At 67.4% G+C, this 115,343-nt stretch carries 91 protein-coding genes and 3 tRNA genes (2 of these 94 running past the window's edge); 41 read left to right on the forward strand and 53 right to left on the reverse strand.

Features of this window, described 5'->3' with window-relative positions; all coding sequences use genetic code 11:
- On the forward strand, positions 1–203 hold the 3' portion of the coding sequence (locus tag SMCB_RS09625) for a hypothetical protein (protein WP_045536622.1). It extends 157 nt beyond the left edge of the window; the window shows 203 of its 360 coding nt (coding positions 158–360); its start codon lies beyond the left edge, outside the window; the stop codon is at positions 201–203.
- Here SMCB_RS09625 and SMCB_RS09630 read toward each other — a convergent pair.
- The 3 genes from SMCB_RS09630 to SMCB_RS09640 form a co-directional block, all read right to left on the reverse strand.
- Entirely contained in the window at positions 197–565 is a 369-nt protein-coding gene (locus SMCB_RS09630; RefSeq protein WP_045536624.1) for a hypothetical protein, read from the reverse strand. The two genes, SMCB_RS09625 and SMCB_RS09630, sit on opposite strands and share 7 nt — an antisense overlap.
- Before the next feature lie 38 nt (positions 566–603).
- Complete coding sequence (locus SMCB_RS09635) at positions 604–1,800, reverse strand: DesA family fatty acid desaturase (protein WP_231851194.1); 1,197 nt, start codon at positions 1,798–1,800, stop codon at positions 604–606.
- Positions 1,801–1,986: 186 nt separating this feature from the next.
- Positions 1,987–3,459, reverse strand: coding sequence for an RsmB/NOP family class I SAM-dependent RNA methyltransferase (locus SMCB_RS09640; RefSeq protein WP_231851195.1), 1,473 nt, complete (start codon positions 3,457–3,459; stop codon positions 1,987–1,989).
- 93 nt (positions 3,460–3,552) lie between these two features.
- On the opposite strand from SMCB_RS09640, the gene SMCB_RS09645 reads away from it, so the two are divergent.
- Positions 3,553–4,497, forward strand: a complete 945-nt coding sequence (locus SMCB_RS09645; RefSeq protein ID WP_045536631.1) for an MOSC domain-containing protein — start codon at positions 3,553–3,555, stop codon at positions 4,495–4,497.
- A gap of 37 nt (positions 4,498–4,534) precedes the next feature.
- Here the strand turns inward: SMCB_RS09645 and SMCB_RS09650 are convergent, their stop codons facing one another.
- On the reverse strand, positions 4,535–5,533 hold the full coding sequence (locus tag SMCB_RS09650; RefSeq protein ID WP_052468490.1) for an HD-GYP domain-containing protein: 999 nt from the start codon (positions 5,531–5,533) through the stop codon (positions 4,535–4,537).
- Positions 5,534–5,649: 116 nt separating this feature from the next.
- Between SMCB_RS09650 and ychF the strand changes: the two genes are divergently transcribed.
- On the forward strand, positions 5,650–6,744 hold the full coding sequence (ychF, locus tag SMCB_RS09655) for a redox-regulated ATPase YchF (RefSeq protein WP_045536633.1): 1,095 nt from the start codon (positions 5,650–5,652) through the stop codon (positions 6,742–6,744).
- On the opposite strand, the gene SMCB_RS09660 is transcribed toward ychF, so the two are convergent.
- From SMCB_RS09660 to asd, 3 genes are all read right to left on the reverse strand, one after another.
- The gene (locus SMCB_RS09660; protein ID WP_045536634.1) at positions 6,741–9,842 is read right to left on the reverse strand and encodes an efflux RND transporter permease subunit; all 3,102 of its coding nucleotides are present in this window, start codon (positions 9,840–9,842) and stop codon (positions 6,741–6,743) included. The genes ychF and SMCB_RS09660 overlap by 4 nt on opposite strands.
- Positions 9,839–10,918 (reverse strand): efflux RND transporter periplasmic adaptor subunit, encoded by a 1,080-nt coding sequence (locus tag SMCB_RS09665; protein ID WP_045536636.1) that lies wholly within the window; start codon positions 10,916–10,918, stop codon positions 9,839–9,841. Before SMCB_RS09665 ends, SMCB_RS09660 begins: the two co-directional genes overlap by 4 nt.
- Positions 10,919–11,028: 110 nt before the next feature.
- Entirely contained in the window at positions 11,029–11,928 is a 900-nt protein-coding gene (gene asd, locus SMCB_RS09670) for an archaetidylserine decarboxylase (RefSeq protein WP_420834894.1), read from the reverse strand.
- Between the two features lie 154 nt (positions 11,929–12,082).
- On the opposite strand from asd, the gene SMCB_RS09675 reads away from it, so the two are divergent.
- From SMCB_RS09675 to SMCB_RS09690, 4 genes are all read left to right on the forward strand, one after another.
- On the forward strand, positions 12,083–13,279 hold the full coding sequence (locus SMCB_RS09675; RefSeq protein ID WP_045536638.1) for an AAA family ATPase: 1,197 nt from the start codon (positions 12,083–12,085) through the stop codon (positions 13,277–13,279).
- Positions 13,280–13,443: 164 nt separating this feature from the next.
- A complete protein-coding gene (locus SMCB_RS09680; protein WP_144400332.1) occupies positions 13,444–14,373 on the forward strand; it encodes an ATP-binding cassette domain-containing protein in 930 nt (309 codons plus the stop codon).
- Positions 14,370–14,465, forward strand: a complete 96-nt coding sequence (locus SMCB_RS13335; RefSeq protein WP_045536643.1) for a type II toxin-antitoxin system RelE family toxin — start codon at positions 14,370–14,372, stop codon at positions 14,463–14,465. Before SMCB_RS09680 ends, SMCB_RS13335 begins: the two co-directional genes overlap by 4 nt.
- A 182-nt stretch (positions 14,466–14,647) precedes the next feature.
- The gene (locus SMCB_RS09690; RefSeq protein WP_052468491.1) at positions 14,648–15,418 is read left to right on the forward strand and encodes a class I SAM-dependent methyltransferase; all 771 of its coding nucleotides are present in this window, start codon (positions 14,648–14,650) and stop codon (positions 15,416–15,418) included.
- 12 nt (positions 15,419–15,430) lie between these two features.
- On the opposite strand, the gene SMCB_RS09695 is transcribed toward SMCB_RS09690, so the two are convergent.
- Complete coding sequence (locus SMCB_RS09695) at positions 15,431–15,871, reverse strand: type II toxin-antitoxin system VapC family toxin (RefSeq protein ID WP_045536647.1); 441 nt, start codon at positions 15,869–15,871, stop codon at positions 15,431–15,433.
- A complete protein-coding gene (locus SMCB_RS09700; RefSeq protein WP_045536649.1) occupies positions 15,868–16,125 on the reverse strand; it encodes a FitA-like ribbon-helix-helix domain-containing protein in 258 nt (85 codons plus the stop codon). Before SMCB_RS09700 ends, SMCB_RS09695 begins: the two co-directional genes overlap by 4 nt.
- Before the next feature lie 368 nt (positions 16,126–16,493).
- Here SMCB_RS09700 and SMCB_RS09705 point away from each other — a divergent pair, with 368 nt between their 5' ends.
- Together SMCB_RS09705 and SMCB_RS09710 are read left to right on the forward strand one after the other, a co-directional pair.
- A complete protein-coding gene (locus SMCB_RS09705; RefSeq protein WP_045536651.1) occupies positions 16,494–17,324 on the forward strand; it encodes an ABC transporter permease in 831 nt (276 codons plus the stop codon).
- A gap of 41 nt (positions 17,325–17,365) precedes the next feature.
- Positions 17,366–18,178 carry a metallophosphoesterase gene (locus tag SMCB_RS09710; protein WP_045536653.1) on the forward strand — a complete coding sequence of 271 codons (813 nt, stop codon included), beginning with the start codon at positions 17,366–17,368 and terminating at the stop codon, positions 18,176–18,178.
- A gap of 21 nt (positions 18,179–18,199) precedes the next feature.
- On the opposite strand, the gene SMCB_RS09715 is transcribed toward SMCB_RS09710, so the two are convergent.
- Positions 18,200–19,495: an MFS transporter gene (locus SMCB_RS09715; protein WP_231851196.1), complete on the reverse strand. Its 1,296-nt coding sequence runs from the start codon at positions 19,493–19,495 to the stop codon at positions 18,200–18,202.
- Between the two features lie 131 nt (positions 19,496–19,626).
- Here SMCB_RS09715 and SMCB_RS09720 point away from each other — a divergent pair, with 131 nt between their 5' ends.
- The 7 genes from SMCB_RS09720 to secF all read left to right on the forward strand — a co-directional run bounded on the left by SMCB_RS09720 (position 19,627) and on the right by secF (position 29,186).
- Entirely contained in the window at positions 19,627–20,106 is a 480-nt protein-coding gene (locus tag SMCB_RS09720; protein WP_045536655.1) for a universal stress protein, read from the forward strand.
- Between the two features lie 80 nt (positions 20,107–20,186).
- Positions 20,187–20,876 carry a dienelactone hydrolase family protein gene (locus tag SMCB_RS09725; RefSeq protein WP_045536657.1) on the forward strand — a complete coding sequence of 230 codons (690 nt, stop codon included), beginning with the start codon at positions 20,187–20,189 and terminating at the stop codon, positions 20,874–20,876.
- Positions 20,877–21,061: 185 nt separating this feature from the next.
- Positions 21,062–24,721: an indolepyruvate ferredoxin oxidoreductase family protein gene (locus tag SMCB_RS09730; protein WP_045536658.1), complete on the forward strand. Its 3,660-nt coding sequence runs from the start codon at positions 21,062–21,064 to the stop codon at positions 24,719–24,721.
- A gap of 69 nt (positions 24,722–24,790) precedes the next feature.
- Entirely contained in the window at positions 24,791–25,756 is a 966-nt protein-coding gene (locus tag SMCB_RS09735; RefSeq protein ID WP_045536659.1) for a DMT family transporter, read from the forward strand.
- A gap of 162 nt (positions 25,757–25,918) precedes the next feature.
- Positions 25,919–26,236 (forward strand): preprotein translocase subunit YajC, encoded by a 318-nt coding sequence (gene yajC / locus SMCB_RS09740; protein ID WP_045536660.1) that lies wholly within the window; start codon positions 25,919–25,921, stop codon positions 26,234–26,236.
- A gap of 77 nt (positions 26,237–26,313) precedes the next feature.
- A complete protein-coding gene (gene secD / locus SMCB_RS09745) occupies positions 26,314–28,212 on the forward strand; it encodes a protein translocase subunit SecD (RefSeq protein WP_045536661.1) in 1,899 nt (632 codons plus the stop codon).
- A gap of 20 nt (positions 28,213–28,232) precedes the next feature.
- Positions 28,233–29,186: a protein translocase subunit SecF gene (gene secF / locus SMCB_RS09750; RefSeq protein ID WP_045536663.1), complete on the forward strand. Its 954-nt coding sequence runs from the start codon at positions 28,233–28,235 to the stop codon at positions 29,184–29,186.
- A 9-nt stretch (positions 29,187–29,195) separates the two neighbouring features.
- Here secF and dprA read toward each other — a convergent pair whose 3' ends face one another.
- Positions 29,196–30,416 carry a DNA-processing protein DprA gene (gene dprA, locus SMCB_RS09755; RefSeq protein ID WP_045536665.1) on the reverse strand — a complete coding sequence of 407 codons (1,221 nt, stop codon included), beginning with the start codon at positions 30,414–30,416 and terminating at the stop codon, positions 29,196–29,198.
- 6 nt (positions 30,417–30,422) lie between these two features.
- Complete coding sequence (locus tag SMCB_RS09760) at positions 30,423–31,664, reverse strand: LysM peptidoglycan-binding domain-containing protein (RefSeq protein ID WP_045536667.1); 1,242 nt, start codon at positions 31,662–31,664, stop codon at positions 30,423–30,425.
- Between the two features lie 229 nt (positions 31,665–31,893).
- Here SMCB_RS09760 and def point away from each other — a divergent pair, with 229 nt between their 5' ends.
- The 4 genes from def to SMCB_RS09780 are packed head-to-tail and all read left to right on the forward strand — an operon-like array spanning position 31,894 to position 34,556.
- On the forward strand, positions 31,894–32,460 hold the full coding sequence (def, locus tag SMCB_RS09765; RefSeq protein ID WP_045536669.1) for a peptide deformylase: 567 nt from the start codon (positions 31,894–31,896) through the stop codon (positions 32,458–32,460).
- Positions 32,461–32,474: 14 nt separating this feature from the next.
- Positions 32,475–33,458, forward strand: a complete 984-nt coding sequence (gene fmt / locus SMCB_RS09770; RefSeq protein WP_045536671.1) for a methionyl-tRNA formyltransferase — start codon at positions 32,475–32,477, stop codon at positions 33,456–33,458.
- Position 33,459: 1 nt separating this feature from the next.
- Complete coding sequence (locus SMCB_RS09775; protein ID WP_045536672.1) at positions 33,460–34,224, forward strand: AzlC family ABC transporter permease; 765 nt, start codon at positions 33,460–33,462, stop codon at positions 34,222–34,224.
- Entirely contained in the window at positions 34,221–34,556 is a 336-nt protein-coding gene (locus tag SMCB_RS09780; RefSeq protein WP_045536673.1) for an AzlD domain-containing protein, read from the forward strand. Before SMCB_RS09775 ends, SMCB_RS09780 begins: the two co-directional genes overlap by 4 nt.
- Before the next feature lie 29 nt (positions 34,557–34,585).
- On the opposite strand, the gene SMCB_RS09785 is transcribed toward SMCB_RS09780, so the two are convergent.
- The 3 genes from SMCB_RS09785 to SMCB_RS09795 form a co-directional block, all read right to left on the reverse strand.
- Complete coding sequence (locus SMCB_RS09785; protein WP_052468493.1) at positions 34,586–36,505, reverse strand: ATP-binding protein; 1,920 nt, start codon at positions 36,503–36,505, stop codon at positions 34,586–34,588.
- On the reverse strand, positions 36,502–37,041 hold the full coding sequence (locus tag SMCB_RS09790) for a putative pterin-binding protein (RefSeq protein ID WP_082027348.1): 540 nt from the start codon (positions 37,039–37,041) through the stop codon (positions 36,502–36,504). The genes SMCB_RS09785 and SMCB_RS09790 overlap by 4 nt, the downstream gene beginning before the upstream one ends.
- A gap of 69 nt (positions 37,042–37,110) precedes the next feature.
- A complete protein-coding gene (locus tag SMCB_RS09795) occupies positions 37,111–39,180 on the reverse strand; it encodes an ATP-dependent helicase (protein ID WP_045536674.1) in 2,070 nt (689 codons plus the stop codon).
- A 97-nt stretch (positions 39,181–39,277) separates the two neighbouring features.
- Here SMCB_RS09795 and SMCB_RS09800 point away from each other — a divergent pair, with 97 nt between their 5' ends.
- Positions 39,278–40,291, forward strand: a complete 1,014-nt coding sequence (locus SMCB_RS09800) for an AEC family transporter (protein ID WP_045536675.1) — start codon at positions 39,278–39,280, stop codon at positions 40,289–40,291.
- Here the strand turns inward: SMCB_RS09800 and priA are convergent.
- The 16 genes from priA to rplK all read right to left on the reverse strand — a co-directional run bounded on the left by priA (position 40,281) and on the right by rplK (position 63,709).
- Positions 40,281–42,464: a replication restart helicase PriA gene (priA, locus tag SMCB_RS09805; RefSeq protein ID WP_045536676.1), complete on the reverse strand. Its 2,184-nt coding sequence runs from the start codon at positions 42,462–42,464 to the stop codon at positions 40,281–40,283. The genes SMCB_RS09800 and priA overlap by 11 nt on opposite strands.
- Positions 42,465–42,898: 434 nt before the next feature.
- Positions 42,899–44,017: a uroporphyrinogen decarboxylase gene (hemE, locus tag SMCB_RS09810; RefSeq protein WP_045536677.1), complete on the reverse strand. Its 1,119-nt coding sequence runs from the start codon at positions 44,015–44,017 to the stop codon at positions 42,899–42,901.
- A 38-nt stretch (positions 44,018–44,055) separates the two neighbouring features.
- Complete coding sequence (locus SMCB_RS09815; RefSeq protein ID WP_197539301.1) at positions 44,056–44,226, reverse strand: hypothetical protein; 171 nt, start codon at positions 44,224–44,226, stop codon at positions 44,056–44,058.
- Positions 44,227–44,348: 122 nt separating this feature from the next.
- Positions 44,349–44,783, reverse strand: a complete 435-nt coding sequence (locus SMCB_RS09820; RefSeq protein ID WP_045536680.1) for a CoA-binding protein — start codon at positions 44,781–44,783, stop codon at positions 44,349–44,351.
- Between the two features lie 18 nt (positions 44,784–44,801).
- The gene (locus tag SMCB_RS09825; RefSeq protein ID WP_045536682.1) at positions 44,802–45,212 is read right to left on the reverse strand and encodes a rhodanese-like domain-containing protein; all 411 of its coding nucleotides are present in this window, start codon (positions 45,210–45,212) and stop codon (positions 44,802–44,804) included.
- A gap of 6 nt (positions 45,213–45,218) precedes the next feature.
- A complete protein-coding gene (locus SMCB_RS09830; protein ID WP_082027349.1) occupies positions 45,219–47,444 on the reverse strand; it encodes a protein-disulfide reductase DsbD family protein in 2,226 nt (741 codons plus the stop codon).
- Between the two features lie 162 nt (positions 47,445–47,606).
- Complete coding sequence (locus SMCB_RS09835) at positions 47,607–48,287, reverse strand: response regulator (protein ID WP_045536683.1); 681 nt, start codon at positions 48,285–48,287, stop codon at positions 47,607–47,609.
- A gap of 28 nt (positions 48,288–48,315) precedes the next feature.
- Positions 48,316–50,595 carry a sensor histidine kinase gene (locus SMCB_RS09840; RefSeq protein WP_045536684.1) on the reverse strand — a complete coding sequence of 760 codons (2,280 nt, stop codon included), beginning with the start codon at positions 50,593–50,595 and terminating at the stop codon, positions 48,316–48,318.
- 43 nt (positions 50,596–50,638) lie between these two features.
- A complete protein-coding gene (locus SMCB_RS09845; RefSeq protein ID WP_171820300.1) occupies positions 50,639–51,211 on the reverse strand; it encodes a DUF4390 domain-containing protein in 573 nt (190 codons plus the stop codon).
- A gap of 82 nt (positions 51,212–51,293) precedes the next feature.
- Positions 51,294–52,835 (reverse strand): 16S rRNA (cytosine(967)-C(5))-methyltransferase RsmB, encoded by a 1,542-nt coding sequence (rsmB, locus tag SMCB_RS09850; RefSeq protein ID WP_045536685.1) that lies wholly within the window; start codon positions 52,833–52,835, stop codon positions 51,294–51,296.
- On the reverse strand, positions 52,832–57,043 hold the full coding sequence (gene rpoC, locus SMCB_RS09855; protein ID WP_045536687.1) for a DNA-directed RNA polymerase subunit beta': 4,212 nt from the start codon (positions 57,041–57,043) through the stop codon (positions 52,832–52,834). Before rpoC ends, rsmB begins: the two co-directional genes overlap by 4 nt.
- Before the next feature lie 28 nt (positions 57,044–57,071).
- On the reverse strand, positions 57,072–61,190 hold the full coding sequence (gene rpoB, locus SMCB_RS09860) for a DNA-directed RNA polymerase subunit beta (protein ID WP_045536688.1): 4,119 nt from the start codon (positions 61,188–61,190) through the stop codon (positions 57,072–57,074).
- A gap of 161 nt (positions 61,191–61,351) precedes the next feature.
- A complete protein-coding gene (rplL, locus tag SMCB_RS09865; protein ID WP_045536689.1) occupies positions 61,352–61,729 on the reverse strand; it encodes a 50S ribosomal protein L7/L12 in 378 nt (125 codons plus the stop codon).
- Between the two features lie 45 nt (positions 61,730–61,774).
- Entirely contained in the window at positions 61,775–62,275 is a 501-nt protein-coding gene (gene rplJ / locus SMCB_RS09870) for a 50S ribosomal protein L10 (protein WP_045538006.1), read from the reverse strand.
- Positions 62,276–62,568: 293 nt separating this feature from the next.
- Entirely contained in the window at positions 62,569–63,276 is a 708-nt protein-coding gene (rplA, locus tag SMCB_RS09875; RefSeq protein WP_045536691.1) for a 50S ribosomal protein L1, read from the reverse strand.
- A 1-nt stretch (position 63,277) separates the two neighbouring features.
- A complete protein-coding gene (gene rplK / locus SMCB_RS09880; RefSeq protein ID WP_045536693.1) occupies positions 63,278–63,709 on the reverse strand; it encodes a 50S ribosomal protein L11 in 432 nt (143 codons plus the stop codon).
- A 376-nt stretch (positions 63,710–64,085) separates the two neighbouring features.
- Between rplK and SMCB_RS09885 the strand changes: the two genes are divergently transcribed.
- Positions 64,086–65,015, forward strand: coding sequence for a polyprenyl synthetase family protein (locus SMCB_RS09885; protein WP_045536695.1), 930 nt, complete (start codon positions 64,086–64,088; stop codon positions 65,013–65,015).
- Positions 65,016–65,067: 52 nt separating this feature from the next.
- A tRNA-Pro gene (locus tag SMCB_RS09890) sits at positions 65,068–65,144 on the forward strand.
- Positions 65,145–65,653: 509 nt separating this feature from the next.
- On the opposite strand, the gene SMCB_RS09895 is transcribed toward SMCB_RS09890, so the two are convergent.
- From SMCB_RS09895 to SMCB_RS09905, 3 genes are read right to left on the reverse strand one after another with little or no spacing between them, the layout of a single operon-like run.
- Positions 65,654–66,511 (reverse strand): hypothetical protein, encoded by an 858-nt coding sequence (locus tag SMCB_RS09895; protein WP_045536697.1) that lies wholly within the window; start codon positions 66,509–66,511, stop codon positions 65,654–65,656.
- Between the two features lie 16 nt (positions 66,512–66,527).
- The gene (locus SMCB_RS09900; RefSeq protein WP_045536699.1) at positions 66,528–67,166 is read right to left on the reverse strand and encodes a helix-turn-helix domain-containing protein; all 639 of its coding nucleotides are present in this window, start codon (positions 67,164–67,166) and stop codon (positions 66,528–66,530) included.
- A 19-nt stretch (positions 67,167–67,185) separates the two neighbouring features.
- Complete coding sequence (locus tag SMCB_RS09905) at positions 67,186–67,974, reverse strand: TIGR04255 family protein (RefSeq protein ID WP_045536701.1); 789 nt, start codon at positions 67,972–67,974, stop codon at positions 67,186–67,188.
- 174 nt (positions 67,975–68,148) lie between these two features.
- Here SMCB_RS09905 and SMCB_RS09910 point away from each other — a divergent pair, with 174 nt between their 5' ends.
- From SMCB_RS09910 to SMCB_RS12770, 11 genes are all read left to right on the forward strand, one after another.
- On the forward strand, positions 68,149–69,750 hold the full coding sequence (locus SMCB_RS09910) for a Fic family protein (protein ID WP_045536703.1): 1,602 nt from the start codon (positions 68,149–68,151) through the stop codon (positions 69,748–69,750).
- 63 nt (positions 69,751–69,813) lie between these two features.
- Complete coding sequence (locus tag SMCB_RS09915; protein WP_052468495.1) at positions 69,814–70,518, forward strand: nuclease-related domain-containing protein; 705 nt, start codon at positions 69,814–69,816, stop codon at positions 70,516–70,518.
- Between the two features lie 462 nt (positions 70,519–70,980).
- On the forward strand, positions 70,981–71,877 hold the full coding sequence (locus SMCB_RS09920) for a WYL domain-containing protein (protein ID WP_045536707.1): 897 nt from the start codon (positions 70,981–70,983) through the stop codon (positions 71,875–71,877).
- A 2-nt stretch (positions 71,878–71,879) separates the two neighbouring features.
- Positions 71,880–75,449, forward strand: a complete 3,570-nt coding sequence (locus SMCB_RS09925) for a helicase-related protein (protein WP_045536709.1) — start codon at positions 71,880–71,882, stop codon at positions 75,447–75,449.
- A gap of 205 nt (positions 75,450–75,654) precedes the next feature.
- Positions 75,655–76,275, forward strand: coding sequence for an NYN domain-containing protein (locus SMCB_RS09930; RefSeq protein ID WP_045536711.1), 621 nt, complete (start codon positions 75,655–75,657; stop codon positions 76,273–76,275).
- A 9-nt stretch (positions 76,276–76,284) separates the two neighbouring features.
- Positions 76,285–77,328, forward strand: a complete 1,044-nt coding sequence (locus SMCB_RS09935; RefSeq protein ID WP_045536713.1) for a hypothetical protein — start codon at positions 76,285–76,287, stop codon at positions 77,326–77,328.
- On the forward strand, positions 77,329–78,108 hold the full coding sequence (locus SMCB_RS13125; RefSeq protein WP_231851197.1) for a DUF1156 domain-containing protein: 780 nt from the start codon (positions 77,329–77,331) through the stop codon (positions 78,106–78,108).
- Entirely contained in the window at positions 77,997–80,216 is a 2,220-nt protein-coding gene (locus SMCB_RS09940; RefSeq protein ID WP_231851198.1) for a DUF1156 domain-containing protein, read from the forward strand. The genes SMCB_RS13125 and SMCB_RS09940 overlap by 112 nt, the downstream gene beginning before the upstream one ends.
- Before the next feature lie 12 nt (positions 80,217–80,228).
- Entirely contained in the window at positions 80,229–81,947 is a 1,719-nt protein-coding gene (locus SMCB_RS09945) for a GmrSD restriction endonuclease domain-containing protein (protein WP_045536715.1), read from the forward strand.
- On the forward strand, positions 81,944–84,796 hold the full coding sequence (locus SMCB_RS09950; protein WP_045536717.1) for an ATP-binding protein: 2,853 nt from the start codon (positions 81,944–81,946) through the stop codon (positions 84,794–84,796). Before SMCB_RS09945 ends, SMCB_RS09950 begins: the two co-directional genes overlap by 4 nt.
- A gap of 11 nt (positions 84,797–84,807) precedes the next feature.
- Entirely contained in the window at positions 84,808–85,038 is a 231-nt protein-coding gene (locus tag SMCB_RS12770; protein WP_144400335.1) for a hypothetical protein, read from the forward strand.
- Positions 85,039–85,454: 416 nt separating this feature from the next.
- On the opposite strand, the gene SMCB_RS09955 is transcribed toward SMCB_RS12770, so the two are convergent.
- A tRNA-Phe gene (locus SMCB_RS09955) sits at positions 85,455–85,530 on the reverse strand.
- A gap of 143 nt (positions 85,531–85,673) precedes the next feature.
- Between SMCB_RS09955 and SMCB_RS09960 the strand changes: the two genes are divergently transcribed.
- Positions 85,674–85,749: transfer RNA gene (locus SMCB_RS09960), tRNA-Arg, on the forward strand.
- A 93-nt stretch (positions 85,750–85,842) separates the two neighbouring features.
- Here the strand turns inward: SMCB_RS09960 and purB are convergent.
- Both purB and SMCB_RS09970 read right to left on the reverse strand, forming a co-directional pair.
- Positions 85,843–87,291 (reverse strand): adenylosuccinate lyase, encoded by a 1,449-nt coding sequence (gene purB / locus SMCB_RS09965; RefSeq protein WP_045536719.1) that lies wholly within the window; start codon positions 87,289–87,291, stop codon positions 85,843–85,845.
- A gap of 36 nt (positions 87,292–87,327) precedes the next feature.
- Entirely contained in the window at positions 87,328–90,048 is a 2,721-nt protein-coding gene (locus SMCB_RS09970; RefSeq protein ID WP_231851199.1) for a cation-transporting P-type ATPase, read from the reverse strand.
- Between the two features lie 160 nt (positions 90,049–90,208).
- Between SMCB_RS09970 and SMCB_RS09975 the strand changes: the two genes are divergently transcribed.
- Positions 90,209–90,826: a glutathione S-transferase N-terminal domain-containing protein gene (locus SMCB_RS09975; RefSeq protein WP_045536721.1), complete on the forward strand. Its 618-nt coding sequence runs from the start codon at positions 90,209–90,211 to the stop codon at positions 90,824–90,826.
- On the opposite strand, the gene chrA is transcribed toward SMCB_RS09975, so the two are convergent.
- The 3 genes from chrA to SMCB_RS09990 all read right to left on the reverse strand — a co-directional run bounded on the left by chrA (position 90,823) and on the right by SMCB_RS09990 (position 94,128).
- Positions 90,823–92,034: a chromate efflux transporter gene (gene chrA / locus SMCB_RS09980; RefSeq protein ID WP_045536723.1), complete on the reverse strand. Its 1,212-nt coding sequence runs from the start codon at positions 92,032–92,034 to the stop codon at positions 90,823–90,825. The genes SMCB_RS09975 and chrA overlap by 4 nt on opposite strands.
- A gap of 111 nt (positions 92,035–92,145) precedes the next feature.
- On the reverse strand, positions 92,146–93,552 hold the full coding sequence (locus SMCB_RS09985) for a Y-family DNA polymerase (RefSeq protein WP_045536725.1): 1,407 nt from the start codon (positions 93,550–93,552) through the stop codon (positions 92,146–92,148).
- Positions 93,553–93,567: 15 nt separating this feature from the next.
- On the reverse strand, positions 93,568–94,128 hold the full coding sequence (locus SMCB_RS09990) for a LexA family protein (RefSeq protein ID WP_231851200.1): 561 nt from the start codon (positions 94,126–94,128) through the stop codon (positions 93,568–93,570).
- A gap of 95 nt (positions 94,129–94,223) precedes the next feature.
- On the opposite strand from SMCB_RS09990, the gene SMCB_RS09995 reads away from it, so the two are divergent.
- The 5 genes from SMCB_RS09995 to ruvC all read left to right on the forward strand — a co-directional run bounded on the left by SMCB_RS09995 (position 94,224) and on the right by ruvC (position 99,540).
- Positions 94,224–96,470, forward strand: coding sequence for an EAL domain-containing protein (locus SMCB_RS09995; protein ID WP_045536727.1), 2,247 nt, complete (start codon positions 94,224–94,226; stop codon positions 96,468–96,470).
- A 68-nt stretch (positions 96,471–96,538) separates the two neighbouring features.
- Positions 96,539–97,378, forward strand: a complete 840-nt coding sequence (locus SMCB_RS10000) for a creatininase family protein (RefSeq protein WP_045536729.1) — start codon at positions 96,539–96,541, stop codon at positions 97,376–97,378.
- Positions 97,375–98,238 carry an energy transducer TonB gene (locus SMCB_RS10005; protein WP_045536731.1) on the forward strand — a complete coding sequence of 288 codons (864 nt, stop codon included), beginning with the start codon at positions 97,375–97,377 and terminating at the stop codon, positions 98,236–98,238. Before SMCB_RS10000 ends, SMCB_RS10005 begins: the two co-directional genes overlap by 4 nt.
- On the forward strand, positions 98,235–98,966 hold the full coding sequence (mtgA, locus tag SMCB_RS10010; protein WP_045536733.1) for a monofunctional biosynthetic peptidoglycan transglycosylase: 732 nt from the start codon (positions 98,235–98,237) through the stop codon (positions 98,964–98,966). The genes SMCB_RS10005 and mtgA overlap by 4 nt, the downstream gene beginning before the upstream one ends.
- Positions 98,967–98,991: 25 nt before the next feature.
- On the forward strand, positions 98,992–99,540 hold the full coding sequence (ruvC, locus tag SMCB_RS10015; protein WP_045538011.1) for a crossover junction endodeoxyribonuclease RuvC: 549 nt from the start codon (positions 98,992–98,994) through the stop codon (positions 99,538–99,540).
- A 30-nt stretch (positions 99,541–99,570) separates the two neighbouring features.
- Here the strand turns inward: ruvC and SMCB_RS10020 are convergent, their stop codons facing one another.
- The 13 genes from SMCB_RS10020 to SMCB_RS10080 form a co-directional block, all read right to left on the reverse strand.
- Entirely contained in the window at positions 99,571–99,762 is a 192-nt protein-coding gene (locus SMCB_RS10020; protein ID WP_045536735.1) for a hypothetical protein, read from the reverse strand.
- Positions 99,763–99,775: 13 nt separating this feature from the next.
- Positions 99,776–100,699 (reverse strand): UDP-3-O-acyl-N-acetylglucosamine deacetylase, encoded by a 924-nt coding sequence (gene lpxC, locus SMCB_RS10025; protein WP_045536736.1) that lies wholly within the window; start codon positions 100,697–100,699, stop codon positions 99,776–99,778.
- 89 nt (positions 100,700–100,788) lie between these two features.
- Complete coding sequence (gene ftsZ / locus SMCB_RS10030) at positions 100,789–102,033, reverse strand: cell division protein FtsZ (RefSeq protein WP_045536739.1); 1,245 nt, start codon at positions 102,031–102,033, stop codon at positions 100,789–100,791.
- 40 nt (positions 102,034–102,073) lie between these two features.
- Positions 102,074–103,303, reverse strand: coding sequence for a cell division protein FtsA (gene ftsA / locus SMCB_RS10035; protein WP_045536741.1), 1,230 nt, complete (start codon positions 103,301–103,303; stop codon positions 102,074–102,076).
- Between the two features lie 13 nt (positions 103,304–103,316).
- Positions 103,317–104,150, reverse strand: coding sequence for a cell division protein FtsQ/DivIB (locus tag SMCB_RS10040; RefSeq protein WP_045536743.1), 834 nt, complete (start codon positions 104,148–104,150; stop codon positions 103,317–103,319).
- A 4-nt stretch (positions 104,151–104,154) separates the two neighbouring features.
- Positions 104,155–105,174, reverse strand: a complete 1,020-nt coding sequence (locus SMCB_RS10045) for a D-alanine--D-alanine ligase (RefSeq protein WP_045536745.1) — start codon at positions 105,172–105,174, stop codon at positions 104,155–104,157.
- Entirely contained in the window at positions 105,171–106,625 is a 1,455-nt protein-coding gene (gene murC / locus SMCB_RS10050; protein ID WP_045536747.1) for a UDP-N-acetylmuramate--L-alanine ligase, read from the reverse strand. Before murC ends, SMCB_RS10045 begins: the two co-directional genes overlap by 4 nt.
- A complete protein-coding gene (murG, locus tag SMCB_RS10055) occupies positions 106,622–107,671 on the reverse strand; it encodes an undecaprenyldiphospho-muramoylpentapeptide beta-N-acetylglucosaminyltransferase (RefSeq protein WP_045538013.1) in 1,050 nt (349 codons plus the stop codon). The genes murC and murG overlap by 4 nt, the downstream gene beginning before the upstream one ends.
- Before the next feature lie 23 nt (positions 107,672–107,694).
- A complete protein-coding gene (gene ftsW, locus SMCB_RS10060; protein WP_045536749.1) occupies positions 107,695–108,993 on the reverse strand; it encodes a putative lipid II flippase FtsW in 1,299 nt (432 codons plus the stop codon).
- Positions 108,990–110,984, reverse strand: coding sequence for a Mur ligase family protein (locus tag SMCB_RS10065; protein WP_231851201.1), 1,995 nt, complete (start codon positions 110,982–110,984; stop codon positions 108,990–108,992). The genes ftsW and SMCB_RS10065 overlap by 4 nt, the downstream gene beginning before the upstream one ends.
- The gene (gene mraY / locus SMCB_RS10070) at positions 110,981–112,159 is read right to left on the reverse strand and encodes a phospho-N-acetylmuramoyl-pentapeptide-transferase (RefSeq protein WP_045536751.1); all 1,179 of its coding nucleotides are present in this window, start codon (positions 112,157–112,159) and stop codon (positions 110,981–110,983) included. Before mraY ends, SMCB_RS10065 begins: the two co-directional genes overlap by 4 nt.
- Positions 112,149–113,792 (reverse strand): UDP-N-acetylmuramoyl-tripeptide--D-alanyl-D-alanine ligase, encoded by a 1,644-nt coding sequence (locus SMCB_RS10075; RefSeq protein WP_045536753.1) that lies wholly within the window; start codon positions 113,790–113,792, stop codon positions 112,149–112,151. Before SMCB_RS10075 ends, mraY begins: the two co-directional genes overlap by 11 nt.
- Positions 113,789–115,343 carry the 3' portion of a UDP-N-acetylmuramoyl-L-alanyl-D-glutamate--2,6-diaminopimelate ligase gene (locus SMCB_RS10080; protein ID WP_045536754.1) on the reverse strand. 41 nt of this gene lie beyond the right edge of the window, so 1,555 of the gene's 1,596 nt are visible here — the last part of the coding sequence; its start codon lies off the right edge, out of view; it ends in the stop codon at positions 113,789–113,791. Before SMCB_RS10080 ends, SMCB_RS10075 begins: the two co-directional genes overlap by 4 nt.

Here is a 115,343-nt window from a genome sequence, read left to right on the forward strand (position 1 = left end):
TGCGCTGGGAAGCGGGGCAGCAGCGCTACCGCTGCGGCGCCATCTTGGCCAGCAGCGCCGGGCACGACCACACCCAGTCAGACCAAGCCAGCGCAGCCCCCCTGAGCCTGTGGGCGCGCCTGTGGAACCGCTTGGCGCGGCGCTGGATCGCTGCCGGCAGCGGCTGCGATGCCACGTTTGAACCCCTCAACCCGCCTCAGTAAGCCTGCCAAGCCAGCATCACCAGCCCCAGCGTGAGCAAGCCGCCGCCGGCCACCAGCCAGCGGCTGCGCTTGCGCAAGCGCTCGACTTGATCGATCAGGCGCGCGTTTTGTTCGGCCAAATCGGCGTTGGTCTGTGCCAGTTGGGCCTGATCGGCTTGCATTTGGTGAAACAGCTCCTCGAGCACCTGCAGGCGCTCGTGCGGCGTGCCGTTGCCCGTGGGCACGGGGTTGACGCTGGCCGCGCTGGAGCCCGAGCGGCTTTTGTCCAGAAAACGGCGCGCGCCGGCGAGCACCTTGGGCGCGTGCTCGATCACGTCGCCCCAAGGCACCAGTTTCAAGGCCAGCAGCCACGGAAAACCCATTGCATCGACTCCTTCAGTGCGGTGTGCGGCGTGCAGCCTCAAGCGGCCAGCGCGGGCGCGGGATGCAGGGCGCGCAAGCGCTCGGAGAACTCGCGCAGCGCCGCTATGCCGCTGGCCTCGGCGCGCTGGCACCAAGCGTGCAAATCCTGCGCCAGCTGCTCGCGCGAGCGCGCGGTGTTGTTCCAGAGCAAGCGCAGTTCTTCGCGCATGGCGTGCATCTGCGCCAGCGTCGGGTGCTGGGCGCGCACCTGCTGCACCTGGGCTTGGTGCTGCGGCGGCACCTGCGCGTCGTCGCGGTGCAGCCAGCGCCGCACCGCGCGCAGCGCCGAGGCGTCGGAGCGCCGGGCTTGCAGGCCGGCGAGCTCGGCCGCCACAGCGGCGCGCATCTGCTGCGCGTAGGCGGCCATGACCTCGTAGCGGTGCGCGATCAGGGCTTCGAGCGTGTCGGCGTCGGCCACGGGCCGCACGGCACCAAAGGCCGGCTTGGGCGGCGTCTTGCGCGCCCGGGCCAAGCCCAGCGCCGACAGCGCGCGGATGTAGGCCCAGCCGAGGTCGAACTCGTAGGGCTTGACCGAGAACTTGGCCGACGTTGGATAGGTGTGGTGGTTGTTGTGCAGCTCCTCGCCGCCGATCACAATGCCCCACGGCGAGACGTTGGCGCTGGCGTCGGGCGACTCAAAATTGCGGTAGCCCCAGTAGTGGCCGATGCCGTTGACCACGCCAGCGGCCCAGAACGGAATCCAGACCATCTGCATGGCCCACAGCGCCAGCCCCAGCGCCCCGAACAGCGACACGTAGAGCAGCAGCATGAGCACGATGCCGACCTGCGGCCAGCGGCTGTAGAGCCGGCGCTCGATCCAGTCGTCTGGGGTGCCGTGGCCGTAGCGCGCCAGCGTGTCGGGGTTTTGCGCTTCGGCGCGGTACAGCTCAGCCCCTTGCCAGAACACCTTTTTGATGCCGAACACCACCGGGCTGTGCGGGTCGCCCACCTGCTCGCATTTGGCGTGGTGCTTGCGGTGGATGGCGGTCCAGTCTTTGGTTTTCATGCCGGTGCTGAGCCAGAGCCAGAAGCGAAAACCATGCGCCAGCGCCGGATGCAGGTCGAGGGCGCGGTGCGCCGAGTGGCGGTGCAGGTACAGGGTGACGCTGACGATGGTCAGGTGCGTGCACACCAAGCCCAGCAGCAGCGCCTGCCACCACGCCGCCCCGGTGAGGCCATGGACCAGAAAATGCAAGGACGCGCCCCAAAACGATTCGATCGACACCGCAAACCTTTCAAACAACGGCCACCAACACACCGCCCGTACACCAGACAGAAACAGCCCACTCTGCGCCAGCACAGCTGGCCAGCGCACGCGATGGCCCAGCCGGACCAAGTGTGGGATTCTAGAACCCGCGCCGGCGTTCCCCGGATATTTTGTTTAATCCCGGCGCTGCCAGACGGCGGCAAAAAAACCGTCGCAGCCGTGCCGGTGCGGCCACAGGCGCAAGTAGGGGCCGCGGCAGAGCTGCTGCGCACCTTCCACGCCGCAGCGCGCCAAGATGGGCGCCGCCGGCAGGGCCTCGAAGCCGGGTTCGGCTTGGCTGAAAGCCGCCGCAACGGCTTCGTTTTCGGCGCGCAGCAGGCTGCAGGTGGCATAGACCAGCCGCCCGCCGGGCTTGAGCAACCGCGCCGCCGCCGCCAAAATCCGGCCTTGCAACTCGGCCAGCCGCGCCACGTCGGCCGGGCTCTGGCGCCACATCAGGTCGGGCTGGCGCCGCAGCGTGCCCAAGCCGGTGCAGGGCGCATCGACCAGCACCCGGTCGGCCTTGCCCGCCAGCCGCTGCAAGCGCTGGTCGTGCTCGTGGGCCAGCGCCAGCGTGTGCACGGCGTCGATGCCGCTGCGCGCCAACCGCGGCTTGAGGGCATCGAGCCGGTGCGCCGAGGTGTCGAAGGCGTACAGGCGGCCGGTGTTGCGCAGCAAGGCGCCTAGGGCCAGCGTCTTGCCGCCGGCGCCGGCGCAAAAGTCGATCACCGTCTCGAGGCGCTTGGGCTCGAGCAGCAGTGCCAGCAGCTGCGCGCCCTCGTCTTGCACCTCGATTTGGCCCTCGCTCCAAGCCGCCAGCCGCTGCAGCGCGGGCTTGCCCTCCAGCCGGATGCCCCAGGGCGAGTGCGGCGTGGCGGTGGCCTGCAAGCCGGCCTCTTGCAGCAGCGCCAGCACGGCGGGGCGCTTGGCTTTGAGCAGGTTGACGCGCACGTCCAGCGTCGCCGGCTGGCGCAAGGCCTGTGCGGCGGCTTGGAATTCTGCTTCTGCTTCTGCTTCTGCTTCTGCTTCTGCTTCTGCTTCTGCTGCCTCTGCCTCTGCCTCTGCCTCTGCCTCTGCCTCTGCCTCTGCCTCTGCCTCTGGCTCCACTGCCGCATCGGATTCGGGCTGGCCCAGCACCGCACCCGCTGCACCGGCTTCAGCAACCGCACCCGCGCGCTGCAGCCGCAGCTCCGCGCGCAGCGCCTCGGCCAGCCAATCGGGCAGGCCGTGGCGGCAGGCGGGCGGTGCGCTGGCGTCGAGCGCTTGCGCCAGCGCCTGCGTGCGCCATTCCCACTCTTCGGGTGTGCAGGCGGCCTGCAGGCGCTCGGGCGGGCCGGTCCAGGCCAGCAGCAGCAGCGCGCGCGTTTGCGCCGTGCCTTGGGGCTGCGCGGCGTGGTTGGGGCGCTGCGGGCGGGCCGGGCGCTCCTGCTGCGGCGTGCGCCCCGGGTGGCTGGCCGCCAGCCACTGCAGGCGCGGGCGGTCGCGCAGCACGGCAAACACCGCGTCGGCCAGCAAGGCGCGCTCGCGGCTGCCCAGCGCGCCTTGCTGGCGAAAAAACTCGGCCACGGTGGCGTCGGCCGGGTGCTCAAAACGCAGCACGCGGCTCAACAGCGCGCTTCCCAATTCCAACAAAGTGTGAGGATGCATATTGCCGGCTATTGTCGGCTATTGGACAATGACACCCTTTACCGAGCTACGCCCATGACCCAGCCCCCCTACACCGAAACGCCGCTGCCCCTGACGATCGAACAGCTCTGGGTCTATCCCATCAAATCCTGTGCCGGCGTGCGGCTGGCGCAGGCCGAGCTGCTGCCCAGCGGGCTGCTCTGGGACCGCACCTGGATGGTGGTCGATCAGCGCGGCGAGTTCCTGTCGCAACGCGAGCTGCCGCGGCTGGCGCTGGTGCGGCCGCGCTTCAGGCTCGGGCAGCTCGAGCTGCAGGCGCCGGGCATGTTGTCGCTCTATTTGGCACTGGATGCGGCCGAAGCGCCGTGCAAGGTGCGGGTCTGGGACGACGAGCTCGACGCCTACGACATGGGCGACGTGGCAGCGCAGTGGTTCAGCGATTTTTTGCTCGCCGACCGGCCCCAGCTCGGGCTGCGGCTGCGGCTGGTGCGCTTCGACCCGGATTGCGTGCGGCCATCGGATGTGCGCTGGACCGGCGGCATTCAGGCCCCCAACACCTTCAGCGACGGCTACCCGCTGCTGCTGCTGAGCGCGGCGGCGCTGGACGAACTCAACCAGCGCCGGCGCCTGCTCGGGCAAGAAGCGCTGGGGGTGGAGCGCTTTCGCCCCAACCTGCTGCTGGGCGGCCTGCAGGCACACGACGAAGACCGGCTGGCCGAACTGCGTTTTTCTGTGGCGGCCAGCGCCGGCGTGGGCACCGCCAGCGCAACAAGCGGCGAAAATGCCGAAGTCTGGCTGCAACCGGTCAAGCCCTGCGCGCGCTGCTCGATCCCCGACGTCGATCCGGCCACCGGCATCGAGCAAGGCGACGCGGTCAGCACCCTGTTGCACAGCTACCGCCAAGACCGGCGGCTGCTGGGCGCGGTCACCTTTGGCATGAACGCGATCGTGCGCCAAGGCGCGGGCTTGACGTTGCACGAGGGCATGCCCGGCTACGGGCGCTGGGGCGCGTGGCAGTAAGCGGCCTGCGCTGCGGCCACCCCAACCACCCCAGCGTTCAAATGCGCTTGAGCAGGCGCGCCAGATCGAGCCGGATGCGCAGATCCTCGGGCGCCACCGGGGCCGTGATGGCGTACAGGGGCAGTTGGGTGTCGCGCTTGACCGGGATGCTCAGCAGCATGCCGTCGGGCCCGGTGATGGCCAACGCGAGCGGGGCGTTGACCTTGGCCCCGCGCCGCACCACCAGCGCCGTCTCACCGGTTTTGAGCCGCACCAAGGTACCGGGCGGGTACATGCCGAACTGCTTCACAAAGCAAGCACCCAGCGGGCTGGCGCTGGCTTCAGCCTCGAGGTACAGGTTGCCCACCACCACCTTGGGCCACATGCCGCGCCGGGTGCTGCGCGGGCTGATGCGCGCCACGAACAGATCGCTCAGGCGCAGCAACTGCTGCCCCAGATCGAGCTCGGTTTTCTGGCTCGGGTAACCGCTGCCGTCGGGCGCTTCGTGGTGGTCTTGCACCCAGCGCAACCAGTCGGCGTCGGTCACGCCCAAGGCGCGCAGCAGGGCCGCCGAGTCGCTCGGGTGGGCGCTGATTTTTTCGCGCTGGTAGGCCGTGGTCTGCTGTGCCTGGGTGGCCAGCAGGTCTTGCAGCTCGGCCATGGCGATGTTCATGGTCAGGGCCGCGCGCAGCAGCGCGCCGCGCTGCGGCTCCTCGATCGGCAGCAGCGGCGCCACCAGCAGACAGGCGCTGGCCGCGAGCAAGGCGTGGGTGGCGCAGTAGCCGTATTGCCGATCCGAGAGCATTTGCACCAGCACCAGCAGGCTGTCGTCGGGCCGGTTTTGCAGCGTCAGGCGCAGCCCGGTTTCGATGAAGGTCAAGCGGCGCGCGAAATCATGCGCCTGCGCGCCCTCGAGCAGCAGCGCCGCCAGCCGCCGGCGCAGCGCCGGCATGGCCTCGACCGGGTCTGGGTCGATCTGCAGGCGCACATCGGGCAGCATCGGCTCCAGGGCAGCGGGCAGCTCCCAGAGGCTGGGGTCGTGCGGGTCGAGCGGCATGGCGCAAAAAAATCCCGGTAAAGGAAAAAGCGGGGCAGCGGGGACAGAGGGAGTCTGGCAGGCTGGCGGCACCGGTAAAATCGGCGGCTTCTGTTTTTTGTCATTTTAGGGCTTCCATGAGTCTCAAGTGCGGCATCGTCGGTTTGCCCAACGTCGGCAAATCCACCCTCTTCAACGCCCTGACGCAGGCCGGCATCGCGGCCGAGAACTACCCTTTTTGCACCATCGAGCCCAACGTCGGCGTGGTCGAGGTGCCCGACGCGCGCCTGCAGCAGCTGGCGGCCATCGTCAAGCCCGAGCGCATCGTGCCGGCGATCGTCGAATTCGTGGACATCGCCGGTCTGGTGGCCGGTGCCAGCCAAGGCGAGGGCCTGGGCAACCAGTTTCTGGCCCACATCCGCGAGACCGACGCCCTGGTCAACGTGGTGCGCTGCTTCGAAGACCCGAACGTGATCCACGTCGCCGGCCGCGTCGATCCGGTGGCCGACATCGAAGTCATCCAGACCGAGCTCTGCTTGGCCGACCTGGGCACGGTGGACAAAGCGCTGCAGCGCGCCAGCAAAGCCGCCCGCAGCGGCAACGACAAAGACGCCGCTCGGCTGCTGGCGCTGCTGGGCCCGGTGCAGGCCGCACTCAACCAGGGCCAGCCGGTGCGCGCGCTGGCGCTGAGCGCCGACGACCAGGCGCTGCTCAAACCGCTGTGCCTGATCACCGCCAAACCGGCCATGTTCGTGGGCAACGTGGCCGACGACGGCTTCGAAAACAACCCCTTGCTGGCCAAGCTGCAAGCCTACGCCGCGACGCAAAACGCGCCGGTGGTGGCCATTTGCGCCAAGATCGAGGCCGAACTGGCCGAGATGGAGCCCGCCGACCGCCTCGTCTTTCTGCAAGAAATGGGCCAAGACGAACCGGGCCTGAACCGGCTCATCCGCGCCGGCTTCAAACTGCTGGGCCTGCAGACCTACTTCACCGCCGGCCCCAAAGAGGTGCGCGCCTGGACCGTGCGCATCGGCGCCACGGCACCGCAGGCAGCGGGCGTGATCCACGGCGACTTCGAGCGCGGCTTCATCCGCGCCCAGACCATCGCCTTCGACGACTACCTGGACTGCAACGGCGAGCAAGGCGCCAAAGACGCCGGCAAAATGCGCGCCGAAGGCAAAGACTACCTCGTGCGCGACGGCGACGTGATGAATTTTTTGTTTAACGTCTAAGCCTTCGCAACCGGCGCCGCAGACGGCGGCGGCGCGTGGCCGATGCGCAGCCATAGCGCGTACAGCGCGGGCACGTAGAGCAAGGTGATGGCGGTGCCCACCGCCACGCCGCCGATCAGCACGTAGGCCAGCGGACCCCAGAAGCTGTCGAAGGTCAGGGGCACGAAGGCCAGCGCGGCAGCGAGCGCGGTCAGGATCACCGGGCGCGCGCGCTGCACCGCGGCTTCCACCACCGCCGCCTCGGCCTCGAGTCCGTCGTGGAAGTTGTCCTGCACCTGCTGCGTCAGGATCATGGTGTTGCGCATCAAAATGCCCGCCAGCCCGATCAGCCCCAGCAGCGCCACGAAGCCAAAGGGCTGCGCAAACAGCAGCAGCGCCAGCACCGCCCCCACCAGCCCCAGCGGGGCCGTGGCCACGACCACGAAGGTGCCGGAAAAAGAGCGCATCTGCAGCATGATGAAGATCAGCATCAGCGCCACCATGAGCGGGAACAGTTGCTGGATCGACTGGTTGGCCAGCCCGGCGCGCTCCACCGAACCGCCGATGTCGATGCGGTAGCCCGGCGGCAATTCGGCGCGCAGCGCGGCCATTTGCTGCCACAACTCTTCGGTGACGGTCGGCGGTTGCGCCCCGCGCACGTCGGCCTGCACCGCCAGGAAGGGCTCGCGGTTGAGCCGGCGCAGCAGCGGTTCCTCGTGGCGCAGCTCGAAGCGGCCGATCTGCGCCAGCGGCACCAAGCGGCCGTCGAGGCTGCGGATTTCGATCTGCTCGGGCAACAAGGGGCTGCCGTCGCGGGCGCCGCGGGCCTGCACCTGCACCGTGCGCGTGCCCAGCCGCAGTTCGCTCACCACCACGCCATCGAGCTGGAACTGGAGCTGTTGCTTGAGCTCGCGCGGCGTCAGGCCGAGCAGGCGCAGGCGCTGCGCGTCGAGTTCGAGCTGCAGCACCAAGGCGCGCTCATCCCAGTCGAGCTGGGTGTTGAGGGTGTGCGGGTGCGCCTGCATGATGCCCTGCACCTGCTGTGCGATGGCGCGCAGTTGCTGTGGCTCTGGCCCGACGATGCGAAAGCTCACCGGCCACGGCACCGGGGGGCCAAACAGCAGCCGCGACACGCGCAGCCGCGCCTCGGGAAACTCGCCGGCCTCGATGCGCGCCTGCAGATCGGCCATGATGCGCTCGCGCGCCGCCGCGTCGGCCCCGATGGCCAGCAGCTTGGCAAAGGCCGGGTTGGGCTGCTCGGGGTTGGCGGAGATGAAAAACCGCGGCGCACCGGCCCCCACGTAGGCCGAGAGCGAACGCACGTCGGGGTGGTTGACCAGCAGCGCTTCGAGGCGGCGCACGGTGGCGTCGGTCTGGGCGATCGGGCTGCCTTGGGGCAGTTGCACGCTGATCAGCACCTCGGGCCGGTCGGAGCCGGGAAAAAACTGCTTTTGCACCAGGTTCGCCATGGCCCAGGCGCTGAGCAACAGCAGCAAAAGCGTAACCGCGACCACGCTCTTGCGCCAGCTCACACAGGCCGTGATGAGCGCACGCAGGCGCTGGTAACCGCGGCTCTGGTAGTGCGCGCTGCCGCCGTGGCCGCCGCCCGGGCCACCCGGGCCGCCATGGGGCTGGGCTTGCGCCAACAGCTTGATGCCCAAGTAGGGCGTGAACACCACCGCCACCAGCCACGAAGCCAGCAGCGCGTAGGCCAGCACCCAAAAGATGTTGCCGGCGTACTCGCCCACCCCCGACTGGGCAAAGCCGATCGGCACGAAACCGGCCACCGTCACCAGGGTGCCAAACAGCATCGGGGCGGCGGTGGCGTTCCAGGCGTGGGTGGCGGCGCGCACGCGATCCCAGCCCTGCTCCATTTTGACGATCATCATCTCGATGGCGATGATGGCGTCATCGACCAACAGCCCCAGCGCAATGATCAGGGCCCCGAGCGTGATGCGGTCTAGGTTGATGCCGGTGAACTTCATCAGCATAAAGGTCAGGCCCAGCGTCAGCGGGATCGCAATCCCCACCACCAGCCCGGCGCGCCAGCCGATCGCCAGCATGCTCACCACCATCACCACCGCCATGGCGGCCAGAAATTTTTTCTGGAACAGATCGACCGCCTGCGTGATGGCGTCGGTCTGGTTGGTGAGCACGCGCAGCTCCATGCCCAGCGGCAGCTCGGCCTGCTGCAGGCGCACAAAGTCGGCCAGGCGGGCGCCAAAAGCCAGCCCGTTTTCGCCTTTTTGCATCACCACGCCCAGCAGCACCGCATCCTGCCCGTGGGCGCGCACCAGGTAGCTGGGCGGCTCCTCGTGGCCCAAGCGCACCTGCGCCACGTCCTGCAATTGCAGCAGCCGCCCGCCCACGCGCAGCGGCACGCGTTCGAGCTGTTGCGCATCGGTCAGTTCGGCGGGCAGGCGCAGCAGCACGCGCGCGCCCTGCAGCTCCAGCGCGCCCGCCGGCAGCAACTGCAGCTGGGCGTCGATGGCCTCGAACACCGCCTGCGGCGCCAAGCCGAGTTGGTGCAGGCGCGCGAGGTCGAAATCGATGAACACGCGCTGCGGCCGCTCGCCCAGCAGCAGCGCCTTTTGCAGGCCCGGCAAGGCTTGCAGGCGGTCGCGCAAGGTGTCGGCGCTGCGTGCGAGTTCAGGCAGGGGCAGCCCGGGGGCGCTGAGCGCGATCAGGGCGAAATACACGTCGCCAAAATCGTCGTTGATCAGCGGGCCGACGACCCCGCGCGGCAGCCGGGGCGCTTCGTCGCTCATGCGCTGGCGCACCTCGTCGAACAGCTCGGGCACCCGCGCACTCGGGGTGTAGTCTTGGAACTCGACCTGCAGATCGACCCGCCCGGGCCGGATGGTGCTCTCGATGCGGTACAGGTTCTGCACTTCCTGGATGCGTTTTTCGAGCCGGTCGGCCACTTGGGAGCGCATCTCTTCGGCCGTGGCACCGGGCCAGAGCGCCGAGACCATCATGGTGCGCACCGTGAACGAGGGGTCCTCGGCGCGCCCGAGCGAGAGGAAGGCGTAGAGGCCACCCAGCACCGCGATCAGGATGAAAAACAGCGTGACGGCGCGCTCGCGCACCGCCAGCGCCGACAGGTTGGGAAAGCTCACCGCGGCAGCTCCCGCACCGCCAGCCCCGGGCTGAGGCGGTGCGTGCCCAGCGCCACCACCGCCTCACCGGCCGCCAGCGGGCTGCTGACGTGGGCGTGGGTGGCGTCGATGCGGTGCACGCGCACCGGCACCGGCTGCGCCCGGCCCTCGGCCACGCGCCACAGCTGCGCACCGCCGCCGCGTTCGTCCAGCGCCCCCAGTGGCACGCGCTGCAGCGCCGCCTCGGCGGTGGCCGCGTGGCCTTCGGGCTGCAGCGCCACGCGCACCACCGCCCCCAAGGGCCAAACCACCGGGTCGAGCGCGCCCACGATGCGGTAGCGCGCGCGCCAGGTGCGGCTGAGCGGGTCGGCCGCGCCGGCCACTTCACGCAACTGCAGCGGCTGGCGCGCGCCGTCGGGCAACACGGCATAACCCGTGCGCGGCGCGTTTAGGCCTTGGGGCAAAAACAGCTCGATTTCGCGCTCACCCGCGTGCGCCAGCGTGCCCACGCTCTGGCCAGCAGCCAGCACTTGGCCGGGTTCGGCGCTGAGGTCGAGCAGCACCCCGGCCGCCGGGGCGCGCAACTGCGTGTGCTGGCGCAGGTTGCGCGCCACCGCCGTCTGGCTGCGCGCCGCCTGCACGCGGGCAACGGCCTCGCGCAGCGCCAGCTCGAAGCGCTCTAGGGTTTGCGCGCTCACAAAGCCTTGCGCCACCAGCTGGCGCTGGCGCTCCAGCTCGCGCTCGGCATGGCGCTGCGCCGCTTCGGCGCTGGCCAGTTGCGCCGCCGCGCTGGCTTCGTTGGCCAGCAGGTCGTGCGCGTCCAGCGTCAGCAGGGTCTGGCCGGCGCTCACGTGTTGGCCGGCCTGCACCGGCCGCGTCAGCACCCGGCCGCCCACCTGCAAAGCCAGCGGCGTTTCGTGGCGCGCCCGCAGCGTGCCCGAAAACTGGCGCTCGCCCGGTGCCGAGGCCTCGATCGGCACCGTTTTCACCCACGGCGGTGGGGCTTCGGCAGCGGGCGCAGCGGGGCCTTGGCAGGCCGTCAAAAAAACGAGGGTCGTCAAGCTGAGCAACGCGGCCCGTAGCGTGTAGGCAGTCATGGCATCCCGATTGTTGGTGTGACCCCGCTGCGCCGACGGGGTCGAGAGCGGCCCATTCTAGTGGCCTTCGTACCCCTGGGTGCATCTAAAGCGCTGCCCTAGGCGCGCCCTCATACAACCCAATCGGCCATCTGCTGCCCCAGCCGCACCGGCTGGTCGGCCGCCCAGCTTGGGTTCCAGCGCAACAAGCCGGGCGGGAACAGCAGCACCACGGTCGAGCCCAGCAAAAAGCGCCCCATCTCGGCGCCACGCTCGAGCTCGATCGCGCGCTCCTCGTAGCGCCAGTCTTGCAGCAGGCCCGGGCGCGGCGGGTTGACCACGCCGTGCCAAGCGGTGGCCATGCTGCCGACGATGGTGGCCCCCACCAGCACCAGCGCAAAGTCGAAGCGCCGCCCGGCGTGCGCGCCCTCGAACACGCAGACCACGCGCTCGTTGCGCGCAAACAGGCCCGGCACGGTGCGCGCCGTGGCCGGGTTGACTGAAAACAGCGCCCCCGGCACATGGATCATGCGTTTCAGGCGCCCGGCGCAGGGCATGTGGATGCGGTGGTAGTCGCGCGGGCTTAAATACAGGGTGGCGAAGTCGCCGTGCTCGAAGCCGGCCGCCAGCTGAGCATCGCCGCCCAGCAGCGCGATGCTGCGGTAATGCTGGCCCTTGGCCTGAAAAATTCGGTCGCCCTCGATGCGGCCCAACTGGCTCACAGCGCCATCAACCGGGCACACCAGCCCCGATTCGGCCAGCGGCCGCACCCCGGGCTTGAGGGCGCGGGTGAAAAAGTCGTTGAAGGTGGCGTAGGCGCCAAAGTCGGGCTGCAGCGCCTCGCTCATGTCCACGCGGTAGCGCGCGGCAAAGCGGCGCATCGCCCACTGCGTGGCGGCACCGAGTGGGCGCCGCGCCAAGGCGCCGGCCAGTTCGGTCAGGGCCTGCTTGGGCAAGGCGTACTGCAGCCATGCGTGGTGCGGGGCCAGTGCCGCTTGCAGTTGGCCGGGCTGGGCATGGGGATTGGGCATGGGGCGCTCAGGGTCAAAGGACGGAATTCTAAGCCCGGCCAAGAAGGCAGGGGGACACCTACCGCCCAAGCGGTGGCTCCATCCGTACAATCGCGGGCTTTACATCTAATTATCCATGGCGGATAATTATCCGGCAATCAACCTTGGAGATAACATGTCCGACACCACCGGCCTTTTCCATCGAGAGACCTACGCCGCCCAAATGGCCGAGCAGTTGCTCAACCCCGGCCCGCTGGACGAAAGCACCCGCTCGGGCGTTTTTCTCTCGGGCATCCGCCGGGTGGGCAAGACCACCTTTTTGAGGCAAGACCTCATCCCCGCGCTCGAAACCCGGGGCGCGCTGGTCATCTACGTGGACCTCTGGGTCGACCGCACCAAAAACCCGTCGGCCCTGGTTCACGAAGCCGTGCGCAACACGCTGCGCCAACTGCAGACGCCGGGCTCCGGTCTGCTGCAACGCTTCAAGGGACTCAACCTGGGTGCGGCGGGTTTCAGTTTTGGTTTCCAGCTCGACGACGTCGGCCAGCCCGGTGGCGCCACGCTAGCCCAAGCCTTTGAAGAGCTGGTCAACACCGCCCATATTAACGTCGTGCTGATCGTGGACGAAGTGCAGCAGACCCTTGGGACAGAAGAAGGCTTTGCCCTACTGCACGCGCTCAAGGCCGCGCGCGACGCCGTCAACGCCAGGCCCGGCATGCCGGGTCGTTTACTCTTCATCGGCACCGGTTCGCACAAATCGCTGCTCGCCGACATGACCTCGCGCCGCGCCCAGCCCTTTGCCGGCGCTCACTTGGTGTCTTACCTGGTGCTGGACCGCGAATTTGTGCAGTGGCAGTTGCAGCGCATCGCAGCCACCCCCGGCGTGGTGCTGCCCAGCCTAGACACCGCCTGGCAAGGCTTCCAGACCATGGGCCACCGGCCCGAAGAGCTGCTCAAGGCACTGCGGCAGCTACAGCAAGCCCACGGCACCGACCCGGACACCGCCTTGCGCATCATCTGCGCCACCCTAGCCGACGCAGCGGCCGACGTGGAACTCAAGGCGGTGGAGGAATTCGGCGAACTCGGCAAAGCCGTGTTCGAGCGCATTGCCACCGGCCCGGAAGACGGCGCCACCGGCCTCTTCGGCGTCGACGCCCTGGCCGCCTACGCCGACCGCACCAGCAGCGTCGTGGAAACCTCGCAGGTGCAAAACATCGTGGACAAGATGGTCAGCGCCAACCTGATCCTGCGCCCAACGCACGGCAAATACACCGTGGCCGACCCCTTTGTGCGCAAAGTCTGGCGCGACAAGCTGGCGCAGTTGGCGCAGTTGGCGCAGTTGGCGCAGCCCCCAAAGGCCGACCTGACCTGACGCGGCCCTACAGACCAGCGCGAAGGCCTAGACAAGCAAGGAGTCGAAGGTGGTTTGGGCTTGTGCCTGTACCAGGTGCGGGCATGAGGTGGCGCAATCACAGAAAAGTGGTTGCGGGTGTTCCTGCTGGCAAGGCGAAGCAAAAGCGGCACAATGCTCGCACTATGACTGCCCTGTTCACTGTCGATGGTCTCTGCAAGCGCTACGGCGGCGCGGCGGTGGTCGATGAACTGTCGTTTGCGATTGAGCCCGGCGAGTGCTTGGGGCTGATCGGCCCCAACGGCGCCGGCAAAACCACCACCTTGCGCATCAGCCTCGGCCTGACCCACGCCGACAGCGGCCGCGTCGAGGCCTTTGGCTTGACCATGCCCGAGCACGCCCAAGCCATCAAGGCGCAGATGGGCGTGGTGAGCCAGTTCGACACGCTGGACCCGGACTTCACCTGCGCCGAAAACCTGCGCGTCTTTGGGCGCTACTTCGGCCTCGACCGGGCCACGCTGGCGGCGCGCATCCCGGCGCTGCTCGATTTTGCCGCGCTATCGCACAAGGCCGATGCCAAGCCGGGCGAGCTCTCGGGCGGCATGAAGCGACGCCTGTCGCTGGCGCGCGCGCTCATCAACGACCCGCGCCTGCTGCTGCTCGACGAGCCCACCACCGGGCTCGATCCGCAGGCGCGGCACCTGATGTGGGAGCGGCTGCAGCAGTTGCTCAAGCAGGGCAAGAGCATCCTGCTCACCACCCACTTCATGGACGAGGCCGAGCGCCTGTGCCAGCGCTTGGTGGTCATCGACCAGGGGCGCAAAATCGCCGCAGGGCGCCCGCGCGAGCTGATTGCGCAGCACCTGGAGCCCGATGTGGTCGAGGTCTATGCCCAGCAAAACCACGAGGTGCAGGCGCTGGCGCAGTCGGCGCTGGCGCGGCTGGCGCAGCGGGTGGAGGTGAGCGGCGAGACGGTGTTTTTCTACACCCTCGACGCGCGCCCGCTGCTGGCCGCCCTCAACGACTGGCCGCAGCTGCACACCCTGCACCGCCCCGCCAACCTCGAAGACCTGTTCCTCAAGCTCACCGGGCGCCAGATCCGGCAAGAAGGATGAGCGACTGGCGCATCATCGCCCACATCGAGGACGGAGCACTGCGCATCCTTGTGCTGCGCATCGGCGACCGCAAAGCGGTTTACCGCCACTGATGCAGCGGCGTTGCTGGCGCCCTGCCGGAGCACCTACGCACCAACCAACTTTCGCAGCCCGGCAACCGGCTACCCAAGATGGCACCCAACCTTGATCGGCTGCGGGCAAATCGGGTGCATACCCTCATGACACTCGGTTAAGCTCAAAATGCATGGCCCAAGTCTGTGTATAAAGCGGGGTTATGTCTGAGCCACACCCGACCAGCCCCATTCAGATGCCCAAGCTCTACCGCGAACTGGCGCCTTGGTATCCGCTCTTGACGCCGGTGGCCGACTACCTCGAAGAGGCCGCCTTTTACCGGCGTTTGTTCGAGGCCCACTGCCAGCGGCGCCCTCAAACCCTGCTCGATTTGGGCAGCGGCGGTGGCCACAATGCCGCCCACTTGAAGGCGGCGCTGGCCTGCACGCTCGTCGATCTGGAGCCGACCATGCTCGCTTTGAGCCGCCGCCTGAACCCGGAGTGCACGCACATTCAGGGCGATATGCGCACGCTGCGGCTCGGGCGCGTCTTTGATTGCGTGCTGGTGCACGACGCCATCAGCTACATGAGCACGCGCGCCGATCTGGCCAGTGTCATCGCCACGGCTTATGCCCACACCGCCCCCGGTGGGGTGGCGCTGTTGCAGCCGGATTTTGTGCTCGAGACCTTCACGCCCGGCACCGAAAGCGGCGGCAGCGACGGCAACGGACGCGGCTTGCGCTACCTCGAATGGCGCTGGATGCCCGACGCGCACGCCGAGCGCTACGTCGCCGACATGGCCTACCTGCTGCGAGACGAAAACGGCGCCACCCAAGCCGTGCACGACCGGCACTGGATGGGGCTGTTCCCCAGAGCCGTGTGGTTGCAGCTGATCGCCGCCGCCGGTTTCGAGCCGCTGGCGCTGCCCTTTGAGCACAGCGCATACAGCGACACCGGCGCCGAGGTCTTTCTCGGGCTGCGTCCTGTGGCCTGACACCGATTTTCTTTATGCGCAGCTGCTTGCCCAAGGGTTGAGAACGCCGAGGCCTTCAATGCCAGCAAAGTCGGTCAGGTTGCGGGTCACAAGGGTGGCCTCGTGAATCAGCGCCAAGGCGGCTATTTGCGCATCGGCGTGGCCGATGGGACGGCCCGCCCGGTGGCGCTGCGCTTTGACCTGCGCGTAGCCCTGCGCGGCAGCGGCATCGAAGGTCCACAAGCGGCCGGCAAAGTCCTGCTCAAACATGGTGGCGGCCGCCGCCTGCAACGCACGTTGGCGTTGCCCTGAGGGCATGAGTGCCAGCCCAGCCTCAATTTCGGCCATGGTGATGGCGCTGGTGTACAGACCGGCTGGCGTCTGGCGCTCCATCCAAGCAAGCACGGCGGCATCGGGTTGAGGGCGCATCAGCTCCGACAGCACGTTGGTGTCCAGCAGGTAGCGCGCCGTCATGGGTCAAAGTGGGGGAGTTCGCGCTCGGTGCCTTCGCGCCGATCGCTCGGCTGCCAATCGTCTCCAGCCACACCTTGGAAGCGCTGGCGCACACGCTGCAACCAAGCCGCGCCGTCGTTCTGTGCGGGCGTTTCCAAGACTTGAGCCAAGATCACACGCGCTTCTTGCTCCATAGACCACCCGTGCTGTGCCGCGCGCAGGCGCAAGCGCTGCTTGAGGCGGTCGTCGAGATTGCGGATGGTGAGCGTAGGCATGGCGGGTTCTGAAGCAGCGCTACGAGCAGTGTAGTTGATGCATGCATTGCAAGCAATGCTCACAGCGCAATTTTCACGCCCATGCTCTTATGGGGCTGGGGCGCTGGGGGCGGTCGGCCGATTTTTGGCCGCGCAGCGGACGGCATGAGGCCGGCCGCCCCCAGCGCCCCAGCCCCAGCCCTTACCCCACCCCCTTGCCGACGAGCGAAACCCATAAAATAAAACCCACCCCTCAGTCCGGCCAAGTGCAAAGTTGTGACCCAATAAGTTGTGACCCACCCCCCGATTTCGTGAACCCAACTTCCGATGCCGCTACAACCCACCTCAAACACCCTGTCACGGCGCACACCCCAAACCCGGCAGCAAGGATGAGCGCCCTGCCCGCTCGCAACCGCAGCCACTGGCGCGCCCCGCAGCTGTCTTGGCGGTTTTGGCCCGTGTTCCAGCGCAACCTGCTGGTCTGGCGCAAGCTGGCGCTGCCCAGCCTAGTGGGCAACATCGCCGAACCGCTGATCTGGCTGCTGGCCTTTGGCTACGGCATGGGGATGCTGGTCGGGCAGGTCACCGTCAGCGGCCCCGACGGGCTGCCGCTGGCCGTGCCTTACCTGCTGTTTCTGGCCAGCGGCGCGATTTGCATGAGCGCCATGAACGCCGCCAGCTTCGAGGCCCTGTACTCGGCCTACTCGCGCATGCAGGTGCAAAAAACCTGGGACGGCATTTTGAACGCGCCGGTCACGCTCGACGACATCGTGCTGGCCGAAATGCTCTGGGCGGCGTTCAAGGCGCTGTTCACCGTCTGCGCCATTTTGGGCGTGATTCTGCTGCTGGGCATCAGCCAGGCCCCCAAGCTCTGGCTGGCGCTGCCGGTGCTGCTGCTGCTGGGCATCGCCTTCAGCTGCTTGGCGCTGATCTTCAATGCGCTGGCGCAGGGCTACGATTTTTTCACCTACTACTTCACGCTCTTTCTGACGCCGATGATGTTTTTGAGCGGCGTGTTTTTTCCGCGCGAGCAACTGCCCGCCGTGGTGTATGCCATCTCCGAGCTGCTGCCGCTGACCCACGGCGTGGCGCTGGTGCGGCCCTTGTTCCTGAACCAATGGCCCAGCGACGCCGCGCTGCACTTGGCCGTGCTGGCCCTCTACGCCGTGGCCGCGTTCTGGATTGCGCTGGCGCTCACGCGCAAACGCTTCGCGCGCTGATAGACTGGCAGGGTGGATAAAAGCATCGCCGCCAAAGCCCCATGCTGATCGCCCAGCTCTCCGACCTGCACCTGCGCGCCGCGCCGCCCGTAGGCGCGCGCGTGGACACCGCCGCGCTGCTGCGCGCTTGCGTGCACGACCTGTGCGCGCGCCAGCCCACCCCCGATCTGCTGCTGCTCAGCGGCGACCTGAGCGACAGCGGCAGCGCCGCCGACTACGCCTTGCTGCGCCAGCTGGTGCAGCCGCTGCGCACGCTGGGCGTGCCCGTTTTGCCGCTGCTGGGCAACCACGACCAGCGCGCGGCGCTGCGCCTAGCCTGCGCCGACTGGCTGCAGGCCTGCCAGCGCCTGCACCCCACCTTTGTGCAGTACGTGTGGGAGCACCCGGCGCTGCGCCTGGTGGCGCTCGACACCGTGGCCGAAGGCTGCGCGCACGGCGAACTGTGCGCGCAGCGGCTGCACTGGCTGGAGCAGGCGCTGGCGGCCAGCCCCCAGCCCACCTTGCTGCTGCTGCATCACCCACCCTACGCCACCGGGCTGGCCGAGATGGACGACATGGCGTTGCGCCAAGGCGCGGATGCGCTCGAAGCGCTGCTGTGGCAACACCCGCAGGTGCAGGCGCTGCTGTGCGGCCACCTGCACCGCGTCACGGTCACGCGGGTGGCGCACACGCTGGCCATCAGCGCACCCTCGACGGCGCACCAGATCGCACTCGACCTGCGCGCCGACCAACCCGCGCGCTACCGGCTGGAGCCGCCCGGCTACCTGCTGCACCGCTGGCACGGCCAGCGCCTGCTTACCCACACCGTGGTGGTGGGCGACTTTGGCGCGCCGCAGGATTTCGACACGCTCTAGCAGGCCGTGGTGGCAGCAGCGCTATTGCAGCGGCGGCTCCGCCTCCCGGTCAGCGCCCTCGGGCCCCGGGTCTTCGAGCAGGCGCGAGCGCTGGCTCCAGCGCAAGGTCAGGGTGGCCAAGCACAGCGCCGACAGCGCCGCCAGCGACACCGACAGCGGCACCCCCACCCAGTGCGCCAGCTTGCCCCACGCCGCCGCGCCCAAGGCGGCGCCGCCCATGAGGGCCATTTGATAGACCGAAATGGCGCGCGCGCGCACCCAGTCGGGCATCGCAAACTGGGCCGCCACGTTGAGCGTGTTGGCCACCGCGATCCACGCCATGCCGGCCACGAACATGGCCAGCAGCGCCGCCCACAGCCCCGGTGCCCAGGTCACCACCAGCATCGCCAGCGCCTGCAGCGCCATGCCGGCCCAGACCATGAACGCGCGGCTGTGCCCCCGGCGCAGGCGCGGCAGGTACAGCGCCGACAAAATAGCGCCACTGCCCATGGCCGCCAGCAGCCAGGTAAAGGTGCTGGCGCTGGCGCCCTCAAAGCGCAGCGCCAGCAGCGGCAGCAGCCCGATCAGCGCCGCCGAATGGAAAAAAAACAGCCCCACTTGCAGATAAGCCAGCCGTAAACGCGGCGATTCGGCGACGAAGCGCACCCCAACGCGCAGCGCGCTCCAGAAAGGCTCGCGCGGCGCCGGCTTGGGGCACACGGGGCTGCGCCAGCGCCAGATCAGGGCGGCGCAGCCCACCGCCAGCAGCGCATTGAGCGCAAACACCCACTCGCTGCCCAGCGCCGCAATGATCAACCCGGCCAGCAGCGGGCCGACGATGCGCGAGACGTTCATCGACACCCCATTGAGCGCCAGCGCAGCGGGCAGTTGGGCGCGCGGCACCAGGTGCGGCATCAGGGCGGCATATACCGGCCAGCGCAGCGCCAGCCCGATGCCATTGGCAAACACCAGCGCCAGCAGCAGCGCCGGCGTGAGCGCCTCGAGCTTGACGGTCAGCACCAGCAGCAGCGCCACCAGCGCCGCCCAAACCTGCGTCAGCAGCAGCAAGCGGCGGCGCTCAAGGGCATCGGCTAGCACGCCGCTGGGCAACCCGAGCAGCAGCACCGGCAGCGTGGCGGCGGTCTGCACCAGCGCCACCCACGCAGGCGAGGTGGTGAGCGTGGTCATGAGCCAAGCGGCGGCCACGTCGTTCATCCACAGGCTGATGTTGGCCGTCAGCCAAGTGATCCACAGCAGAGCGAAGGGGCGCTGCTGCAACGGGGCCAAGGCGGCCAAACCCAAAGGCGGGCGGGCGCTGGGTGCAGAGGAGTCGGGCATCGGCTGCATTGTCGCTGCACCGCGCACAACGCGCCGCCACACGCTGCAATTTGCGCGACGCAGCACAACCGCCAGAAGGCGGCCAGCGATGCGCTACAGTTGAGGCCAAACAATCATATGGAGTGCATGGCATGAAATGGCTGATCCCGGTGGATGGTTCCGAGTTGTCGTTCGAGGCGGTGGCCTACGCCGTGCGCATGGCGCAGGCCGGGCTGGCCTGCGAGCTGGTGCTGGTCAACGTGCAAGAGCCGGCCACTTTTTATGAACTGGTGACCTTGCACGACGCCGAGGCCATCGAGCGCCTGGCCGAGGCCGCCGGGCAAGATCTGCTGGCTGCAGCCGAAGCCCAAGTGCGCGCCGCGCAACTGCCCTACAGCACCCACGTGCGCATGGGCGAGCCGGTGGCGCTCCTGCTCGAGGTGCTGGAAGAGGAAGGCTGCGATGGCGTGATCATGGGCAGCCACGGCCGCGGGCTGCTCGGGCGCACCTTGCTGGGCTCGGTGTCGCAGCAGATGCTGCAGCACGCCCCGGTGTCGGTGACTTTCGTCAAGCACGCCGCCCAACCCGAGTCCGATTCCGAGCCCGATTCCGAGCCCGATTCCGACTCCTAATCCGCCTCCGCCTCGGGGGGCGAATGAGCTTTGCGCTCCCCACCCATGATGCAACCTCAACCCCAGCCCAGGAGACCCGCATGAGCGCATTCGTCGATCTGAAAGCCGCCGACGGTTTTGTCTGCCCCGCCTACATGGCGCAGCCCGCGGGCGCCCCGCGCGGTGCGGTGGTGGTGCTGCAAGAGATCTTCGGCGTCAATTCACACATCCGCGCGGTGGCCGACAGCTACGCAGCTGCCGGCTACGTGGCCTTGGCGCCATCGACCTTTCACCGGGTGCAAGCGGGGGTGGAACTGGGCTACACCGACGCCGACATGCAGGCCGGCTTTGCCCTCAAGCTGCAGGTCGATGCCCTGCCCGCACCGGGCGTGATGGCCGACATCCAAGCCGCCATCGACACCTTGGTGTTGGCTGCCGGGGTCAAGGTGGGCATCGTGGGCTACTGCTGGGGTGGGTTGCTCACTTGGCGCAGCGCCTGCCAGCTCAACGGTCTGTCGGCTGCCGTGCCCTACTACGGCGGCGGCATGACGGTGGGCGCCGACGCCGAGCTGCAACCCCGGTGCCCGGTGCTGGCGCACTTTGCCGAGCAAGACAACTGGATCCCGCAGAACACCGTGCAGGCCTTCAAGGCGCGCCACCCGCAGGTGCAGGTGCACACCTACAACGCCCACCACGGCTTCAACTGCGACCAGCGCGGCGCGCACCACGCCCCGTCGGCCGCGCTGGCGCGCGAGCGCACGCTGGCCTTTTTGGCGCAGCACTTGGGCTAATCCCCATGGGTCAAGGGTAAACGCCTAAGCCCGAGCCGCCCGTAGGGCGGTTTTTTTTGGCGACAATCTGAGCCAACCGGCAGCCACCAGCGATCCTGGGGGTTGCCGCAGCGCACCCACCACGGCGGCGGGTGAACGGTAACTGGCGGCCTACCCGGCCGGCCTTGGCGACAGGAGACAAACCCATGAACGCACCCTTGCCCGAAGCGGTTCGGCGCGCCCTTGCCAGCGTCAGCCTAGACGACAAATACACGCTGGACCACGGGCGTGCCTTCATGAGCGGGGTGCAAGCGCTGGTGCGGCTGCCCATGCTGCAGCGCCAGCGCGATTGGCAACTGGGCCGCAACACCGCCGGCTTCATCAGCGGCTACCGCGGCTCGCCGCTGGGCGGCTACGACCAGGCGCTGTGGAAAGCCAAGGCGCACCTAGCCGCGCAGCAGATCGTGTTTCAGCCCGGCGTCAACGAAGAACTGGCCGCCACCGCGGTCTGGGGCACGCAGCAGCTCGGGTTTGCACCGCCCGGCAGCCAGCGCCACGACGGCGTGTTTGGCCTGTGGTACGGAAAAGGCCCAGGGGTGGACCGCAGCGCCGACGTCTTCAAGCACGCCAACCTGGCCGGCACCACGCCTTGGGGCGGCGTGATCGCGGTGGCCGGTGACGACCACGTCGCCAAAAGCTCGACCGCCGCGCACCAGAGCGACCACATCTTCAAGGCCTGTGGGCTGCCGGTGTTCTTCCCCGCCAGCGTGCAAGAAATCCTCGACTTCGGGCTGCACGCCTGGGCCATGAGCCGCTTTGCCGGCGTCTGGGCCGGCATGAAAACCATCCAAGAGATCGTTGAGTCGAGCGCCGTGGCCGAGATCGACCCGGATCGGGTGCGCATCGTGGCGCCCGAGTTCGAGCTGCCCCCCGGCGGCGTGCACATCCGCTGGCCCGACGCGGCGCTGGAGCAGGAAGCGCGCCTGATGGACACCAAGTGGTACGCCGCGCTGGCCTATGTGCGCGCCAACCGGCTCAACCACAACGCGATCGAGGGCCCGCACGACCGCTACGGCCTCATCGCCAGCGGCAAGGCCTACAACGACACCCGGCAGGCGCTGCGCGACCTCGGGCTCGACGACGCCACCTGCCGCCGCATCGGGCTGCGGCTGCACAAGGTGGGCGTGGTCTGGCCGCTGGAGGCGCAGACCACGCGCGAGTTTGCCACCGGGCTGCGCGAGATTCTGGTGGTGGAAGAAAAGCGCCAAGTGATCGAATACCAGCTCAAAGAAGAGCTCTACAACTGGCGCCCCGACGTACGCCCCGACGTGCTGGGCAAGTTCGACGAAGTCGGGGCCGACCACAGCGGCGGCGAGTGGTCGATGCCCAACCCGAGCGCCAACCAGCTGCTGCGCGCCAACGCCGACCTGACGCCGGCGCTGATCGCCCAAGCGCTGGCGCGGCGCTTGGCGCGCCACGGCCTGCTGCCCGAGGGCAGCGAAGTGGCGGCGCGGGTGCAGGCGCAGCTCGAGCGCCTGCAGGGCCAGGCGCGCGCCTTGCAGGTGCTCCATGCCGACACGCCGCTGGCCGAGCGCCAGCCCTGGTTTTGCTCCGGCTGCCCGCACAACACCAGCACCCGGGTGCCCGAGGGTTCGCGCGCCATGGCCGGCATCGGCTGCCACTTCATGACCATCTGGATGGACCGCTCCACCATCGGCTTTACGCAGATGGGGGGCGAGGGCGTGCCGTGGGTCGGGCAGCAGCCCTTCAGCCACGAGTCGCACGTCTTTGCCAACTTGGGCGACGGCACCTACTTTCACAGCGGCCTGCTGGCGATCCGCCAGTGCATCGCCGCCAATGTCAACATCACCTTCAAGCTGCTCTACAACGACGCCGTGGCCATGACCGGCGGCCAGCCGCTGGGTGAGCGCGCCGAAGGCCACCACGTGCTGCAGATCGCGCACAGCCTGCAAGCCGAAGGGGTGGCGCGCCTGACCGTGGTCACCGACGAGCCCGAGAAATACCGCGGCGCCCTGCACACCACCGTGGGCGGCAGCACGCTGCGGCTGCCGGCCGGGGTGGCGGTGGAGCACCGCGACCAGCTCGACCGCATCCAGCGCGAATTCCGCCAGCTGCCCGGCACCACCGTGATCTTGTACGACCAGACCTGCGCCACCGAAAAGCGGCGCCGGCGCAAGCGCGGCACCTTGGCCGACCCGGCGCGGCGCGTGCTCATCAACCCGGCCGTGTGCGAGGGCTGCGGCGATTGCGGCGTGCAGAGCAACTGCCTGAGCATAGAGCCGCTGCAGACCGAATTCGGGCGCAAGCGCCAGATCAACCAGAGCAGCTGCAACAAGGATTTTTCCTGCCTCAAGGGCTTTTGCCCGAGCTTCGTCACGGTCGAGGGCGGGCAACTGCGCAAAAGCGCCCCGGCGGGTGCGCTGCCGGCGCCCGAGGCGCTGGGGGATGTGCCTGAGCCGCCGCTGCCAGCCTTTGATGCCGCCGGGCCGGGCAGCGTCTATGGCATCGTGGTGGCCGGGGTCGGCGGCACCGGGGTCATCACCATCGGCCAGTTGCTGGGGGTGGCGGCGCACCTCGAGGGCAAAGGCGTGGTCACGCAAGACGCCGCCGGCCTGGCGCAAAAGGGCGGCGCCACCTGGAGCCATGTGCTGCTGGCTGTGCAGCAGAGCGACATCTGCACCACCCGCGTCGGCAGCGGCGCGGCCGATTTGATTCTGGGCTGCGACGCCATCGTCGCCGTCAGCAAAGAAAGCCTGGCCCGCCTAGGGCCGGGGCGCACGCGGGTGGCCCTGAACGGCCACGTGAGCCCGACGGCGGCCTTTGTGCGCCAACCCGACTGGCACAACCCGGCCAGCCAGTGCCAAGCCACGCTCGAACGCCTGCTCAGCCCCGAGGCGGTGGCGCCGCTCGACGCCGAGGCCTTGGCCACGCGGCTGCTGGGCGACGCGCTCTACCTCAACCCGCTGCTGCTGGGTTTTGCTTGGCAAAAAGGCTGGTTGCCGCTGCGGCGCGAGTCGCTGCGGCGGGCGATCGAGCTCAACGATGTGGCAGTGGCCAAAAACCTGGCTGCGTTTGAATGGGGCCGCTGGGCGGCGCACGACGGCGCGCGGCTGCAGGCGCTGCTGGCGCCGGCGCAAGCCATCGCGCTGCACCCGCGCCCCGGCCTCGAGGCGCTGCTGCAGCGGCGCAGCGAATTTTTGCGCGCCTACCAGAACCCGGCCTACGCGCAGCGCTACAGCGACTTCGTGCGCCGGGTGCAGCAGGCCGAGGCCGCGGCGCTGGGTGCGGGCACAAGCGCCCTGAGCGAGGCGGTGGCGCACAACCTGTTCAAGCTCATGGCCTACAAAGACGAATACGAGGTGGCGCGCCTGCACAGCGACCCCGCGTTTTTGCGCCAGATCGGGGCCCAGTTCGAGGGCGATTTTGCGCTGCGCTTTCACCTCGCGCCGCCGCTGTGGGCGCGCCGCGATGAGCGCGGCCTGCCGATCAAGCGTGCCTTCGGGCCGTGGATGCTCACCGCCTTCAAGGGCTTGGCGCGCCTCAAGGGCCTACGCGGCACGGCCTTCGACCCCTTTGGCCGCAGCGCCGAGCGGCGCGAGGAACGCGCCCTGATCGGCCAGTACCAAGAGCTGATCGAAGAACTGCTGCCGAATCTGAACCCCGCGCGCAAGGCGCTGGCGCTGCAACTGGCGGCGCTGCCCGAAGGCATCAAGGGTTTTGGCCACGTCAAGGCGCGACACTTGGCCGCCGTGCGCCTGCGCTGGAGCGAGTTGCTGGCGCAGTGGCGCGCTGCCGGGCCGCTGCCGCCCGATGCGCCCGCACCCGGGGCATCCGCTCGACGCTGAACGCGCCACGCCCGCTGTTTGGCGTCCAGCGCCCCTTACACTTGCTGCTTTGGTTTAACGGGAGGCCTTATGGGGCTCGGGGTGGCCTTCGCCTTGCTGGCGGGGATGTTGTGGGGCTTCGTGTTTCTGGTGCCGCTGTTGCTGCCCGAGTACCCTGCCGCCTTGCTGGCCATGGCGCGCTACCTGGCGTTTGGGCTGCTGTGCCTGCCGCTGGCTTGGCTCGACTGGGGCGCGCTGCGCCGCCTGACGCGCGCCGATTGGTTGGCAGCGGCCAAGCTGGCCGCCGTGGGCAACTTGGCCTACTACACCTTGCTCGCCAGCTCGATCCAGGGCACCGGCGGGCCGCTGACCACGCTCATCATCGGCACGCTGCCGGTGGTGATCGCCATTGCCGCCAACCAGCGCAACGCCGCGCGCGACGGCCTGCTGCCTTGGCGGCGCCTGCTGCTGCCACTGGGCATCATGCTGCTGGGTATTGCGCTGGTCAATCAGGCCGAGATGACGCGACTGCTGCAACAGCCCGACGCCTCGCTCAGCGCCTACGCGATGGGGGCGCTGCTGGCGCTGGGCGCGCTGGCGTGCTGGACCTGGTACCCGCTGCGCAACGCCGATTGGCTGCGCCAGCACCCGAATCGCAACCCGCGCGTCTGGGCCACGGCGCAGGGCCTGGCCACGTTGCCCATGGCCTTGGTCGGTTTTGCGCTGGTCTGGGGCTGGATGGCGCTCAGCGGCAGCACCTTCCCCATGCCCCTGGGCCCGGATCCGCTGTTTTTCCTCTGGCTCATGCTGGCGCTGGGGCTGTTTGCCTCGTGGTGCGGCATTCTGTGCTGGAACCAGGCCAGCAAGCGCCTGCCGACCGCCCTGGCCGGGCAGCTGATCGTGTTCGAGACCGTGGCCGCCTTGATTTATATTTTCTGGTGGCGCGGCGAGTGGCCACAGGGCCTGACGGTGGCCGGCATGGTGTTGTTGTTGCTGGGGGTGTGGCTGGCGCTGCGCATCCGGCCGGTGCCGGCGGTGCGCCCGGCAGCAGTCTAGAGCAGGCCAGGCAGCGGCCGGATACGCTTCGTTGCGGCCGCAACGCCACGGCGTCAGCAAAAGCTGAGCGCGTATTTGCGCTGGGGGTTTAGAATGCGCGGTTGACACGGGCCCCACGTGGCCCGCCCGCAACCCCCACCCCTTTCACACAGGAAAGCCACCGTGTTTATTTCTCCCGCCTACGCCCAGGCCGCCGCCGGCGACACCACCAGCACCTTGGTCAGCCTGCTGCCGCTGGTGCTGATGTTCGTGGTGCTGTACTTCATCATGATCCGGCCGCAAATGAAGCGCACCAAAGAGCACAAAGCCATGGTCGCCGCGCTGGCCAAGGGCGACGAGGTCGTGACCGCCGGCGGCATGCTGGGCCGCATCACCAAACTGGGCGACGATTTCGTCACCTTGGAACTGACCAGCGGCGTCGAAGTCCAAATCCAGCGCAGCGCTGTGATGCAGTTGATGCCCAAGGGCACGGTTCAGTAAACGGCCTTGCCGTGTTTTTTCATCCAAAGGCTGGGCCCGTGCGCCCGGCTTTTGGGCTTTAACGGGGCCGCCCGCTCATGAACCGATACCCGCTGTGGAAGTACGTCACCATCGTGGTGGCGCTGCTGATCGCCCTTTTGTACGCGCTGCCCAACCTGTACGGCGAAGCCCCGGGGGTGCAGGTTTCCTCTGGCCAGCACGGCGTGCGCATCGACGCCGCCACCCTGACGCGCATCGAGCAGGCGCTGACCGAGCGCCAGATCAGCGCCCGCTCGCTGGTGCTCCAAGACCAGACCATCCAGGCCTTGTTCGACAGCGCCGAAACCCAGTTGCAGGCGCGCGACGCCATCGACCGCGCCCTCAACCCCGACCCGGCCCAGCCCACGCACGTGGCGGCGCTGAATCTGGTGCCGCAAACCCCACGCTGGCTGCAGCTGTTCAACGCGCAACCCATGTACCTAGGCTTGGATTTGCGCGGCGGCGTGCATTTTCTGATGCAGGTTGACATGCCCGGGGCCCTCGAGCAGCGCGCCGAGTCGCTGGCGCGCGACCTGCGCACCACGCTGCGTGAGCAAAACATCCGCCACACCGGCATCAGCCGCGAAGGCCTGGCGGTGACCTTGCGCTTTCGCGACGAGGCGGCGCTGGAAGCGGCGCTGCCAACCCTGCGCGAAAACTTCGCCGACCTGAGCTTCGAGCGTCAGCTGGTCGATGGCCAGATCAAGCTGATCGGCACCCTGAGCGCCGATGCCAGCAGCGCCATCCAGGCCAAGGCGATCCAGCAAAACATCCTGACGCTGCGCAACCGCATCAACGAGCTTGGGGTGGCCGAGCCGGTGATTCAGCAGCAAGGGGCAGACCGGATCGTGGTGCAGCTGCCCGGTGTGCTCGACACCGCGCGCGCCAAAGACATCTTGGGCCGCACCGCCACGCTGCAGCTGCGCATGGTCGATGAAAGCCCGGCCGGGCGCGCCGCCGAACGCGGCGAGGGGCCGGTGCCGCTGGGCTCCGAGCGCCACCTCGACCGCGAGGGGCGCGCCGTGATCACGCTGCGCGAAGTCGTGCTCACCGGTGAAAACCTGACCGACGCCCAAGCCGGCTTCGATGGCCAGACGCAAGAGCCAGCGGTGCACCTGTCGCTCGACGCCGCCGGGTCGCGCATCTTCCGCGACGTCACGCGCGCCAACGTCGGCAACCGCATGGCGATTTTGCTGTTCGAGCGCGGCCGCGGCGAGGTCGTCACGGCGCCCGTGATCCGCACCGAGATCGGCGGCGGCCGGGTGCAGATCTCGGGTCAGATGACCTCGCTCGAGGCGCAGAGCGTGGCCTTGCTGCTGCGCGCGGGCGCGCTGGCGGCGCCGATGGAGATCATCGAGGAGCGCACCGTCGGCCCGAGCCTAGGGGCCGAGAACATCCGCATGGGCTTCGAGAGCGTGCTCTACGGCTTTATGGTGGTGCTCATTTTCATGGTGCTCTATTACCGCCTGTTCGGCGCTTTCTCGAGCATCGCCCTGACCTTTAACCTGGTGCTGCTGGTCTCGGTGCTGTCGATGCTGCAAGCCACCCTGACGCTGCCCGGCATGGCGGCGATGGCGCTGGCCTTGGGCATGGCGATCGACTCCAACGTGCTCATCAACGAGCGCATCCGCGAAGAGCTGCGCCGCGGCGCCTCGCCACAGATGGCGATCAACAACGGCTACGACAGCGCCTGGGGCACCATTTTGGACTCCAACGTCACCTCGCTGCTCGCCGGGCTGGCGCTGCTGGCCTTTGGCTCCGGTCCGGTGCGCGGCTTTGCGGTGGTGCACTGCCTCGGCATCCTGACGAGCATGTTCTCGTCGGTGTTTTTCTCGCGCGGACTGGTCAATGCCTGGTACGGGCGGCAGAAAAAACTGAAATCCATCTCGGTGGGTACGGTCTTCTGGGAGCCGCCCGCAGCGGGCCCGTCCAAACCCGGCTCCCCAGCCGCCGACTGAAGCGCTAGAGGTTGCAAAAAATGGAATTTTTCCGCGTCAAAAAAGACATCCCGTTCATGCGCCATGCGCTGCTGCTGAACGCGATCTCACTCACCCTGTTTGCGCTGGCGGTGTTTTTCTTGGTCACGCGCGGGCTCAACCTGTCGGTCGAGTTCACCGGCGGCACGGTGGTCGAAGTGGCCTACCAGCAGCCCGCCGACCTCGAGGTGGTGCGCGGTGCGCTCGCCGGCTTGGGCTACGAAGAGGTCTTGGTGCAGCACTACGGCAGCGCGCGCGAGGTGCTGATGCGCCTGCCGCCGTTGCCCGGCGTGGGCGCGGGTGAGCAAAGCCAGTCGGTGCTGCAGGCGCTGCGCGCACACGACCCCACCGTGGAGCTGCGCCGCACCGAATTCGTCGGGCCCCAGGTGGGGCAGGAACTGGTCACCGACGGCATGCTGGCGCTGCTGTTCGTGATCATCGGCATCACGGTCTATCTGGCCTTTCGCTTCGAGTGGAAGTTCTCGATCGCCGCCATCGTCGCCAACTTGCACGATGTGGTCATCATCCTCGGCTTTTTTGCCTTCTTTCAGTGGGAGTTCTCGCTCGCCGTGCTGGCCGCCGTACTGGCCGTGCTGGGTTACTCGGTCAACGAATCGGTGGTGATTTTCGACCGCATCCGCGAAACCTTCAAGCGCCAGCGCAAGATGAGCACGCGCGAGGTGATCGACCACGCCATCACCAGCACCATGAGCCGCACCATCATCACGCACGGCACCACCGAGGCGATGGTGATCTCGATGCTGCTGTTTGGTGGCCCGGTGCTGCACTACTTTGCGCTCGCGCTGACCATCGGCATTTTGTTCGGCATCTACTCGTCGATCTTTGTGGCCACCGGCGTGGCCATGGCGCTGGGCATCAAGCGCGAGGATTTGATCAAGCCCGTGGCGCAGACGGTGGAAAACCCGGACGACCCGAACGCCGGGGCGCAAATTTAAGTTGGCACCTCAAGCCAGCGCTTGGCGCTGAAACAGGCCGCCGGGCAGGCGCCTGACCACCCCGCACAGCTCGAGTTCGAGCAACTGCGCTTGCAGCTCGGCCGTGGGCAAGCCGCAGCGCGCCTGCAGGGCGTCGAGCCCGACTGGGTCGTAGCCCAGAGCTTGCAAGAGCGCGTTTTCGGCCTCGACCGGCTGCCCCGCAGTTCCCGGCGCCGCTTTGCCCGCCCTAGCTGCGCCGGCTGGCGCTGTGGGCTTTGCTGGCTCGCGCGCGCCCAAGGCCAATACGCCCTGCGTGGGTTGGGTCGGGATGCGCTGCGGCCGCAGTTCGTCGAGCACGTCTTGCACCGTCTCGACCAGTTTGGCCCCTTGGCGGAGCAGGGCGTGGCAGCCACGCGATTGCGGCGCGTGGATTGAGCCCGGAATGGCAAACACCTCGCGGCCGTACTGCGCCGCCAGTTCGGCGGTGATGAGCGAGCCCGACTCGAGCGCCGCCTCCACCACCAGCGTGCCCAAGCTTAAGCCCGCAATCAGGCGGTTGCGCTGCGGAAAATGGGGCGCCAGCGGCGGCGTGCCCAGCGGGTACTCGCTCAGCAGCGCACCGTGCTCGGCGATGCGCCGCGCCAGCTCGAGGTGCTGCCGCGGATAGACCCGGTCCAGCCCGGTGCCCACCACCGCCACCGTGGGTGCACCGGCTTCGAGCGCGCCCAAGTGCGCTGCGCCGTCCACACCCAGCGCCAGCCCAGAGACGATACAAAACCCTTGCGCGCCCAGCTGCTGGGCAAAAGCATGGGCATTGCTGGCGCCCTGCGGGGTGGGATTGCGGCTGCCGACCACGGCCAGGGTGCAGGGCTGCGCCAGCGCGCTCAATTGGCCTTGCACATAGAGCAGCACCGGAGGGTCGGGGATTTGCAGCAGCGCCGCCGGGTAGTGCGGGTGCCCCAAACCGAGGCAGTAGCGGTTGGGCGCGCCGGCCAGCCAAGCCAAGGTTTGCTCCAGCACACGGCTGCCATGCACCGGCGGGCTTTGCAAGGCGACGGCCAGCCGTTCGCCCACCAGCACCTGCAGCGCTTGCGCCTCGGCCGCAAACACCGCTTGGGGCGAGCCCAAGGCCGCCAGCAGCTTGCGCGCCGTGGCCGCACCCACACCGGCAGTGGTGGTCAGGCGCAGCCAAGCGGCCAGTTCGGCAGTCGTGTCTGTGGCATCTGGATCGGCTGCGGGTTTGGCAGGCATGGATTTTCAGGGCGTTGCGAAATGGTCGCCGTTGCGCACCGCATCGCTCACCTGCAACACCAGCGCATAGGAGACGCGGTCGAAGGTGCGAAACACCATCATCAGGCCGTTGCGCTCGACCGGCAGCTGCAGCGTGGCGCGTGCGCTGTCGGTGCGGTCGACCACGGGCGCGGCGTTGCGCTGCAGGGCCAGCACGTGGCCCACCTCAAGCCCATCGCGGCTACCGCGGTTGAGCACCACCACTTGGTGTTGGCCGGCCAAGCGCTGCGCGTGGGCGTGGGTGCGCACAATGCGCCCAGCCAGCTGCATCTGTGGTGCACGGGGCACGTAGCTGGTGGGGGTGGTCTGCGCTGGTGTGGGTACCAGCCGGTCGCCGATGCGGATTTCGGTCAGGGCGGCGGTGATGTCGATCGTGGCCGGTTGCACCCGTTGTTCGGTCTGGCCATCGGCACGCGTGTGCATGCGCACGGTTTCGCTGCCCAGCAGCTGCGCCGTACCGATGAGTTGCGCTTCGTAACCCAGTTTTTCACCGTTATCGGGATCGATCAGGGGCTCGGCGTTGCGGTAGATGCGTTGCACCGGGTTGGGCTCGGTGAGCAACAACGGCGCGCCCTCGAGCGCGTCGAGCGCACCAAACTGTCCCCGGGCGTAGGCCCGATCGCCCTGGCTGAGCAGGGTACGGCCCTCTAGGGCGGCTACGATGCGCGGAGCGCGGGCGTGGGTGTCCGCACTCAAGAGCAGCGAGTCGTTGAGGAACGGAGCGATCACCTGCGCGGGAATGGCGGGCAGGGCGGCCTCGCCCAAAGCCTCGGCACGAATCCGAGGCGACAAACGCACCGTAGGCGGCGCTGCGCCGGCGTCGATGGCCAAGAAGGCGCGGTCGCCCACGCGCGTGAGCACCAGCACCTGACCGGGAAAAATCAGGTGTGGGTTGCGAATTTGCTCGAGGTTCATGCCCCACAGTTCGGGCCAGCGCCAGGGCTGGCGCAAAAACAGGGCCGAGATGTCCCACAACGTGTCGCCGCGGCGCACGGTGTGGCGCTCGGGCGCATTGGGCGCCAACGCCGACAGCGGCACCCCGGCTTGGGCCACTTGCTGCGCGGTGTCGCGCTGGGCCGGGCTGATGGGCAGGTTGGGAAAAGTTTGCGCGCCTGCCCACGCACTGGCCAGCAGCAAGGCAAGCGCGGGCACGGTCCGGCTGCAGTTGACGGTGCGATGTAAAGCGGCAGGTGCAGGTGTGGTTTGCATGTCTGGAGCCCCGTTGGCTACCCATGGTCCGCCAGCGCCGAATGCTGCGACCGTTGGGTGGTGATAATGGCAGGAAACGACTAGGACCGATTGTGCTTTAAGCACGCTGGTTCAGCCTTAGCCCATGAAGCAATCATAATAGCCGCATGTCGCGTGCAGCGACCGCCAAAAGTGGCGAAAATAACGATATTTTGTGGCCCCTGTTAGCGGCCCCGCGCCCCATTCCACGATGAACCCAGCCGAACTTTTACCCATCCTCAAGTACCCCGACCCACGGCTGCTGCGCGTGGCGCAGCCGGTGGCGGCGGTGGACGAGCGCGTGCGCACCCTGCTCGAGCGCATGTTTGCCACCATGTACGAGGCCAACGGCATCGGGCTGGCCGCCACCCAAGTGGATGTGCACGAGCGCGTCATTGTCATCGACGTGAGCGAGGCGCGCGACCAGCCGCTGGTGCTGATCAACCCCGAGCTGCTATGGGCCAGCCCCGAAACCCGCAAGGGCGACGAAGGCTGCCTGTCGGTGCCGGGCGTGTACGACGGCGTCGAGCGCGCGCTGGCGGTGCGCGTACGCGCGCTCGACGCCCACGGGCACAGCCGCGAGCTCGAGGCTGAGGGGCTGCTGGCGGTGTGCATCCAGCACGAGATGGACCATTTGCAGGGCAAGGTGTTTGTCGAATACCTGTCGCTGCTCAAGCGCACCCGCATCAAGGCCAAGCTGCTCAAAGCCGGGCGCGACGGCGAAGGCGAAGCCGAGCGCCCCAGCGCACGCACGGGCCGCCGTGCGGTGCCGCTCTGAATCCTAGGAGCCGCATGCGTGTGTTGTTTGCCGGTACGCCGGAATTTGCCGCGCTGGCCTTGCGCGCCGTGCTGGCCGCCGGGTATGAGGTGCCGCTGGTGCTCACGCAACCCGACCGCCCGGCCGGGCGTGGCCTCAAACCCCAGGCCTCGGCCGTTAAGCAGGTGGCGCTGGCACACGGCTTGGCGCTGGCGCAGCCGCGCAGCTTGCGGCTGGACGGCAAATACCCCGATGACGCCGCGCAGGCGCGCAGCGCCATGCAACAAGCCGCGGCCGACGTGGCGGTGGTGGCCGCCTATGGGCTGCTGCTGCCGCCCTGGGTGCTGGCGCTGCCGCGTCTGGGCTGCCTGAACATCCACGCTTCGCTGCTGCCGCGCTGGCGTGGTGCCGCCCCGATTCAGCGCGCGCTCGAAGCCGGCGACGCCGAGAGCGGCATCACCATCATGCAGATGGACGCCGGGCTCGACACCGGCCCCATGCTGCTGCGCCAGGCGCTGCCGATCACCGCCCACGACACCGCGGCCAGCCTGCACGACCGGCTGGCGCAGCTGGGCGCGCAGCTGGTGCTGCAAGCCTTGCAGCAGGCCGAGGCCGGCCGCTTGCAGCCGCAGCCGCAGCCCGAAGTGGGCGTGAGCTACGCGCACAAAATCGACAAGGCCGAAGCCCTGATCGACTGGCGGCACGAGGCAGCACAGATCGCGCGCCGGGTGCGCGCCTTCGATCCGGCGCCCGGGGCCAGCACCCTGCTCGGGGGCGCCACGCTCAAGGTCTGGGGCGCGCACGCGCTGCCAACGGCCCCGACCGGCCCCCAAGCGGCCGCACCCGGCACCGTGCTGGCCGCCGACGCCAGCGGCGTGCAGGTGCAGACCGGCGCCGGCGTGCTGGTGCTGACCGAACTGCAACGCGCCGGCGGCAAGCGCTTGGCGGCGGCCCCTTTTCTGGCCGGGCACGCGCTGGCGGTGGGCACCGTGCTGGGCGGCGCTGGCGGCGCTGGCTGAAATGTTCTGGCGCACCGACATCCGCCGCTGGCCCGAGTTCGCTGAGGGCGTGCGCGAGCAGACCACCGTCACCGCCGGGGTCGCGGCCTGGGGGCTGATGACCGGGGTGGCAATGGTGGCGGCGGGCCTGAGCCAGCTCGAGGCGGTGCTGATGACGCTGCTGGTGTTTGCCGGCAGCGCCCAGTTGGCGGTGCTGCCGCTGCTCACGGCGGGCGCGCCGCTGTGGGTGGTGCTGGCGGCGGCGTTTTGCGTCAATTTGCGCTTCGTGGTGTTTTCGGCCCATTTGCGGCCCTACATGATGCACCAGCCGCTGCGCCAGCGCCTGGTCACCGGCTACCTGACGGGCGATATGAGCTATGTGTTTTTTGTGCGCCGCTACCACGCCGTCGGCGCCACGCTCGAAGCCAAACAGCGCCAGATGGCCTACTTGGCCGGCCACTGCTGCGTCAATTACTTCAGCTGGATGGGCGCCAGTTTGCTCGGGGTGGCGCTGGCGCACACCATACCGGTGGCTTGGGGGTTGGGCTTTGCCGGCATTCTTGCTTTGATCGGGGTCGGCTGCTCGCTCGCCACATCGACGCTGCGAGTGGTGGCGGCCGGGGTCGCGGGGGCGGCGGCGGTGGCCGCTTTTGCCTTGCCGCTCAAGCTGCACATCGTGGTGGCCATCGCCGTCGCAGTGGCTTTTTGCTTGTTGATCGAGGCCCACGGCCCGCGCGCGCTGCGCCCGCAGCCGCCTATCCCACCCAACCCACCGAGCGCACCATGAGCGATTTCGACTGGCCCACCCTGCTGGCCATCGCCGCCTTGACGGTGGTGACGGTGATCACGCGCAGCTTTTTCTTTATCAGCGAGCGCGACTGGAAGCTGCCGCACTGGGCCGAACGCGGCCTGCTCTACGCCCCGATCGCCGCCTTGGCGGCCGTGGTGGCGCCCGAAGTGCTGCTGCTGGAAGGCCAGTTGATCGACACCTGGCAAGATGCTCGGCTGTTTGCCACCGCCGCCGGGGTGGCTTGGTTTTTTTGGCGTGGCGGCGTGCTGGGCACCATCGTCTGCGGCATGGCGGTGTTCTTGCCGCTGCGCTTGGGGCTGGGCTGGTAACAACGGGCCGGATCGGGCTAGGGCTGAGCTCAGATCGTCGGCATCGGCACGTGGCTGGGGCTCAGGCGGTTCAGGGTCTGCTCCAGCGCCAAGCGCTGCAGCGGTTTGCTCAAGAAGGCGTCCATGCCCGCTGCCAGCGCCTGCTCACCGGCCTCGTTCATGACGTCGGCGGTGACGGCAATGATCGGCACGCGGCCGCGCGCGCCGGGCAACTGGCGAATCGCCCGGGCGCAAGCCAGCCCGTCCATCTCGGGCATGTGGATGTCCATCAGCACCCAATCGAAATCGTGGCGCGCTGCCAGATCGAGCGCCTGCAGCCCGTTTTCGGCAAAGGTCGGCTGCAAGCCCATGCGCTCGAGCAATAGGGCCAGAAACTTGCGATTCACCGGGTGGTCTTCGGCCACCAGCACGCGCCGGCCCCTGCCCTCAGGAGGTGGCGCAGGCGCGCAGGGGATTGCCTGCGCTTGCTCTGCTAGGGTCGCTGCTTGCTCTGCTAGGGCCGCCGCTTGCTCCCGACACGACTGCAGGCTTGCCGCGTCGCTGCACAGGGGTGCCTCCCAAGTGAAGCTGAACACCGAGCCCTGCCCCAGCGCGCTGCGCAGCGCGATGTCGCCCCCGAGCAACTGCGCCAGCGTGCGCGAAATCTCCAGCCCCAACCCATTGCCGCCTTGGGGCCGGGTGCTGCTGCGGTCGGCTTGGGCAAAGCGCTGAAAAATCTGCTCATGCAGCAATGGGTCGATGCCGATCCCGGTGTCGCGCACCGTCAGCGTCCAATGCGCGATACCCCTTTGCTGCCGGCAATCGAGCGCCACGGCCACGCTGCCGCTGGGTGTGAACTTGATGGCGTTGCCCAGCAGGTTGAGCACCACTTGGCGCACGCGCTTGGGGTCGGTCAGCACGCAAGGCGGCAGATCGGGCCCTAGGCTCAGCGGCAGCTGCAGGTTTTTGCCCTCGCCGAGGGCGCGCAGCGAGCCGTGGCACTGCTGCACCAGAGCGGTTACATCGACCGGCTCCGGCTGCAGCTTGATCTGCCCCGCATCGAGCGCCGACAGGTCCAGCAGATCGTTCAAGATCGACAACAGATGCGCCGACGACTGCTGCGCCGTGCGCAACTGCTCGCGCTGCGCCGGCGGCAGCGGGCTGTCGAGCAACAAATCGAGCATGCCCAGCACGCCATTGAGCGGTGTGCGCAATTCGTGGCTCATATTGGCCACAAACTGGCTTTTGGCGCGGTTGGCCTGCTCGGCTGCGGTCTTGGCCTGCTGCAGCGCGCCGTTGAGCTCCTCGAGCTGCGCGCGCTCGCGCTGCAAGCGCTGGTGCCGCCCCCACGAGGCGGCGGCGGCCAGCAGCAGCAGCAGCACCTGAAAGGCCATCAGCAGGTTGATCCAGCGCTGCTGCGTGCGCACCTGCTCGAGCTTGTCGTCCATCAGGTGCGTCATCAGGCTGTTGGCCGCCAGGCTCAGCGCCTGCACCTCGGGGCCCAGCGCCTCCATGGTTTGCAACACCTGCTGCAACGCCGGCTGGTGGCGCTCGGGGTCGGCCAGCAATGGGTCGGCGCGCTCGAGCAAGGCTTTGATTTTGGGTGCGATGGTGTCGAACTCGGGGCGCTGGCGCAACACCGCGATCGTGGCGCCATCGTGCAGCAGGCCCACGCGGCTGGCAAAAATCTCGTGGCGCACCTGCAGCTGCGCCCAGTCGGCCTGCTCGGGTTGCACGAGGCTCAGGTGGAGCTGGTGGCGCAGCCGCAAAAACTCGCGCTCGAGCTGAAACGCAATGGCGGTGATGGAGTCGGCCTGCAGACGCGCCGTGTCTTCGATCGCTTGCGTCTGACGCACAAAAGCCGCCATCATGACGCTCAAGCCCAGCGCCATGGCGAAGGTGGTGAGCGCCAGCCATAAACCAAAACGGCGGCCGCCGGCGGATGGGGCCGGTCCGGCTGCAAGGCTCATTCGATCACTTCGATCGAACGCAATTGCCAAATCGAACGCTCATAAAAACGCGCGTTTTGCAAGCGGGGATCGGAGTCAAAAGGATAGATCACGAACAAGGGGCCGCGCGTGCGCACCGGCATCGGCTGCTCGTTCATGCGCGTGGCGATGATGACATCGAAGTCGCGCGCGTCGTGTATGGGGATGGTGATGCGGTAGTCGTTGAGCGCGGTGGCGTGCAGCCGCTGGCCGCGCGCCTGCACCAGCGCCAGCACATCGCGCAGCAGCGGGCCGCTGAAGCGCACCACGCCCTGCTCCCACGGCGTGCGGGTGGCAAAGCGGTGCTGCGGCAAGGCTTCGAGCATGGCCATATCGAACACCGCCGCCGAGCCCTGATTGGTCGCGCCGATTTGGCCGGTGATGGTCAGCACCACGCGCTCGCGCGGCCGCTCGAGGGCCTGAGCCGGCAGGGCAGCGGCGGCCAACAAGCCCAAGCCAAAGCCCGCTAGACCGAGGCCCGCACAAACTCGAAAGCAATAGGTGATAAAAACTTTCATGGCGTGTGCGCGAAATGGGGTTCGTTTATTCTAGTGAATCTTATTTGCGCTGGCCATCGGTTGTTTCCACTAGGGCGAAACCGGCGGGGCTGTACCGGCTCCGGGCTGCGCTTGGGCGCGCTGGGCAAATTCGGCGCGCAGCGCGCGCAGCTTGGCGCGCGGGTCCTCGCGCACCGGGGCGCTGTCGAGCTGCATGTCGGCGATGAAGCGGCTGGGCTGCCCCGGCACCGTCTCGCGCCCTTTTTTGCGCCGCTTGAGCCAGCTCACCACCAGCGTGTGCTGGGCCCGTGTGATGCCCACGTACATCAGCCGCCGCTCCTCTTGCAGGCGCTGCGCCAGCGCGGCGGCGTCTTCGTCGTCGGGGCGCATCGGCAGCAGCCCCTCGTTGACGCCCACCAACTGCACATGCGGCCACTCCAGCCCCTTGGCGGCGTGCAGGGTTGAGAGCGTGACCACGTCTTGCTCTTGCTGGCGGTCTTGCAAGGTGGTGATCAGGGCCACCGTCTGCGCCACATCGAGCATGGTCTGCGGTGCGCGCCCCGGCGCCGCCGCGTCGCCCGCGGCTGGGTCGGCGCAGCGCTGCGCCATCCAGTCGCAAAAATCGAGCACATTGCTCCAGCGGGCGCTGCCTTGCTGTGCGCTGTCGGCGTGGTCGAGCAGGTGCTGCTGGTAGCCGATGCCTTGCAGCCAGTCGGCCAAAAAGGCCGCCGCCGCTTCTAGTCCGCGGCAGTGGCGGGCGCGGTATTGCAAGTCATTCAGGCTGCGCCCAAACTCGTGCAGGGTGGCGAGGGCGCGCGCTGGCATGGCTGCGCTCAGGGAATGCGCAAACAGGGCCTCGTAGAGGCTGAGTTTGTATTGGCTGGCAAAGGCGCCCAGCTGCTGCAGCGTCTGGTGCCCGATGCCGCGCTTGGGGGCGGTGGCGGCGCGCAGGAAGGCCGGGTCGTCGTCCGGGTTGGCCATCAGGCGCAGCCAAGCGCACAGGTCTTTGATCTCGGCGCGCTCAAAAAACCCGGTGCCGCCCGAGACCTGGTACGGTATCTGCGCCTTGCGCAGCGCGGTTTCGAGCGGGCGCGACTGGTGGTTGGCGCGGTAGAGCACGGCAAAATCTTTGTAGGCCTTGTGCGCGCTGCCCGAGGCCGGGCCGCGCAGGCTCTGGATGCGCGCCACCACGCGCTCGGCCTCGTGCTCCTCGTGGTCGCAGGCTTGCAGGCGCACCGGCTCGCCCTCACCCAGATCGCTCCACAGCTGCTTGGGGTAGAGTTTGGGGTTGGGGGCGATGACGTGGTTGGCGGCGCGCAAAATGGCGCCGGTGGAGCGGTAGTTCTGCTCCAGCTTGATCACCTGCAGAGCGGGAAAATCCTGCGGCAGGCGCTTGAGGTTGTCCAGCGTGGCGCCGCGCCAGCCGTAGATCGACTGGTCGTCGTCGCCCACGGCGGTGAACTGGGCGCGCGCGCCCACCAGCAGCTTGAGCAGCTCGTACTGGGTGGCGTTGGTGTCTTGGTATTCGTCGATCAGCACGTGACCGAGCTGCGCCTGCCAGCGCGCGCGCACCTCGGGGTGGCGCTGCAGCAGCGCCAGCGGCAGGCCGATCAGGTCGTCGAAATCCACGCTCTGGTAGGCCGCCAGCCGCTCTTGGTACTTGGCCATGACGAGGGCGATCTGGCGCTGCGCCTCGTCGCCGGCCTGCGCCAGCGCCTGCGCGGCGTCGAGGCCGGCGTTTTTCCAGCCGCTGATGGTCCACTGCCAATGGCGCGCCGTGACCGAGTCGGTGCTGGCGCCGCAGTCTTTGAGGAGGGAGGCGACGTCGTCGCTGTCGAGGATCGAGAACTGCGGTTTGAGGCCCAGCGCCGCGCCGTCTTGGCGCAGCAGACGCACCCCGAGCGCGTGAAAGGTGCAAATCAGCACCTGCTGCGCGGCGCGGCCAGCCAGCGCGCGGGCGCGCTCGCGCATTTCGGCCGCCGCCTTGTTGGTGAAGGTGATGGCGGCGATGCGCTCGGGCACCATGCCCTGCTGCAGCAGGCGCGCGATCTTGTGCGTGATCACGCGCGTCTTGCCCGAGCCGGCCCCGGCCAGCACCAGACACGGGCCGCCGTGGTGCGCGACGGCTTGGAGCTGGGCGGGGTTGAGGCCGGAGGACATGGGCGTGGTGATGGGGGGCTGAGTTGTGCTGCGCGGATTTGGCCAAGGGGCGATCATATGCGCCCCCTGGGTCCGCTTGCAGCGACAATAGCGCGCCGTGTTTGACATCCTACTCGTCACCTTTCCCTTTTTTGCGCTCGTGCTGGCCGGTTACGCGGCCACGCGCCGGGGCTGGCTGGCGCTGAGCGCGATTCCGGGGCTCAACGCCTTCGTGCTCTACTTTGCCCTGCCGGCGATGCTGTTTCGCTTCGGCTCCACGACGCCGATCGGGCAGCTGCTGGACGCGGCGGTGTTGGTTGTCTATCTGCTGGTGGCGCTGCTGCTGGTGGGGCTGGTGGTGGCGCTCTCTAGGCGGCGCGGCTTGGGCTGGAACGATGCCGCCTTTGGCGCGCTGGTGGTGGCCTTCCCCAACACCGGCTTTATGGGCGTGCCCTTGCTGGCGGCGCTGCTGGGACCGCACAGCGTGGGCACGGTGATGGGGCTGATCGTGGTCGATATGGTGATCACCAGCTCGCTGTGCATTGCGCTCTCGCGCCTGGGCGGTCAGGCCGGCGGGGCGCTGGCGGCGGCCGGGCAGGCGCTGCGCGGCGTGCTGGCCAACCCGATGCCGTGGGCGATCGTGCTCGGCGCGCTGGCCTCGGCCTACAGCCTGCAGCTGCCGGGGCCGCTGCAGCAGACGGTGTGGCTGCTGGCCGACGCGGCGGCACCGGTGGCACTGTTCACCCTGGGCGCCGTGCTGGCGCGCGCGCAACTGCAAGCCTCTGCGCCGGCGCAGGGTGAGCAAGCTCAGCCCCTGCAAACACCAAAGCCTCAGCCCGCGCTGCTCGAACCGCTGCAGTTGGCGCTGTTCAAGCTGCTGCTGCACCCGCTGCTGGTGTGGCTGGCGGGCACCGGGGCGATGGCGCTCGGGCTGGGGCTCGATCCCTTTGCCCTGACGGTGATGGTGCTGGTGGCCGCGCTGCCCAGCGCCAGCAACGTGGTGCTGCTGGCCGAGCGCTTCGGCGCCGACAGCGGGCGCATCGCGCGCATCATTTTGTACTCGACCGCGCTGTCGTTTCTGAGCTTTGCGGCGGCGGTGGCGTGGCTGGGGCCGGTTGCGGCTACAGGCTGACCGGGTCCACATCGATGGCCCAGCGCAGCAGACCGCGCCCGGGCGGCTGGCGGCGCAACGCGTGCAGCAGCGGCTGCCAAGCTGCCAAAAAGGCCTGCAGCGCCGGGCGCGAGGGGCTCTCGACCAGCATCTGCGCGCGCTCAACGCCCGCCACGCGCTGCACCGTGAGCGGCAGCGGCGGGTACAGCGTGCTCTGCGCCAAGCCGGGCAGGCTGGCGCTGCGGGCAGCGTCAGCAGCGGCTTGCAGCCACGCCTGTGCCGTGGCCTGGGTGCGGGCTTCGGCGCGCAGCAGCGCCTGAAAGCTGAACGGTGGCATCTGCGCGCTGGCGCGCTCGCGCAGCTGCTGCGCCGCAAAGGCCGGGTAGTCGTGGCGCGCCAGCGCGGCAAACAGCGGGTGCTGCGGGTACCAGGTCTGCACCCAGAGCTCGACCTCGGCCTGCTGCGCGGCCACAAAGGCGGCGTCGCGCCCGGCGCGGCCCGCGGCTTGCAGCAGCAGCGCAAACAGGCGCTCGGGGGCGCGGTAGTCACTTGAAAACAAGCCGCTGTCCACGTTCAGGCCCGCCACCAGCGTGATGCGGCGAAAGTCGTGCCCTTTGGCCACCATCTGGGTGCCCACCAGCACATCGACCTCGCCCTCGTGCATCGCCGCCAAGCGGCTGTGCAGGCTGCCTTTGGCGCGCGTGCTGTCGGCGTCCAGCCGCGCCACCCGCACCGGGCTGCCGTCGGGGCGGCGCGCCTCGGCCAGCAGCGCGCCCAAGTGTTCCTCGACCTGCTCGGTGCCGCGCCCGACCGGCGCGATGTCGAGGTTGCCGCATGCCGGGCAGGCGCGCGGCACTGGGGTGGCGTGGCCGCAGTGGTGGCAGCGCAGGCTGCGGTCGAGCTTGTGAAAAACGGCGTGCGCGCTGCAGTGCGGGCAGTCGCTTTTCCAGCCGCAGGCGTGGCAGGCCAGCACCGGGGCGTAGCCGCGCCGATTCAGCAGCACCAGGCTTTGCTCGCCGCGGGCGGCGCGCGCGGCCAGTTGCGCCAGCAGCGGCGGGGCGATCAGGCACTGCTTGGGCTGCTGGTTCAGGTCCAGCAGGCGCAAGCGCGGCAGCGCCGCCCCGGCGATGCGCCCGGGCATCTGCAGCCGCTGGTAGCGCCCCTGCTCGGCCGCGTGCCAGCTCTCGAGCGCGGGCGTGGCCGAACCCAAAATGACTTGGCAGCGCGCCGTGCCCGATTCGAGCCGGGCGCGGTACACCGCCAGATCGCGCGCCGAGTAGCGCGCGCCGTCTTGGCTTTTGTAGCTCGGGTCGTGCTCTTCATCGACCACGATCAGGCGCAGGCGCGGCAGGCTGGCAAAGATCGCCATGCGCGTGCCCAGCACGATGCGCGCCTGGCCACGGTGCGCCGCCAACCAGTGGCGCAAGCGCTGCGCCGGGCTCAGGCCGCTGTGCAGCGCCACCACCCCGTGCGCACCAAAGCGCTCGCAAAAGCGCGCCTCCAGTTGCGGCGTCAGGTTGATCTCGGGCACCAGCACCAGCGCCTGCGCCTGCGGGTCTTGCTGCAACAGCGCCTGCGCCGCGCGCAAATAGACCTCGGTCTTGCCGCTGCCGGTGGCCCCAAACAGCAGCACCGGCTGCGTGCTCTGCGCCAGCGCAGCGAGCACGGCGGCTTGCTCCGGGCTGGGGGCTGGCACCACCGCGGCCGGGGCTAGCCCCGGATCTTGGGCGCCGGCACGCTCTTGCGCATCGGCACCGGCACCGGCACCGGCAACCACGCCTGCGCCCAAGGCTGCGGCATCGAGTTTCTTTAGGCGGCGCAGCAAGGCCGCGCCGTCGAGCTCGCGCAGTTGCGGCGGCAGCGCCGCCAGCGCCACCTCGCCCAAGCCGCGCTGGTAGTAGCGCGCCGCAAACGCGATCAAGGCGCGCCAGTTGGCCTGCAACGGTGGCAGAGCGGCAAAAGATTCGCGCACCGGCTTCAAGCTGTCGGCGCTCAGGCCATCCGGCGGCTGCTCGTGCACCTGCCAGACGATGCCCAAGACCTCGCGCACCCCCAGCGGCACCCGCACCAGCGCCCCCGGCTGCAACGGCTCGCTGCTCCAGTAGCTCAGGCTGTCGCCCAACCCGCTGTGGGCCGGGGTGGCCAACACCACCTCGACCCAGCAGGCTGCAGTTGGCGCTAACTGTTCAGTCATGGTGTTGAAAATGGGCCCAAGTGGCTGATTCGTCTGGGGTTGCGGCAGTTGCTCAACGCATCTGTGGATAACTTTGTGGATAGCCCTTGGATCGGGCCGCCAAGACCTTGCAAATCAAAGCCTTGTCTGCGCTGCCCAGAAAACGGGCAGCCGCTCAAGAACCAATCATATCAACAACTTGCATCGCGCCCCCAGAGACACAGGGAGGGTGTTGGGGTTTGTGCTCAGGTCTGGGTGCCGATGCGGTATTTGTGCATAAGGCACGCAATCGGGCGGACTCATGGCCCTTTTTGTGCTAGCCGAACCGCCTCCTGCGTCACCGTTTTTGCCTCCACCGCTTGGGCCGCAGCCCAAGATGAAGGGCGCCCAATGTCCGCCCTTGCGCGGCTTGCACCCAAACAGCGCCACCGTTGTGCGAAATGAACCAACCGGCCTCAAGCGCGCTGGCGCATCTGGCGCGAATGCCCGTGCACCGCCTCGACCAGCGCCTGCACGCTCTCGGGCGGGGTGTGCTGGCTGATGCCGTGCCCGAGGTTGAAGATGTGCGTGGGCCCGGGCTGGCTGGGGTCGGTGTGCGGGGCGCCAAACTGCTCCAGCACCCGCACCGCCTCGGCCGCCACCTGCTCGGGCGCGGCAAACAGCGCATTCGGGTCTAGGTTGCCCTGCAGCGCCTTGCCCGGCGCCCCGGCTGGCCCGCCCACGGCCGCGCGCGCCGCGCCCAGATTCACGGTCCAATCCAGCCCCAGCACCTCGCAGTCCAGCGCCGCCATCTGGCTGAGCCACAGGCCACCACCTTTGGTAAAGACGATGCGCGGAATGCGCTGCCCAGCGTGCTCGCGCGGCAGTTGCGCCAGCACGCGCGCGGTGTAGGCCAGGCTGAAGCGCTGAAAAGCGCCATCGGCCAGCACCCCGCCCCAGCTGTCGAAAATCATCACCGCTTGGGCCCCGGCCTCGATCTGCGCGCGCAAATAGGCTGCGACCGCGTCGGCGTTGAGGGCCAGCACGCGCTCGAGCAAATCGGGGCGGCGGTAGAGCATGGTCTTGACGAGGCGGTAGTCGTCGCTGCCGCCGCCTTCGACCATGTAGCAGGCCAGCGTCCAAGGGCTGCCGCTAAAGCCGATCAGCGGCACCCGGCCCGCCAGCGCACGCCGGATCGAGCTCACGGCGTCAAACACATAGCGCAGCCGCTCGAGGTCGGGCAGCGCCAGCGCCGCCACGTCGGCCTCGGTGCGCAGCGGGCGCTCAAATTTGGGCCCCTCGCCCTGGGTGAAGCTCAGGCCCAGCCCCATGGCGTCGGGCACGGTGAGGATGTCGCTAAACAGGATCGCCGCATCCAGCGCATAGCGCTCCAGGGGTTGCAGCGTGACTTCGGTGGCGTAGTCTGGGTGGGTGGCCAAGCCCATGAAGCTGCCGGCGCGCGCGCGCGAGGCGCGGTACTCGGGCAGGTAGCGCCCGGCCTGGCGCATGAGCCAGATCGGGGTGTGCTCTGTGGCTTGGCGCAGGCAAGCGCGCAAAAAGGTATCGTTTTGCAAAGGGGCGTAGGGCGTGTTCATGGCGACGATTGTCGCGCAATGACAAGGGTCGGCATCGATTAAAGATACTCGTCTTTCCAGCGCGCAGCGTCGGCCACAAGCTGCGTCAGCCGCTGCGCCTGCAGGCTCACGAGGGTGGCGATGCCTTGGACAAAGGCGCGCTCGTCCTCGCCCTCGTAGTCGGCGGCCTGGGCTTGGGCCACCGCTGCCGCCACGGCCAGTTTGGTCAAGCGCTGGCCTTCGCGACGCAACTGAAACCATGCTGCCCAAGCCAGCTCGCGATCAAGGTATATCTGATTTTCCGAAATTTTGCCGGCGCGCTGGCTAGTCGGCTGGCCGCAGCGGTGCCCGCCTAGCCCGGCCCGAGCAGGCGCTGGTGCTCGATTTTCAGGCAGCGATCGCTCACCACCTGCAGCCCGGCGGCGGCGGCGCGGGCCTCGGCTTCGGGGTGCACCACGCCGAGCTGCAGCCACAGCGCTGCCGCCCTGAGCGCGATCGCCGCGTCGGCCAGCGGCGGCACCTCGGCGCTTTGGCGGAACACATCGACGATGTCTAGGCGCAGCCCCTCGGCCGCCAAGGCGGCTGCGGCTTGCTCGAGGCTGGCGTGGCAGGGCTGGCCCAAAATCAGTTGTCCGGCAGCCATCGGATTCACCGGCAGCACGCGGTAGCCCTGCTGTTGCAGGTACTGCGCCACCCGGTGGCTGGGCCGCTCGGCTTGTGGCGACAGCCCCACCACGGCGACGGTGTGGCTGCGGCGCAGCAGGGCGATCAGTTCGGTGTCGTTCATGCCCGCCCCCTTCACCGCTCAGCCGCCGCTGCCCGGGCGCACCATGGGCCAGCCGCGCCGCGCCCAGCCGCTCATGCCGCCATCGACGAAGCGCACGTGCGTCAGGCCGGCGGCGTGCAACTGCTCGGCCACGCGCGCCGAACGGTTTTGCGTGTTGCAAATCAGCAGCAGCGGCTTGGCGGGGTCGCGCGGCAGTTCGTTGAGGCGCGCGGGCAACTGCGACATGGGCAGCAGCACCATCCCCGGGGCCACGCCGTGCGCGTGCTCGGAGGGTTCGCGGATGTCAACCAGCACCGCGCCGCCCGATTCGAGCAGCGCCCGGCCGTCGTCGAGGCTCACTTGCAGAGCGGGGTTGGCAGGGGAGCAGGCGTTGAGGAGCATGATGGTCAGGGCAGCCAAAGCCGCTTTGAGTAGGGAAGTCGGGCGCATTTTCAATCAAAGTTGCGCCAGGGCGGATCGCAATTCTTGCACAGTCAAAATTTCCGACAACAGCAGGGGCTGGCGCCCCGGGGCATGCAGCACATAGACCGGGATGCTGTTGCGCCCGAGCCGGGCCAGCGATTGCGTCACGGCGGGGTCGAGCCGCGTCCAGTCGGCGCGCAACAGCACCACGTTGCGCGCCGCCACGTCGCGCAGGAACGATTCGTCGGCGAGCGCGTTGTGCTTGTTGTAGAGGCAGCTCACGCACCAAGCGGCGGTGTAATCGACGAACACCGTGCGCCCTTGGGCGAGCAGCTCGGCCTCGCGCTGTGGGCTCCAGGCCTCCCAGTACACGCCAGGGACGGCGGTCGGGGTGCTGCGCGCGGCTTGGGCGGCCGTGCCGGTGGCCGCGCCTGAGGCTGCACTGTGCGTGGCCAGCATCTGCGGGCCCAACAGCCACAGGCCGCCCAGCAGCGCCAGCAGCGCCAGCGGGGCCATCCAGCGCCGCATCAGCCCGCCGCGGCCCAGCGCCCACAGCATCCAAGCCAGCAGCAGCAGCAGCATGAGCAGGCCGGCGGCGGCGTTGATGCCGCCCTGATGGCCCAGCACCCACAGCAGCCAGACCACGGTCGCCAACATCGGGAAGGCCAGCCACTGGCGCAGCGTCTCCATCCACGGCCCGGGGCGCGGCAGGGCGCGCACCAGCGCCGGCACCCAAGTGGCGGCCAAGTAGGGCAGCGCCATCCCCAAGCCCAGCGCCGCAAACACCGCCAGCGCCGGCGCCGGGGCCAGCGTCACGGCCAGCCCGAGCGCGGCCCCCATGAAGGGCGCGGTGCAGGGCGAGGCCACCGCCGTGGCCAGCACGCCGGTGAGGAAGGAGTCGGCGTTGGGGTTGCGCACCCGCAGGCTGGCGAGCGCGCTGGGCAGCATGGGGCCAAACTGGAACAGGCCAGCGAGGTTGAGCCCGATCAGGGTGAAGAGCGCCGCCAGCGCCGCTACCACGGCCGGGTTTTGCAGCTGAAAGCCCCAGCCCAGTTGTTCGCCGGCGGCACGCAGCCCCAGCAACAGCGCCCCCAGCGCCAGAAACGACAGCACCACGCCGGCGGTGTAGGCCAGCCCGCCCAAGCGCAGGCGGCGCCGATCATCGGCGTGCTGCGAAAACGACAACACCTTGAGCGCCAGCACCGGGAACACGCAGGGCATGAGGTTGAGGATCATGCCGCCAATCAAGGCCCCGAGCAGCGCTGCCCACAGCGTGAGGCCAGGGGCTGGGGCGGCGGCGCGCGCGGCTTCGGCGGCCAATGCAGCCGCCAGTGCGTCGGAGACGCCAGTCGGCGCCGCCACGGCCGGCCAACCGCCGGGCACCGCCAGCTCCAGCCGCACCCCGGCCACACCCGGCGGCGCATCGGCCAGCGCCAGCACCAGCGGCAACGTGTCGGGCGAAGCAGAGCGGAAAGGGTTCAGCGGGATGCTGGCGTGCCAGACCGCGCCCTCCCAACGCTGCTGCCAAGCGGCGCCGGGCTGGATCAGGGCCCCGGTTTCGGGGAAAAACTCGAGTGCGCGCCCCTGCCACGCAGCGGGCAGCCCGTGCACCGTGGCTTGCAGCGCTTTTTCGGTTGCAGTCAACTGGCTGGCCCCGGCGGCCAGCGCCACCGGCCGCGCGGCCCAAGCGGCCTCGAAGGCGGCAGAATGGGCCACGGCAGCCATTTGCGCCGGGATGCGCACTTGGAAGCGCGCCTCTTGCGGGATGCATTCTTCGCGGCAGATCAGCCATGTGGCCAGCACCTCGAGCGCCAGCGCGTCGGCCGCAAAGCCGGGGCGCACCTCGAGCGGGATCGGCAGCAGCACCGTGTCCTTAAAGCCGTAGTTGGCCAACTCGCCGATAGGGAACTTGCGCGGCGTGGGCCAGGCGATGGCGCCGGGCACCACGTGGGCGGGCAGCGTCCACTCAAATTCGGTGGGCAGGCCGGAGTCGCCCGGGTTTTTCCAGTAGCTGTGCCAGCCCGGCGCGTGCTCGATCTGCAAACCCAGCCACAGCGGCTGCCCCGCCGCCACCCCTTGCGGCGCATGCACCAGCAGCGCGGTGCGCGACTCGGGCGTGACCACCGGCGCCGAAACCAGCGCGCCGGCCGTGTTTGCGCCCGCAGACGCTACTGCCCACAACGGCGCCGCCGGCGCTTGCGCCCAAACACCCCACCCAAGGCAAAGCCCGAGCAGCAAAACAGCCAAAGACTTGAACATGCAGACTAATGTAAACGCTGACCGCATTCGAGCGCAGCCTTGGGGGCATAGTTCCCCTACCCCCCGGAGCTTACACCACAGACTGCACGGGGCGCCCCGTTGCCCCGCGCAGCTCGGCAACTGGGCAGCCGTGCAGCGCTTGCGCCCATGGCACAGCGGGCGCTACTCGCCCACGCGCTTGGACTTGTTCAAATCCACCCCGAGCTGCTTGAGCTTGCGGTACAGGTGGGTGCGCTCGAGCCCGGTTTTTTCGGCCACCCGGGTCATGGAGCCGTTTTCTTGGTTCAGGTGGAATTCGAAGTAGGCTTTCTCGAAGGCGTCGCGGGCCTCGCGCAAGGGCGCATCGAAATCAAAGCGCTGCGTGCCCGATTCGTCATCGGCGGCGCGCGCTCCCACGAGGTGCGGTGTGGCGTCGAGCAAGGGCTCGCTGGCAGCGGGCAGCGCGGGGTCGGACTTGGCGCTTGCCGCTGGGCGCGCCACCACCCGAGTCAGGCCCTTTTGCACCGTTTGCAGCAGTTTTTGCAGGGTGATGGGCTTTTCCAAAAAGGCCATGGCCCCGATGCGGGTGGCCTCGACCGCGGTTTCGATGGTCGCGTGCCCGCTCATCATGATCACCGGCATGGTCAGCAGCCCGCCAGCGGCCCATTCCTTGAGCAGGCTGACGCCGTCGGTGTCGGGCATCCAGATGTCGAGCAACACCAGATCGGGGCGGGCAGCCAACCGCAACTCGCGCGCCCGGGCGGCGTTTTCGGCCAGCTCGACCGCGTGCCCCTCGTCGTTCAAAATTTCGAACAACAGCTCGCGTATGCCGAGTTCGTCATCAACCACCAAGATGTTTGCCATGCTGCCCGCTTGCCTTCCCGTGCAATGCTCAGTTTTGTTGCAGAGTTGCAACCCGCAATGATAGCGAGACTTGCGCCCCGCCCTGCCCCTCATCGTCTTGCCAGTGTCCGATGTCGATGCGGCCACCGTGTTCGTCGATGATTTTTTTCACCACCGCCAGCCCCAGCCCGGTGCCTTTGGCCTTGCTGGTGACGTAGGGCTCGAAGGCGCGCTTGAGGATGGCCTCGGCAAAGCCCGGTCCGTGATCGAGCACCTGCAGCCGCACCCAGCGCCCCCCCTCGGAGGCACGGGTGCGCAACAGCACGGCGGGGGCGCCGGGCGGGGTGGCGTCCTGCGCGTTTTGCACCAGATTGTGGACCACTTGGCGCACTTGCTGGGCGTCGGCCAACACCGGCGGCAGGCCGGCTTGCAAATCGAGCCGCACCGGCACGTCGGCGGCTTCGTAGAGGGCCACGATGTCGCGCAACTGGGCATTGAGATCGAGCGGCTCCAGCTGCGCGGCGGGCAGACGGGCGTAGTCGCGGAATTCGTTCACCAGCCGCTTCATGGCATCGACCTGATCGACGATGGTCTTGACCGATTTGTCCAGCAGCAGCAGCTCCGCGCCCTCGAGCTTGGGCTGCAGCTTCATGGCCAAGCGCTCGGCGGCGAGCTGGATCGGCGTCAAGGGGTTTTTGATCTCATGCGCCAGCCGCCGCGCAACTTCGGCCCAAGCCTGGGCGCGCTGGGCCGAGATGATTTCGGACACGTCGTCGAACACCAGCAGCTGCTCGCCGCTGGGCAGCAAGGCGCCGCGGGCGATCAGCGTCAGCGCCTGACGCTGGCCCTCTTGCGCGGCGTTGGCCTCGTTGCCGGGTTGCAGATCGACCGGTTGCTGCCAGTGCTGGCCTTCGTGCTGCACCGAGTCGGCCAGAAAACGGTCGAACTGCTGCTGCACAAAATCGGCAAAACCGCGCAAGCCGGGCACGGCGTGCAGGCCCTGCCCCAAGTGCGCGTTCAGCGGCACGCGCAAGATGCGCATGGCACCCGGGTTGGCGCTCAGCAGGCGCTGCTGCGCGTCGAGCACCACCACGCCCGCGCTCAGGTTGTCGAGCAGGGTTTGCAGGTTGGCGCGCGCGGCATCGACCTGCCCGATGCTGCGCTGCACCGCCTGCCGCGCCTCCAGCAGCTCTTGCGTCATGTGGGCAAAGCTGCGCGTCAGGCCCGCCAGTTCGTCTTTGGTGGGCAGGGCTTGTTTGGGCGTGAGGTCGCCGCGCGCCACATCGCGCATGCCTTCGGCCAGCACCAGCAGCGGCCGCATCAGTTGCTGGCCCAGCAGCAAGGCCAGCAGCACGGCCCCAAAGGTGGCCAAAAAGAGCGCCAGCGTGAGGGTGCCGATGTACATGCTGCGCAAGCCCTCGCGCGCCAGCGCCCGCTCCTGGTATTCGCGGTTGGCCAATTGCACCGACAAGGCGTCGGCCACCAAGGCCGCGGGCAAGATGGACACCACTTGCAAAAAACGCGGCTCTAGGCCGATGCCAAAGCCGTGCGGCTCCACCAGCACCAGCACGCGGATGCGTGGCAGCTGCGCGGCCGGCAACTGCAGCACCTGCTGCGGCTCGGCCAGCGTTTCCAGCTCTTCAAGGCCTTCGATGCGGGTGATGGAGCGCTGGGCGCGCACCAGTCGCAGCAGCTCGGGCGAAGGCGCGGCAGGCAGCAGCTCGAAGCGCGACTCGCCCGCTGAGCCGATGGCGCGCCCGGTGGCGCTCCACAGCACCATGTCGTGGGCCTGCATCTGGGCGCGCAGGCCCTCGAGGCTGAGCGCGGCCGCCACGTCGCTTTGCTCGCCCAGCCTCAGGGCGGCGCCACGCGACTTGGAGGCCAGATCGGCGGCCAAGGTCTCGATCGTGGTGCGCCCCAAGTTGAGGCCGGCGCTGAGCGCGGTTTCAACGCGCACGTCGAACCAGGTCTCGATCGAGCGCGACACGAACTGATACGAGACCACGTAGATCAGCAAACCGGGCAGGAAACCGACCAAGGCAAAAATGGCCGCCAGCTTGACCTGCAAGCGACTGCCAAAGCGCTTGCGCCGCCAGCGGCTGGCCAGTTTGTAGGCCAGCCACAGCAGCAGCACGCCCAGCAGGCTCGCCACCCCCACGTTGAGCCAGACCAGATAGACGTAGCCGTCGGCCTCGAAGGCGCGGTGGTCGGTGGCCACGGTGAGCATGAAAAACAGCACCATCACCACGCCGCCGACCAAAATGAGCAGCAGCGCAGCCAACCAGCGCCGGGCGGCGGCGCCCAGAGGTCGGACGGCGGTGAGGTTCATGCGCGGGAAGACAGGGTGAGGGTGAGCGAGCGCGGTGTAGGGCTCAAGTGCCGCCCGCATCAAAGCGCAGGCTTTGGCGGTAGAGCACCGACCAGCCATCGCTTTGCGGTGCCACGAGCTGGAACGGGCGCGGCAGCAGCCGGTCGTCGAGCCGGAACTCGAAATCGACGCGCACCGCGCCGCCAGCGGGCAGCTCGGCGGCACCCAGCAAACGCCAGCGCGAGACTGCGGTGGCTGCAGCCATCGCGTCGGCAAAGCTGTCGAGGTTTTGGTGCAGCGCGGTGCCCAAGGCGGCCTCGCCCACCGGCCCGGAGTGCACGCTCACGCGCCAGCGCCCCGTCAGGGGTTGGTAGGCCACGCGCACCACGCGCTGCACCGAGGCCAAATAACGCGCGGTCCAGTACCAGCGTGGCTGGCGCACCTCGGCCAGCCAGACAAAGTGCACCGGCACCCCGCGCAGCAGCACCGCCTCGAGGTCGGGCGGCAACTCGGGCGCCAGGCGCGCGCTCAAACTCAGGCCCTCGGCATCGCGCTGCAACTGCACCGGCAGCGGCGCGCTGGCCCAGCTGGTGCCAGCCAAGGCCAAGCAGCACAGGGCCAGCAGCCAGTGCAGCACGGCACGCCAGGTGCGGACAGGCCAAGCCGGCACCGGGCGTACGCAAGGCAACGCCCCCCGCGCCGCCTCAAGCCGGGCGGCCTCAGGCGCGTTTGCGCAACAGGGCGTAGAAAAATCCATCGGTTTCACGCGCCAGATTGTCACCTATAGCCCCGCTGGCGTGCGCCGCAGCGTCGGGGCCGATTGTGGCGCCGGCACCACAGCCGGGCAGCAACTGCCCCGGTGCCGGCAGGCGCTGGGCATCGCTTTGCTGTTGCACAAAGGCTTGCACCACGCCCTCGCCCTCGGCCACAAACACCGAACAGGTGGCGTAGAGCAAGTGCCCGCCGGGGCGCAGCAGCGGCCACAGGGCCTCGAGCAGGCGGCGCTGCTGTGCCGCCAGCTGCGCGATGTCGGTGGGGCGGCGCAGCCAGAGCACATCGGGGTGGCGGCGCACGATGCCGCTGGCGCTGCACGGCGCGTCGAGCAAAATGGCGTCGAAGGGCTGGCCGTCCCACCATGGGCCGGGGTCGGCGGCGTCGCCACAGCGCACCTGCGCCTGCAACCCCAAGCGCTGCAGGTTGTGCGCGATGCGCTCGCAGCGCTGCGGCTCGAGGTCGAGCGCCCACAGTTCGGCGTCGGCGGCTTCGAGCAGGTGCGCGGTCTTGCCGCCCGGCGCGGCGCAGGCGTCGAGGATGCGCAGCCGGGGCGCGGGCGCCCCCAGCCCTGTAGATGCCCCCGCAGACGCCCCTGCGCTCGGCTCTGGCTGGCTTGGCGCGCCCAGTGCCGCTGCGTCCACCGCCCCCAGCAGCAAGGGCGCCGCCAGCTGTGCGGCACCGTCTTGCACCGACACCCAACCCTGCGCCCAGCCCGGCAGCTGCTCCACGGGCAGCGGTTGCGCCAGTTGCACGCCGTCGGCGCCCCAAGGCGTGGCCTCTTGGCCTGCCTGCTTCAGGTGCTGCAGATAGTCGGCGCGGCTGCTGCGGCGCCGGTTGACGCGCAGCACCATCGGCGCGGCGCGCTGGTTGGCGGCCACGATCTGCTCCCAGTGCTGGGGGTGGTCGCGCTGCAGTTGCTCCAGCCACCACAGCGGGTGGTTCCAGCGCGCCACCGGGTCGCGCAGGGCTTGCGCGCGCAGCGCGGCGCGTTCGCGCACAAAGCGGCGCAGGCAGGCGTTGACCAGCCCCTTGAGCGCCGGCGGCAGGCGCAGCGGGCGCAAGGCGGCCACGGCCTGATCGACCAGCGTGTGGGCGGGGTACAGCGGCCGCGGTGGTGTGGCTAAATGGCGGAGGCTGGCTTGATAGGCAGCCGCTGCGGCGGCTGAAGCAGTAGCAGGAATGGCGGCATCAGCACCCGCCACCGAGCCGGCCTCAGCCGCCCCTGCCACCTCAGCCGCCGCATCCAGCAAGCCCAGCGTGAGCTCGAGCAAGGCTGCGGCCAAAGGCGGCGGCGCCTGGCGGCACAGCAGCCGCCGCAGCGCCATCGACAGGCCCCAATGGCGCAGCGCATCGAACACCAGCGCCTGCACCCCCGGCCGCAGGCTGGGGGGCAGCGCCGGCAAGGCGGTGCTGAGCGACTGGCCAGCGGCCACCGCCGCCAGCAGGCGGGCGGCAGCAGCCAGCTGGTCGGCCAGCGCCGGCTTCACTCCGCGCGGCTGTCGCCGTCGGCCTCGGCCAGGCTGGTGGCCAACGCCACCGCATCGGCCTCGGCGATGGCGCGACGCTCTTCGTCGTCCATGCGCTCTTTGGCGTGGCGCGCCTGGTGAAAGGCCATGCCGGTGCCGGCCGGAATCAGGCGCCCGACGATCACGTTCTCTTTCAGGCCGCGCAGCTCGTCCCTCTTGCCCATGATCGCGGCTTCGGTGAGCACGCGTGTGGTCTCTTGGAACGAGGCGGCGGAGATGAACGAGTCGGTCGACAGCGAGGCCTTGGTGATGCCCAGCAACACGTTGCTGTAGCTCGCCGGGGTTTTGCCCTCTTTCATCAACGCGTCGTTGGTGTTGAGGATCTCGGAGCGCTCGACCTGCTCGCCGCCGATGTAGTTCGAGTCGCCCGGGTTGCTCACCACCACGCGGCGCAGCATCTGACGCACGATCACCTCGATGTGCTTGTCGTTGATCTTCACGCCCTGCAAGCGGTAGACGTCTTGCACCTCGTCGACGATGTAGCGCGACAGCTCCTCGATGCCCAGCAGGCGCAGGATGTCTTGCGGGTCGGCCGGGCCGTCGACGATCGATTCGCCCTTGTTCACCACCTGGCCTTCGTGCACCAGGATGTTTTTCTCTTTGGGCACCAGCTCTTCGGCCACCTTGCCGTCGGGGTCGGTGATCTGCAACCGCACCTTGCCTTTGGTCTCTTTGCCAAAGCTCACGGTGCCGGTGATTTCGGCCAGGATGCCCTTGTCTTTGGGCGAGCGCGCCTCGAACAGCTCGGCCACCCGCGGCAGACCGCCGGTGATGTCGCGCGTTTTCTGGCCCTCAACGGGAATGCGCGCCAGCACTTCGCCGGGGCCCACGTCTTGGCCGTCGCGCACCTGAATCAGGGCGCCGACCTGGAAGCCGATCGTCACCGAGTGGTCGGTGCCCGGAATCTTGACCTCGTTGCCGCTGACGTCGATCAGCTTGACCTGCGGCCGCACCACCTTGGTGGCGCCGCGCCGTTTGGGGTCGATCACCACCAGCGTGCTCAGGCCGGTCACGTCGTCGACCTGCTTGGCCACCGTCATGCCCTCGTGCACGTTCTCGAACTTCACCGTGCCGGCGAACTCGGTGATGATCGGGCGCGTGAGCGGGTCCCAGTTGGCCAAGATGGTGCCGGCCTTGATGGCCTGGTCGGCGCGCACCGCCAGAATCGCCCCGTAGGGCACTTTGTGGCGCTCGCGCACCAGCCCGTTTTCGTCGTGAATCACGATTTCGCCCGAGCGCGCGATCACCACCAGCTCGCCCTTGGAGTTGGTGACGTAGCGCATGGTGGCGTTGAAGCCGACGTTGCCGCTGGACTTGGCTTCGACGCTAGACGCCACCGCCGCGCGCGAGGCCGCGCCGCCGATGTGGAAGGTGCGCATGGTGAGCTGCGTACCCGGCTCGCCGATCGACTGCGCGGCGATCACGCCCACCGCTTCGCCGATGTTCACCGGGCCGCCGCGGCCGAGGTCGCGGCCGTAGCACTTGGCGCACAGGCCAAAGCGGGTTTCGCAGGTCAGGGCCGTGCGCACGCGCACCTCGTCGATGCCCAGCGAGTCGATCAGGTCGCAGCCGTCTTCATCGACGATCTGGCCGGCCGCGATCACCACCTGCTGGGTTTCGGGGTTGAGCACGTCGTCGGCCGCCGTGCGGCCCAAAATGCGGTCGCGCAGCGACTCGATCACCTCGCCGCCCTCGACGATGGCGCGCATCAGGGTGCCGTTGCCGGTGCCGCAGTCGTCTTCGGTCACCACCAGGTCTTGCGTCACGTCAACCAAACGCCGCGTCAGGTAGCCCGAGTTGGCGGTTTTCAGCGCCGTGTCGGCCAGCCCCTTGCGCGCGCCGTGGGTGCTGATGAAGTACTGCAGCACGTTCAGGCCTTCGCGGAAGTTGGCCGTGATCGGGGTTTCGATGATCGAGCCGTCGGGCTTGGCCATCAGGCCGCGCATGCCGGCGAGCTGGCGGATCTGCGCCGCCGAACCGCGCGCGCCCGAGTCGGCCATCATATAGATCGAGTTGAACGACTCCTGATCGACCTCGTTGCCGTGGCGGTCGATGGTCTTTTCCTTTTTCAGGCGCTCCATCATCACCTTGGAGATGTCGTCACCGGCCTTGCCCCAGATGTCCACCACCTTGTTGTAGCGCTCGCCCGCAGTCACCAGACCCGACGAATACTGCTGCGCGATCTCTTTGACCTCGGACTCGGCGCGGGCGATGATGGTGTGCTTTTCGGTCGGCACCAGCATGTCGTCGATGGCGATCGAGATGCCGGCGCGGGTGGCCAACCTGAAGCCGTTTTGCAGCAGCTTGTCGGCGAACACCACCGTCTCTTTGAGGCCGCACTTGCGAAACGAGGCGTTGATGAGCTTGGAGATTTCCTTCTTCTTGAGCGCCTTGTTGATGAGCTCGAAGGGCAGACCACGCGGCAAAATCTCGCTCAGCAGGGCGCGGCCCACGGTGGTCTGCACCACCTTGGTGACCGGCACCAGCTGGCCGTCTTCTTTGTTTTTCAGGTGCTCCGTCAGGCTCACCCTGACGCGCGCCGTCAGCTCGACCACGCCGGCGTCGAGCGCGCGCTGCACCTCGGCGATGTCGGCAAAGACCATGTCTTCGCCGCGGCCGTTGATGCGCTCGCGGGTGGTGTAGTACAGGCCCAGCACCACGTCTTGCGAGGGCACGATCGAGGGCTCGCCGTTGGCCGGGAACAGCACGTTGTTGGACGACAACATGAGCGTGCGCGCTTCCATCTGCGCCTCGACCGACAGCGGAATGTGCACCGCCATTTGGTCGCCGTCGAAGTCGGCGTTGAAGGCCGAACACACCAGCGGGTGCAACTGGATCGCCTTGCCCTCGATCAGCAGCGGCTCAAAGGCTTGGATGCCGAGGCGGTGCAGCGTCGGGGCGCGGTTGAGCAGCACCGGGTGCTCGCGGATCACCTCTTCGAGGATGTCCCAGACCACCGGCGTGCCGGCTTCGACTTCTTTTTTGGCCGCCTTGATGGTGGTGGCGATGCCCATCTGCTCGAGGCGCGCAAAGATGAAGGGCTTGAACAATTCGAGTGCCATCAGCTTGGGCAGGCCGCACTGGTGCAGCTTGAGCGTGGGGCCGACGGTGATGACCGAGCGGCCCGAGTAATCGACCCGCTTGCCGAGCAAGTTTTGGCGGAAGCGCCCGCCCTTGCCCTTGATCATGTCGGCCAGCGACTTGAGGGCGCGCTTGTTGGCGCCGGTCATGGCCTTGCCGCGGCGGCCGTTGTCGAGCAGGCTGTCCACTGCCTCTTGCAGCATGCGCTTTTCGTTGCGCGCGATGATCTCGGGCGCTTTGAGCTCGAGCAGGCGCTTGAGGCGGCTGTTGCGGTTGATCACACGCCGGTACAGGTCGTTGAGGTCGGAGGTGGCAAAGCGGCCGCCGTCGAGGGGAACGAGCGGGCGCAGGTCGGGCGGCAGCACCGGCAGCACGTCGAGCACCATCCACTCGGGTTTGATGCCCGATTTTTTGAAGGCTTCCAGCACCTTGAGGCGCTTGGCGTTTTTCTTGACCTTGAGCTCGGAGCCGGTGAGGTCGTTGCGCAGGCGCTCGATCTCGCCGTCGATGTCGATGCTGGCCAGCAGCTCTTGGATGCCCTCGGCGCCCATTTTGGCCACGAACTCGTCGCCGTACTCGCGCTCTTTGGCGTCGAAGTCGTCTTCGCTCATGATGGCGAATTTTTTCAGGGGCGTCATGCCCGGATCGACCACCACGTAGGCTTCAAAGTAGAGCACGCGCTCGATGTCGCGCAGCGTCATGTCGAGCACCATGCCGAGGCGGCTGGGCAGGCTCTTGAGGAACCAGATATGGGCGCAGGGCGCGGCCAAGTCGATGTGGCCCATGCGCTCGCGCCGCACCTTGGTCTGCGTGACCTCGACGCCGCACTTCTCGCAGATCACGCCGCGGTGCTTGAGGCGCTTGTACTTGCCGCACAGGCACTCGTAGTCTTTGATCGGGCCAAAGATCTTGGCGCAGAACAGGCCGTCGCGCTCGGGCTTGAAGGTGCGGTAGTTGATGGTCTCGGGCTTTTTGACTTCGCCAAAAGACCAGGAGCGGATTTTCTCGGGCGAGGCCAGCCCGATCTTGATGGCATCGAAATGCTCGTCGGGGGTGATCTGCTTGAACAGGTCGAGGAAGTGTTTCATATCCGGGTTTCCTTTACGGGTTCAGGGTTCAGCCGCGCTCGAGCTCGATGTCGATGCCGAGGGATCGGATTTCCTTGACCAGCACGTTGAACGACTCCGGCATGCCGGCGTCGATGGCGTGCTCGCCCTTGACGATGCTCTCATAGACCTTGGTGCGGCCTTGCACGTCGTCGGACTTGACGGTGAGCATCTCTTGCAGCACGTAGCTGGCGCCGTAGGCTTCGAGCGCCCAGACCTCCATCTCACCAAAGCGCTGGCCGCCGAACTGCGCCTTGCCGCCCAGCGGCTGCTGGGTGACGAGCGAGTACGGGCCGGTGGAGCGCGCGTGCATCTTGTCATCGACCAAGTGGTGCAGCTTGAGGTAGTGCATGTAGCCCACGGTGGTCACGCGCTCGAAGGCGTCGCCGGTGCGGCCATCGTAGAGCTGCGCCTGGGTGCGGGTGGGGGTGAGGCCCTTGGCCTTGGCCACGTCGTCGGGGTAGGCGAGCTTGAGCATGTCGAAGATCTCGGCCTCGGAGGCGCCGTCGAACACCGGCGAGGCAAAGGGCACGCCCTTGCTCAGCTCGGCCGCCATGGCGCGCACTTCGTCGTCGCTCAGGTCGGCCAGGTTTTCCTTGCGCCCAGTGCGGTTGTAGATCTGCTCAAGATACTGGCGCACCTCGGCGGCGGCGGCTTGGCGCTGCAACATATCGCCCAAGCGCTGCCCCAGCCCCTTGGCGGCCCAGCCCAAGTGCACCTCGAGCACCTGGCCGATGTTCATGCGCGAGGGCACGCCCAGCGGGTTGAGCACGATATCGACCGGCGTGCCGTCGGCCATGTAGGGCATGTCTTCGACCGGGGTGATCTTGGAGACCACACCCTTGTTGCCGTGGCGGCCGGCCATTTTGTCGCCGGGCTGCAAGCGGCGTTTGACAGCCAAATAGACCTTGACCATCTTGAGCACGCCCGCCGGCAGCTCGTCGCCTTGGGTGAGCTTCTTGCGCTTTTCTTCAAAGGCCAAATCGAAGCTGTGGCGCGTGGAGTCGAGCGCGTTTTTGATCGACTCGAGCTGTGCCGCCACCTGGTCGTCGGCGGGGCGGATGTCGAACCAATGGAACTTGTCCACCTCGGCCAAGTAGGCGCGCTCGATCTTGGCGCCTTTGGCCAAGCGCTTGGGGCCGCCGTTGGCGGTTTTGCCCAGCAGCAGCTTTTCGATCCGGTCGTAGGCGTCGGCCTCAACGATGCGCAAGCGGTCGTTGAGGTCGAGGCGGAAGCGCTTGAGCTCGTCGTCGATGATCTGCTGCGCACGCTTGTCGCGCGGGATGCCTTCGCGCGTGAACACCTGCACGTCGATCACCGTGCCCTGCGAGCCTTGATCGACGCGCAGCGAGGTGTCTTTGACGTCCGAGGCTTTTTCGCCAAAAATGGCGCGCAGCAGCTTTTCTTCGGGCGTGAGCGTGGTTTCGCCCTTGGGCGTGACCTTGCCCACCAGCACGTCGCCGGGCAGCACCTCGGCGCCGACGTAGATGATGCCGGATTCGTCGAGCCGGTTGATCTGCTGCTCGGCCAGGTTGGGGATGTCGCGCGTGATGTCTTCGGCCCCGAGCTTGGTGTCGCGCGCCATCACCACCAGTTCTTCGATGTGGATGCTGGTGTAGCGGTCTTCGGCCACCACGCGCTCGCTGATCAGGATCGAGTCCTCGAAGTTGTAGCCATTCCAAGGCATGAAGGCGATCAGCATGTTCTGGCCGATCGAGATCTCACCCAGGTCGGTCGAGGCGCCGTCGGCGATCACCGCGCCGGCGTGGATCAGGTCGCCCTTTTTGACGATCGGGCGCTGGTGGATGTTGGTGTTCTGGTTGCTGCGCTGGTACTTGATCAGGTTGTAGATGTCGACCCCGACTTCACCGGCCACGGCCTCGGCGTCGGCCACGCGCACCACGATGCGCGAGGCATCGACGTAATCGACGCGCCCGCCGCGCTTGGCCACCACCACGGTGCCCGAGTCGATCGCCGCCACGCGCTCGATGCCGGTGCCCACCAGCGGTTTTTCGGGCCGCAGCGTCGGCACCGCTTGGCGCGACATGTTGGCGCCCATGAGCGCGCGGTTGGCGTCGTCGTGCTCGAGGAACGGCACCAGCGAGGCCGCCACCGACACGATCTGCGCCGGCGACACGTCCATGTACTGCACGGTCTCGGGCGGCGTCAGGATCGATTCGCCCTTTTCGCGTGCGCTCACCAACTCGTCGCTCAGGCGGCCTTCGGCGTCGAGCGCGGCGTTGGCCTGCGCGATCACGTACTTGCCTTCTTCGATCGCCGACAGGTAGTCGATCTGCTTGGTCACCTTGGCATCGACCACGCGGCGGTACGGGGTTTCGATGAAGCCGTATTCGTTCAGGCGCGCATACAGCGCCAGCGAGTTGATCAGGCCGATGTTCGGGCCTTCGGGGGTTTCGATCGGGCACACGCGGCCGTAGTGCGTCACGTGCACGTCGCGCACCTCGAAGCCGGCGCGCTCGCGCGTCAGGCCGCCCGGGCCCAGCGCCGAGACGCGGCGCTTGTGCGTGATCTCGGCCAGCGGGTTGGTCTGATCCATGAACTGGCTCAGCTGCGAAGCGCCAAAGAACTCTTTGAGCGCGGCCGAAATCGGCTTGGAGTTGATCAGGTCGTGCGGCATCAGCGGCTCTTGCTCGGCTTGTCCGAGGCGCTCTTTCACCGCTTTCTCGATCCGCGCCAAGCCGGTGCGGTACTGGTTTTCGGCCAGCTCGCCCACGCAGCGCACGCGCCGGTTGCCGAGGTGGTCGATGTCATCGACTTCGCCTTTGCCGTTGCGCAGATCGACCAGGATCTTAACTACGTCGAGGATGTCTTCGTTCGACAGCACCATGGCACCGGTGCTGCTCGGGCGCCCGACGCGGGCGTTGAACTTCATGCGCCCGACGCGCGACAGGTCGTAGGTGTCGGGGTTGTAGAACAAGCGGTGAAACAGCGCCTGTACCGCGTCTTCGGTCGGCGGCTCGCCGGGGCGCATCATGCGGTAGATCGCCACCCGGGCGGCGAACTCGTCGGCGGTTTCGTCGCTGCGCAGGGTCTGGCTGATGTAGGCGCCTTGGTCGAGCTCGTTGGTGAAAATGCACGCAAGCTCGGTGATGCCGGCGCTGCGCAGTTTTTTCAGCAAGGTCTCGGTGAGTTCGTCGTTGGCCCGCGCCAGCAGCTCGCCGCTGTCGGGGTCGATGATGTTGCGCGCCACCACGCGCCCGAGCAGAAAGTCTTCGGGCACGCTGATGTGCGTGACCTTGGCCTGCTCGAGTTCGCGCGTGTGCCGCGCCGTGATGCGCTTGTCTTTGGCCACCACCACCTTGCCGCTGGGGTCGGTGAGGTCAAAACGCGCCACCTCGCCGCGCAGGCGCTCGGTCACCAGCGCCATCTGGGCGCCGCTTTCCATCAGGCGGAAGTGGTCGTTGACAAAGAAGTTGGCCAGAATCTGCTCGGGATTCAGGCCAATGGCCTTGAGCAAAATGGTGACCGGCATCTTGCGCCGGCGGTCAACGCGGAAAAACAGCAGGTCTTTGGGGTCGAACTCGAAATCGAGCCACGAGCCGCGGTAGGGGATGATGCGGGCCGAAAACAGCAGCTTGCCCGAGCTGTGGGTCTTGCCCTTGTCGTGCTCAAAAAACACGCCCGGCGAGCGGTGCAGCTGCGAGACGATCACGCGCTCGGTGCCGTTGACGATGAACGAGCCCTTGTCGGTCATGAGCGGCACTTCGCCCATGTAAACCTCTTGCTCCTTGACCTCTTTGACCACCTTGGACTGGCTGGTGGACGATTCGCGGTCGTAGATGATGAGCTGCACCCGTGCGCGCACGGCGGAAGCAAAGGTCAGGCCGCGCGTCTGGCACTCGCGCACGTCGAACACCGGCCGGGCCAGGTTGTACTCGACGAACTTCATCTCGACGTAGCCGTTGTGCGAGACGATCGGGAACGCCGACTCGAATGCCGCTTGCAAGCCCTCGGGGGCGCGCTTGCGCGGGTGCTGGTCCACCTGCAAAAAGGCGGTGTAGGCGTCCTTCTGCATCTGCAACAGGTAGGGGATTTCCAGCACGTTTTCGCGGCTGCCGAAGCTTTTGCGGATGCGCTTGCGTTCGGTGAATGAGTACGTTTGAGCCATGAGATCTCCGGGCTTGAGAAGACACAGCCAAAACCGCTGGGGGCGGCGGCCTTGGCTGTGCGCTCTGACGCTCGAGGGCGGTGCCGACCACCGCAACCACCTCGAGCGCAAAAAGGCTGGAAAACCCACTGAGGGGCTCTCCAGCCTTTGAGGGCAACGGCTTACTTGAGCTCGGCCTTGGCGCCCGCGTCTTCGAGCTTTTTCTTGGCGGCTTCGGCGTCGGCCTTGGGCATGGCTTCCTTGACCGTCTTGGGCGCGCCATCGACCAGGTCTTTGGCTTCTTTCAGGCCCAAGCCGGTGATTTCGCGCACCGCCTTGATGACCGACACCTTGTTGGCGCCAGCTTCTTTGAGCACCACGTCGAAATCGGTTTTCTCTTCGGCCACGGCGGCCGTGGCAGCGCCACCGCCCGCAGCGGGAGCGGCCATGGCGGCAGCGCTCACACCAAACTTCTCTTCGATGGCTTTCACCAGCTCGTTGAGTTCCATGACCGTCATGCTGTCGAGAGCGGTCAGAAATGCGTCTTTATCGAATGCCATTTTCAAATTTCCTAACAAACGGTTGGGGTCGGGCTAAGGGGGCGCTTAGGCCGCCACGGCCTCGCCTTTTTTCTCGGCCACGGCGGCCAGTACGCGCGCAGTGCGCGAGATCGGGGATTGCATCAAGCCCAGCAACTGCGCCAACAGCACTTCCTTGGGGGGAATGCTGGCCAGTTGCTTCACGCCATTGACGTCCAGGGCTTTGCCGGCAAACACGCCCCCGCGGATGACCAACTTGTCGTTGGTCTTGGCGAAGTCGGCCACCACTTTGGCAGCGGCCACGGCGTCTTGGGAAAAGCCATAGATCAGCGGCCCGGACATCTGGTCGGCGCCTGCCTCAAAGCCGGTGCCAGCCACTGCGCGGCGTGCCAGGGTGTTCTTGAGAACCCCCAGAAACACACCTTCGCTGCGGGCTTTGACACGCAACTGGGTCAGGTCGGCGACCTTGATGCCACGGTATTCCGCCATCACGAGCGTTTGAGCTTTTGCTGCGAGCGCCGCCACCTCGTCGATGACGGCCTGCTTCTCACTGCGGTTCAAACTCAAGGTCAACTCCTCAAAAAAGCATGGTTGCGGGCTTTGCGCCCTTGGCCATGCACCTGATTGCAGCGACCAACCGTTGCGGGAAAAAATTTTCCGTTCGCGGCGGGATCGCCATCTGCGCTGGCTTCGGTGCAGAAATTAAGCGCAACCCGGGCAAGCCCGGCCGCGCACCAGCGGTCCTGGATGACTCTGGCGGTGCGTTGCGCACCCCCAGACCCACCACCCACGGCCACCGCCGCACCCCCGAGGGGGCGCCGCAGCAACCGGGAATTTTGTGTCGGCACAGCCGCCCGGATTTAGGCCGCTTGCACCGCCGCGATCGAGGGCACCTCGACCCGCACCCCCAGGCCCATGGTGGACGAAATCGCCACCTTGCGCAGGTACTGACCCTTGGACGAAGCCGGCTTGGCCTTGTTCAGGGCCTCGAGCAGGGCTTGCAGGTTGCCCAGCAACTTGGCGTCGTCGAAAGAGCGCCGGCCGATGGTGCCGTGCACGATGCCGGCTTTGTCAACCCGGAACTGTACCTGCCCGGCCTTGGCGTTGCGCACCGCCGTGGCCACGTCGGGCGTCACGGTGCCGACCTTGGGGTTGGGCATCAGGCCGCGCGGGCCCAGAATCTGGCCCAGCGCACCCACCACGCGCATGGCGTCGGGCGAGGCGATCACCACGTCGAAGTCCAGCTTGCCGGCCTTGACGTCGGCGGCGAGGTCGTCGAAGCCCACCACGTCGGCGCCCGCGGCGCGCGCTTCGTCGGCCTTGGCGCCTTGGGCGAACACCGCCACGCGCTTGGTCTTGCCGGTGCCGTTGGGCAGCACCACGGCGCCGCGCACCACTTGGTCGGATTTTTTGGCGTCCACGCCCAGCTGCACCGCCACGTCGATGGACTCATCGAACTTGGCCGTGGCGTGCTGCTTGACCATGCCCAGCGCGGTTGCTACCGGGTACAGCTTGGTGGAATCGACCACGCCTTGCAGCGCTTTTTGTTTTTTGCTCAGCTTTGCCATCTCACACGCCCTCCACGATCACGCCCATCGAGCGGGCCGATCCGGCGATGGTGCGCACAGCGGCATCGATGCTGGCCGCGTTCATGTCTTTCATCTTGGTCTTGGCGATCTCTTCGAGCTGAGCCCGGGTGATCTTGCCGACCTTCTGCTTGTTCGGCACCGGCGAGCCTTTGTCGAGCTTGATCGATTTCTTGATCAGCGTCGTGGCCGGCGGGGTTTTGATGATGAAGGTGAAGCTCTTGTCGGCAAACGCGGTGATGACCACCGGCAGCGGCAAGCCCGGCTCCATGCCCTGGGTTTGGGCATTGAAGGCCTTGCAGAACTCCATGATGTTGAGCCCGCGCTGACCCAGCGCCGGACCGATCGGGGGGGAGGGGTTGGCCTTACAAGCTGGCACCTGCAGCTTGATGAAGCCGACGATTTTCTTCGCCATGTAGAATTACTCCATCGAGTTCAAACGGCCAAGCACCCGGCACGGGCGCCCAGCCTCCTCGCAAACCCGGTCCATGATTCGTCTTTTGAGCCGAGTGCAGCCCAAAGCTGCATCCACCCCGCTGGCTACGGACCTAAAGCGCCAGCAGCCAAAGCAACACCACCCGCAGGCAGCTGTTTTTGGCAAAGACCGCCATGATAGCACAGATCGGCTTTAGCCGCACCGTTCAATCAGGCCTGAGGGCCTCTTTATAATCCTGACTATATTTTCATCGCTACGCAAAGCACCCGATTCATTGAGCGCCGTGCCCCCTTCCGCCACCCACACCCCTGCCACCGCCTCCCCTGCTCCTGCCCTGGCGCTGGTCGCGGATGACATGCAAGTGGTCGATGGCGTGATCCGCCAACAGCTGGGCAGCGAGGTGTTGCTGGTGGGCCAGGTGGCCGAATACATCATCGGCGCCGGCGGCAAACGGGTGCGCCCGGCGCTGCTGCTGCTGATGTGCCAAGCGCTGGGCTGCACCGACGCCCGCCGCCACAGCCTGGCGGCGGTGGTCGAGTTCATCCACACCGCCACCTTGCTGCACGACGACGTGGTCGATGAGTCGGCCCTGCGCCGCGGCCGCGACACCGCCAACCACCTGTTTGGCAACGCCGCCAGCGTGCTGGTGGGCGATTTTTTGTACTCGCGCGCCTTCCAGATGATGGTGCAAGCCGGGCTGATGCGCGTCATGGACGTGCTCGCCGACGCCACCAACGTGATCGCCGAGGGCGAGGTGTTGCAGCTGATGCAGATGCACGACGCCGCGCTCGACGAAGCCGCCTACCTGCGCGTGATCCGCGCCAAGACCGCCAAACTGTTTGAAGCCAGCGCCCGCCTAGCCGCCATCCTGGCCCAGAGCGACGCCGCCACCGAAGCCCACTGCGCCGACTACGGGCAGTCGCTCGGCGCCGCCTTCCAAGTCATCGACGACGTGCTCGACTACGAAGGCGAAGTCGATGAAATGGGCAAAAGCCTGGGCGACGACCTGCGCGAAGGCAAGGTCACGCTGCCCCTGATCTGCACCCTGCAACGCTGCAGCCCCAGCGAAGCGGCCCTGATCCGCGCCGCCATCGAGCAAGGCAACAGCGCCCAGCTGCCCGAGATCATCCAAATCGTGCGCCGCAGCGGCGGCTTGGCCGACGCGCGCTTGGCCGCCCAAGCCCAAGCCCAGCGCGCCATCGCCGCCGCCCAAACCCTACCGACCAGCCCCGGCCGCGAGGCTTTGATACAATGGGCGGCTGCACTGCTGGAGCGCCGCTCATAGCACAAACCGCCCCCTAGGCACGGGGTGCGTTGCAAGGTGCACAGTCCACACACGGGGTGTAGCTTAGCCTGGTAGAGCGCTACGTTCGGGACGTAGAGGCCGGAGGTTCGAATCCTCTCACCCCGACCAGAAATTTCCCTGCAAATCAATTGATTAAGAGATCCTCAAGCGGGTGCTCTTTCATTTCCAGTGCAGCCTGGTGGCAATTTCGTGGCAATTTCTGCCCGTTCGCCCCACTTCTGCGCAGGAAGGCTAAAACGCTTCCCATAAACCTTGCTCCACAACTGACCTGCCCCCATTGACCGTACCATTGTTTCGGAGAAGTCCTGGGGGTTGAAGGTTAATCGATTTTTTGTCTTTGAGGCTGGTCAGCAGCACCGCCAGCGCGCTGGCGGTGCTGCTGGGCGAATCGTACCGGCGGGATACGCCCTAGGCTGCTGTGTGGCCTGACACAGACTGCGCCACAAAAGCAAAAAGGCGACCGTTTTGAGTCGGTCGCCTTTTCGGGATGCATCGGTAAACTTTTGATTTACCTAGAATTTTTGTGGCGGTGGACTTTGCTCAAAGAAAAAACGGGGGCCTACAACCCGTGCGGGTTTGGGTGGAATCCATCGTGTTGGCGCGGCAATCCCGAGCCCCTACGCCGGCATTTCACCCGCCGGCAGAAAGTCGCCTTGATCGCCATCTCGCAGGCTGATGTGCTCCAAGCGCCACTGATCCACGCGGCGCAGATCAGCCAGCGTCAGGCGCGTGTCTGCCACGGCTTCGCAAGCGTCGAGCGCGATCTCCGTGGCAACGTCGGGTTTGCCGTAGGTCTTTTCGAACATCTCGCGCAGCTGCCCGGCGACCCGCTCAGCCGACAGCCTCGCTTCGGTGCCGCCCTCGGTGGCGTCGTAGACAACGGACACTGAGAGCGCGTAGGGCTCGCCCTCGGCCGCTTCTGCGCCTCGCTGCTCGCCCAGATCGAAGAACAGTCCGACCAGATGCTTCGCGTCGGGCTCCAGAATCTTGGCGATCAGCTGCTCGACGGTATGCTTGCCAGAGCGCTTGCGCAGCCGCTTCTCGAAAGCATTGGGGAAGGCCGGTCGGCCGTATCGCGCGGCAAGCCATTGCTTCAGCGCACGCTTTGCGTCAACCGGCAGCGCGTGGCTGTGGTCTTTGGCTGCGCTCCCGGCAAAGTCACCTTTCGGCACGCTGCGGCGATCAGCATGCCGGAGCTCAAGGATCAGCGGCGCAGCATCGGTGGCCTCGTAGGCGAGGTGGAGTCGTCGCGGGTTCTTGGCGTAGGAGAGCTGTGGGTCAGGCTTGGGGTCCTTGACGACCAACTCGGCGATGATGACCTCAACGCAGCGCTCGCTGTCATGCACCAAGTCGCAATCATGGGTGATGACGATGACGCGGCGCCCTTGGTCGTTCGCACTGACCAGTTCCAATGCAGCAGCGGCCTCGCAGCTTAGAAGATCGCCCTGTCGCCAGTCGGTATCGCGCGGCAGCATCCATCGCCCCCCAATCCTATCGCTCGAGGGACCCGGGAATGGACATCTCGGTACGCCAATCATCCGAGGGCTGCGCTTTCGACTTCGCCAAGCCTGATCGGTCGTAGGCCGCATCCATAGCCTGGGCTTCGGCGATCAGCGACTGGATGTGCGATGGTAAGAGCTGCCCGGCAGCAGCGAGATCCATCAGGGACCGGCCCTCAAAGGCCTTCATCTTCAGCATGGAAGGCGCACGGGCGACTCGGGCGTCTCGGAAAGCGTCGGCGGCATGACTGAGGGCGTGAATCCGCTCCAACTTGTCAGGCTCGGGTGTTGCCTCGCCGCCGATCCACTTGTAGACCGCTTGCCTGGAGACGCCGAACACCGTGGCCAGATCGGCGATGGCCGAGTTCAACACCTGGCGGATGTTGCCGAGGTGCTCAGAGGCAGACCGCAGGTCAGGGCGTTGCTCTTGGCTGTCGTCAGTCATCCCCACATCGATGTGGATGGGAACGCGCGCCTCCAACATCCTGCGCCATTCCCTAGCGTGAGAGATGTCGAAAACGCTGCCACTGCCACCCGCTGCAAAGCCGATCAGCGCAAAGGCGGTGGCAGCGGCCCCGATAGGCGAGGCGAGCGGCACCGTTCGATTGGAAGACGGGGTCGAGGTGTACATGGCGTCTGTTTAGTCTGGTTCAGGCCCACGCGGCGCGTGCATGATCCGTCGTCGTCGCTCCGAAGGCAGACTTGATGGTCGCATGCAGCGAGAGCAACTGCTCACCCAGCTTGTCCAGATCGATCGGCATGCGGCCTTCGACAAAATGGTCTGTATCGATGACCGCGTGCGCCCAAGGCTCTTTCAGATCGAATTTCGGATCGATCATCAAGCCGTTGGGCTGCATGTCCGGCGGGAACCCCAAGGGAGCAGTCATCCTGTGCACCCGGGTCACGAGCGTCCCGGTCTGCACCAGTGGGCCAGAGTCCGTGCCAAAGACGGCTTCCGTCAGTCCGTAGCGCAGCTCGGCATTGAACTCGAACCCATGCAATCCGCTGACGAGATACTGCTCCACGCTCTCACCGGCGCGAGGCCACACGGCATCTAGGTAGCGAAGGCCCAACCGACTGACGTGATCGAGGGTTGCCACCTCATGCACGGCCGCCAAGCCGCGCAGCAACTCCGGGATGAACACATTGTGCGTATCGTAGTGGGTGGTGTGGTAGGTGATGGCCGACGGTGCGAGAATGAACCCAGCCGTTCGATCACCGCGGGTGAGGAGCCACTGAGGCGCCTGCGCAACCTGCGGCTCTGCTTGCAGCGCTAGGCCGGGCCCCGGCACAACCAAGTGCGTGACCTGTTGCGACTCGAACAACGGATAGCCCTCGCGCCGCAGACGATCCTGGATCTGATCCACGTACTTGGACATCGCGGCAACAGGGTTGAAGCGCGCCTGCGCGAGCGCGTAGTACACCGGCGCGTTCGACATCCTCTGGCTCACTGCTAGACTCCGATCATTGCTTGGTTGACGACTTGGTTGACAGTTTACACCATGATTGACATGTGCCGGCTCCCCCCAGCGGCCACTGTAATATTTTTGAGCGACTTCCTGCTTGTAAACATGTTTTTGAGCGCCCAAGCACCTTTTTGCGCATAATCGGCCATGGAAACGCAAAACCTGCTCGGGGGCGCTTGGTTGGTGGCTCGATATGGCATCGAGATCGTCATGCCCTTGGCGGTGCACAGCCGCATCGGTGGCCGCCGCACCACGGTGCAGTTGGCCGATGGCACCCAGACCGAGACCTTTGTCGAAGCCATGCGGCCCAGCGCGGATTTGCGTGGGCATCTGACCTTCCACCTCAAGCACGAGGTCTTGCACCTGGAACTGCTCTGGCGCTTGTGCGCGCAGATCGATGCAGGCGAACTGGTGCGCTGGATTGAGGCCGAACCCAGCGGCCTTTACGCCAGGAAGGCGGGTTTTTTGTACGAATGGCTCACCGGGCGTCAACTGGATGTGCGCCTGCCCATCGCCGGCCCCTATGTGGACGTGCTCGATGCGCGCAAACTGGTGGCCGCAACCCCCGAGTGCTCGGTACCCAACCGCCGCTGGCGCGTGCGCGACAACCTGCCCGGAACGCCCGCCTTTTGCCCCATCGTGCGCAAGACCGGGGCTTTTGCGGCTGCGCTGGCGATCGATATTGCGCACCTGCTGCACGAGCTCGAACTCGAGTTTGGGGAAGATCTGCTCGTGCGCTCGGCGGTCTGGATGACGCTGCGCGAAAGCAAATCGAGCTTTGCCATCGAGGGCGAGGCCGATCAAGCCGATCGCATCCAGCGCTTTGCCGCTGTGCTGGCGCGGCGCACCGGACAGGGAGCCTTGCCACTCGATGAGGCCGCGTTGGCGCAGCTGCAGTCCGAGATTCTGGGCCAGCGCACCACGCTGCAGCGCTGCGGCATCCGCCAGTCGCCGGTGTTTGTGGGTGAGGTGCACCGTTACCAAGAGCTGGTGCACTACGTGGCCCCACCGGCAGACGAGCTACGGGCCATGCTCGACGGGCTCAGCGCCTTTTGGCAGCGCACCCAGGGCCAGTCGGCGCTGCTGCGCAGTGCCGTGCTGGCTTTTGGTTTTGTCTATATCCACCCGCTGGCCGATGGCAACGGGCGCGTGCATCGGTTTTTGGTAAACGACGCCTTGCGCCGCGACGGGGTCGTCAAAGAGCCGATGATCCTGCCGCTCTCGTCCCTGATCACCAGCGACGCTGCAGAGCGGCGCGCATACGACCGCATCCTCGATACGGTCTCGAGCCCGCTGATGGGCGCTCTGTCTGGGGCATACGCGTTTGGCCCGCAACAGACGCTTTACCCCGACGGCATTCGATCGAATTTCGTGTTCACGGGTGAGGCGGTGGCGCGGCCGGTCTGGCGCTACCTGGATTTGACGCCCCACGTGGTCTATCTGGCCGATGTGCTGGCGCGCACCATCCGGGTGGACATGCGCAATCAGTCGCGCTACCTGCGCAGCCACACCCGGGCCCGGGCGGCGATCAAGGACATCGTCGAGATGCCTGACGCGCAGATCGATCGCGTCATTCGCTCGATCGAGGCCAATCAAGGCCAGTTGTCGAATGTGCTGGCCAAGGAGCTGCCCTTGCTGGCCGAGCCCGGCATCTGGCCGTCCATCGTGCAAGCCGTGGCGCGCGCTTTTGCTGGCTTGCAGACTGGCATCGCCACCAAGCCCAACCCCGCTGGCGCCATCGACGAGTAAAGGTGGCCTGAACCGGATTGTTTGGCATCATCGATGCCGTCACAAGACCCCAAAGGAGTGCAGATGTCATTGCTGTCGGTGTTCAAAGGCTGGCTGGGTGAAGCGCAGGGGGCGCTGGCGCACCGGCTGTTCTTGGACGACAAAATCTATCACCCGATCAACAACGTGACGATTCCGACGGCCAACGGCAGCACGCAAATCGACCACGTCATCGTCTCGCGCTTCGGTCTTTTTGTCGTCGAGGCCAAAAACATGAACGGCTGGATCTTCGGCGACGAGCATGGCAAGCAGTGGACCCAGAGCCTCTACGGCAAAAAGCACCAGTTTCAAAACCCGCTGCACCAGAACTATCGGCACACCAAAGCCTTGGCCGAGTTTCTGGGAGTCGACCACGACAAGCTGCATTCGGTCGTGATGTTCTGGGGCGAGGCGCAGCTCAAAACCCAGATGCCACCCAATGTGATGACCGAGGGCTACGCGACCTACATCCAGAGCAAGCAGACCGTGCTGTTCTCGGATGAGGAAGTGGCCCAGTTGATCGAGGCGCTTCGTACCGGGATGTTGCCCAAGACTTGGGCTACCCGAAACGCCCACATCGCGTCGTTGCAACAGCGCCACAGCAGCACCACCACCTGTCCGAAATGCGGCGGGGCACTGATTCAGCGCACAGCCAAATCAGGCCCCAACGCAGGACGCCCCTTCCTCGGCTGCACGAACTTTCCTAGGTGTCGCCACACCGCTGCCGTCAATGAGGGCAAGTCAGTTTGACTCTGACCTGCTCGCATCAGAACCCATGCGGGTGACCAACACCGGTTGCTCTGACCCGCGTGGCGTCGCGAAATCCGGCAACAAAAAAGCCCAACTGATAGCGGCTGGGCTTGGGATGGTGGTGGTGGAGTCCACACCATAAAGAAAACGCTGATCCACGGCCCTGCGGAAGTCAGCGGATAGATCGTAGTGATTGAGGGCAAAAGGGGGGGCGCTCAGTGCTCCTCGCTGCACCTCGACACGCTCGCCGCCCCCCGGCGGGATCTGTCCGGTGAGCACCGGCGACGACAAAACTCGACCCTCCCGCTGCGCTCGTCAGGCAGTCGTTGGCATGGAGTCGCGGCCTGCATCTTCCATATACTAATTATTTTGCGCTGCACATCGGCGTGTTTTGCTACTGCTTGACATTCGTTTTTGATATGTATATGATTACGCAAAAGCTACTGAAACCAGCACACAAACATGTCCAGCGACCGACTCCCGGAGATGACTCAGGCGCAACGCGATCGGCTTGCGTTCGTTGATCTGCGCCTGCGGTTCGTAGGTGAGATCCGCCGCCAGGATCTGGTCGCCCGCTTCGACATCCAGGCGGCAGCCGCCACACGCGACATCGCTCAGTACAAGGAGCTGGCGCCGCGCAACCTCGAGTACGACACCAAGGGCAAGGTCTACGTCCGGGCCTCGTGGTTCCGGCCGCTGTTCGACTTCCCCGCCGAGCGCGTCCTGACTTGGTTGTCGGAGGGATACGGCGACGGCGAGCCGATCCGCTGGAAGGGCGTCGTCCCGCAAGAAGGCACCGCCCTGCCGGCCCAGCTCGACCTAGAGATGCTTTCCGTCCTGACGCGGGCGATCCATCGCAACGCCGCTGTCGAGGTCTCCTACCGCGCGCTGTCGAGCGGGCTGACCACCCGGGAAATCGCGCCCTTCGCGCTCGCCAACAACGGCCAACGCTGGCACGTGCGCGCTTTCGACCGCCGCAGCGGCGAGTTCCGGGACTTCGTCCTAGCGCGCTTGGCCGACGCCAAGATGCTGCCCGGCCCGGTCAACGAGCACGAGCTGCCTGCACAGGACATCCAGTGGAACCGGGTCACTGAGCTCGAGCTGGTGCCGCACCCGGCCAACGTCCAGCACCCCGACACCATCGAAGCTGAGTACGGCATGGAGAACGGCGTGCTCAAGGTCCGGGCCCGTGCCGCGATGGCTGGCTACCTGCTGCGCCGCTGGAACGTCGACTGCACCGAAGACCACAGCCTCAAGAGCGGTGAGTTCCATCTCTGGCTGCGCAATCGCCAGGCGCTGTACGGTGTCACCAACCTGGTGCTCGCCCCGGGCTATGGCGAGACAGGCAAGGGGAGCTGAGCGTGCTGAAGCTTGAACAGATCCAGAAGAACGCAGCCATCTCGGGCCTAGAGCCCGGGCAGGTGGTGCGCATCGTCACCACCGAGCTGGTCGGTGACAACGCCCTGACCGTCTACTACAAGACCGCCGACGGCAAGCTGCTGGAGCGGATGCTGTTCCGCACCGACGAGGCCAAGCTGTCGCTGGCTGAGTCAGGGCGCCCCTGGGCCTTCGATGCGCCGGGCGAGGATTTCAAGCTCGCGGCCGAGGCCTACCGCATCCATTTGGCCCACCTCTTCGATCCGATGATGGCGGTGCACACGTCGAACGTGGAGCCGCTGCCGCACCAGATCACGGCCGTCTACGAGTCGATGCTGCCGCGCCAGCCGCTGCGCTACGTGCTGGCTGACGACCCCGGCGCCGGCAAGACCATCATGGCCGGCCTGTTCATCCGCGAACTGCTGATGCGCGCCGATGCCAAGCGCGTGCTGATCGTCGCCCCCGGCAGCCTGGTCGAGCAGTGGCAGGACGAAATGTTCGAGAAGTTCGGCCTGACGTTCTCGCTGTTCTCGCGCGAGCAGGTCGAGCAGTCCCGCAGCGGCAACCCCTTCGACGACATCGACCTGATGGTCGCCCGCGTCGACCAACTTTCCAGAGCAGAAGACCTGCAGGAAAAGCTGCGCCTATCTCACTGGGATCTGGTGGTCGTCGACGAAGCGCACAAGCTGTCGGCCAGCTACTTCGGCAACAAGATCACCAAGACCAAGCGCTTCCAGCTGGGCGAGTTGCTGGGCTCGATCACGCGGCACTTCCTGCTGATGACGGCCACGCCACACAACGGCAAGGAGGAAGACTTCCAGCTCTTCATGTCGCTGCTGGACGCCGACCGCTTCTACGGCAAGTTCCGGGGCGGTGAAAGGTCGGGCGCGCATAAGGTGGACGTCTCCGATCTCATGCGCCGCATGGTCAAAGAGGACCTGCTCAAGTTCGACGGCACGCCGCTGTTCCCGGAGCGCCGGGCCTACACCTGCAACTACCAACTGTCCGACCAAGAGGCCGCGCTCTACACCGCCGTCACCGACTACGTAAAGACCGAGTTCGCCCGCGCCGACCAACTGGCCGACGGTGGCCGCAAAGGCACGGTCGGTTTCGCCCTGACCTCGCTGCAGCGCCGGCTGGCCTCCAGCCCCGAAGCCATCTACCAGTCGCTCAAGCGTCGCCGCAACAAGCTCAAGCGCCGGGTCGAGGAAGAGAAGCTGGGCCAGCGCGGCAGGTCGCTGGCCGAGACGCTCGTCGGCACGGGCACCAACGGTGTGCCCGATGACATTTGGGAGTCGGCCGATGCCCTGTCGCCGGACGACTACGAGAACTTCGAAGAAGCGGTCGTCGACCAGGCCACGGCCGCCCAGACCATCCAGGAGCTCGAGGCCGAAATCATCATCCTCGAAGACTTGGAAGAGGAGGCACGCAAGGTCGTGCATTCCGGACTAGACCGCAAGTGGGACGAGCTGTCGCGCCTGCTGCAAGACACGCCCGAGATGCGCGACTCCGTGGGTCGCCAGCGCAAGCTGATCATCTTCACCGAGCACCGTGACACGCTGAACTACTTAGTCACCAAGATCCGTGGCCTGATCGGCAGTGAGGAAGCCGTGGTGATGATCCACGGTGGTGTGAGGCGCGAAGAACGCCGCAAGGTGCAGGAGCTGTTCCGCAACGACCCGACCGCGCGCGTGCTTGTCGCCACTGACGCGGCCGGCGAAGGCGTGAATCTGCAGAACGCCAACCTGATGGTCAACTACGACCTGCCCTGGAACCCCAACCGCCTAGAGCAGCGCTTTGGCCGCATCCACCGTATCGGCCAGACAGAGATCTGCCACCTGTGGAACATGGTGGCCGCCGAAACGCGCGAGGGCGACGTGTTTCAGCGGCTGTTCGAGAAGCTGGAGATCCAGCGTGAGGCGTTGGGCGGCCGTGTCTTCGACGTCTTGGGCGAGGTGTTCGAAGACCGCAGCCTCAAGGACTTGCTGATCGAAGCCATCCGCTACGGCGCCGACCCCGAGGTCCGAGCCCGGCTCTTGCGCCGTGTCGAAGGCGCGCTGGACACCCGCCACCTCGAAGACATCATCAAGCGCAACGCCCTGTGCGAAGAGGTGATGGACGAGAAGCGCCTCTACGCCGTCAAGGAGGAAATGGAGAAGGCCGAGGCCCGCAAGCTGCAGCCCTTCTTCATTCGATCGTTTTTCACCCAGGCCTTCCAGCAGCTGGGAGGCGATCTGCGCCCGCGTGAACCGGGCCGCTACGAGATCACCAACGTCCCGGCCATCATCCGCGAGCGCGACCGCCAGATCACCGGGCGCGACCGCCGCAATGCCGACCCCGTGCTGCGCCGCTACGAGCGCGTCTGCTTCGAGAAGCAATACGTCCGCGTGCTTGACCGCGTGGGCGCGCCCGGAGCGTCGATCTTTGCCAGCCTGCTGCACCCCGCCCACCCGCTGATGCAGTCGGTGACCGACCTGGTGCTCGAAGCCCACCGCAACAAACTCAAGCAAGGCGCCGTGCTGGTGGACCCCGCCGACATGGGCCTGACCCCGAAGGTGATGTTCATCATCGACCACTCGGTCAAGGAAGGCGCCGGCTCGACGCACGTGGTATCACGCCGCATGCAGTTCGTCGAGATCGACGCCAAGGGCAACGCCATCAACGCCGGCTGGGCCCCCCACCTCGACTTGGAGCCAATGGCACCGGCCGACATGGCGCTGATCGAGGATGTGCTGGCCGCTCCCTGGATCGCCAAGGACTTGGAGCAGGTCGCGCTGGTCCACGCCTCCACGCACCTCGTGCCCGAGCACTTCGGCGAGGTCCGTGCCCGCCGCGAGAAGACCGTGGACAAGACGCTGGCCGCGGTCCACGAACGCTTGGTCAGGGAAATCAGCTTCTGGTCCGACCGCTACATCAAGCTGCAGGACGACATCGCCGCCGGCAAGGACGTGCGCCTGACGCTGGAGAACGTCCGCCGCACCATCGACGACCTCACCGCCCGCCGCCAGACGCGCGAGCAAGAGCTGCTGGCCATGCGCCACGTCGTCTCGGCCACGCCGGTGATTCTGGGTGGCGCGCTGGTCATCCCCGCCGGCCTGCTGCTGCAGCGCAAGGGCCAGCCGGGCTGGACGGCCGACGCCGCCGCGCGCGCCCGCGTCGAGCAGATCGCCCTGCGCGCCGTGATGAACGCCGAGCGCGCGCTGGGCCACGAGGTCATCGACGTGTCGGCCCAGAAGTGCGGCTGGGACGTGACCAGCCTGCCCAAGGTCCATCCCGGCTCCCACGGCAAGCGGCCGCCCTCGCGCCACATCGAGGTCAAGGGCCGCGCCAAGGGCCAGACCACGATCACCGTCACGCGCAACGAGATTCTCTACGGCCTCAACCAGACCGACAAGTTCATCCTGGCTATCGTGTTGGTGGACGGTGAGCAGCACGAAGGGCCGTTTTACGTGCGCCAGCCCTTCACCCAAGAGCCCGACTGGGCGGTAAGCAGCATCAACCTCGACCTTGACCAATTGCTGGCCAAGGCCGTCGCGGCGGGCGCATTGCCATGATGGCCTTGCAGACGCGCCTAGAGAAACGCCTCCACGAAGGAGGCGTCGGGCCAAGACTGCTCGCCTTGGCGGGGCACAAAGGAAAACGCCTCCGCGAAGGAGGCGTTGGGCCGGAGATGCGATCTCCGGTGGGGTTGACAGCGCAAATTGTACATGCAGCCATCACCTCTGTAAAGGTAAATTTGGCCATCTGGGGGCAACGCCAATGAGCCGGGTCGTTGCCTACGTGGATGGATTCAACCTCTATTTCGGCCTGCGCAGCAAGGGCTGGAAGAAGTATTACTGGTTGGACTTGTGCGCCTTGGCGACTCTACTGCTCAGGCCTGGCCAGACACTAGAGGGCGTTCACTACTTCACCTCGCGCATCCGAGCCAACGGGCGCAACGGCGCCGATATGCAGCGCCAGACCTCCTACCTCGAGGCCCTGGAAACCCGGTCCAAGCTTCGGTCGCACTTCGGCCACTATCTCGAAAAGCCCAAGCAGTGCCACCAGTGCGGCGCGCAATGGATGGACTACGAGGAAAAGATGACCGACGTCAACATTGCCATTCAACTGCTGACCGATGCCTATGACGACCGCTTCGACACCGCGTTGCTGATCTCTGCCGACAGCGACCTCACCACGCCGGTCAGCGTCGTTCGTGCCCGATTTCCCGGCAAGAACATCATCGTCGCCTTGCCGCCCAACCGCCGCTCGCACCAACTCACGCAGGCCGCCAGCGGCAGTTTCATCATCAACGAAACCGCTTACCGTCGCAGCCTGCTTCCGGTTCAAGTGCAGCGCGAAGACGGCTTCGTGCTTCAGCGCCCGGCGCATTGGCGATAGGAGCACATCATGATGCACCACGACACCTTTGACTCGCTGACTCGCAACGCCTTCGACTTCTTGGAGCGCGGCATCGCGGAGTTCGACAAGATGCCCAAGTATTCCGTCATCCACTTCTGCGCGGCGGTCGAGATGCTGCTCAAAGCGCGACTGATGAAGGAACACTGGTCGTTGATCGTCTCCAAACCCGATCAGGCCAACCTCGCCAAGTTCATGGCCGGGGACTTCATCTCGGTTACGCTGGAGGATTGCAGTGCACGGATTCGTGATGTCGCTGGCGAGGACATCGGCGACGACGCCTACAACAGCTTCCGCACGCTGGCGAAACATCGCAACAAGATGGTTCACTTCTTCCACCCTGAGATGGACAGCGTTTCCAAGGCAAAGGCACAGATTGTCGCCGAGCATTGCCGCTCGTGGTTCCACCTCCACCGCCTGTTGAGCCGGTGGGGCAACTACTTTCGCGAGTTCGATAAAGAGATAGCGCACGCGGACCGCGCGATGAAGGCGCACCGGAAGTACCTGCGCGCCAAGTTCAGAGCCCTCAAGACCGAACTGGACACAGCATGCAAGGCCGGCAACGCGCCGAGAGCGTGCAGTGCCTGCGGCTTCAAGGCAGCAATCCCCGACGACCTTGACGAACAGATCGCGTCTCTGCGCTGTATGGTGTGCGATCACACCGAGACCCAAGTCGAGATCGAGTGCCCGCACTGCGGAAAGCCGGTCGTGATTGCCAACGAGGGCTACGCGACGTGTGAACATTGCGACGGCGCTATCAAACCCGAGCACCTAGTCGATGCACTGACCAAGGACGTGGTCGGTACGAAGGACTACTCCGAGACGGGTTTGCCGGCGAACTGCGAAGCCTGCGAGGGCTACCACACGGTCGTCGAGCGGGGAGATCACTACTTCTGCACGAGTTGCTTCGAGATCTCGGATCACGTCGAGACCTGCGGTTGGTGCAACGAGCTCAATACGGGCAACATGGAACACAGCTACTCGACAGGCTGCAGCAATTGCGATGGCAAGGTCGGCTGGGAAAAGGACGACTGAATGACAAATATCAAAGCCCCCAAAAAACTCATCGAAGTCGCCCTGCCGCTCGATGCCATCAACGCTGCCGCCACCTACGAGAAGCTTGTAAAGGTTGGAAAGCCACAGAGCATTCACTTGTGGTGGGCGCGGCGCCCGCTGGCGGCGGCGCGGGCGGTGCTGTTTGCGCAGATGGTCAACGACCCCGGCTACCAGCAGGGCGGCGGCTTCAAGTACGGCGTCAACAAAGAGAAAGCCGCGCTGGAGCGCGAGCGCCTGTTCAAGATCATCGAAGACCTGGTGCTGTGGGAAAACACCAACAACGAGGAGGTGCTGGAGCGCGCCCGCGCCGAAATCCGGCGCTCGTGGCGTGAAACCTGCGAACTCAACAAAAACCACCCGCAAGCGGCCGCGCTGTTCAACCCCGACCAACTGCCCGGCTTTCATGACCCCTTTGCCGGCGGTGGCGCCATTCCGCTCGAGGCGCAGCGCCTGGGGCTGGAGAGCCATGCCAGCGACCTGAACCCGGTGGCGGTGACCATCAACAAGGCGATGATCGAAATTCCGCCGCGCTTTGCCGGCTGCGCGCCGGTGGGGCCGCGGCTGGCGCACGACCGCCAAGCCGACCATGCGCAAGACTGGCGCGGCGCGCGCGGCTGGCCGAAGACGTGCGCCGCTACGGCGCTTGGATGCGCGCCCAGGCCGAGCAGCGCATCGGCCAACTGTACCCCAAGATCACCGTCAGCGCCGCGATGGTGGCCGAGCGCCCGGACTTGGCGCCCCTGCAAGGGCAGGCCCTAACCGTGATCGCTTGGCTGTGGGCGCGCACCGTGCGCAGCCCCAACCCCGCCTTCAGCCACGCCGAGGTGCCGCTGGCCTCGACTTTTGTGCTCTCGAGCAAGGCCGGCAAAGGCGCGTATGTGGTGCCGGTGCTGGAGGGGGAGGGTTACCGCTTTGCGGTGAAGGTGGGGGAGGCGCCGGCAGAGGCAGCCGAAGGGACGGCTGCGGGCAAGCGGGGGGGCTTTTACTGCCTGCTGTCGCGTTCACCGATCGACTACCAATACATCCGCAGCGAGGGTGCGGCAGGGCGGATGGGCGCGCGGCTGATGGCGATCGTTGCCGAAGGCGCGCGCGGCCGCATCTACTTGGCGCCAACCGAGGAGCACGAGGCAATCGCTCGCAAAGCAGCGCCCGCCTGGCGACCCGAGGTCAAGCTGCATGGAAAATGCCGCGTCAACGTGAGCAATTACGGACTCGACACCTACGGCGACCTGTTCACCCCGCGCCAACTCGTGGCGCTGACCACCTTTTCCGATCTGGTGCCGGAAGCCATCGAACGCTGCCGGCAGGATGCCTTGGCCGCTGGACTGCCAGACGACGGGCTCGGCCTCGACGCCGGCGGGAATGGTCCGACCGCATACGCAGAAGCAGTTGGTGTCTACTTGGCATTCGCGCTCAGCCGGACAGCGGACTGGGGAAATTCATTATCACGCTGGGAGTCTAAGGCACAAGTGCCGCAGCAGCTCTTTGGACGCCATGCGATACCTATGATCTGGGACTTTGCCGAGGCAAATATTCTTGGGTCCAGTACAGGCTCCTTGGATGCATCTACTCAGAACATCTACAAGAGCTTTGTAAAGAGTTCCGCTGAGTTTGTAATCCCGGGCCATGCGCTACTGGATGATGCACAGACACAGGGAATAACCGCTCAACGGGTGGTTTCGACCGATCCGCCCTATTACGACAACATCGGTTACGCGGATCTGTCCGATTTCTTTTATGTTTGGCTGCGCAAATGTCTCAGGCAAATTTTTCCCGGCCTGTATGCGACGGTCGCCGTCCCCAAGGCCCAAGAGTTGGTTGCAACGCCGTACCGACACGGAAGCAAGGAAAAGGCGGAGGCTTTCTTTCTAGACGGCATGACCCGGGCGATGCACAACTTGGCCGAACAGGCGCACCCGGCTTTCCCGATCACCATCTACTACGCTTTCAAACAAAACGAGACTTCAGATACGACCGGCACGACCAGTACCGGATGGGAGACCTTCTTGGAAGCAGTTATTAGAGCTGGTTTTGCTATTTGTGGCACATGGCCCATGCGGACAGAGATGGGCAGTCGAATGATCAGCGCGGGCACAAATGCCCTTGCGTCTAGCATCGTTCTCGTCTGCCGCCAGCGCGTCGCCAACGCCGCCAGCGTCAGCCGGCGCGAATTCATCCGCGAACTCAACGCCGCGCTGCCGGGCGCGCTCGACGAAATGACCCGCGGCGGCGTCAACTCCCCGGTGGCGCCGGTGGACTTGAGCCAGGCCATCATCGGCCCCGGCATGGCGATCTTCAGCCAGTACGCCGCCGTGCTCGAGGCCGACGGCACGCCGATGGGCGTCAAGACCGCGCTGCAACTCATCAACCGTTTTTTGGCCGAGGACGACTTCGACCACGACACCCAGTTCTGCCTGCACTGGTTCGAGCAGTTTGGCTGGTCGGTGGCCGGCTTTGGCGACGCCAACACCCTCGCCCAATCGAAGGGCACGGCGGTCACCGCACTGGTCAACGCCGGCGTGCTCGAATCCAGCAAGGGCCAAGCGCGCCTGCTGCGCTGGGCCGAGCTGCCGCCCGGCTGGGCACCCGAGACCGACACCCGGCTGCCGGTGTGGGAGGCGCTGCACCAGCTCATCCGCGCGCTCAACCATGCCGGCGAATCCGCAGCCGGGGCGCTGCTGGCCCGCATGCCCTCGCGCGCCGAACCCATGCGCGCGCTGGCCTACCGGCTCTACACGCTGTGCGAGCGCAAAGGCTGGGCCGACGACGCCCGCGCCTACAATGAACTCGTCACCGCCTGGAGCGGCATCGAGCAAGCGGCAGGCGAAGCCGGACTGGTCGGCGCGCAGGCGCAATTCGATATTTGAAGGAGCGGTCTCGTGCAGAACAAGAAGCTGTCTATCCGCAAGCTGGTTTCGTACCTGAACAACGATGAGTCCGAGTGGGGTGGTTTCTGGCTCCCGAACATCCAGCGTCCGTTCGTCTGGAGCGAAGAGCAGATTTGCAGGTTGTCCGACTCGATCATGCGCGAGTACCCGATCAGCACCCTGTTGGTCTGGAAGACAAAAGAGCCCGTCAAGCACCGGCGCTTCATTGACCTCTACCACAGCGGTGTCAAGCTAACCGACTATTACGTGCCCGACAACACGCGCCCGAAGATGATGGTGCTCGATGGGCAGCAACGCCTACAAAGCCTGTTCATTGGATTGAAGGGCAGCTACGAAGGCAAAGAACTCTACTTTGACGTGCTCAGCGGACAGCAGAAAGCTGCTCCGGAGGACATTCGCTACCGCTTCGCCTTCAAGGCAAAAGCGCAAGTGCATTGGCCTTGGGTGCGGTTTAAGGACATCGTTTTCCAAACAAACAAGCCGGATCCTCAGATTGCTAGGGAAGTGCGCAAGGCGGCGCCGAATGACCTTTCAGAGTCCGAAGACGATCTGCTGCAGCTGAATATCTCTCGAGCACGGCAGGAGTTCGTCAACGACGACAATTTGACCTATCAGGAACTCGACGGCATCGATAACCCCGACGCCTACCGTCTGGATGACATCGTAGAGATTTTTATCCGCGCCAATTCCGGCGGCACCAAGCTTGGCAAGTCGGACCTCTTGTTCTCGCTTCTGACCTCCAGTTGGGACGACGCCGATGGCGCGATGGAAGCATTGCTTGAAGATTTGAACCAAGGCGGCTTCGACTTCGACCGCGATTTCGTACTGAAGGCCTGCTTGACGGCGCTCGGTCGCGGTGCCCGTTACGAAGTCAGCAAGTTTCGCGACGGCAAAACCAAGGAGGAGATCGTCGAGAAGTGGGAGGATCTGTCAAACGCAATAAAATCGGTTCGGGACTTCGTCGTCAGCAAGACCTACATCAGGTCCGACAAGGCCATGCCCTCGTACTTGGCACTCATACCGTTGATCTTCTACCGGTATCACTTCCCGGAGAAGTTCGCGAACAACACCGGCCTTGCTGAGTTTCTGCTACGCGCCCTGATCACCGGCGTGTTCAGCGGCGGGCCCGACAATCTCATCGACAAGCTGGTGCGAAGCATTCAAGAGGACGGTGATTTCGTATTGCCGGAGGTCTACGGTGTAGTGCGTGCTGATGGCCGCAACCTTGAGATCACTCCCGATGTGATCTTCAAGCAGGGCTACGGCTCGAACGCCATCCATCTGTTTTTCAACCTCTGGTATCGGGACTTCAACTACACGCCTGCCTTTTCCGGCAACGGCCCCCAAGTGGATCATATCTTTCCGCAGAGCCTGTTGAAGACAATCAAGGACATCAATCAAGACACGGGTAAGCGCAACCTTCTTCACTTTCGACAGGAGCAGCGCGACCAGATTGCCAATTGCATGCTGCTCACGGCTGATGAAAACGGATTCGTTGCAAAGAGCGGGAAACCGCCAAAGGAGTGGTTCGCCAGAAGTCGATTCGATTCCGACGAGGCGCACCGTCGCTATCTCGAGATGCACTTGATTCCGAATGACCCAGCGCTATGGGAGCTTGAGCGCTTTGAGGACTTCATCGAAGCGCGCAAGGCGTTGATCAAAGACAAGTTCCGCTACATGCTACAGACCGTCGGAGGAACTACAGCATGACCATAAAGCCTTGGCGGCAGATAGCTGTGCCGCACGCCGACGTGCTCAAAGGCACGTTCCAGCAGGCCGAGTTTGCCGCCGACCTGTCGCGCGTGCACGCGGGCACGGCCAGCGCCGAGTACCAGGACCCGGCGTTGTTTTTCCAGCGCACCTTCATCACCGAGGGCATGCGCCTGCTGCTCGACTCGGTGCTCAAGCGCCTGTCGGGCCAAGGCGGCGACCCGGTCATCCAGTTGCAGACGGCCTTTGGTGGCGGCAAGACGCACACCATGCTGGCGGTGTATCACTTGGCCAAAGGCGAGGTGCCGGCCAGCGACTTGCAGGGTGTGGCGGCCATTCTGGATGCGGCGCAGATCACCGAGCTGCCGCGCGCCCGCATCGCGGTGCTCGACGGCATCAAGTCCTCGCCCAACCAGCCCATCAAGCGCGATGGGCAGGCGCTGCGCACGCTGTGGGGCGACCTAGCATGGCAACTGGGCGGATCGGACGGCTACGCGCTGGTGGCCGATGCCGACATGTCGGGCACATCGCCCGGCAAAGCGGTGCTAGAGACGCTGCTAGCCCAGTGTGCGCCATGCGTGATCCTGATCGACGAGCTGGTGGCTTATGTGCGCCAGTTCGAGGACGGCAAGGCGCTCAGCGGCGGCAGCTTCGATTCCAACCTGTCGTTCGTGCAGGCGCTGACCGAGGCGTTGAAGGCCGTACCCACGGCGGTGCTGTTGGCCTCGCTGCCCGAGTCGGACAAGGAAGCCGGCAGCCAGCGCGGCGTGAAGGCGCTTGAGGCACTGGCGCACCACTTCGGCCGCGTGCAGGCGCTGTGGAAGCCAGTGGCCACCGAGGAGGCCTTCGAGATCGTGCGCCGGCGCCTGTTCGCCTCGATCAACGACAGGCTGGCGATGGAGTCGGTGTGCCGCGCCTTTGCCGACTTCTACACCACCCACCGCGACGACTTTCCCGCCGAGACGCAAGAGAGCCGCTACTTCGAGCGCCTGGTGCACGCCTACCCGATACACCCCGAGGTGTTCGACCGGCTGTACGAAGACTGGTCCACGCTCGACAACTTCCAGCGCACCCGCGGCGTGCTCAAGATGATGGCCAAGGTCATCCACCGGCTGTGGAAGGACGGTAACAACGACCCGCTGATCATGCCGGGCAGCCTGCCGCTGTACGACGCCGATGTGCGCAACGAGGTCATCTACTACCTGCCGCAAGGTTGGGACCCCGTTCTGGAGCGCGACGTGGACGGCGAGCGCGCCGAGACCACTGAGATCGAGAACAAGGACACTCGCTTTGGCAGCGTGCAGGCTTGCCGCCGTGCCGCGCGTTCGGTGTTCCTCGGGAGCGCGCCCAGCACCACGAACCAGCTGGTGCGGGGCTTGGAGCTGGAGCGTGTGCTGCTCGGCAGCGTTCAGCCCGGCCAGCAGATCGGGCTATTCAAAGATGCACTGCGCCGGCTCGGTGACCGGCTGCATTACCTGAACCACGCCAACAACCGTTTCTGGCTCGACACGCGGCCCAACTTGCGCCGCGAAATGGAAGAGCGCAAGCGCCGCTTCCAGGACAAAGAGGACGTGTTCCCGACCGTCCGCGAGCGCGTGCAGCGCGGCTTTGCCAGCGGGGTGTTCGGTGGCATCCACGTGTTCACCGATAGCGGCGACGTGCCCGACGACTGGGCGCTCCGCCTGGTGGTGCTGCCCCCCGATGCCGCATTCAGCAAGAGCGGCCAGAGCTTGGGCATAGACCGCGCGGGCGAGATCCTCAAGAAGCGCGGCGACCAGCCCCGCTTCAAACAGAACCGCTTGATCTTCCTGGCGGCCGACTACGACAGCGTCAGCCGCCTGAAGGACCATGTGCGCTCGTTCCTGGCCTGGCGAAGCATCGTTGCCGACTACAAGGACAACCGCATCGTCCTGGACAACCTCATGGCCAAGCAGGCAAGCGCCAGTCTGGAGCAGGCCGAAGAGACCGTGCGGCGCATGATCCGCGAGACCTACAAGTGGATCGTGGCGCCGATGCAGGAGGCTCGACCCGGAAAGGGCTTGTCCGAACTGCGGTGGGAGCACTTACAGGTCAACCCGAGCGCGCAGAACTGGTCGCAGGAAGTCGAGCGCGTGCTCAAGGACAACGAGCTGCTCATCAACGAGTGGGCGCCGATCCACTTGGCCAAGGTGCTGCGCGACTGGTTCTGGAAGGACGACGCCAAGGAGACCAGCGCCTTGAACGTCTGGCAGCAGAGCTGCCAACAGCTTTACCTGCCCCGCCTGAAGGACGACACGGTTTTTCAGCAGACGCTGGCCGCTGGCACCGAGAGCCGCGACTTTTACGGCTTCGCACAGGGCAAGGAAGACGGGCGCTACCTAGGCTTCAGCTACGGCAAGCGCACGTCGCTGATCATGGACACCTCGCTGCTGCTGATCGAGCCGTTCGCTGCGGCGGCCTACATGGAGGCGCTGCGTGTGGCAGAAGAAGCCTCGCGCGCCAAAGCCGCTGACACCAGCGCGGGCGCATCCACCACGACCGTGACCACCGGCGGTGGTGGTGACACACCGCGCATCGAAGACTCGGGCAAGGGCGGATATCCGTCAGGAACGGGCGCGGCCGGCCAGGCCTTGAAGAAGCAGTTCTACGGCAGCATCGAGATCGACCCGATCCTGGCGAAGAAGCAGTTCGCCGACCTGGTCGACGAGGTTGTCCAGCACTTCACCATGCGCACCGGCGTGAAGGTCAAGATCGCCATCGAGATCCAGGCCGAGTCGGCCACCGGCTTCGACGACGGGCTACAGCGCACGGTGAAGGAGAACTGCAACGTGCTGAAGTTCAAGAACGCCGAGTTCGAGTCGGGCGAGTAAGGAGATCTGCCGTGGGCATCATCGACAAGACCACCTACCGCCTGACCTGTCCGCAGTGCGGCGCGTCCGAAACGGCCGACGTACTCGACAAGGGGTCGAACTGGAGCGGTTCACAATGGCAGAGTGGCGCGAAGTTCGAGCGCTTCGACACGACGTGGTCAGGTGGTGGCAGCGCAGAGCCCGATCTTGTCTCGGCGACCTGCAAACTGTGCTCCGTTCCCGCTCAACGGGAAGTCCGGTAGGTCCAACCAGTTCGACTGGGTCATGCAGCCAGCGACATAGCCCGGTTATTGTTCTGAAGGTTCCAGACGTCACCAAGCATGTCGGGCAACCTCCGGTACATGTTGAGCAACTTGCCTCGTCATGAAGCAGCCAAGTTTGACTCCAGTCTGCTCGCATCAGAACCAATGTTGGCGACCAACACCGGTTGCTCGACGCACGCACAACTCGTTGTCGGCCACAGGGTTTTTGCGTGTGCTCCGGTGTAGCAGTTGGCGCAAGTTTCGCCAGAACCGAGAGCAATAGAGAGTCGAACCGGGCGACTTCAGGGCGCCGGCCGGCCACGGCGTGGCACGCGCAGATCGGCGCCTAAGCCCGCGTGGCGTCGCGAAATCCGGCAACAAAAAAGCCCAACTGATAACGGTTGGGCTTGGGATGGTGGTGGCCTGGGGCAGAATCGAACTGCCGACACGCGGATTTTCAGTCCGCTGCTCTACCAACTGAGCTACCGGGCCACAGCCGTAATTCTAGCACAGCCCATCGGGCCTTTTATGCGCGCGGGGCTGCGTTTTGACCACCCAGCTTGCCTTGGATCTAGGTGGGGCTTTGGGCGTGTGGCTTTGGGGGTGCGCTAGGCTGCTAGAATGGAAGGCTCTGCGCGGCTGTAGCTCAGTGGATAGAGTATCGGCCTCCGAAGCCGAGGGTCGTGGGTTCGATCCCCGCCAGCCGCGCCACATATTGCCCGACCCAGCCATGGCCCCACCTCTTTGCACCCTGCTGCATAGAGCTTGCAAATTGGGCCTGCGCTCCACAAACCCAAAACCCAATCACACCCGCCGCGCCAGCGCCTCGGCCATGCCGGTGTAGCCGGCCGGGGTGAGGGCTAGCAGGCGCGCTTTGTCGTCGGGCGGCAGCTCGAGCGATTCGATCAGCTCGTGCAAGGCGGCGCGCGTGACCGCTTGGCCGCGGGTGGCGCTCTTGAGTTTTTCGTAGGCGCCAGCCATGCCGTGGCGGCGCATCACGGTCTGGATGGGCTCGGCCAGCACCTCCCAGGCTTCGTCTAGGTCGGCGGCTAGGGCAGCGGGGTTGAGCTCGAGCTTGGCCAGCCCAACGCGCAGCGACTGCTGCGCCAGCACCGCATGACCCAGCGCCACGCCCATGTTGCGCAGCACGGTGGAGTCGCTCAAATCGCGCTGCCAGCGGCTGATGGGCAGCTTTTCACTCAAGTGGCGCAGCAGCGCGTTGGCCAGCCCGAGGTTGCCCTCGGCGTTTTCAAAGTCGATCGGGTTGACCTTGTGCGGCATGGTGGAGGAGCCGATCTCGCCCGCCTTGAGCCTTTGCTTAAAGTAGCCTAGGCTGATGTAGCCCCAGAGGTCGCGCGCGAGGTCGATGAGGATGGTGTTGCTGCGCGCCACGGCGTCGAACAGCTCGGCCATGTAGTCGTGCGGCTCGATCTGGGTGCTGTAGGGCTGAAAGCTTAAGCCTAGGCCGATGGCGGCATTTGGCGCGCTGCTGGCGCTGGCGGCGGGGGTTTCGACCACGCGGCGGGCAAAGGCTTCCCAGTCGAAATCGGGCCAGGCGGCGAGGTGGGCGTTGTAGTTGCCCACGGCGCCGTTGAGCTTGGCCAGCAGGGGCACGGCGGCGATGCGCTGGCGCGCGCTTTGCAGGCGCTGCAGCACGTTGGCCAGCTCTTTGCCCACCGTCGTGGGACTGGCGCTCTGGCCATGGGTGCGGCTGAGCATGGGCACCGCGGCCCAGCGCTGCGCCAGGTCGCGCAGCTGCGCCACGATGGCATCGAGCCCCGGCAGCAGCACCTGCTCGCGCGCCGCTTGCAACTGCAGGGCGTGGCTGGTGTTGTTGATGTCTTCGCTGGTGCAGGCAAAGTGCACGAACTCGCCCAGCGCCTGCAGCTGCGGCCAGCCGGCAAAGGCGCCGGCCACGCCGAGCTCGGGGTTGCCGCGGATCCAGTATTCGACCGCCTTCACGTCGTGGTTGGTGGTTTTTTCGATCGCCTTGATGGCGGCGGCGTCGGCCGGGCCAAAGCGCGCGACGATGGCGCGCAGGTGCGCGCGCGCCTCGGGGCTGAGCGGCGCCGTGCCGGCCAGGCCCGCGTCGCACAGTTGCTCGAGCCAGACCAACTCGACCTGCACGCGGCAGCGCATGAAGCCGTATTCGCTCAAAATCGGGCGCAGCGCGTCGAGCTTGGGCTGGTAGCGCCCGTCGAGCGGCGACAGGGCGGTGAGGGGCGAAAATTCGAGGGGGGGTGTGGCGTGCATGGTGCTGGCGATTGTAAAAGCGCGGCTTGGGGCCTTTTAAGCTTTCCCGCCTGAAGCCTTGGCGGCGCGCGCTTCCAGCGTCTTGCGCAGCAGTTTTTCGGCACCGATCACGGCATAGATCGTCAAGCCCACGGCCAGCACCGGCAGCCATTCCGCGGCCGCGATCGGCGCGGTGTGAAACAACGTGTTCATCAGCGGCACGTAGGTGAGCAGCAGCTGCGAGCCCATCATCGCCGCGATGCCGACCCAAATCCAAGGGTTGCTCATCAGCCCGAGCCGCCACATCGACTGCCGCAGCGAACGCATGTTGAGCAGGTAGAACGACTGACCAACCGCGAACACCGCCAGCGCGATCGTGCGCGCCTCGGCCTCGGACAGCCCGCGCGCGAGCGCATCGTGGAACAGCACGGTCGCGCCGACCATCAGCATCACGCCGACCAGCACGATGCGCAGCACCAGCTCGAGGTTGAGGATCGGCGCCTCGGGCCGCCGCGGCGGGCGCCGCATGATGCCGGCCTCGCGCGGCTCGAAGCACAGCGTCAGGCCCAGCAGCACGGCGGTGGTCATGTTGATCCACAGCGCCTGCACCGGCAGGATGGGCAGGGGCTGCGCGGCCAAAATGGCGGCGATGATCACCAGCCCCTGCCCGGCGTTGGTCGGCAAAATCCAGCTGATGAACTTGACGATGTTGTCGAACACGCCGCGACCCTCCTCGACCGCGGCCTCGATGCTGGCGAAGTTGTCGTCGGTCAGCACCATGGCGGCGGCCTCTTTCGAGACCTCGGTGCCGGTGATTCCCATCGCCACGCCGATGTCGGCGCGCTTGAGCGCCGGCGCGTCGTTGACACCGTCGCCGGTCATGGCCACAACCTCGCCGCGCGCCTGCAGCGCCTGCACCAGGCGCAGCTTCTGCTCCGGGGTGACGCGTGCAAACACGGCCGTGTCGGCGGCGGCGGCCTCGAACGCGGCGGCATCCAGCGCCTCGAGCTCGCGGCCGCTGAGCGCGCGCGGTGGCCGCTCGCGGGTCGCGCGCGGGTCCAGCCCGATCTCGGCGGCGATCGCCGCGGCCGTCACCGCGTGGTCGCCGGTGATCATTTTCACGCGGATGCCGGCGGTGTGGCAGGCCTGCACCGCACGCACCGCCTCCGCGCGCGGTGGGTCGATCATGCCTTGCAGGCCGATGAACTCGAGGCCGCCGGCCACATCATCGTGGCCGATGTGCGCCAAGCCTTGGCCGCTGCGGCGCGCAAAAGCCAGCACGCGCAGGCCCAGCCGGGCCATGGCCTCGACTTGGGCGTGCACAGCGTCGGCGGCTAGCGGCTGGCGGCTGCCGTCGGCGGCCAGCGCATGGCTGCAGCGCGCCAGCACCGCCTCGACCGCGCCCTTGAGGTAGAGCCGCGGCGGCGCGCCGCCGTGCAGCGTGGCCATGTACTGGTGCTGCGACTCGAAGGGCAGCGCGTCGAGCCGGGGCTGCGCCGTCGCCTCGGCGGCCTCGAGCAGGCCGGCCTTGCGCGCGGCCACGATCAGCGCGCCCTCGGTCGGGTCGCCGTCGATGCGCCAGCCACTGCCATCCTCGCGCAGCACGGCGTCGTTGCACAGCAGGCCGGCGCGCAGCAGCTCGTGCAGCGCCGGCGGCAGCACCGGCAGCGGCTGGCCATCGCGGCTGAGTGCGCCCTGCGGCGCGTAGCCCACGCCGCCCACCTCGGCACCGGCGCCGCCGGCCCACAGGCGCTGCACGGTCATCTCGTTGCGCGTCAGGGTGCCGGTTTTGTCGGAGCAGATCACGGTCGTGCTGCCCAGCGTCTCGACCGCCGGCAGGTGGCGGATGATCGCGTGGCGGCGGGCCATGCGGCTGACACCGATGGCCAGCGTGATCGTCAGCACCACCACCAGCCCCTCGGGGATCATGGCCACCGCCAGCGCCACCGCCGCTAGGAACATATCGATCAGCGGCTTGCCGTGCACGAAGGTGCCCACGGCAAAGGTGAGCGCCGCCAGCGACAGAATGGCCCACATCAGCCAGTGGCTAAAGCGCGTGATGCGCTGCGTCAGCGGCGTGGCCAGCACGTCGGTCTGCGCCAGCAGCTGCGAGATGCGGCCGATCTCGGTGCCGCTGCCGGTGGCCACCACCACGCCGGTGGCCGTGCCGTAGTGCACCAAGGTCGAGGAATAGGCCATGTTGCGGCGGTCGGCCAGCACCGTGTCGGCGGCCAGCGGATCGGCGTTTTTTTCGACCGGCAGCGACTCGCCGGTGAGCGCGGCCTCGGCCACGCGCAGCTCGCGCACCCCGAGCAGGCGCAGGTCGGCCGGCACCTTGTCGCCCGAGGCCAGCAGCACGATGTCGCCGGGCACCAGCGCGCGCGCGTCGATGCGCTGGCGCTGCCCACCGCGCAGCACGGTGGCCTCGGTGGTCAGGGCGCGCGCCAGCGCCTCGAGCGCGCCCAGCGCCTTGCCCTCTTGCACGAAGCCGATCACGGCGTTGAGGAAGATCACGCCAAAGATCACCGCCGCGTCGGTATAAGCGCCCACGGCGAGCTTGATGACCGTGGCCACCAGCAGGATGTGCACCAGCACCTGGTGGAACTGCAGCAAAAAGCGCAGCAGCGGGCCACGCCCCTTGGGTGGCGGCAGCGCGTTGGGGCCGTGGCTGCGCTGGCGCGCCTGCACCTCGGGCGCCTCGAGGCCCTGCTGTGGATTTGCCCCCAGCAGCCCGAGCACCTCCTCGGGCGGCAGGCGGTGCCAGGGTGTTTCAGGCACGCTTTTCATGTTGCAGGCAAACTCCAGTGGGGCGAGGGCAAAAGCCCGGCTGTAAGGTGCAAAACCCGGCAGCGAGCCGATAATCATTCTAACCACGGGCGCTGGCGCCACCGCTTCAGCCCCGTGCCCCGTGCCCATCTCGAACCCTCAAGGAGTACCCATGCAACTCATCGGATCGCTAACCAGCCCCTACGTGCGCAAGGTGCGCGTGGTGCTGGCCGAAAAAAAGCTCGACTGCGCTTGGGCCGACGAAAACGTCTGGGCCGCCGACACCCGCATCCACCAGCACAACCCGCTGGGCAAGGTGCCGTGTCTGCTGCTTGACGACGGCACAGCGGTGTACGACTCGCGCGTGATCGTCGAATACCTCGACACGCTCTCGCCGGTGGGCAAGCTGATTCCGGCAGATGGGCGCGAGCGGCTGGAGGTGAAGATATGGGAGGCGCTGGCCGATGGCGTGAGCGACGCCGCCTTTGCCGCGCGCATGGAGGGGCACTGGGAGGGCCGCACGGCTGCGCAGCGCAGCCCCGCCTGGATCGAGCGCCAGATGGGCAAGATCGCGCACGGCCTGCGCGCCATGAGCGTGCGCTTGGGCGAGCAGCCCTTTTGCCACGGCCAGCACTTTACGCTGGCCGATGTGGCCACGGGTTGCGCGCTGTCCTACTTGGATTTTCGCTTTGCGCACATCGACTGGCGCGCAGCCCACCCCAACCTGGCCCGGCTGCATGCCAAACTGATGCAGCGCCCGAGCTTTGCCGGCAGCCAGCCACCGGGCTAAAACGCGGCCGCCGCCAGCGCCCCGAGCGCGCCGCTGCCCAGCACCACCAGCCACGCCGGCCATTTGCCCCACAGTAGCGCCAGCGCGGCCAGCGCCAGCAGCGCCGCATGTGCGGCGCTGGCCACCACCCCGGCCAGCAGCGGCTGCAGCAGCGCCGCCAGCAGCAGCCCGACCACGGCAGCGCTGACGCCGGCGATGGCGTTTTGCGCCTGTGCGCTCTGGCGCAGGCGCTGCCAGTGCGGCAGCGCCGCCAGCAGCACGAGCATGCCCGGCGCAAACACCGCCAGCAGCGCCAGCACGGCGCCCAGCCAGCCGCCCGCCGCCGCGCCCAGGAAGGCGGCAAAGGTAAACAGCGGCCCGGGCACCGCCTGCGCCGCCGCGTAGCCGGCCAAAAAGGTCTGCAGATCGACCCAGCCCTTGGGCACCACCTCGGCTTGCAGCATCGGCATCACCACGTGGCCGCCGCCAAACACCAGCGCACCGCTGCGGTAAAACACCTCGGCCAGCGCCACCCAAAAGCTGCCGCTGGCCCAGGCCCACAGCGGCAAGGCCAGCAGAATCAGCGCAAACAAGGCGAGGCAAACCCAGGCCGTGCGGCGGCTGAGCGCGATCTGCAGGCCTTGTGTGCCTTCTGCCGCCGCCGCGCTGGGGTCTGGCGCCAGCACCCAACGGCCGGCCGCTGCGCCCAGCACGATCACGCCCATCAGCGTCCAGGCGCTGGGCCACAGCAGCACCGCCAGCGCCGCCAGCAGGGCCAGCGCGCGCCGGGGCGCATCGGGGCACAGGCTGCGCCCCATGCCCCAGACGGCTTGCGCCACCACCGCCAGCGCCGCCACCACCAAGCCCGGCAACAGGCCCTCGGGCAGCCCCTGCCCGTGGTGCAGCAGCAGAAAAGCAAAAGCCACCAGCAGCAGCGCCGAAGGCAAGGTAAAGCCGCACCACGCCGCCAAGGCGCCGCGATACCCCGCGCGCGACCAGCCCAGCGCAAAACCCACCTGGCTGCTGGCCGGCCCAGGCAAAAACTGGCACAGCGCCACCAGGCCGGCGTAGTCGTGCTCGTCGAGCCAGCGCCGCTGCTGCACAAATTCGGTGCGGAAATAGGCCAGATGCGCGATCGGGCCGCCAAAGGAGGTGAGCCCGAGGCGCAAAAAAACCTGAAACACCGCCCATGGGTGGTGGTCGGCGGCGGGAGCGGTGTTGGTGGTCATGGGGAGTGGCGACGTGGCGTGCATCAAACGGCCGTCAGCCTACACCCTGTTGATGACAGCCAGAGGCTGTGAGGGGATGGGGCGTGCCCGCATCTCGGCCTCGCAGCCTCTTCAGGCCCGCACCTGCCACAGCTCGTCCCAGCGCGTGGTGTAGCGCGGCGAACGGCGCTGCTGGCGCATCTGCCAGGGGCGCGCGGCGGGCTCGGCGCAGCCCGGCGCCGGCGGGCTGCCACCCCCACCCGAGGAACCCAGCCGCAGCGCTTGGGCACCAAGGCGGGCGTTGACGGCATCGAGCGCCTGCATCAGGCGCTGGCTGCGCCCACTGCCCTCGCCATCCCCGCCGTCCTCATCTGGCGCACCCCAGTCGAGCGTGGCCTGCGGCGGCGCCGCTTGCAGATCGAGCAGCATCACCCCGGCCTTGGCGTAGCGGTAACCGGGCCGGTACAGCGCCTGCAGCGCCTGCAAAGCGGTGCCCACCAAGCGCACGGTGTCGTCGCTGGGCGGGCTGAGCGGCAGCACCAGCGAGCGCGCGTAGGGTGCGTCTTGGGGCCTAAAAGGGCTGGTGCGAATGAACACCAGCAGCGCGCCGGCGCGGCTGCCTTGCTGGCGCAGCTTGAGGGCGGCACGGCTGCAGAAGTGGCTCAGGGCTTGGCGCAGGTCGTCGAGCTCGGTCACCGGCTGTCCAAAGCTGCGGGTGCAGGCGATCTGCTGCTTGGGCGCCGGCGCTTGCTCGAGCCCGATGCAAGCCAGCCCGCCCAGCTCGCGCACGGTGCGCTCGAGCACCACCGACCAGCGCTGGCGCACCAGCGCCGGGTCGAGCCGCTGCAGCTGCAGCGCCGTCTGCACCCCGTGGGCCTGCAGCTGCGCCGCCCAGCGCGGCCCCACGCCCCAGACCTCGGCCACCGGCGTGCGCTGCAGCAGCCAGTCGCGCTGGCGCGCGCTGAGCTCGAGCAGGTTGCAGACTTGGGCCAGCCGCGCCGGGTAGCTGCCGGGCTTGCGCTCGGCGCTCTTGGCGATGTGGTTGGCGAGCTTGGCCAGCGTTTTGGTGGCGCCGATGCCGATGCAGGTCGGCAAGCCGAGCCAGCGCTGGATGCGCTCGCGCGTCTGGCGCGCGCGGGCGCTGGCGTCGGGCACGCCGGCGAGGTCGATGAAGCACTCGTCGATCGAATAGATTTCCTGCCCACAGCCCAGTGCGGCGGCCACCTCCATCAGGCGCTGGCTCATGTCGCCATAGAGCGCAAAATTGGCCGACAGCGCCACCAGACCGGCCTGCTGCTCGAGGTGGCGGATGCGAAACCACGGCGCGCCCATGGCGATGCCCAGCGCCTTGGCCTCTTCGGAGCGGGCGATGGCGCAGCCGTCGTTGTTGGACAGCACCACCAGCGGGCGGCCGATCAGGCGCGGCTCGAACACCCGCTCGCATGAGGCATAAAAGTTGTTGCCATCGACCAGCGCAAAGGCGCCGGGGTGCTGGCGCGCCAATGGGGCGGCAACTGGGGCAGCGGCTTGGGTGGGCATAGGCACGGTCGGCGCTCAATAGTCCATTTTTTTGATGGTGGCCGTGACCACGCCCCACACCTCCAGCGTCTGACCCTCGCTGAGTACGATGTCGGGGTAGTCCGGGTGCGCCGCCACCAGCCGGGTGCTGCCGGACTGGCGCTGCAGCGTCTTGACGGTGAGCTCGTTGTCCACCAAGGCCACCACGATGTGGCCGTGGCTCGGCGTGAGCTGGCGGTTGACGACGATCAGGTCGCCGTCGTCGATGCCCCGGCCGCTCATCGAAACGCCGCGCACGCGCGCCATGAAGGTGTAGGGCCGGTCGAGCGCCAAGTGTTCGAGCAGATCGACGCGCTCGTGCTGAAAATCGGCCGCCGGCGAGGGGAAGCCGGCCGGCGTGCGGCTGTCCAGCAGCGGCATGCACAGCGCCGCCCCCGGCCCAAACAGGGCGCGCAGCTGCTGCAAGCTGGCCGGCTCGAGCCATTGCAAGGCCGCACCCGCCGCCATGGCGGGCACAGCCGGACGGGCAAGCGATGGCGTGGCGGCAGCGGCAGAGCGGGCGCTGGCAGGTCGGGTGGACGCGGCGGGGCGGTTCATGGGGGCTATGCTAAACGCTTTGCGCCGCTGCCCTCCTGTCACGCGCCTGCGGCCTGAATATGCTTAAATGGCAACTTCAACGCTATTTTTTGCGCATGACCGCCACCCGCCCTGACGACACCGCCCGCCCCAGCGCCATCGGGCACCCGGCTGTGGGGCGCTGGGCGGCGCAGGCCAAGACATTGCAACGCGGCCTGCTGTGCGCCTTGCTGTGGATACTGGTGGCCGAGCTGTCGCTCCACTTCGCCATCGAAGGGCTCGGGATGAGCCTGATCTGGCCCGCCAACGGCGTGGCGCTGGGTGCGGTGCTCGCCTACGGACCGGCCATGATCCCGGCCCTTGCGCTGGGGGTGGCGGCTTGGCACGGCTGGCACGGCATCGGCGCGCTGGAGTCGCTGATCGGCATCGGTGCCTTGGTGCTGGCGCTGCTGCTGGCCTGGGCTGCGCTGCGCCTGTTCTACCCGCGCATCCAAAGCCACAACCCGCTGCTGCGCACCGCCAGCTTCCACCTGCTGGCGGTGCTGCCCGCCAGCGCGGTGCTCGCCTTGCTGGGCAGTTGGCAATTTCTGCTGCTCGACACCCCCGCCTGGGCCGATTTTGAGGTCATGATCCTGATGGCACTGTCGCAGGTGTTTGGCCTGCTGATGTTTGGGCGCGCCACCCAGCTGTCGCTCAACGCCCTCAAGCACCGCGCCTACCCTTGGCGCCGCCTGCTAGACCGCCAGACCTTGCTGTGGTGCGGCCTGTTCGTGTCGTTTGGGCTTCTGGCCCATGTGGCCGACCGCGCCAACCTGGGCTCGGCCGAAGCGATGCGCTACCTGTTTTTGGGGCTGGTGGCGTGGGCCGCCTTTGCCGCCCGCCCGCTGCTGGCGCACTGGGCCACGGCTGCGGCTTCGGTCACCATGGTGGCGCTGGCCCCAAACTACCCAGCAGCGAATGCGTACGCCCTCACTTGGATCATCGACCAGACCGTGTTGCTGATATTTTTGGCCGCCGTGGGCTTTCTGGTCTCGGCCGTGATGGCGCAGCGCCGCCTGCTCGAACGCGCCCTGCGGCGCTCGGCGCACACCGACCCGGTGACTGGGCGGCTGAACGAAGCCGGGCTGCTCGAGCACCTGCGCCGAAGCGCCCCGCACCCCGACCTGCTGGGCGTAGAGGCCTGCAACCTGAGCCAGATCGAAGACCGGTTTGATCTGGCGCTGGCGCGCTCGGTGGAACGCGACATCTCGATCGCCTTGGGGCAACTGGCGCCCAACGGCAGCCAGATCAGCCGCATGAAAGAGGGTTTTTTTGTGCTGTGCCTGCAACCCAGCTGGGCCAGCAAGGGCCTGGTGGAGGGCATACAGCAGGCCCTGGACGGCAAACGCTACGCCGTGGCGGGGGAATCGACCCGGCTGCAGCTGGCGATCGGCCGGCTCGACGACGACGGGCAGCCGCTGCCGCCCGAGCAGCGGCTGGCCTTGCTGGCCCAAGCCACGCATGTGGGCTGGAACGGCAGCACCGCCGCCACCCGCAACCCGGCCCGGCCCGAAAACCTGCTGCGCCTGCGCCGCCAGCAGCTCGAGTGCCTCGACCACCTGCGCGAGCTGCTGCGCCAACCGCAAGAGGGCGCCACCGCGGGCCTGTGGCTGGCCTGCCAGCCGATCCAGCGCGCCCTGCGCGAGCAAGAAGAAGCGGGGGCCGAGGTGCTGCTGCGCTGGACCCTGCCCGACGGCAGCCCGATGTCGCCAGCCGAGTTTTTCCCGATGGCCGAGCGCCACGGACTGGCGGCGGCACTCGATCGCTGGGTGCTCACCGAGGCCGCCGCGCAGGTGCGCCCGCTGGCCCAGCAGCGCAACAAAAATTGGAAGCTGTCGGTCAACCTGTCGGGCGCATCGGTCTCGGACCCCGGCTTGTTCGACGACATCGTCGCCGCCATCGCTGCCAGCGACTTGAGCCCGCGCCAGTGGTGTTTTGAAATCACCGAAACCGCCGGCATCGCGCAGCGCCCGCAGGCGGTGGAGCTGTTCCAGCGCCTGCGCCAGCATGGTGCCAGCACCGCGCTGGACGATTTTGGCACCGGCTTGGCCACCTTTGACTACCTCAAGGCGCTGGAGGCCGACTACCTCAAGATCGACGGCTCTTTTGTGCGCGAAATCGAAACCAGCCGGGTCGATCAGCAGATCGTGCGCTCGATCTGCGAGGTCTGCAAAACCATGCGCCTGCTGACCATCGCCGAGTGCGTGGAGCGCGAATCGCAAAAACACCTGCTCGCCGCCTACGGCGTCGATTTTGTGCAAGGCTTTGGCATCGCCCGGCCGCGCCCCCTGCGCGCGCACGTGCAGCAGTTGCTGGCGACCTAAGGTTCGCTGGGATCGGGATTGGGCTTCGCTTGGGCCTCGCCTCGCCCAAGGCGCGTTAAGATGCCGCCATGAGCACCGCCCCCCACCTGCCGCGCTGGGCCGACTTGTGCAGCCCTGACTTTGCCGCGCTGGACCCGGCGCGCACGGTCGCGCTGCTGCCCGTGGCGGCGATCGAGCAGCATGGCCCGCACCTGCCGTTGTCGGTCGATGCCGACTTGGTCGAAGGCGTGCTGGCGGCGGCGGCGCCGCATTGGGAGCCGGATTGGCCGGTTTATGTGCTGCCCACGCAGGCGGTGGGCTACAGCAGCGAGCACCAGCGCTTTGCCGGCACCCTGACGCTGCAGCCCGACACCGTGCTGCGCCTGTGGCTGGAGCTGGGGCAATCGGTGGCCCGCGCCGGGGTGCGCAAGCTGCTGCTGTTCAACGGCCACGGCGGCCACAACGGCTTGCTGGAGGTGGCGGCGCGCGAGCTGCGCGGCCAGTGCGGCCTGCTGGTCTATGGCGCCAGCTGGTTCAACCTGCCCTTGCTCGACGCGCAGGGGCAAGACCTGCTGCTGCACTTTAGCGCGGATGAGCGCCGCTTTGGCATCCACGCCGGCCAGCTCGAGACCTCGATGATGCTGGCGCTGCGCCCGCAGCTGGTGCGCATGCAGCAGGCGCGCCACTTTCCCTCTAGCTCGCAAGAACGGGCGCAGCGCTGGCCCATTTTGGGCAACGGCCGCAGCGCCAAGCTGGGCTGGCAGATGCAAGACTACCACCCCGAGGGCGCGGTGGGCAACGCCGCCGACGCCGACGCCGCCTTGGGGCACGAGCTGCTGCAAGCCGCTGGCCGCTCTTTGGCGGCGCTGCTGCGCGAGCTGTGTCAGATGCCGCTGCCCGCGTTCGCACAAGGAGCGCCGGCACCGTGAAACTGTGGCGCTTTTTGGGCTCGATCAGCACCCTGCATTTGGCGCTGGCGGTCTCGCTGCTGGCGCACGCGGCCGTGCTGACGGTGCAGATCGTGCACCCGCAGGGCCTGCAACGGGTCTGGCACGACACGCCGCTCGATGTGGTGCTGGTCAATGCGCGCGCGCCGCAGGCCCCCGAGCGGGCGCAGGCCATTGCCCAAGCCAACCTGGCCGGTGGTGGCGAGGCCGACGCCGGGCGTGCCACCTCGCCGCTGCCACCGGCCGTGATCGAGCGCAGCGGCGACGCGCTGCAAGAGCAACAACGCCGCCTGCAAGACATGCAAGTGCAACAGACCCGGATGCTGGCCCAATTGCGCCAGCAAGTGGCCACCCTCGCCCCCTTGAACGCCGCGCAGGCGCAAGCCGACCCACAGGCGCTGGCCCAAGAAGAGCGCCGACTGGCCTTGCTCAAGGCCTTGGCCGAAATCGAGCAGCGCGTCAACGAACAAAACGAGCGCCCGCGCAAGCGCTACCTCGGCCCCGCCACGCGCGAAGCGGTCTATGCCATTTATTACGACCAGTTGCGCCGCCGCATCGAAGACCACGGCACCGCCAACTTCCCTCACATCCAGGGGCGCAAGCTCTATGGCGAGCTGAGCATGGCGATCACCGTCAATCACGACGGGCGCGTGTTGGATACCGAAGTGGTGCAGGGATCGGGCCAGCCGGCCTTGGACAGCCGCGCCGAAGCGATCGTGCACAGCCTCTCGTTTGGCCCCTTCACCAGCGCCATGCGCCGCCAGGCGGATCAGATCGTGGTGGTGTCGCGCTTTCGCTTCAGCCGCGATGAAACCCTGCAAACCCGGGTCGGTAGCCAATGACAACCCGCCCCACTTGGAAGCGCTTTGCGCTGCGCTGGCTGCTGTGGGTGCTGGTGGCGGCGCTGGCGCTGCAGGTGTTTTTCTTGCTGCGCGTCGCCTCCATGACGCTGATCGACCCGGTGAGCACCACCTTTCAGCGCTCGGAAGCCTGGCGCCTGGCGCAGCACGACGGCGAGTTGCGCTGGGCGCAGCAGTGGGTGCCTTACGCGGCCATCTCACCGCACCTCAAGCGCGCCGTGATCGCTTCCGAGGACGCGGATTTTGCGACCCATTTCGGCGTCGATTGGCAGGCTCTGCAAGCGGCTTGGGAGCGCAACCTGCGCCGCCAAGCCGCCGCCGAGGCGCGCGGACGCAACGCGCGCCTGGTGGGTGGCTCGACCATCACGCAGCAACTGGCCAAAAACCTGCTGCTCTCGGGCGAGCGCACGCTGCTGCGCAAAGGCCAAGAGCTGGTGCTGACCAAAATGCTCGAGCTGCTGCTGAGCAAGGAGCGCATCTTGGAGATCTATCTCAACAGCGTGGAGTGGGGCGAGGGCATTTTTGGGGCCGAAGCGGCGGCGCGGCATTACTTTCGCAAGCCGGCGGCGCGGCTGAGCGCCCACGAAGCAGCGCGGCTGGCGGTGTTGTTGCCCGCCCCCAAGCGCTTCCAGCGCCAGTTTCGCGCCGGCTTCATCGACCAGCGCAGCGCCACCGTGCTGGCGCGCATGGGCGATGTGCAGCTGCCCTGAGCGGCTGCGTGGCACCAAGCCCCCCATGCGCATCCTCGGCATCGACCCCGGCTTGCAGGCCACCGGTTTTGGCGTGCTCGACGCCCACGGCAGCGACTTGCTCTACGTGGCCAGCGGCACCATCCGCACCCAAGGCGGCGCGGGCGCCCTGCTGCCGCAGCGGCTGGGGGTGTTGTTTGCCGGCATCCAAGAGGTGGTGCAGCGCTACCAGCCCACGGCGGCGGTGTGCGAGATCGTGTTTGTCAACGTCAACCCACAGGCCACGCTGCTGCTGGGGCAGGCACGCGGCTGCTGTCTGACGGCGCTGGTGGCCGCCGGCCTGCCGGTGAGCGAATACACCGCCTTGCAGCTCAAAAAAGCCGTGGTCGGCCACGGCAAGGCGGCCAAGCCGCAGGTGCAGGAGATGGTGCGCCGCCTGCTGCAGCTGCCCAGCCTGCCCGGCCCCGACGCCGCCGACGCGCTCGGGCTGTGCATCACGCACGCCCAAGTGGCGCGCACGCAGGCGGCGATCGCGCGCGTGAGCCCGCTGCATGCGCGAGCGCACGCCAGCTACAAGGGTGGCCGCAGCTACTAAAAAAGCGGTGCGAGCGGCCTGGCCGCGCACCTAGCCGCTCAAGGACCAGTCGAACTGCGACACGAACAGCACACCAAAGAAGACCACGATCGCCAGCATGGTCCACTTGAACAGGGCAAAGCCCCAGCGCCGGTATTTTTGCTGGCCAGTGACGAGGTAGAGCACAAAGCTCAGGGCGCTGGCACCGAGCAGCATAAAGATCAGGATGCGCACGACCATCATGGCGGGTCGGTCCTCACCAGGCCGGTGCCAGTTGCGCAAAGCCGCGCGGCGCGCTGCGCTCGCTCTCAAAGCTCAGCAGCTCGTAGCTGTCGGGTTGCGCCAACAACTCGCGCAGCAGGCGGTTGTTGAGCTCGTGCCCACTGCGGTAGGCGCTGTAGGCGGCCAGCATGGGCTGCCCCACCAGGTACAGGTCGCCCATGGCGTCGAGAATCTTGTGTTTGGCAAACTCGTCGGCGCAGCGCAGCCCGTCGGCGTTGAGCACCTTCACGTCGTCCATGACGATGGCGTTGTCGAGCCCGCCGCCGAGCGCCAGCCCCTGCCCGCGCAGCGCCTCGACGTCGCGTGCAAAGCCAAAGGTGCGGGCGCGGGCGATGTCGCGCGCGTAGGGGTCGCGCCCGAGCTCGAACTCGACCTGCTGCGCGCTGGCGTTCACGGCCGGGTGCTCGAACTCGATCTCGAAGCACAGCTTGTAGCCGTGGTAGGGCTCGAGCCGTGCCCATTTGAGGTGCCGGCCTTCGCCCTGGCGCACCTCGACCGGGCGGCGCACGCGCAAAAAGCGCCGCGGCGCGGCCTGGGCCACGATGCCCGCGCTTTGCAGCAGATAGACGAACGAAGCCGCCGAGCCGTCGAGGATCGGCACCTCTTCGGCGGTGATGTCCACCATCAGGTTATCGACCCCTAGGCCGCAGCAGGCGCTCATCAGGTGCTCGACCGTGCTCACCCGCACGCCGCCGCTGGCCAGCGTGGAGGCGCGCCGGGTGTCGCAAACCGAGGTCGCGCGCGCCGGGATGGTGACCGGTTCGTTGAGGTCGGTGCGCCGAAACACGATGCCGGTGTCGGGCGCGGCCGGGCGCAGCGTGAGTTCGACACGCTCGCCGCTGTGCAGTCCGACGCCCACGGCGCGTGTCAGGGTTTTGAGGGTGCGCTGAAAGATCATTGGGCGCATTGTAAATTTTTTGCGCGCCCAAGCCGCCCGCAGCGGCGCAAGCCCTTTGTTACAGCGGTAAGCAAACGCAAGCTGCGCTTTTAATCGGCTTGACGGCGCAGAAAAGCCGGGATGTCGTGGTCTTCCATGCCGCCGAGCGAGAGCGCCTCGACGCGCGCAGCGGCCGAGCTGCGGTCGTGCGGGCGCTGCCAGACCTTGGGCACTTCGGCGTTGCCGGCGCGCGTGTGCACCGTGCCGCGCGCCGCGTTGCCAAAGCCGCTGCCGCCCACCGGCGTCGTCAGGGTGGGGATGAAGGGCACGTCGTCGGTGCCGGTGCGCAGGCCGCGGGTGGGCGTCTGCACCACGGTCAGCGGCTGGCGCGCACCGGCGCGGTTCAGGCCCGTGGCCACCACCGTGACGCGGATGGCGTCGCCCAACGACTCGTCGTAGGCGGTGCCGTAGATCACGTTGGCATCGCTGGCGGCAAAGGCGCGGATGGTGTTCATGGCCAACTTGGATTCGTTGAGCTTGAGCGAGCCCTTGGCGGCGCTGATCAGCACCAGCACCCCTTTGGCGCCCTTCATGTCCACCCCTTCGAGCAACGGGCAGGCCACGGCCTGCTCGGCGGCGATGCGCGCCCGGTCCGGGCCGCTGACCACGGCCGTGCCCATCATCGCTTTGCCGGGCTCGCCCATGACGGTGCGCACGTCCTCGAAGTCCACGTTCACCAGCGCTTCGACGTTGATGATCTCGGCGATGCCACCGACGGCGTTTTTGAGCACGTCGTTGGCTTCGGCGAAGGCTTCGTCTTGGGTGATGTCATCGCCCAGCACCTCTTGCAGCTTGTCGTTGAGCACCACGATCAGCGAATCGACGTGCGCTTCGAGCTCGATCAGCCCGGCATCGGCGTTTTTCGTGCGCCGATCGCCCTCCCAGTCAAAGGGCTTGGTGACCACGCCCACGGTAAGCACGCCCATCTCTTTGGCGACCTTGGCGATGATCGGCGCCGCGCCGGTGCCGGTGCCGCCGCCCAGACCGGCGGTGATGAACAGCATGTGCGCGCCCTCGATGGCCTCGCGGATCGTGGCCTCGGCCTGCTCGGCGGCGGTGCGGCCTTTGTCGGGTTTGCTGCCCGCGCCCAGACCGGTTTGGCCGAGCTGGATCACGCGGTGCGCGGCGGTTTTGCTCAGCGCCTGCGCGTCGGTGTTGGCGCAGATGAACTCCACCCCCTGCACGCGGCAGCGGATCATGTGCTCGACCGCGTTGCTGCCGCCGCCGCCGACGCCGATCACCTTGATCTGGGTGCCGCGGTTGAACTCTTCGACTTCGATCATTTCAATGCTCATTGCTTTACTCCTTGCTTGTCCAGAAAAAACGCCCAAAAAATCAGAAATTGCCTACAAACCAGTCTTTGATGCGGCCCATGGCATTGCCCATGGAGCCGCTTTTTTGCGCCACCTTGTGCCCGCGCAGCCGCGCCAGCCGCGCCTCTTCGAGCAAACCCATGACGGTGGCGGCGCGCGGCTGCGCCACCATGTCGCTCAAGGCCCCGCGGTAGCTGGGGCTGCCCCGGCGCACCGGCTTGAGGAACACGTCTTCACCGAGCTCGACCATGCCCGGCATGGCGGCGCTGCCGCCGACGAGCACGATGCCGCTCGAGAGCAGCTCCTCGTGCCCCGATTCGCGGATGACTTGCAGCGCCAGCGCGAAAATCTCTTCCACCCGGGGCTCGATCACGCCGGCCAGCGCCTGGCGGCTGAGCAGGCGCGGGCCGCGGTCGCCCAAGCCCGGCACCTCGACTTGCTGCTCGGGGTCGGCCAGCAGCTGCTTGGCGCAACCGCTCTCGACCTTGATGTCCTCGGCGTCCTTGGTCGGGGTGCGCAGGGCCATGGCGATGTCGTTGGTGATCAGGTCACCGGCGATCGGGATCACGGCGGTGTGGCGGATCGCGCCGCCGGCAAAGATCGCCACGTCGGTGGTGCCGGCGCCGATGTCGAGCAGCGCCACGCCGAGCTCTTTTTCATCGTTGGTGAGCGCCGACAGGCTGGAGGCGAGCGGATTGAGCAGCAGCTGCTCGACCTCGAGCCCGCAGCGGCGCACGCACTTGAGGATGTTTTCGGCCGCGCTCTGGGCGCCGGTGACGATGTGCACGCGCGACTCGAGCCGGATGCCGCTCATGCCGATCGGCTCTTTGACCTCTTGGCCGTCGATCACGAACTCTTGCGGCTCGACCAGCAGCAGGCGCTGGTCGGTGGAGATGTGGATGGCCTTGGCGGTGTCGAGCACGCGCGCCACGTCGGCGGGGGTGACTTCGCGCTCGCGGATCGCCACCATGCCGCTGGAATTCAGACCGCGGATGTGGCTGCCGGTGATGCCGGTATAGACGCGGGCGATGCGGCAGTCGGCCATCAGCTCGGCCTCTTTGAGCGCCTGCTGGATGCTCTGCACGGTGGCGTCGATGTTCACCACCACGCCGCGCTTGAGGCCGTTGCTGGGGGCCACGCCAAAGCCGGCCAGCTTGAGCGCCCCATCGGGCAGCACCTCGGCCACCGCGACCATGATCTTGGCGGTGCCGATGTCGAGTCCGACGACGATGTCTTTGTATTCTTTGGGCATAGCGGTCTATTTTTTAAGGGGTGGGGGCTGCAGGGCGCACCCCAGGCTCCGGGATGGCCGCGACTTGGATCGGCGGCAGCTGCAGTTCGGCCAGCGTGCTCACGCCCCGGATGCGCAGGGCGTAGCCGTCGGGGTGGCGCAAATCGGCGCTCTCCAGCGGCCGCCCACCGTAGTGCTGCAGCAGCGCCGGCACGGTCTGGGCGTATTGCTCGAAGCGCTGCAGCAGCTGTGCGGCGCTGCCGCGTCCGATCTCGATGCGCACGCCGTCGTCGAGCACGGCGCGCCAACTTCCGCGCTCGTCGAGCGCCAGCTGCGCGATGCCCCAGCCCTGGCGTGCGAGCACGGGCTGCACGGCGCGGTAGAACTCGAGCACCTGCGGGGCGCGCTCGGCCGGGCCAGACAAGACGCTCCAATTTAGGCCCTGCGCCTCATCGGGTTCGGCCTCGAATACCTCGCCGTGCTCATTGAGCAAGCGCGTGCCCCCAGCCTGCCCCCACCAAGCCACGGGCTGGTGCTCTTCGATGGTCACGCGCAGGCGGTTGGGCAACTGGCGCTGCACCACGGCGTGGCGCACCCACGGCGCGCCCTGCAACAGCTGCTGCACCTGCTGCAAATCGATCGTGAGCAAATTGCCCTGCACCCGCCCGGCCAGGTGCGCCTGCAAGGCGGCGGCGCGCTGGTGCTGCACCTGGCCTTGCACCACCACGGTGTTCAGGCTCCAGAGCGGCTGGCGCAGCAGCCAGCCGCCCAGCGCCACCAGCGCCAGCACGGCGGCGAGCAGCAACAGGGCGGTCGCGGCGCCGTCCATCAGGCGCACGTCGAGCGGCGGGGCGGGGGTCGGGTTCATGGCTTTACTGCGCGGCAGACTGGGCTGCGGTCAGGGCTGCGGTCAGGGCTGCGGCGGCGGGCAAGGGGTTGTCGAGGCTGGCGCTGGCCAGCAGCTGCAGGCACAGCGCTTCGTAGCTGATGCCCACCGCCTGCGCCGCCATGGGCACCAGCGAGTGCCCGGTCATGCCGGGCGAGGAGTTGAGCTCCAGCAGGTAGGGGCGGCGGCTGGCGGCGTCGATCATCACATCGACGCGCGACCAGCCGCGGCAGTCTAGGCTCTGGTAGGCCTGCACGGCCAGCTGCTGGATCGCCGCTTCTTCGGCTGCGGGCAGCCCGCTGGGCACCAGGTACTGGGTTTCGTCGCTGAAGTATTTGTGCTCGTAGTCGTAGTTGCCGCCGGGCACGACGATGCGGATCAAAGGCAGCGCCTGCACCGCCTCGCCTTGGCCCAGCAGCGCCACCGTGACCTCGTCGCCGGCGATGTACTGCTCGCACAGCACCTCGGGGTCGCAGCGCGCGGCCAGCGCGTAGGCGGCGGCGCATTCGCTGGGGTGGCTGATCTTGCTCAGGCCGATGGTCGAGCCCTCGCGCGCCGGTTTGACGATCATCGGCGCGCCCAGCGCCGCCAGCGCGGCCTCGGTTTGGGCGGCGCTGCGCACCTGGCGCCAGTTGGGCGTGGACAAGCCTTCGGCGCGCCACAGGCGCTTGCTCATGAGCTTGTCCATGCTCAGACTCGAGGCCAGCACGCCCGGCCCGGTGTAGGGAATGCCCATGAGTTCGAGCGCGCCCTGCACCGTGCCGTCTTCGCCAAAGCGCCCGTGCAGGGCGATGAAGGCGCGCGCAAAGCCAGCGCGCTTGAGCTCGGACAGCTCGTGCCCGGCGAGGTCAAAGGCGTGGGCATCGACGCCGCTGCGTTGCAAGGCGGCGAGCACGCCTTGGCCCGACATCAGCGAGACTTCGCGCTCGGCCGAAAAGCCGCCCAGCAGCACCGCCACTTTGCCCAGCGCGCGTGGGTCGATTGGGGTGGGGTTCGGGGTCGTCATGCGGGCTCCTGCTGTGTGTTGGGTTGGACCGTGCCGGGGGGCGTGGTTGGGGCTGCATCGGCCAGCGCGCGCACCTGCGCCGCCACCGCGCCGATGGAGCCCGCGCCCATGCACAGCACCACGTCGCCGTCGCGGGCGTTGTCCAAAATGGCTTGCGCCAGCGCCCCGACTTCGGGCACGAACAGCGGCTCGAACTTGCCCGCCACCCGCAGCGCCCGCGCCAGCGCACGGCCGTCGGCGGCGACGATCGGCGCTTCGCCGGCGGCATAGACCTCGGTCAGCAGCACCGCGTCGGCCGCGCCCATGACGCGCACAAAGTCTTCGAAGCAGTCGCGCGTGCGGCTGTAGCGGTGCGGCTGAAACGCCAGCAGCAGGCGCCGGCCCGGAAAGGCGCCGCGCGCCGCCGCCAGCGTGGCCGCCATTTCCACCGGGTGGTGGCCGTAGTCGTCGATCAGCGTCGCCGTGCCGCCGCTGGGCAGCAGCGCTTCGCCGTAGCGCTGGAAGCGCCGGCCCACGCCTTTGAACTGCGCCAGCGCCTGCAGCAGGGCGGCGTCGGGCAGGTCGAGCTCGGCCGCCAGCGCGATCGCCGCCAGCGCGTTGAGCACGTTGTGCTGCCCCGGCAGGTTCAGCACCACCTCCAGATCGGGCAGCGCGACGCCATTGCGCCGCTGCACCCTGAAGTGCATCTGGGCGCCGACGGCGCGCACATCCACGGCGCGCACCTGGGCGTCGGGGCTCAGGCCGTAGCTGGTGATCGGGCGCTGAATCTGGCTCAGCAGAGCGCGCAGGTGCGGGTCGTCGATGCAGACGATGGCCGCGCCGTAGAACGGCATGCGGTGTAGAAAATCGACGAAAGCCTGCTTGAGGCGACCGAAGTCGTGGCCGTAGGTTTCCATGTGGTCGGCGTCGATGTTGGTGACCACGGCCAGCACCGGCAACAGGTTGAGAAACGAGGCGTCGGACTCGTCGGCCTCGACCACGATGTATTCGCCAGCCCCGAGGCGGGCGTTGGCGCCGGCGCTGTTGAGGCGCCCGCCAATGACGAAGGTCGGGTCCAGCTCGGCGGCGGCCAGCACGCTCGTGACCAAGCTGGTGGTGGTGGTTTTGCCGTGGGTGCCGGCGATGGCGATGCCTTTTTGCATGCGCATGAGTTCGGCCAGCATGAGCGCGCGCGGCACCACCGGCAGCAGGCGCTCGTGTGCTGCCTGCACCTCGGGGTTGTCGGGCTTGACGGCGGTGGAGGTGACGATGCAGTCGGCGCCGGCAATCTGCTCGGCGGCGTGGCCGATGTGCACACGCGCGCCCAGACGCTGCAGGCGCTCGGTGCTGGCGCTGGCGGCCAGGTCGGAGCCCGAGACGGCGTAGCCCTGGTTGAGCAGCACCTCGGCGATGCCGCTCATGCCCGAGCCGCCGATGCCGACGAAGTGGATGTGACGGATGGCGTGTTTCATGGTGTGTGGGGGGCGTATTGCTGGCAGGCCTGCAACAACGCCGCCACGGCGCCGGTGCGCGCTTGGGCGTGGGCGCGCTCGGCGCGCTGTTGCAGCTCGGTGCGGTTCAGGTGTTGCAGGCGCTGCGCCAGGTCTTCGGCTTGCAGTTGCGCTTGCGGCAGCAGCCAAGCGGCGCCGGCATCGACCAAAAAGCGCGCGTTGTGGGTCTGGTGGTCATCGACGGCGTGGGGAAAGGGCACCAAGATCGAGGCCGCGCCCACCGCCGCCAGTTCGGTCACCGTGCTGGCGCCGGCGCGCGCCAGCACCACGTCGGCGGCGGCAAAGGCGCTGGCGGTGTCGTCGATGAAGGGCGTGAGCGTGGCCTGCACACCGGCGCTGGCGTAGGCGGCGCGCAGGGCCTCGATCTGTGTGGCGCCGCTCTGGTGCGTGACCTGCGGGCGCAGCTCGGGCACGATGCGCGCCAGCGCCTGCGGCACGACCTCGTTGAGCGCCTTGGCCCCGAGGCTGCCCCCCACCACCAGCAGTTGCAGCGGCCCGCTGCGCCCAGCAAAGCGCTGCGCCGGGGCCGGCTGCGCGGTGAAGGCGGCGCGCAGCGGGTTGCCGATCCACTCGCCCTTGGGCAAGGCCTTGGGGTAGGCGGTAAAGACGCGGTCGGCCACCTGCGCCAGCACGCGGTTGGCCATGCCGGCGACGGAATTTTGCTCGTGCAGCAGCAAGGGGGCGCCGGCCAGCACGCTCATCATGCCGCCGGGAAAGCTGATGTAGCCGCCCAGCCCCAGCACCACGTCGGGGCGCAAGCGGCGCATCACGCGCCAGCTCTGCCAAAAGGCGCGCTGCAGGCGCAGCGGCAGCAAAGCCAGCGTGAGCGCCCCTTTGCCGCGCACGCCGCCAAACTGCACCGGCTCGAAGGCAAAACCGCGCTCGGGCACCAGCCGCGACTCCATGCTGTCGGGCGCGCCCAGCCAGTGCACGCGCCAGCCCTGGTCGCGCAGCGCTTCGGCCACGGCCAAGCCGGGGAAGATGTGGCCGCCGGTACCGCCGGCCATGATCAGGGCGCAGGGCGCGCGCTTCACAGCCGGCCTCCGTGCATGAGTTTGCGGTTTTCGTGGTCGGCGCGCAGCACGATGGCGATGGCGATCAGGTTCAGCAGAATGGCCGAACCGCCAAAACTCATGAAGGGCAGCGTCAGGCCCTTGGTAGGCAGCGCGCCGAGGTTGACGCCGATGTGGATGAAGGCCTGAAAGCCGATCCACAGCGCGATGCCCTGCACCATCAAGCCGGCAAACACCTGCTCGAGCGCGATCGACTGGCGCCCGATCTGCATCAGGCGCCGCACCAGCCACCAGAACACCGCGATCAGCAGCAGCACCCCGACCAGGCCCAGCTCTTCGCCGATCACCGCCAGCAAAAAATCGGTGTGCGCTTCGGGCAGCCAGTGCAGCTTTTCGATGCTGGCCCCCAGCCCGACGCCAAACCACTCGCCGCGGCCAAGGGCGATCAGCGAGTGCGTGAGCTGGTAGCCTTTGCCCAGCGCGTGCTCGACGCTAAACGGGTCGAGGTAGGCAAAGACGCGCTCGCGCCGCCACGGCGAGCTCATGATCAGCAGCGCAAACACGCACACCAGCAGGCCCGAGACGAGGAAGAACATGCGCGCGCTCACGCCGCCCAGGAACAAAATGCCCATAGCGATCACGGCGATCACCATGAAGGCGCCCATATCGGGCTGCATCAGCAGCAGCACCCCGAGCAAGCCCAGCGCCACGCACATGGGCAGGACGGCGCGGAAAAAGCGCTCTTTGACCTCCATGCGCCGCACCATGTAGCCGGCGGCGTACATGGCGATGGTCAGCTTAGCGAGCTCGGAGGGCTGGAAGTTCATGAGCCCGAGCGGAATCCAGCGCCGCGCGCCATTGACCTCGCGCCCGATGAAGGGAATGAGCACCGCGATCAGCAGCACCACCGTGCCCGCCAGCAACCAAGGCGACCATTCCTGCCAGCGCTTCATGGGCACCTGAAAGGCCAACAGCGCCGCCACCGTGGCCACCCCGAGGGCGATCAGGTGGCGGATCAAAAAATGCTCGTGCTCGAGGTTGCGAAAGCGCGGGTTGTCGGGCATGGCGATGGTGGACGAATAGACCATCACCAAACCCCAGCACAGCAGCGCCACCACGACCCACAGCAGCACCTGGTCGAAGCCGAGCTCGCGCACGGCGGTGTGGTGACGACTGCGGGCGTGATCGACGCTGGCCAGCCGCACCGGCAGCTCGCCGGCGGTGGTGTCGGCGCGCCACCAGCCCAGCCAGCCTTGCCAGCCGGCATGGGGGGCGTTGCGCGCTGCGCTGGCCGCAGCCGAGGGTTGTCGGCTCATGCGGGTGTGCCCTCCTCTTGCTGCAGCTCGCGCACCGTGGCCACGAACACCTGGGCACGGTGGGCGTAGTCGCGAAACATATCCAAGCTGGCGCAGGCGGGCGAGAGCAGCACCGCGTCGCCGGGCCGGGCCTGCGCGGCGCACCAGCGCACCGCTTCGGGCAAGCTGGCGCAGCGCTGCAGTGGCACGCCGCAATCGGCCAGTTCCGCTTCGATGGTGGCGGCATCGCGCCCGATCAGCGCCACGGCTCGGGCGTAGCGCGCCACGGCTGCAGCCAGCGGGGCGAAGTGCTGGCCTTTGCCGTCGCCGCCCAAAATGAGCACCAGTTTGCGCTCGACCCCGAGGCCGTTGAGGGCTGCCAAGGTGGCGCCGACGTTGGTGCCTTTGCTGTCGTCGATGTATTCGACTTCGGCCACGATCCCGACCGGCTCGACCCGGTGCGGCTCGCCCCGGTAGTCGCGCAGGCCGTGCAGCAGCGGCGCGAGTTCGGCGCCGGCGGCGCTGGCCAAGGCCAAGGCGGCCAAGGCGTTGCTGGCGTTGTGGCGGCCGCGGATGCGCAGGGCGTCGGCGGGCATGAGCAGTTGCAGGCGCGGGGTGGCGGCGGGGTGTGCGTTCGCATCCGCGTTCGCATCGGCTTTTGCGTTGGCTTTTGCGTTGGCTTTTGCGTTGGCTTTTGCGTTGGCGCTGGTGCGGCGGCGGGGTGCGATGGCGTTCTCGTCGTCGGCCAGCGCGCGCACCAGCCAGGTGAGGCCGTTGACGCTCTGCAGCCCCCAGTCGCCGGGGCGTTGTGGCGCGTCGGTGCCGAAGCTTTGGTAGGGGCGTAGCGGCGGCGCTGGGGTGCGGCGGCGGCTGGCTGGGGCTGGGCTGGCGCTGGCGGCGTGGGCTGGTACCGGGCACCAGCTCATGACGGTGGCGTCGTCGCGGTTGAGCAGCATCAGGGCGCGCTGGCCGTAGATGCGCGCTTTGGCGGCGCCGTAGGCGGCCATGGTGCCGTGCCAGTCGAGGTGGTCTTCGCTCAGGTTGAGCACGGTGGCGACGCTGGCTTCGAAGCCCTCTACGGCGTCGAGCTGGAAGCTGGAGAGTTCGAGCACCCAGGCCTGAGGCAGCTCGTGCAGGTGTTGCGCTTGCAGGCGCTGGCGCAGCACGTCGAGCAGGTTGGGGCCGATGTTGCCGGCCATGGCCACGTCCCAGCCGGCGGCTTGCAGCAGGTGCGCGGTGAGCGCGGTGGTGGTGGTTTTGCCGTTGGTGCCGGTGATGGCCAGCACGTAGGGGTGGTAGCTTGCTGTGGTGCTGGTTTGGGCACTTGCTTCGGCCGGGGCGGTGGCGCGGGCTGGGCAGGGGCGGGGTTCGTCAGTCGCAGGCTCTGATTCCTCACCCCGCCCCTGCCCAACCCGCACCACATGGGTGGTTGCCACCTCTGCGGCGCCGCCTTCGCCTGTCGCACGCTCCGATTCCTCACCCCGGCCTTGTCCAACCCGCGCCACATGGGCGGTTGCAGCCACCTCTGCAGCGCCGCCCAGCGCTGCTAGCGCTTGGCCAAACAGGCACAGCTCGCCCACGATGGCGGTGCCGGCGCTTTGGGCGGCGGCGCTCAGTTCGGCCATGTCGCTGGGCAAAATGCCGGGGCTGCGGCAGACCAGGGCCCAGGGGGCAGAGGCGAACAGGGTGGCGTCGAAGCGCGTGCCCAGCCGCAGTTGCGCATCCGGCAACGCGGCGGCCAGCGTGGCGGCTTGGGGGGCGCTGGGACGGCTGTCGGCCACCGTGACCTGCGCCCCGGCCAGCGCGCACCAGCGCGCCAGCGCCAAGCCGGATGCCCCCAAACCCAGCACCAGCACCGGGCGGCCGGCCAGCGCTTGCATGGCCGGTGCCAGGGCGCGCTGCAGCCACTGCGCGGCCGCGCCCACTGGCGGGCGCAGCGGCTCCAGCCCCGCGGGCGCTGGGGCGCTGGCGGACGTGGCCGGGGTGGCAAGGGTGGGCACAGGGGGGTTCATCGCAGCTTCAGGGTTGACAGGCCAATCAGGCACAGCAGCATGGTGATGATCCAAAAGCGCGTCACCACTTGGGTTTCGCGCCAGCCGGATTTTTCGAAGTGGTGGTGCAGCGGCGCCATCTTGAACAGGCGTCGGCCTTGGCCGAAGCGCCATTTGGTGTATTTGAACCAGCTCACCTGCAACATCACCGACAGCGCCGAGGCCACGAACACGCCGCCGATGATGGCCAGCACGATCTCTTGGCGCACGATCACGGCGATGGTGCCCAGTGCCGCCCCGAGTGCCAGCGCGCCGACGTCGCCCATGAACACCTGCGCCGGATAGGCGTTGAACCACAGAAAAGCCAGCCCGGCCCCACCCATGGCGGCGCAGAAGATCAGCACCTCGCCGGTGCCCGGTATGTGCGGCAGCAGCAGGTAGTCGGCAAACACCGCGTGCCCGGTGACGTAGGCAAAGATGCCGAGCACGCCGCCGACCATCACCACCGGCATGATCGCTAGGCCGTCGAGCCCGTCGGTGAGGTTGACGGCGTTGCTGGCGCCGACGATCACCAAGTAGGTCAGCAGCACGAAGCCGGCCACGCCCAGCGGGTAGCTCACTTGCTTGAAGAAGGGCACCATCAGCCCGGCTTGGTGCGGCAAATCGATGGTGAAGCCCGAGGCCACCCAGCCGATGAAGAGCTCAAAGACGCGCTGGTTGCTGCCCTCGGAGATGGCAAACACGAGGTAGAACGCCGCCACCAGCCCGATCACCGACTGCCAGAAGTACTTGGTGCGCGCGCGCATGCCTTCGGGGTCTTTGTGCACCACTTTGCGCCAGTCGTCGATCCAGCCTATGGCGCCAAAGCCGAGCGTGACGCCGAGCACGATCCAGACGAAGCGGTTGCTGGGGTCGAACCAGAGCAGGGTCGAGACCGTGATGGCAAACAGGATCAGCACGCCGCCCATGGTCGGGGTGCCGCTTTTGCTCAGGTGGCTCTGCATGGCGTAGCCGCGGATGGGCTGGCCGATTTTGAGCTCGGTCAGGCGCCGGATGAACATCGGCCCGGCCGCCAGCCCGACCAACATGGCGGTGATGGCGGCCATGACGGCGCGAAAGGTCTGAAACTGGAACACGCGCAAGAAATCGAGGTCGGGGCTCAGGCCCTGCAACCAGAGGGCCAAACTAGGCAACATGGGGTGCGCCCTCCGTGGTGGTTTTTGGTGTCTGCGGTGACGTTTGCGTCTGCGCGCTGGGCTGCACGCTGTCCTGCGCCTGGCTGGCGGCTTGCAGCGCCTGCACCAGCCGCTCCATGCGCATGAAACGCGAGCCTTTGACGAGCACGCTGGCGGCTTGCGCTGCCGCGCTCAGCGCGGCGGCCTGCAGCGCCTCGTAGTGGCCAAAGGCCTGCAGGCGCTTGTGGGGCAAGGGCATGGTGCTGGCCGCAGCGCTTGAGGGCGATGTGACTTCAAGGCCCGCAGCGGCCGCGGTGTTTGTGTGCTGCGGATCCAAGGCGGCAGCGGCGCGCTGCATCCAGTCGCCAGTCACCAACACCTGCTCGATGCCGCGCGCCAGCGCGTGGCGCAGCACCTCGTCGTGAAAGGCCAGCGCCTGCGCCCCCACCTCGCCCATATCGCCCAGCAGCAGCAGGCGCGGCCCGGGCAGCTCGGCCAGCAGGTCGATGGCGGCGCGCACCGAGTCGGGGTTGGCGTTGTAGCTGTCGTCGATCAGCGTCTGGGCCTGTGCGCCCCAGCGCAGCGTGAGCGCGCGCGAGCGCCCGGCCACGGGCTCAAAGCCCTCGAGCCCGGCTTGGATCGCCGCCAGCGGCACCCCGGCAGCGAGGGCGCAGGCCGTGGCCGCGAGCGCGTTGTGCACGTTGTGCCGCCCAGCCAGCCGCAAGCGCGCCTGCAAAGGTCCGGCGGGGGTGTGAATGTCAAGCGCCCAAGCTCCGTCGGCCCACTGCGCCTGGACCTGCACCTCGGGTGGGCGCAAGCTGTGGCTCGTGCTGACTGGGGCTGGGCTGGGCTGGGGTGAGGAATCAGAGCCTGCGACTGACGAACCCCGGCCCAGCCCAGCCCCAGCCAGCCCCCCCAGCCCATCGGCAAAGCACACCACCCGGCGCGCACCCGCGATCTGCTGCCACAGCGGCGTGTAGGCGTCGTGGGCCGGGAACACCGCCACCCCGTCGGGCGGCAGGGCGGCGAGCGCGCTGCCGTTCTCGCGCGCCACCGCCTCGACGCCGTGCATAAACTCTTGGTGCTCGCGCTGCGCGTTGTTGACCAGCGCCACCGTGGGCTGGGCCAGCGCCGCCAGCGCGGCGATCTCGCCGGGGTGGTTCATGCCCAGCTCCAGCACCGCCAGCCGGTGCGCAGGGCGCAGGCGCAGCAGCGTCAGCGGCACGCCGATGTCGTTGTTGAAATTGCCCTCGGTGGCCAGCGCCGCCTCGCCCACGGCGGCGCGCAGCATGGCGGCGATGAGCTGCGTCACCGTGGTCTTGCCGTTGCTGCCGGTGACGGCGATCAGCGGCAGCGCAAAGCGCGCGCGCCAGCGCTGCGCCAGCTCGCCCAAGGCGGCGCGGGCGTCGGGCACCTCGACGCCAGGCAAGCCGGCTTGCGCCAGCCCGCGCTCGGCCACGGCGGCCACGGCCCCGGCGGCGCGCGCTTGCGCCAGCCAGTCGTGGCCGTCGAAGCGCTCGCCGCGCAAAGCCACGAACAGATCGCCGGGGCGCAGGGTGCGGCTGTCGGTGTGCACGCGCAGCACCGGCTGCGTCACGGCGCCCACCGCGCGCGCACCGCGCAGTTGCAGCAGCAATTCAGCCAAACCGTTCACGCCGGGCTCCCTTCGGGCGTGCCCTGCTCGCCTTGCTCGCCTTGCTCGTTTCTCCAGCGCCGCTGCAGCGCCAGCCGGCCCTGCACCACGTCTGAAAACGGGTGGCGCACGCCGGCGATCTCTTGGTAATCCTCGTGGCCCTTGCCGGCCAGCAAGATGATGTCGCGCGCGTCCGCCATGTCCACCGCCTCCTGGATGGCTTCGGCGCGGTCTGGCTCGACGATGGCGCGAACCGGCTCGGTCAGGCCGGCTTGCATCTCGAGCAAAATCTGCAGCGGGTCTTCACCGCGCGGGTTGTCGCTGGTGAGCACCAGCCGCGCCGCTTCGCGCTCGGCGGCCGCGGCCATGAGCGGGCGCTTGCTGCGGTCGCGCTCGCCACCGCAGCCCAGCACGCACCACAGGCGCCCGCCGCGGTGCTCGGCCAGCGGCTGCAGCGCCTGCAAGGCTTTTTCTACCGCGTCCGGGGTATGGGCGTAATCGACCAGCAGCAGCGGCAAGCTGGCCGGGCCGTCGGTCCAAGCGGCCTGCATCCGGCCGGGCACCGGCTGCAGCGCGGCGCTGGCTTGGGCCGCAGCGGCCAGCGTGTGGCCGCTGGCGCGCAGCACCGCCAGCGCGCACAGCAGGTTGCTCAGGTTGTAGTCGCCCACCACATCGAGCGACAGGCTGATGCGTTCAGCGCCCGGCTCCGGCGCCTCGACCGGCCGGCCCTCCTGCTCCACCTTCACCTCTTGCACCACGAAGTCGATGCCGGTCGTGCTCCAGCGCCGTTCCAGCAGGCGCAGGCGCGCCGGGCGCTGCGCTGCGGGCTCGGTGGATACGGTCCACAGATCGAGCCCGGGGCGCTGCGCCAGATCGGCCGCCAGTTCGCGCCCGTGCGCGTCGTCGATATTCACCACCGCCACCTGCAAGCCGGGCCAGTCGAACAGCGCGCGCTTGGCGGCCCAGTAGGCCTCCATGGTGCCGTGGTAGTCGAGATGGTCTTGGCTCAAATTGGTGAACACTGCGGTGTGCAGCCTAGCGCCGTTGAGCCGGCCTTCGTCCAGGCCGATCGACGAGGCCTCCATCACCACCGTGTGCAGCCCTTGGTCGGCGTAGCGGCGCAGCAGGGTTTGCAGCGTCATTGGGTCCGGCGTGGTGAAGCCGGTGCTGGTGAGTTCAGTGCCCGCCATGCCGGTGCCCAGGGTGCCGATCAGCGCTGCCGATTCGCCCACCGCCTGCAACCATTGGCTGCACCACCAGGCGCTCGAGGTCTTGCCGTTGGTGCCGGTGATGGCCACCACGCGCAGGCGCTCGCTGGGGGCACCGTAGAAGTGGTGCGCCACCGGACCGGCGGCGGCCTTGAGCCCGGGCAGCGCGGCGATGCGCGCATCGCTCCAGTCCCACGCCTCCAGCCCTTGGGCTTCGACCAAGCAGGCCACGGCCCCGGCCTGCAGCGCCGCGGCCACGAACTGGCGGCCATCGTGGCCACTGCCGGGCCATGCCACAAAGGCGTCGCCGGGCTGGACCTGGCGGCTGTCGCTCACCAAGCGCTGCGCCCCTAGGGCCTGCAAC

This window comes from Serpentinimonas maccroryi, assembly GCF_000828915.1.
In the GTDB taxonomy this organism is placed as follows: Bacteria; Pseudomonadota; Gammaproteobacteria; order Burkholderiales; family Burkholderiaceae_C; genus Serpentinimonas; species Serpentinimonas maccroryi.

Excerpts from the sequence above, each read along its gene's own strand:
- SMCB_RS09630 (WP_045536624.1), bottom strand. The coding sequence starts at position 565 with ATGGGTTTTCCGTGGCTGCTGGCCTTGAAACTGGTGCCTTGGGGCGAC.
- SMCB_RS09645 (WP_045536631.1), top strand. The coding sequence starts at position 3,553 with ATGACCCAGCCCCCCTACACCGAAACGCCGCTGCCCCTGACGATCGAA.
- SMCB_RS09650 (WP_052468490.1), bottom strand. The coding sequence starts at position 5,533 with ATGCCGCTCGACCCGCACGACCCCAGCCTCTGGGAGCTGCCCGCTGCC.
- ychF (WP_045536633.1), top strand. The coding sequence starts at position 5,650 with ATGAGTCTCAAGTGCGGCATCGTCGGTTTGCCCAACGTCGGCAAATCC.
- SMCB_RS09665 (WP_045536636.1), bottom strand. The coding sequence starts at position 10,918 with ATGACTGCCTACACGCTACGGGCCGCGTTGCTCAGCTTGACGACCCTC.
- asd (WP_420834894.1), bottom strand. The coding sequence starts at position 11,928 with ATGCCCAATCCCCATGCCCAGCCCGGCCAACTGCAAGCGGCACTGGCC.
- SMCB_RS09675 (WP_045536638.1), top strand. The coding sequence starts at position 12,083 with ATGTCCGACACCACCGGCCTTTTCCATCGAGAGACCTACGCCGCCCAA.
- SMCB_RS09680 (WP_144400332.1), top strand. The coding sequence starts at position 13,444 with ATGACTGCCCTGTTCACTGTCGATGGTCTCTGCAAGCGCTACGGCGGC.
- SMCB_RS13335 (WP_045536643.1), top strand. The coding sequence starts at position 14,370 with ATGAGCGACTGGCGCATCATCGCCCACATCGAGGACGGAGCACTGCGC.
- SMCB_RS09690 (WP_052468491.1), top strand. The coding sequence starts at position 14,648 with ATGTCTGAGCCACACCCGACCAGCCCCATTCAGATGCCCAAGCTCTAC.
- SMCB_RS09695 (WP_045536647.1), bottom strand. The coding sequence starts at position 15,871 with ATGACGGCGCGCTACCTGCTGGACACCAACGTGCTGTCGGAGCTGATG.
- SMCB_RS09700 (WP_045536649.1), bottom strand. The coding sequence starts at position 16,125 with ATGCCTACGCTCACCATCCGCAATCTCGACGACCGCCTCAAGCAGCGC.
- SMCB_RS09705 (WP_045536651.1), top strand. The coding sequence starts at position 16,494 with ATGAGCGCCCTGCCCGCTCGCAACCGCAGCCACTGGCGCGCCCCGCAG.
- SMCB_RS09710 (WP_045536653.1), top strand. The coding sequence starts at position 17,366 with ATGCTGATCGCCCAGCTCTCCGACCTGCACCTGCGCGCCGCGCCGCCC.
- SMCB_RS09715 (WP_231851196.1), bottom strand. The coding sequence starts at position 19,495 with ATGCCCGACTCCTCTGCACCCAGCGCCCGCCCGCCTTTGGGTTTGGCC.
- SMCB_RS09720 (WP_045536655.1), top strand. The coding sequence starts at position 19,627 with ATGAAATGGCTGATCCCGGTGGATGGTTCCGAGTTGTCGTTCGAGGCG.
- SMCB_RS09725 (WP_045536657.1), top strand. The coding sequence starts at position 20,187 with ATGAGCGCATTCGTCGATCTGAAAGCCGCCGACGGTTTTGTCTGCCCC.
- SMCB_RS09730 (WP_045536658.1), top strand. The coding sequence starts at position 21,062 with ATGAACGCACCCTTGCCCGAAGCGGTTCGGCGCGCCCTTGCCAGCGTC.
- SMCB_RS09735 (WP_045536659.1), top strand. The coding sequence starts at position 24,791 with ATGGGGCTCGGGGTGGCCTTCGCCTTGCTGGCGGGGATGTTGTGGGGC.
- secD (WP_045536661.1), top strand. The coding sequence starts at position 26,314 with ATGAACCGATACCCGCTGTGGAAGTACGTCACCATCGTGGTGGCGCTG.
- secF (WP_045536663.1), top strand. The coding sequence starts at position 28,233 with ATGGAATTTTTCCGCGTCAAAAAAGACATCCCGTTCATGCGCCATGCG.
- dprA (WP_045536665.1), bottom strand. The coding sequence starts at position 30,416 with ATGCCTGCCAAACCCGCAGCCGATCCAGATGCCACAGACACGACTGCC.
- SMCB_RS09760 (WP_045536667.1), bottom strand. The coding sequence starts at position 31,664 with ATGCAAACCACACCTGCACCTGCCGCTTTACATCGCACCGTCAACTGC.
- def (WP_045536669.1), top strand. The coding sequence starts at position 31,894 with ATGAACCCAGCCGAACTTTTACCCATCCTCAAGTACCCCGACCCACGG.
- fmt (WP_045536671.1), top strand. The coding sequence starts at position 32,475 with ATGCGTGTGTTGTTTGCCGGTACGCCGGAATTTGCCGCGCTGGCCTTG.
- SMCB_RS09775 (WP_045536672.1), top strand. The coding sequence starts at position 33,460 with ATGTTCTGGCGCACCGACATCCGCCGCTGGCCCGAGTTCGCTGAGGGC.
- SMCB_RS09780 (WP_045536673.1), top strand. The coding sequence starts at position 34,221 with ATGAGCGATTTCGACTGGCCCACCCTGCTGGCCATCGCCGCCTTGACG.
- SMCB_RS09785 (WP_052468493.1), bottom strand. The coding sequence starts at position 36,505 with ATGAGCCTTGCAGCCGGACCGGCCCCATCCGCCGGCGGCCGCCGTTTT.
- SMCB_RS09790 (WP_082027348.1), bottom strand. The coding sequence starts at position 37,041 with ATGAAAGTTTTTATCACCTATTGCTTTCGAGTTTGTGCGGGCCTCGGT.
- SMCB_RS09795 (WP_045536674.1), bottom strand. The coding sequence starts at position 39,180 with ATGTCCTCCGGCCTCAACCCCGCCCAGCTCCAAGCCGTCGCGCACCAC.
- priA (WP_045536676.1), bottom strand. The coding sequence starts at position 42,464 with ATGACTGAACAGTTAGCGCCAACTGCAGCCTGCTGGGTCGAGGTGGTG.
- hemE (WP_045536677.1), bottom strand. The coding sequence starts at position 44,017 with ATGAACACGCCCTACGCCCCTTTGCAAAACGATACCTTTTTGCGCGCT.
- SMCB_RS09820 (WP_045536680.1), bottom strand. The coding sequence starts at position 44,783 with ATGAACGACACCGAACTGATCGCCCTGCTGCGCCGCAGCCACACCGTC.
- SMCB_RS09825 (WP_045536682.1), bottom strand. The coding sequence starts at position 45,212 with ATGCGCCCGACTTCCCTACTCAAAGCGGCTTTGGCTGCCCTGACCATC.
- SMCB_RS09830 (WP_082027349.1), bottom strand. The coding sequence starts at position 47,444 with ATGTTCAAGTCTTTGGCTGTTTTGCTGCTCGGGCTTTGCCTTGGGTGG.
- SMCB_RS09835 (WP_045536683.1), bottom strand. The coding sequence starts at position 48,287 with ATGGCAAACATCTTGGTGGTTGATGACGAACTCGGCATACGCGAGCTG.
- SMCB_RS09840 (WP_045536684.1), bottom strand. The coding sequence starts at position 50,595 with ATGAACCTCACCGCCGTCCGACCTCTGGGCGCCGCCGCCCGGCGCTGG.
- rpoC (WP_045536687.1), bottom strand. The coding sequence starts at position 57,043 with ATGAAACACTTCCTCGACCTGTTCAAGCAGATCACCCCCGACGAGCAT.
- rpoB (WP_045536688.1), bottom strand. The coding sequence starts at position 61,190 with ATGGCTCAAACGTACTCATTCACCGAACGCAAGCGCATCCGCAAAAGC.
- rplL (WP_045536689.1), bottom strand. The coding sequence starts at position 61,729 with ATGGCATTCGATAAAGACGCATTTCTGACCGCTCTCGACAGCATGACG.
- rplA (WP_045536691.1), bottom strand. The coding sequence starts at position 63,276 with ATGGCAAAGCTGAGCAAAAAACAAAAAGCGCTGCAAGGCGTGGTCGAT.
- rplK (WP_045536693.1), bottom strand. The coding sequence starts at position 63,709 with ATGGCGAAGAAAATCGTCGGCTTCATCAAGCTGCAGGTGCCAGCTTGT.
- SMCB_RS09885 (WP_045536695.1), top strand. The coding sequence starts at position 64,086 with ATGCAAGTGGTCGATGGCGTGATCCGCCAACAGCTGGGCAGCGAGGTG.
- SMCB_RS09895 (WP_045536697.1), bottom strand. The coding sequence starts at position 66,511 with ATGCTGCCGCGCGATACCGACTGGCGACAGGGCGATCTTCTAAGCTGC.
- SMCB_RS09900 (WP_045536699.1), bottom strand. The coding sequence starts at position 67,166 with ATGTACACCTCGACCCCGTCTTCCAATCGAACGGTGCCGCTCGCCTCG.
- SMCB_RS09905 (WP_045536701.1), bottom strand. The coding sequence starts at position 67,974 with ATGTCGAACGCGCCGGTGTACTACGCGCTCGCGCAGGCGCGCTTCAAC.
- SMCB_RS09910 (WP_045536703.1), top strand. The coding sequence starts at position 68,149 with ATGGAAACGCAAAACCTGCTCGGGGGCGCTTGGTTGGTGGCTCGATAT.
- SMCB_RS09915 (WP_052468495.1), top strand. The coding sequence starts at position 69,814 with ATGTCATTGCTGTCGGTGTTCAAAGGCTGGCTGGGTGAAGCGCAGGGG.
- SMCB_RS09920 (WP_045536707.1), top strand. The coding sequence starts at position 70,981 with ATGTCCAGCGACCGACTCCCGGAGATGACTCAGGCGCAACGCGATCGG.
- SMCB_RS09930 (WP_045536711.1), top strand. The coding sequence starts at position 75,655 with ATGAGCCGGGTCGTTGCCTACGTGGATGGATTCAACCTCTATTTCGGC.
- SMCB_RS09935 (WP_045536713.1), top strand. The coding sequence starts at position 76,285 with ATGATGCACCACGACACCTTTGACTCGCTGACTCGCAACGCCTTCGAC.
- SMCB_RS13125 (WP_231851197.1), top strand. The coding sequence starts at position 77,329 with ATGACAAATATCAAAGCCCCCAAAAAACTCATCGAAGTCGCCCTGCCG.
- SMCB_RS09940 (WP_231851198.1), top strand. The coding sequence starts at position 77,997 with ATGCGCGCCCAGGCCGAGCAGCGCATCGGCCAACTGTACCCCAAGATC.
- SMCB_RS09950 (WP_045536717.1), top strand. The coding sequence starts at position 81,944 with ATGACCATAAAGCCTTGGCGGCAGATAGCTGTGCCGCACGCCGACGTG.
- purB (WP_045536719.1), bottom strand. The coding sequence starts at position 87,291 with ATGCACGCCACACCCCCCCTCGAATTTTCGCCCCTCACCGCCCTGTCG.
- SMCB_RS09975 (WP_045536721.1), top strand. The coding sequence starts at position 90,209 with ATGCAACTCATCGGATCGCTAACCAGCCCCTACGTGCGCAAGGTGCGC.
- chrA (WP_045536723.1), bottom strand. The coding sequence starts at position 92,034 with ATGACCACCAACACCGCTCCCGCCGCCGACCACCACCCATGGGCGGTG.
- SMCB_RS09985 (WP_045536725.1), bottom strand. The coding sequence starts at position 93,552 with ATGCCCACCCAAGCCGCTGCCCCAGTTGCCGCCCCATTGGCGCGCCAG.
- SMCB_RS09990 (WP_231851200.1), bottom strand. The coding sequence starts at position 94,128 with ATGAACCGCCCCGCCGCGTCCACCCGACCTGCCAGCGCCCGCTCTGCC.
- SMCB_RS09995 (WP_045536727.1), top strand. The coding sequence starts at position 94,224 with ATGACCGCCACCCGCCCTGACGACACCGCCCGCCCCAGCGCCATCGGG.
- SMCB_RS10000 (WP_045536729.1), top strand. The coding sequence starts at position 96,539 with ATGAGCACCGCCCCCCACCTGCCGCGCTGGGCCGACTTGTGCAGCCCT.
- mtgA (WP_045536733.1), top strand. The coding sequence starts at position 98,235 with ATGACAACCCGCCCCACTTGGAAGCGCTTTGCGCTGCGCTGGCTGCTG.
- ruvC (WP_045538011.1), top strand. The coding sequence starts at position 98,992 with ATGCGCATCCTCGGCATCGACCCCGGCTTGCAGGCCACCGGTTTTGGC.
- SMCB_RS10020 (WP_045536735.1), bottom strand. The coding sequence starts at position 99,762 with ATGATGGTCGTGCGCATCCTGATCTTTATGCTGCTCGGTGCCAGCGCC.
- lpxC (WP_045536736.1), bottom strand. The coding sequence starts at position 100,699 with ATGATCTTTCAGCGCACCCTCAAAACCCTGACACGCGCCGTGGGCGTC.
- ftsZ (WP_045536739.1), bottom strand. The coding sequence starts at position 102,033 with ATGAGCATTGAAATGATCGAAGTCGAAGAGTTCAACCGCGGCACCCAG.
- ftsA (WP_045536741.1), bottom strand. The coding sequence starts at position 103,303 with ATGCCCAAAGAATACAAAGACATCGTCGTCGGACTCGACATCGGCACC.
- SMCB_RS10040 (WP_045536743.1), bottom strand. The coding sequence starts at position 104,150 with ATGAACCCGACCCCCGCCCCGCCGCTCGACGTGCGCCTGATGGACGGC.
- SMCB_RS10045 (WP_045536745.1), bottom strand. The coding sequence starts at position 105,174 with ATGACGACCCCGAACCCCACCCCAATCGACCCACGCGCGCTGGGCAAA.
- murC (WP_045536747.1), bottom strand. The coding sequence starts at position 106,625 with ATGAAACACGCCATCCGTCACATCCACTTCGTCGGCATCGGCGGCTCG.
- murG (WP_045538013.1), bottom strand. The coding sequence starts at position 107,671 with ATGGCCGGCGGTACCGGCGGCCACATCTTCCCCGGCTTGGCCGTGGCC.
- ftsW (WP_045536749.1), bottom strand. The coding sequence starts at position 108,993 with ATGAGCCGACAACCCTCGGCTGCGGCCAGCGCAGCGCGCAACGCCCCC.
- SMCB_RS10065 (WP_231851201.1), bottom strand. The coding sequence starts at position 110,984 with ATGAACCCCCCTGTGCCCACCCTTGCCACCCCGGCCACGTCCGCCAGC.
- mraY (WP_045536751.1), bottom strand. The coding sequence starts at position 112,159 with ATGTTGCCTAGTTTGGCCCTCTGGTTGCAGGGCCTGAGCCCCGACCTC.